This is a genomic window from Desulforegulaceae bacterium, from assembly GCA_034006035.1.
Classification (GTDB): Bacteria; Desulfobacterota; Desulfobacteria; order Desulfobacterales; family JACKCP01; genus JACKCP01.
The window spans coordinates 57,672-173,014 of sequence record JAVETN010000002.1 but is presented as its reverse complement, the minus strand read 5'-3'; the positions used below and the strand labels follow the sequence as shown (position 1 = coordinate 173,014).

Genomic DNA, 115,343 nt, shown 5'->3' with positions numbered 1-115,343 from the left:
GAAGCAGAAAATTAAGATATGGTCTTTTGGCTGTGGTTGTTTTTTTTTTTATTGTTTCAATTTTACTTGCAGTTTTTCGTCTTGTACCTTTAAAACTCCTGCCTTTTGATAATAAAAATGAATTTCAGGTTATTGTTGATATGCCCGAAGGAACAACCCTTGAATATACAGACAGAGTTGTAAGGGTTATTGAAGATTATCTTTCAGAAGTTCCTGAAGTGAAAAATTATGTTTCTTTTTCAGGTGAGGGTTCACCCATGGATTTCAATGGAATGGTAAGGCATTATTATCTCAGACAGGGAGAAAATATGGCTGATATCAGGGTAAATCTTGTTGATAAAAGTAAAAGAAAAATGCAAAGCCATGGAATAGTTTTAAGAATAAGAAATGATATTGAAAAAATAGGCAAAAATTACAATGCCAATCTAAAGCTTGTTGAAGTTCCTCCCGGTCCGCCGGTTCTTGCAACTGTTGTTGCTGAAATTTACGGAGATCAGTCAAAGGATTATTCTGAGCTTATATTTGCAGGTAAAGAGCTTCAGGAAATAATGAAAAAGGAAAAAGGCATTGTTGAAGTTGATGATATGACCGAAGCCCCAAGAAAAAGGTTTGAGTTTGAAATTGATAAGGAAAAGGCAGCTTTGCACGGAGTAAATACCCCTAAGATTCTTTCAGCTTTAAAAACAGCTCTAAGCGGAGCAAAACCTGCTTATCTTCATATTGAAAATGAAAGGCAGCCATATCCTGTTAATGTTATTTTTCCCATTGAAAAAAGATCAAGTATATTTGAACTTCTTGAAATTCCAGTAAAAACTTCGTCCGGCAAAATGGTTTCTCTTGCTGAAATGGTAAATTTAAAAGAAGTTGATTCAGAGCAGCCCATTTACCACAAAAATCTTAAAAGAGTGGTTTATGTTACAGCGGAAATGGCAGGAAAAGCTCCGGCAGAAGCTGTTATTGATATAATGGGTAAAGATAATCATTTTGAAGATAAAAAAATTAAAATCCAGTGGGCAGGGGAAGGTGAATGGAAAATTACCCTTAGAGTATTCAGGGATATGGGAATTGCTTTTGCAGCCGCTCTTGTTGCAATTTACTTAATCCTTGTTGTTCAGTCCAATTCGTTTTTTATGCCCCTTATAATAATGATGGCTATTCCGCTTACTCTTCTTGGAATTATGCCGGGTTTCTTTTTATTGAATATAATTACCGGAGAAACAATTGGAGGTTTTTATAATCCTGTGTTTTTTACGGCTACAAGTATGATAGGAATGATTGCCCTTGGAGGAATTGTAATAAGAAACTCCCTTGTATTAATAGATTTTATCCAGGAGGCCCTAAATCAGGGCAAAGATTTTAAAGAGGCTGTTTTGGAAAGCGGAGCAATAAGATTCAGGCCAATAGTTCTTACAGCACTTACAACGGCAATTGGAGCCTGGCCAATTACCTTTGATCCTGTTTTTTCAGGACTTGCCTGGGCTTTGATTTTTGGAATTACAGCTTCAACTCTTTTTACCCTTATTATTATTCCTGTTACTTATTTTGCTGTTTTTAGGACAAAAGAGTCTTAAGCTTATGAAGAATAATTTTAGGTTGAGTTTTATCTTTTTCCAAACCAAATCCTTTTTCCCGTTGATATTTTGTATTGACAGTCTTTTAATCAGATTGCATACATGTACACAAATTTAAAATAGGCTAATTTTAATTTATGAAATGATTTAGCAGGAGGCAGGTTTTGGAAAAAACTTTATTTTGGGCAATAGCCGGAATTGTTCTTATAACATCATTGTTACTTGGTAAGTGGTTTTCCGAAGAAGCAAAAAAAATTAAAGACAAAGGAAAACCCATGTATTACGCTTATTTTACAACCCCTGGAATTATAGTTCTTCTTTGCTTTAGTGCGGTTATTATTTATTATTTCACTTTATGACTAATTTACAAAGAGGCAGAATGAAAATAACACATGATAAACAGGTTCCTTATGAAATATCAGGGCCTGACTCGGTAAGCACAGATATGCTCGATCCTGTTGATTATCTCTATAAAGGTAAAAGAGATATAGAAATTGTAATAAGTCACCCTGAGCACACTTCTGTATGCCCAATGACGGGACTTCCTGACAATGGTGAAATAATAGTCACCTATGTTCCAAATGATAAAATTATAGAGCTAAAGTCTTTAAAATTTTATTTTTTTCAGTTTAGGAATGTGGGGATTTTTTATGAGCATATTGTAAATAAAATTCTTGATGATCTTTTAAGTGTTGTAAATCCTAAAAGAATGGAAGTTAAGGGAGTTTTTACCCCAAGGGGGGGGATAACCTCTACTGTTGTTGCAAGATATCCCGAGCTTGAATAGGCTGTTTTAGTTTGTTGCTTGATTCAATTCAGTTTGGAATTAAATCAAAGCCCATGATAATGTTTTTTTAATCACAGATAAAATTCAGGAGCCTGGTTTTTTAGTGTTTTTTAATATGAGGGGGTAAATGGAAACCTATTCAATTCTTTTTGTAGATGACGAAGAAAGTATTCTTGAAATAGTAAAAGAATTTTTTCAGCTAAAAAACTACAGGGTTTTTACTGCAGGAAACGGCTTTGAAGCAATTTCTATTTTAGAAAAAGAAAGGATTGATTGCTGTTTTACTGATATAAATATGCCTGAAATGGACGGTCTTGATCTGGCTGAAGCAATACGAAAGATGGACAACACCATTCCTGTGGTAATAATGACGGGCTATCCTTCTATGGACAATACTCTTCATACTCTTAAAAACGGGGTTGTTGATTTTTTGATAAAACCAATAAACCTTAATCAGATGGAACTTTGTCTTATCAGGGTTTTAAGAGAAAGAGACCTTTTTATAAATAACATTCTTTTAAAAAAAGAAGTTGAAAATAAAAAAAGGCTTGAGGAACTCAATATTCAACTTTCAGGAAAGGTTGAAGAATTAATAAGACTTAACAGGATAATGACTGAATTTACAGGTGGATCTTCTTCAGAAGATGTTTTTAGAAAACTTCTTGATTTGGCTGTTGAAATTTCAGGAGGGGATTCCAGTGCTCTTTATATTGTCAATGATAATAGAAGGGATGATGATTTTTTTGTTTCAACGGAAAAAGGCAGTTGTCTGAAAAAATATAAGATTCCTTTTTCTTTGATAAATGAAACTGTAGAAGGCGGACTGCCTATGCTTATTTCAGATGGTTCCAGGAAAAAATCAATTCCTCCTCAAATTAAGTCTTTGATGCTGACTCCCCTTAAAATAAGAGAAAAAACCTTTGCAATAATTGCAACCTGTGTTTTTGATTCAGAATTAAAGTTTAGTGAAAAGGAACTTTTCTATATTTCCTTTATGTGTCAAAAGGCAGCTTATGCCATTGAAAATCTTGCCTTGTATGAGAATATATACGATAATCTTTTTTCTACTTTGTATGCTTTTGTAACAGCAATAGAGGTAAGGGATAATTACACCAGCCTTCACTCTAAAAGAGTTGCCGCTTTGGCAGTCATTCTTGGAAAAGAGCTTGGGTGCAGCGATGAGGAGTTTGATGTTTTACATTTTGCAGGCAGACTTCATGATATTGGTAAAATAGGTGTAAGAGACAAAGTACTTTTAAAAAACGGTAAGTTGACAGAAGAAGAATTTGAGGAAATAAAAAAACACCCTGTAATAGGAGCAAATATAGTTGGTAAGCTTGGATTGTGGAGCAGGGAAGAATCCATAATACGTTACCATCATGAAAGATACGATGGTAAAGGTTATCCTCAAGGTCTAAAAGGCGAAGCAATTCCATATCTTGCAAGGATCACAAGCATTGCTGATGCCTATGATGCCATGGCTTCGGATAGATCATACAGGGATAAACTGTCTGAAGCAGAAATTTTTGAAAATCTTGAAAAAGGTGCGGGAACTCAGTTTGATCCTAAAATGGTTAAGGTTTTTTTGAAAATTATAAAATATGGAATAAATCAGTTTAATTCTGATTTTGCTGATGATAATCAAGTTTTTGAGCAGAATCTTTTATAATAATTTAATACCCTTTGGAGTCTGTAATGACAGAAAAAAACAATGATCAAGATAGAAGGCAGGGTAAAAGGGTTACTTTCAACACTGAAATTTATCTTAAAACCCCAAGCCAGATCTTTCGTCTTGAGGGAAGCTCGAAAGATATCAGCCAGAAAGGTGTTTTTATTTATACAGATAATGAAATTCCTCTTGATACAATCTGTGAGATTAAAATAATCCTTTCAGGCTCATCTCCTCCTGTTGTTCTTGATATAATCGGCACTGTGGCAAGAAAAACAAGTGAGGGTATAGGATTGGAATTCAAGGAAATGGATCTTGACAGCTACACCCATCTTAAAAATATTGTAAAATTTAATACAAAAGAAGATAACGCCTGAAACTGGTCCGGGTTTTTAATTTGGAAAAAAACAGTTGTTGGTCAAAGACTGTGGCTTTAGTTTATTAAGATTAAAAAATAATTTATGATTCAAGCTTTTATCTGTTGCAAATATAGATAAAAACTTGATTTTTTGTATCCTGAATTAAAGAGGGGTAGGAAAGAAACAGAATGGATGCTTCACTTATAAATCCTTTTATTAATGCAACAATGAATGTTTTGGAGACAATGGCTTTTATCAAATCAGGAGCTGGGAAGCCCTATCTCAAAAAAGACAAGGTTGCCAAGGGGGATGTAACTGGAATAATCGGTCTTACCGGTGTTGCAAACGGTACAATAGCAGTAACCTTTGAAGAAAATGCCATTTTAAAAATAGTATCAAACATGTTTGGTGAAGAAATGGTTTCATTGAATCATGAAGTTGCTGATGCAGTGGGAGAAATAACCAATATGATTTCAGGGCAGGCAAGAAGGGAGCTTGAAGGGCTTGGAAGAGTTTTTGAAGCGGCAATTCCTTCTGTTGTTTCAGGTAAAGATCATGAAATTTCCCATTACACTGAAGGTCCTGTAATTGCAATACCCTTTAAAACCGAAGGCGGTACTTTTACAATTGAAGTTTGTCTTGGAGATTAAAATTTTCATAACCTGGCTTCAGATGGTTTTAAACAAAAACTTATAATATTTAGGTTTATACTTTGGCTGTTAGTTCTGGAGAAAATAAAAAAATAAAAATACCTTCATTTCAGGGAATAGTCGGAGAAAGCCCGGCTATTGTTAAAGTTGCAAAAATAATTAAAAAAGTGGCAAAAACTGATAGTTCAGTTTTGGTCACCGGAGAAAGTGGAACAGGAAAAGAGCTGATTGCAAAGGCAATTCACAATCTTAGCAAAAGAAGTGCAAATGAGCTTGTCATTATAAACTGCGGGGCAATTCCAGGCAATCTTTTGGAAAGTGAGCTATTCGGCCATGAAAAAGGCTCTTTTACAGGTGCAATTTCCTCCCATATTGGAAGGTTTGAAAGAGCAGATAAAGGGACTTTGTTTCTTGATGAAATCGGTGACATGTCTCCTGTTCTCCAGGTAAAGCTTTTACGTGCTATTCAGGAACAGCAGTTTGAAAAAGTGGGCGGATCAAAACCTGTGAAAGTTGATGTAAGGTTTATTTCAGCAACAAATAAAAATCTTAAAAAAGCAATAGAAGAAAGTGAGTTCAGAGAAGATCTTTATTATAGGCTTAATGTCATTCCTGTTGAAGTCCCTGCCTTAAGGGAAAGAAAAACAGACATTCCTCTTTTATCTAGTTTTTTTCTTGAAAGGTTGTCTAAAAGATTTGAAGAGCCCATGAAAACTCTTTCAAAAGAAGTTTTGGATATTCTCCTGGGATATCATTGGCCGGGAAATATTAGAGAACTTGAAAATATAATGGAACAGGTTGCAGTTATGAGCGATGGAGATGAGGTAACTGCCGATGATCTTCCTCTTGATCTTAAAGATGACTCAACTTCAGGTTCTTCATCTGAAATGATAATCAATACAATAGAAAGCGGAATAAGCTTTAATGATGCTGTGGATAATTATCAGCGTGCCATAATTTTAGAGGCCTTAAGAAAAACAGGATGGGTAAAGGCCAAAGCTGCAAAACTTCTTAAAATGAACAGAACTACTCTTGTAGAAAGAATTAAGAAGCTTGGAATTTCAGAGCAGGATGAACTTGAAATTCTTGTTTTCTAGCGTCATTTTTTTGACTTTTATTTTTTGATTTAGATAATCCTTCCCCCTTTTTATTCCAAAAACTATTTAATTTCAGCTTAATAAATTAAAAAAACTCATAGAATTTAAGATAAGATTTTTTTCTGATTAAACAGATTTAACTTGTTTTCAGCCTGATTAAACTTAAAAATTAACAGTCAGGGTTTGATTTGTTGGACAATCCTGCTGAATTTAATTTTTAGCAAGGTTTGTAAATACTTGTTAGCTTAAGCTGTTTTTTTCTTTGTTAAATAAAGACTGATTGATTTTGTCAATATGGCATCTATTGTGCATATCGGTTTCTGAGAAGTTTTATTATAATTAATAATGCTTGAAAAGGGTATTATGAAGAAACTGCTTTTAATTTTAATCATTGTTTTATCAGCTCCTCTATTTGCTGAGTCTGCTGTCATACGGGAGATCAGTCTGGAAAATTCTGGAGAAAAAATTGTAATCGGTCTTGATCAATACCCAAATTTCAGGGTTTATCAGTCAGATAAAAACGAGGTGATAATCAGTTTTAAAGACACAGATCTTCATGAAAATATCATTACCTCAGGAAGAGGCGGGGATTTTATTTCAAAAATTTTCTATGAGGAGTTTTTAGAAAGTATTTCAATTGTAACCATAATTACTAAAAAAGAAATAGAAGATATAAATAAAAGCTTCGACTATGCCAGGAACAGACTTATTGTAAATTTTATACCCAAAAGAGTTTATTATTCAAATAAAAGCCCTGTGTACATTCAAAAAAAGCAGCTTGATAAAAGTATGGCTGATAAACTTCAGTCTGGTGACAAAAAACATTTCAAATCCTTTGAATCAGGGAAAGATAAAAAGACTGATAAGTTTGTAAAACAAGAAGATAGAATTATTAAAACCATTCCTGGTGAAAAAGTTTATTCAAAAACAAGTTCAGTTGGAAATATAGTTGATGCCATGGAAAAAAGCCCATGCCGTGATTCTATAAATGTTAAAACTGCTTTAAGGCTTGCAAAAGAAAAGAATTTTCAGGCTGCTCTTGGAAGAATGGAAGCTGAACTCAAAGGTGGTTTTATCTTTGAATGTGAAGACAAACTGGTTTTTTTAAAATCATGGCTTGAGTATATGGTTGTAAAGTCAGACCAAGATAATAATTCTTTGTATGCTTTAAAAAATCAGGTAGAATCTCTTTTGTTAAGATATCAGGATTCTTCTTTTATTCCCTATGGTTACGCCCTTGCCGGTTTGATAAACAAGGATCTGGCAAATTATCCACTTTCAAAAGGTTTTTTTCATTTAGCAGAGCAGGGCTATCCGGACTATCAGGGGATGGCCGAGGTGTATTTTAATCTTGGGGAAATTTATTATGAAGAAAAAGAGCTTAGAAAATCTGAAGAATATCTTGAAAAACTTGAAAAAGAATATAGCGATACAAAGTTTAATGATGATGCAAAGCTGATTTACGGTCAGATTCTTTACTCAAGGAAAAGATATTTTGACACAATAAGAACTCTTGGTCCTTTTGTGAATGAAAATTCAAGGGTGATTTATGAAAGCCCGGATTTGTTGAAGTTTGTAGCAGATTCTTATTTTCTTACAGGGAGTAATGAAAAAGCAAGGGAGCTGTTTTCACAAATTTTCAATATGTTTCCTGAAATGGACAAAAAAGATATTGTTTTGGCAAGCATAGGGGAAACCTTTGAAAATCAGGGAGATTTAAAAAAAGCTGAAAATATTTACAAGCTGGTAATTGAGCGTTATCCGGGAACTGAAGGGTTTATCAAAAGTTCGCTTAAACTGGCTGATAATATGGACGACCCTGAAAAAAGAGAAATTATTTACAAAATGATAGTAAAGGACTTTCCCGATTCTGTAGAGGGAAGAATTTCACTTCTTCGTCTAGCCACTATTTATAATGATCAACAAAGGTTTGAGGAAAGTATTGATTCAATTAAAATACTTTTAAGGGAAAATCCCAGGGCCCTGAGAAAAGATGCTCTCCATTTAATGGGAGTGGCAATGGGCGGTTTGTTAGAAAACTATATTGAAAATGATAATTATGCGGCTGCTCTCAGGCTTGTTGAAAAGAACAGATTTTTCATTGAAGATATGAAAAATTACAAAGTTCATTTTATTTCAGGTAAAGTTTACAATGAAACCCATATGTATGGGGAATCAAAGGAAAGGCTTGGACTTGCTTACAAGCTTTTTCCCAACAAGGCAAAAATTCCTTTTGAACTTCTTGAATATATGGTTTTAACAGATATAGAGCTTAAAAATTATGATGAAGCCCTTGGAGTTTGTGATGAAATTTTGAAAAAATTTAATGATGGTGGTTTGAAGGGGTTTGCCTATGAAAAAAAAGCTGATATTTCAGCAGCTCTAAATGATTTTGATAAATCCGAATCTTTTTATAAAAACTCAATATCAGTATTTAATGACAAATTATCAAAAGCATCTGTTTTTGTAAAACTTGGAGAGCTTTACAAGTCTGAAAATAAAAACCTAGAATCTATAAATTCTTTTGACAGGGCTGTTTCTATTTATTCTTCACTTGGAAAAAATGATTATAAAAATCAAATTGCCTATTCAGCTAAAAAATCAGGAGAAATAAATCTCAAGCTTAAAAGGTTTGAAAAAGCTGTATCTTCTTTTAAAATTGTATTAGATTTTAATGCTGGAAAAGAAAATTTTTATGAGGCAAAGTTTAGTATGGGTGAAGCTTTGCGGGGAAGCGGGAAAATTGAGGATGCTCTGAAAGAATACAGGGCTGTTTTTTTAGCTGAGGAATCAGGCCTGCTTTTTAAAAAGCTTGCAGAACAGAGAATAAGAGAAATAGAACTTGAAAAAACACTTGAAAAGTCCTGAATTACCCGGAAATAGGAGTTGTTTTTATGCTTGATTTTGAAAGGGTTGTTGTCTGGACTGGAAACAATCTTTTAAGAGATTGTGCCTCTGCTTTTTTCACCAGTTCAGGAATTGAAGCCAAGCCTGTTCTTTCAAAGGAAGAGGCTTTTGTATTTGCTGAAAAAAAAGGAGGTTCACTTATAATTCTGGGGCTTAAGTCCAGTGAAAATGATCTTCCTTTGCTGGTGATTGAGCTTAAAAATCTGAATCCAAAAAATAAGGTTGTTGTTTTCAGTAAAGATACTGGAGTCACAGCAGCTGTAAGCTGTATAAAAAACGGAGCCGATGATTTTATTATAATGCCCGGGTCAAAGGAAGATATTGAAAGTATTTGTTCTTTGATTATAAAAAAGGAAACAATTGATCAGGAAAAAGAAAAATCTTTAGCTAAAGATTTTAGTGAAAGCAGTAAAATTATTGCTGTAGATAAAAGAATGAAAAAGGTTCTAGCACTGGCAGAAAAAATAGCTCCTTCCAAAGCTCCCGTACTTCTTGCCGGTGAAAGTGGAACAGGAAAAGAAGTCTTGGCAAGATTTATCCATAAAAAAAGTAAAAGAACCGGTCCTTTTATAGGAGTCAATTGTGCAGCTCTGCCAGAGACTCTTCTTGAGAGTTCATTGTTTGGTCATGAAAAAGGGGCTTTTACAGGGGCTGTTTCAAAAAAGCCGGGGAAATTTGAACTTGCTGACAAAGGAACCCTTCTTCTTGATGAAATTGCTGAAATGCCGGTTTATCTTCAGGCAAAACTTTTAAGGGTTCTTCAGGAAGATGAAATTGACAGGCTTGGGGGAACCGGAGCTGTGAAAATTGATGTAAGGGTTATTGCAGCCACTAATAGAAATCCTCTTGAATCAGTTAAACGGGGAGAATTTAGAAACGACCTTTACCATAGAATAAATACAATTCCCCTTTTAATTCCTCCTTTAAGGGAAAGACCTGAAGATATAAAAGAGCTTTGCAGGTATTTTGTTGATAAATATAATAAAATTGACAATAAAAGCGTCAAAGGATTGACGGAGAAGGCCTTGAAAAAACTTTCCAGTCTTTATTTCCATGGAAATGTAAGGGAGCTTGAAAATATAATAAGAAGAGGAATGCTCATTTCTATGGGCGAATTTATAGATGAAGATGAAATTTTAACTGCCGAAGAATTTAGTGAAAATGAGCCTTCTCCAGCAAAAACAAATGACAATTCCCATGTTTTTTCTTCAAGACCTCTAAAAGAAGTTGAAAAGGAAGTTATTTTCAAAACCCTTGAAGAAACCGAGGGAAACAGAACCCATGCTGCCGAGCTTCTTGGGATCAGTGTAAGAACCTTGAGAAACAAGTTAAACTTATATAAAGAAAATATGAATCTTTCCTAAGATTTTTCCATCTGATTTATTCTAAATTAATTAATTTTGTATTTGCTTTTTAAATACCCGACCAGGATGGTTTTGTTTTAATTTAGCTGTTTTTTATAAGGCACAGTTCTTGCATACTTATTCTTAGAAACAATTAATGGAGGTAAATATGCAAAATTCAAGAATCTTTGATTCAACATACAAGTTTCTAGGTAAGGCAATGGATGTGTCTTCATTCAGGCATAGTCTTGTATCAGGAAACATTGCCAATATGGATACAATTTCATATAAACCAAGGGATCTTGATTTTCAAAAAACCCTTGAAAAACAAATTGAAGGTCTTCCCCCAAAAGAGATTTATACAACAAATTCTAAACATTTTGAAGATTTTGAAATTGAAAAAGGAATCAATGCTTCTGTTTATGACAATTCAGATACTTTTCATCTAGATAGAGTTGATATAGATGAGCAGATGTCCAATCTTGCTGAAAATAACATAAAATACAGAAGTGCAATTGAGCTTATGACAAGAAAGATGAGGATTTTAAAATACTCAATAGATGAAGGAGGCCGCTGATGTCAGATCTTTTAAGTTCATTTAAAATCAGCTCCACAGCACTTGCAGCCCATCGAACCAAAATGAATGTTATCTCTCAAAACATTGCAAATGCTGAAACTACAAGAACACCCGAAGGTGGGCCATACAGGCGTCAAATGGTGGTGTTCAGGAGTAACGAGGCTTCAAATATTCCTTCTGGTCTTGAAAAATATGAAAAAGAAAGAGGGATTGAGAAAGGGGAAAGTTTTTCCTCGTTTGAAAGTATGTTTGAGGATGAAAAGGATAAATATAAAGGTGTTGAAGTTACAAGGGTTGTAAAATCTCAGGAGGATTTCAGGCTTGTATATAATCCCAGCCATCCTGACGCAGATCCTGTAACCGGATATGTTGCCATGCCCAATATTGACACACTTTCAGAGATTGCAGATATGATTGTTGCAAAAAGATCTTACGAAGCAAGTGTTACAGCCATGAAAAACACCAAGGAAATGATAATGAAAGCCCTTGAAATTGGAAGACAATAAGGAGAAATTTAAATGAATATAATCAATTCAGTTTATCCCTCAAACCTGGTCAGTCAGAGCAGTGGAAAAGTTGATAATCCCGATAAAAATCTTTTTTCAGGGGTTTCTTTTAATGAAAGACTTAAATCTGCTGTTGGACAGGTTAACTCTTTGCAGCATATTTCAGATGATGCTTCAGAAGCTGTTATAAGAGGAGAACTTGGAGTTCATGAGGGAATGATGGCCCTTCAGGAGGCCGAGCTTTCTTTAAGGTTTTTAAACCAGGTAAGAAGCAAGGCTGTTGCCGCATACCAGGAAATTATGAGGATGCAGTTTTAATTTAAACCTTAATTCAGCTAACATTTAACCAGGGATGATTTTAAATGAATCCTGTAATAGAACAAATAGTCAATATTTATAAAAACATGCCTACCCCAAGGAGGATTATTGCTGCTTCAGTAATTATTCTCGTTATTACAGGTTTTGCAATTATGTTTTATGCAGCCAATAAAACTGAATTTATTCCTTTATATTCAGGCCTTTCTGGAGAAGATGCCTCTGCTGTTGTCCAAAAACTTAAAGAAAACCGGGTTCCCTACAAGCTTAGGGAAGGCGGATCCACAATTGTTGTTGATTCAACCAAGGTTTATGAAACAAGGCTTGATCTTGCAGCTCAGGGACTTCCAAAAGGCGGAGGGGTGGGATTTGAAATTTTTGATAAAACAGAATTTGGAACAACAGAATTTGTTCAGAAGATAAACTATAAAAGAGCTTTGCAGGGAGAGCTTTCCAGAACCATAGAAAAATTTGATGAAGTTGAGGAAGCAAGGGTGATGGTGGTGATGCCAAAGGATTCAGTTTTTGTGGAAGACACAAGACCTGCGTCCGCCTCTGTTCTTTTAAGGTTGAATAAAAATATTGAAGATTCAAAAGTTGAGGCTGTGGTAAACCTTGTTTCAAGTGCAGTAAAAGATCTACCCTCAGAAAGAGTCACTGTAACAGATACAAGCGGAAGAATTTTATATAAAGGGAAGACAGAAGCTGAAAAGGCTGTGGAAATTGCAGATAAAAGAGTGTCAACCCAGATGAAATATAAAAAGTTTTATGAGGAAAGTCTTGCTTCAAGAATTGAGTCAATGCTTGAAAGAGTGGTGGGAAAAGACCGTGCCATTGTAAGGGTTTCAACTGAGATGGATTTTAGCAAAGAAGATATGAGTGAAGAAATTTATGATCCTGAAGAGCTTGGCACCACCCATGTGAGAAGTAGAAAAAATCTTGCGGAAAACAAAGAGGAATTAAGACCAAGCGATGAAATGGTTTCCAGTGTCAATCCCATAGTTCCTCCTGGAGAAGAGTATGGGCTTGAAAATATAATATCAAGAGGCAATAAACAGGACGATATTGTAAATTATGAAATAAGTAAAAGAGTGAGAAATACTGAAAAACCCTTTGCTGTTCTTCAAAGACTTTCTGTGGCTGCGGTAATTGACGGAGTTTATCAGTATGAAACAGATGAAAGCGGAAGAACTGCCAAAAAATATATTCCAAGAGTAGATGAAGATATTCAAAGATTTGAGGAAGTTGTAAAAAATGCAATGGGATATAATGAGGCAAGGGGAGATCAGGTGACTGTCCAGTCTTTTCAGTTTTCTTCATTACCTGATGACAGAATGAAAAAAGCAGCTATTACAGGTTTTGATAAACTGAAAAAAGATTATGGCAAGTTGGCCGCTAATATTATTCTTGTGCTCATGTTTTTTCTTTTTGTTTTACGTCCAGTGTTAAAAACCGTAAAAGAAATAAGGGATGCAGGAGAGGCAGAGGAAGAGGCACGAAAAGGTTCAATGCTGGACATAACAGATGAAGATGATGAGGACAGGGAGTGGGATGAACTGCCTTCAATCAAAAAAGCAGAAGAGCTTGCAAAGCAAGATATGGAAAAAGCTTCAAATATTTTAAAATCTTGGTTGAGAGAGGGATAACTAATGGCTGACTCCAGTGGTGAAACATCTGCAGGTGCAAGAAAAGCCGCTGTTTTTCTTTTAGTTATGGGAGAAGAGTTTACAACAGATCTTTTTGCCAGAATGAATGAAAGTGAAATTAAAAAAGCAGCAATGGCAATGGCAGATATTGATGAGATAACTCCTGAGGAAATGAAGGAGGTACTTGATGAATTTGTTGAAACATTTGGAGAAGAAACAAGTCTTTATATAGAAGGAAATTCTTTTTTACGCAAGGTTCTTGAAAAAACAGCAGGAGTTGAACAAGCAGATCTTATATTAAAACAGCTTGAAGAAGAAAAAAGAGGGCGGCCCTTTGATTGGAGCAGGAAAGTGGATCTTGCCAGCCTGACTTCCTATATAAGAGGCGAGCATCCCCAGACAATAGCATTGATTTTAGCCCATCTTCCTTCGGAAGTGTCTTCTGATGTGCTTGCAAGCATTGATGAACATAAAAAAGGAGATATTGCCTTTAGAATTGCTCAGCTTGGTCAGATTTCAGAAGATGTGGTTCGAGATGTTGATGAGACTTTGAAAAACGAAATGAAGACTGCGGGAGTAAAGGGAGGTAAAAAAGGAGGAGTTCAGGTTCTTGTTGATATTTTAAATGGAGTTGACAAGGCTTCAGAAGATATAATCATGGACATAATTGAAGGTGAAGATTCTGAAATGGCCCAGGAGATAAGAGATCTTATGTTTGTATTTGAAGATCTTGTAAATGTTGATGACAGGGCAATGAGGGAAGTTCTTAAAAAGGTTGAAGGACAGCAGCTTACACTTTCACTTAAAACTGCAAGTGAAGATATGAAACAAAAAATACTTGGAAACCTTTCTTCAAGAGCAGCCGAGATGCTTCTTGACGATCTTGAGACAATGGGACCTCAAAAGCTTTCAGATGTAGAGGCTGCCCAGCAGGAGATAGTTGGGGCAGCAAAGGAGCTTGAGGAAGAAGGGGTTATTTCTCTTGGCAAGGGAAAGGGAGAGGAACTTGTCTGATAAAATAAAAAAAAACAGTGACGAGTTTAGCTCATTTGGTCCTGATACTCTTGAGGTTTACAGTACAAAAGAATTTGATAATGCCAGGTCTTTTTCAGGAGATGAAGATTCTTTTACCCAGCTTGATGTTTCTTCAGATGATGAGTCTTTTATTCCTCTTGGCACAGGAGGGGATTCTTTTGAAGAATTTGTTCAAAATGAAAGCCCAAAAAAATCTGAGTCTGAAAAGTCGGATCTGCCAAAGAAAAATAAGCCAGCTAATAAAAAGGAAAAGTCAAGGCTTGATGCCCTTTCACTTGTTGTAGAAGAAGAAAAAAAAGAAGCTTATGAAAAAGGTTTTGAAGAGGGGAAAATAAAGCTTAAACAAGAGATTGAAAAACAAATAAGGGATGAAAACCAAAAGGCTTTTGAAGAAGAAAAAACCAAAGGATTTGAACAGGGAAAAGCAGAAGGTTCTGAAGCCGGTAAAAAAGAATCTTTTGAAGAAGCAGAAAAAAACCTTGAAGAGGTAAAGGAAAAATTTACTTCCCTTATGGAAAACCTTGGAAATTCATGGAATCAGATAATTGAAAAGTATGAAGATGAAATTGTTGAACTTTCTTTAAAAATGGCAAAAAAGATTTTGTATTCAAATCTTACCCTTGACTCTGATTTTGTAAAGCTTGCAATCAAAGAGGCATTAAAAGATATTCCTGCTCCTCTTAATGTTACCATAGGGGTAAATCCTGAAGATTATAATATAATTGAGATGATAAAAGAGGATTTTTTTCAAAGATTTGAAAAGCTTAAAAATATAACAATAGTTTCTGATCCCTCAATAGGCAGGGGAGGATGCACAATAGATTCTGAAACAGGAACAGTAGTTCAGACAATTGAAAATAGAATTAAAGAACTTGAAGCCCAGATTTTAAAAAATGCTTCATCAAAAAGAAACTCTTAAGGGTGCAAAGGCATAAATTATGAACATAGGTCTTGATATAGATTTTTCCAAATATTTTGATCTTGTTGAAAGCACTTCTTTTTCAAAGATTGAAGGCCGTATTGAGGTTGTAAAAGGCCTGGCTGTTGAAGCTTCGGGCATAGGACTTGGAATAGGGACTCTTTGTGAAATTTTTCCAGACGAAAATTCCTCTGTTCTTGCAGAAGTGGTTGGTTTCAGTCAGGGAAGAACTGTACTTATGCCCTATGGAGATACAAGGGGAATTAAGCCGGGAAGTAAAATTGTTAAAATTGATGATAAACCTGTGGCTCCGGTGGGAGATGCCTTGCTTGGAAGAGTGGTGGACGGTCTTGGAGATCCCCTTGATGGAAAAGGTGAAATAAAAACCCAACAATTTTACAATCTTTATGGTAAACCGCTTAATCCCCTTGACAGAGAACCCATAAAAGAACCCATGGATGTTGGAATCACAGCTATTAATACAATGATTCCCCTTGGAAGAGGTCAAAGGGTTGCCATTATGGCAGGTTCAGGTGTGGGCAAGTCAGTTCTCATGGGAATGATGACCAGGCATACTTCTGCTGATGTTGTTGTTATAGGCCTTATAGGCGAGAGAGGAAGAGAGGTAAAAGATTTTGTTGAGGAAATTCTTGGTAAAGAAGGAATGAAAAGAGCTGTGGTTGTAGCTGCAACTTCAGATGCTCCTCCTCTTGTAAGAATGAGGGGAGCTTATCTTGCAACTACAATTTCAGAATATTTCAGAGATCAGGGAAAAACAGTCCTTCTTTTGCTTGATTCACTTACAAGATATGCAATGTCTTCAAGAGATGTGGGGCTTGCAGCCGGAGAACCTCCAACAACAAGGGGATATACACCTTCTTTTTTTGTAAAAATTCCAGTTCTTCTTGAAAGAGCAGGAGCTATAAAAGGCAGTGGAAGTATTACAGGAATTTATACTGTTCTTGTGGAAGGTGACGATATGAATGACCCTGTAGGAGATACTGTAAGATCAATAGTTGACGGCCATATTGTACTTTCAAGGGATCTTGCATCCAAAGGTCATTATCCGGCAATTGATGTTTTATCAAGTGTGAGCAGGGTAGCCCGTGATGTAACTCCAGTTGAATATCTTAATTTAAGGGAGCAGGCTGTCAGGATTCTTTCAAAATATCGTGATGCCGAAGATATGATTTCCATAGGAGCATATAGAGACGGGTCAGATCCTGAAATAGACAGGGCGAAAAATCTTGCTCCAAAAATAAATGAGTTTTTGAGGCAAGAAATAAACAAAAAAATGAGAATTGAGCAGGCTTTCCCAATACTTAAAAGTATTCTTTCACCTGCAAAGTGAGGAATGAATGAAGAAGTTTAAGTTTTCGCTGGAATCTGTTTTAAGATATAGAACTTTTCTTGAAAAAGAAGCACTTCAGGAACTTATGTCAATCAACCTTGATATAACCGAGTGTGAAGCAAATATTGAGTCAATCAAGTATCAAAGAATGCTTATTTTTCAAGAACTTGAAGAAGAAACTGATAAGGGAATTACCATAGAATATTTTAATATGTTTCAAAGTTATATTTCTTCTGTTGAGCAAAGGCTGGAAAGTGAAGAGCACAGACTTTTAGAGCTTTTCAGGGAAAAAGATTTAAGAACTGAAAAGCTTATTCAGGCAAGAAAGAATAAAGAAGCCCTGGAAAAGCTTAAGTCAAGAAAAAAGAAACAATATATTGAGAAAATGATTTATGAAGAGCAAAAAGAACTTGATGAAATTTCATCTATAAGAAAAGCCAGGGAAATATGCAATGAAGCTTAAAACAATTTTATTTACTATATTATTTTTTTCTTTAAGTCTTTTTCCAGGGGTTTTTTATGCCCAGGATGAAAAGGGTTCTGTTCCTATTGAAGATCAAACAGAAGATCCCAGGGTAATTCAGGATAGAGAATTGTTTCGTGCTGTTAAATATTATGAAACTTTGAAAAAAGAGCTTGAGGAAAAAGAAAAAAAGCTCAATGAAAGAGAAAGAAAACTAGACAGGTTTGAGCTTGAAATTGAAGCTAAACTTGAAAATCTTAAAAGTCTTGATGAAAAAATAAAAAATGCTCTGGCAAACTTAGCCATTGAAAAAGAAGCCCATGAACAAAAAATTATTGATGCTGAAGAACAAAAATACAAAGATCTTTCCAAGGTTTATGAAAATATGAAGGCCAAAAAAGCTGCTGAAATAGTAAATAATATGGATATTGAAGTGGCCAAACAAATGTTTTCTTATATGCGTCCCCAGGCAGCAGCAGAAATTCTTTCCAATACAAATCCGGAAAAAGCCGCTCTTATAAGCAGGGCTCTTACAGAAAAAGAAGAGCTTGTGAAAAAATAATTAAATATCTAAGTTCAGGGTTTTGCCTTTTTAAATTTAAAAATATCAAGCTTTGTTCTTTCTAAGCCTCATTCTTTTTTTGCTTTGGGACAGGAGAAAAAAAAGCTTTTTCTCCTGAAACCGGCTTAGAAAAAATCTGTCATTATTCCTTAGCAGTTAATTGGTTTATTGTTTGATATTTGAAGGTTTGTAAGCAATATGCTCAAGAATCATCACAGCAACCACTCCCATTACAAATCCGTTCCCAATAACAGGTACAAGGACAGAGGGAAGAGCATCTTTTACACCCAAAGGAAGGTAGGAAACCAAAATGCTTATCATGGCAGGGATTCCAATTACAAGACCGTCTTGAAATGAAAATCCTTTTTGTGAAAAAGCAACCATTAATCCAGCGGCCATCTGGGCACACATTATATAAAGAAGAAGAACACCAACTACAACAGAAGGTACATTCCAGGCAATTATAACTATTCCAGGGAAGAAAGCTGTGAGAATAAGGGCCGCACTTGTTGGAATCATTGTAAATCTTGAAGCATTTCCATTGTCAGCTATTATACCTGCACTCATTGAAAAGTTAACAGAGCCTATAACTCCAAAAAAGCCTGCCAATATATTTGAAATTCCAGTAATTGTTATTCCATTTTTTGTTCTTTTTTCCATGCCTGGAGGATTTATAAGTCTTCCAATGGATTGAATTGAGCCAAGATCATTGATTGCCAAGGCAATAAAACATACAAAAAAAGAAATCAAAAGCCCCGGGTCAAAAACAGGTTTAATTGTAAAGTCTTTAAAAAAATTAGAGATTATTCCAACTTCGCCCTGGCCAAGCCAGATTTCAGGGGAGCCAACAATCATATAGGCAAAAGCTCCAAAAATAATTGCCCATACAAGCATGGTGGCTTTCCAAATACCTGGAAGAACTCTGTCTGCAGTGATCATTGCAGCAAAAAAACAAAGGGCAAACAAAAGATTTAAAAGAGAAATTTCAGGAGTTTTTGCTGTTACAATAAGATTTAAAATTGTGGGTGTAATTGTCAAAGCTATAAGAATTAAAATGGTGGCAACCACCCTTGAAGTAAAGAGTTTGGTAATTTTTGCAAATAAACCTGTTGCACTTAAAACTGCCTGTAGAGCTCCTCCTATGGCAATTGTGGTATAAATTGCATTTATATCCCTTCCTGCTCCTGCAAGAATACCAATAAGTAAAACTGAAGCAGGCCCTGTGATAAGAGGAAGTTTATGACCCCAGATTAATTGGAGGAATAAAGACAGTCCCATTATAAAAAATAATTTTTGCATATAAAGCAGCTGTCTTGCCGGCTCATCAAAGTGAAGACCTGCCACAACTTTTCCTATAATTACCACAGCTGCAATTGTTACAGCCAGCCATTGGAGTCCAAAAATTAAAGTTTTATGTAAAGGCGGGCGTTCATCAAGACCGTATTTGATTTTAATCTGGTTCATAAATCCTCCTTATTACTTATGCTAAAGTGAAACATTTATTTGTGGTCGTTATAGCTGAATCTTTTTAGGATTGCAAATAAACTCAGATTAATAAAAAGTTCAGAACATGACTCATTTTATTGTAATCTGTTTAATTTCTTGATGTACTTGAAGATTAAATAGTGAAATAGTTCTTTTTATATTTTGTAAAATAAGAGATGAAACCATTGGCACTAAAGTTTATACTGGATCTAACTTGGTCTTATCCTTTTGATTTTTGAATGACCTTTTTGTCATTATATATTCAAGTAGTTAGAAAAACTATTAAAACAAAAGCTAGTATTTGTTATCGATGAAAGTATTAAATATACAAAGAGCAAAAAATGACACCTGCGGTTAATTTATTAAAGAAAAATAAAGTAAAATTTAAAATTTTAAGGTTTGAACATGATAAAGAAATATCATCCTATGGAAAAGAGGCTGTAAACAAACTTGATGAAGACCCTTTGAAAATTTTTAAAACACTTATTGTCAAGGATTCATCTTCACCCAAAAATTATTTTACCTCAATTGTACCGGCTGAACAAAGGCTGAGTCTCAAGCTTGTTTCAAAGGAACTTAAAGTGAAAAAAATTGAGATTGCCAACTCGGATGAAGCCTCGAGAGTTACAGGATATTTAGTTGGAGGAATAAGTCCTTTGGGGCAAAAGAAAAAGCTTGAAACCATAATTGATATTTCAGCCTTGAATTTTGACACAATTATTGTAAGTGGCGGTAAAAGAGGACTTGAGCTGGAACTTTCACCATTAGATCTTGCAAAAATAACTAATGCTGAATTTGGAGATATTTGTGATTAAATAGGCTATTGTTTTATAATAGCAAGTTTTAATGCCAGTGCAAAAAAAACAGCTGCAGCAGTTTTATTTAAAATTGATTGGGCTTTAGCTGATTTTGAAAACCAGGTTCCTATAGTTCCTGAAAGAAAAGCAATTGATCCAAAAACTATAATTGTTGCAAGAATAAATATAAGTCCCAGGGAAATAATCTGAAGGGAAACCAAACCCCTTTCAGGAGAAGCAAATTGAGGTAAAAAAGCAAGGAAAAATATTGAAACCTTAGGGTTTGTTATATTCATTATTATTCCTCTTTTATAAAGTTTTGAAAAAGGCAGTTTTTGTTGTTCTTTATTGATAATTTCAGTGGATCCAGCCTTAAAGCTCATCCAGGCAAGATATAAAAGATAGGCAGCCCCTGCATATTTTAAAATATTAAAAGCAATTATAGATGTTTTGAAAATCACAGCAACTCCAAGAGCAACAGCTGTTGTGTGAAAAATAAGGCCTGTGCAAAGACCTAAAGTTACAAAAATTCCTGAAAGTCTTCCATAAATGGCAGACTGGGTAAGAACAAAAATATTATCAGGGCCTGGAGCAAGGGCAAGAATTGTTGATGCTGCAAAAAAAGTTATAAAAACATCAGGGGTAAGCATTTATGTTTCCTTTGTTTAAAAATATTTACAAATTTGATTCAGATTTTTTTATTATATAAATTAAAATTAAAATCCAGAAAGATTTTCTTTACATTTAAAAAACTATGAATTAGCATTTTTAAAAATTAATGCTGGGGGTGCCTTATAAAAGGCTGAGAGGAAAAATATTTTCCAACCCTTGGAACCTGATGCAGTTAGTACTGCCGAAGGGAAGCCAAGTTAAAGATTAAATTTAAAAGGCTTGCCTTCAATAGAGGGCAGGCCTTTTGTGTTTTAAGCCTGAATTTTTTTCTAATTAAATACCTTCTATGTCCGGGTAGACTCAGGAGCCTTTGATTTAGGTAAAATTCAAATTTAAGAAAGGATGATCAATGGTAGTAATTTTAAACGGTCAAAAGGAAAAAATTCCAAGGGGAACAGCTCTTGGTGAATTTTTAAAATCAAAGGGAGCCAATTTTGATGAAATAGTAGTTGAGTTAAATGAATCTGTTATTGAAACAAAAAATTATAATCAAACAATTTTAAAAGAAAACGACAGGCTTGAGGTTTTAAGGTTTGTGGGAGGCGGATGATGGAAGATTTTTTGGAAATAGGCGGGAAAAAACTTAAAAGCAGACTTTTTACAGGAACAGGAAAATATTTTAATGATTCACTGATTCCTGAAGTAATAGAAAAATCTGAGTGCGAAGTTATAACAATTGCTTTAAGAAGAGTGGATTTTAATTCAAAAACAGAAAATCTTACAGACTATATACCAAGACATATGACACTTCTTCCAAATACATCAGGGGCAAGAAACCATGATGAGGCTGTAAGAATTGCAAGGCTTGCAAGGGCATCGGGGTGTGGCAACTGGGTGAAAATTGAAGTTATTTCAGATACAAAATATCTATTTCCGGACAACCACGAAACATTAAAGGCTTCAGAAATTCTTGTAAAGGAAGGTTTTGTTGTTCTTCCCTATATAAGTCCTGATTTTGTTGTTGCAAAACAGCTTGAAAATGCAGGTGTAGCTGCTGTAATGCCTCTTGGTGCTCCAATAGGATCAAACAGGGGTCTTAAAACAAAGGAAATGATTCAGATTATTATTGATGAAATTAAGGTAGCTGTAATTGTTGACGCAGGAATTGGAAAGCCTTCCCATGCATGCGAGGCAATGGAAATGGGAGCTGATGCCTGTCTTGTAAATACTGCAATTGCATCATCAGATAATCCTGTTTTAATGGCAGAAGCTTTTAAAAATGCAGTAAATGCAGGAAGAAGTTGCTTTCTTGCAAAAGCCGGGAAAATAAAAACAAAAGCCAGTGCCTCATCTCCTTTGACAGGCTTTTTGGGCGGGGAGAATTAAAATGGATTTTTATGGAAAAATTAAAGAATTTAAAGACTTTGATTTTGAAAATGAGTTTAGCATTGTAACCAAAAATCAGGTAATTGATGTTCTTGACAAAACTTTTCTATCTGCAAATGATTTTTTTGTCCTTCTTTCTTTGGAAGCCCAAAATTTTCTTGAAGAAATGGCAGTAAAGGCAAATGAAATAACTTTAAGGCAATTTGGCCGTGTTATTACTTTATTTACTCCCATGTATATCTCAAATTATTGTATAAACCACTGTGTTTATTGTGGATATAATTGTAAAAATAAAATTTTAAGAAAACATCTTACCTATGATGAAATTGAAAGGGAAGCAAAGTTTATTTCATCATCCGGATTAAAGCATATTCTTGTTTTAACAGGAGAAGATAAAAAAAAGGCAAATCCTGAATATATTTCAAAAGCTTGTGAGATTTTAAAGAAATATTTCACATCAATTGCAATAGAAATTTATCCTATGACAATTGATGAATATAAAATGGTTGTTGATTCAGGCGGAGATTCTCTTACCGTTTATCAGGAAACCTATAATGAAAAACTTTATGAAAAACTTCATCCCAAAGGCCCGAAAAAAGATTATAAATTCAGGCTTGATACTCCAAAACGGGGAGCAGCTGCAGGTATGAGGTCAATTAATATCGGAGCTCTTCTAGGTCTTGATGAATGGAGAAAAGAAGCCTTTTTTACAGGTCTTCACGCAGATTATCTTTTTAGTGAATTTACAGATGCAGAAATAAGCGTTTCTTTGCCAAGAATAAGACCCCATGAAGGGGATTTTATGCCGGATTATGATGTAACAGATAAAAATATGGTTCAGATTATGACAGCTTTGAGACTTTTTATGCCAAGATGCGGGATAACAATTTCAACAAGGGAAAATATGGAATTTAGAAATAATGTTTTACCACTTGGTGTTACAAAAATGTCAGCCGGGGTTTCAACAAAGGTAGGAGGACATACCCAGGAAGAAAAAGATACAGGGCAATTTGATATTTCAGATACAAGAAATGTTGTTGAAATGGCTGGGGATTTAAAAAATTTTGGTTATCAGCCTGTATACAAGGATTGGCAGTATATCTGATGGAAAAAGTTATAAATGAATTTGAAAAAGGAATTTTAACTTATCTTGGCAGTGAAAAATATTTTTTTTTAAAAGAAATAAAAATTGCTGTTTTAGGTGCAGGGGGCCTTGGTTCAAATTGTGCCTTTAATCTTGTAAGGTGCGGATTTACAAAATTTGTTTTAATAGATTTTGATATAGTTGAACCCTCAAATTTAAACAGGCAGTTTTATTTTTTAAATCAATGCGGCAAACCAAAGGTTGAAGCATTAAAAGAAAATCTTTTGAAAATTAATCCTGATCTTGAAATTGAAACCTTTTGCCAAAAAATTGAATCAAAAAATGACTTAAAAACATTTGATGATTGTGATGCCATAATAGAAGCTTTTGACAATAGTTTTTATAAAAAAATTACAGCAGAATATTTTATGAAAAGAAGAAATCTTCTTGTTTCTGCATCAGGTATTTCAGGATTTGGAAACAGTGACAGAATAAAAGTCAAAAAAATAAGTGAAACTTTTTATATAGTGGGAGATTTTGTTTCAGAATCAAATGAAAAAACCCCTCCGTTCAGCCCATGTGTAAATATTGCTGCTGCAAAACAGGCAGATATTGTTTTTGAATTTTTTTATAAATGTTCAGTTTAAGTTGGAACGGCGGGTGGATTTTTTCAGCAAACTGGTTTTTTTTAGTTGAATAGTTAGATTTTTTACCTAAATTGCTTAATTCAGGTTTTAGAAAGGATTAAATAAATGACTGTTTTTCCTCAAACAGATATTTACTGCATAACAGATCACAGCCATTCAAAAGGCCGTGATAATCTTTTTGTAGTAAAAAAGATGCTTGAAAACGGAATAAAAATTCTTCAATACAGGGAAAAATTTAAGTCAATCAAGGAAAAATATCTTGAATGCCTTGAAATAAGAAAGCTTACAAAAAAATACAATTGTTGTTTTATTGTAAATGATCATGTTGATCTTGCAATTTTATGCGATGCAGACGGAGTTCATCTAGGTCAGGATGATCTTCCTTTAAAAGAAGTAAGAAAACTTATTGGCAACAATAAAATAATAGGAATTTCAACACACAACCCCTCACAGGCAATTGAAGCCCAAAAATCAGGAGCTGATTATATAGGAGTTGGGCCCATATTTAAAACTTCTACAAAAGTTGATGTTTGTGAACCTGTAGGTTTAACTTATCTTGATTTTGTTGTGAAAAATATAAAAATTCCCTTTGTGGCAATAGGGGGAATTAAAGAAGATAATCTTTTATCTGTGATTAAAAGGGGGGCAAATTGCGTTTGTCTTGTTACTGAAATTACAGAAGCTGAAAATATAGACGAAAAAATTATGAATTTAAAACGTATCTGTAATTGTTCAGTCTAAATTGGAAAGGCTGTTGCTTTTTTTAGCAAACTGGATTTTTTTAGTTTTTTAGCTTAATAGTTAAATATCTTTTTTTGAATTGGCTAAAAGCCGGAAATTTTGAAAATTAAGTTTCCGGCAGATTTTTTTATTTATTAAGTGCTTCTCTTATTTTTAAAATTGCCAGATTAATTTCTTCAGGAGTTAATTTTCCTTCTTTAAAAAAAAGAACTTCTCCTTTTTTATCAATAATAATTACTGCAGATTCTTTGGTTTTTAATCCCCACTTTTCAAGGGCTTTGCCTTTTCCATCCACCACATAATAGGCATAGGGGAATTCAACCTGGCTTTTATGAAACCTTGAAACTGCAATTTTAGAAGTTCCCCAGAGGGCATCGTCCATATTTAAAATTGTTGTTGTTTTGTATGGGGAATCAGGAAGATTGGCAGGGAAATCTGCTTCAATAAGAGCATCTATATAGTCTTTGTTTATTTCGTCAATTCCAGTTCTTGCTGCAAGATGATAAATTGTTGAGACTTTTCCTTCAAGCTCTGCCAAAGACCATGGTCTGTAATTTATTTGAGAATTTTTTTTAATAGTCATTTTTTTGTTTTGGATTTCATAATCAAAGGTAAAAATACCCTTGTCTTCAATTTTAACTTGGGGAAGCCTGGTTCCAACTTTAATTTCAGCAGAAATTCCCAAAGATATAAAACCAGTTAAAAATAAAGCTTGAATCAGGAAAAATAGTTTTTTCATTGAATCTCCTTTTGTGTTAGTTTTTCATGTTTTATGGTTAAATGGCTCAATACTAAACTAAACTTTGTTTAAGAGAAATAAAAAACTGAAATTTAAGGTTTTATTGCATTTATAAAAAATATTTCATAAAGTTCAATCATTATAAATCTTCAAAATCAATATTTAATACCTGGGCGGAAATTTAAGTTTTGTTTGTTGTGTTTATTGATTGTTCAGGCAAAAAATCACCATAAAATCTGGAGATAAAAATGAGGAAAAATTTTTTGGTCCTATTAATTTTAGTTCCCTTTGTTTTAAACGGATGTGCTGGAATTGTAACAAATAAGTTTAAAAGTTCTGTTTTTAAGAATGAAGATCAGGGGAGTTTTTCCCAGCTTGAAAACAGGGTGGTTGTAAAAAAGAATAGTTTTGGAATTCCTTTAATAGAAGCTCAAAACATGGAAGATCTTGCTTTTGCCTGCGGATACTCAGATGCTTCAGACAGACTTGCTCAAATGGTTCAGTTAAAGCTTGTTTCCCAGGGAAGACTTTCTGAATTTGGAGGTGAAGTTTTTATTGATCTTGATTTGTTTATGAGAAGCCTTGATTTTAAAAAAAGAGCCAACTCCCTTTTAAAAGGAACAAGTGAAGAAACAATCAAGCTTCTTGAATTATACAGCGAAGGGGTAAATGCTTATTTGGAAAGGCATAAGGATGATTTGACTCCTACCTTAAAAATGGCAGACTATATTCCTGAGAAATGGACTCCTTTTGATTCAGCTTCACTTTTTATGGTGCTTAATTTTGGGCTTTCCTTAAATTTTCACGAAGAAATTACAGCACTTCATTTTCTTGAGAAATTAGAACCAGAGAAAATTCCCTATCTTTTTCCTGTTTATCCAGATGAAGATCTTCCTTTTGATGAAGTTCCAAAACTTAAGGCCCTTAAAAAAGCATCAGGTAAGAATATTTATGGTTCTTTAGAAAAAGTATCTGCAATGCTTGAAGATCTTGGGCTCAACCATTTGGCAGCTTCAAATAACTGGGCTGTTTCAAAAAACATTGCCTTAAATAATAAGTCTATTTTTGCCAATGACACCCATCTTCCAATTTCCCTTCCAGGAATTTGGAATTTAAAGCATTTAAAATGTCCTGGATTTAATTCAGCCGGAGTTTCCGGAGCAGGGTTTCCTGCAATTATAGCAGGATTTAATGGAAATCTTGCCTGGGGAATGACAATGTCAATGGCTGATAATCAGGATGTTTTTGTTGAAAAAATAAGAAATATCGAAGGTTCTCTTTATTATCTTTATGAGGACAATTGGCTCAGGACAAAGAAAAGAACAGAGGTTTTTAAAACAAAGGAAGGAAAAACCTTTGAGTTTATTATCCATGAAACCCATCATGGACCGATTATAAATCATACATTTAAAAACGATAGAATTTCTGTGCTTCAGCCTGTTTCCGGTGAAATGGAATATGCTGTTTCTTTAAAAACTCCTTTTTTTGAAAAAGATGACAGCATGGAGCAGTTTTTTAAACTGAACCAGGCAAAAGATGTTTTTGAAGCAAGGGAGTATATTAAGGAAATAAAGACAATTTCCCTTAATCTTGTGTTTGCAGATAAAGAAAACATAGGCTGGCAGGTTACAGGAAATTATCCCTTAAGAAAAAATGGAAGAGGGCTTTTTCCTTCCCCTGGATGGACAGGAGAATATGAGTGGACAGGAACACTTTCAAATGATGAATTTCCATTTAGCATAAATCCAAAATGGGGATTTGTTGCCACAGCAAACCATAGAACCGTTTCAAAGGATTTTCCCCATACTCTTTCATCTTCCTGGTATTACCCGGATAGATTTGAAAGAATAAAAGAAATGATAGAAGAAGGGGGAAATGATTTTAAAAAAATGAAGGAAATTCAGATGGATGTAAAAGCAAGTCTTCCCCTGAAACTTCGTAAAAAAGGAATTTTTTCTCCTTTTACCTCAAAAATAAATCTTGTTATTTCAAGTATGGAAGAACCCCAAAGATCCAATGCCCAGGAAATTTTGGACATGATTTCATCCTTTGATGGGGAGATGACAGTAGATTCTATAAACGGCTGTGTTTATCAGGTTTTTTTGCATTGTGCCTCAAAAAGAATTTTTATGGACGAACTTGGACCAGAAACTTCCACCCAATGGAAATCTTTTTGTGCCAATGAATTCTTTAATTATTCACCTTTTTATGACCATCTTCTTCAAAGAGAAAACAGTCCTTTTTTTAATGATATAAACACAGATAAAAAGGAAACAAAATACGAAGTTCTTGCCTATGCGCTGGCTGATACAAAGCAGTTTCTTGAAAAAGAATTGGGTAAGGATAAAAATAATTGGCAATGGGGAAAACTTCATACTTATTATTTTCAGACTGAAACATCAAAGCTTTCAAAACATCTTGGTTTTTTCCAAAGAAAAGGAGTTAATCTGCTTTCAGATTATTTTAATAGAGGGCCTTATCCTGCTCCCGGAGATTTTGGGACAGTAAATGTTGCGGGTAATTTTCCCTCAAAAGATTTTGATGTATGTATGATTCCGTCCATGAGGATAATTGTGGATTTTTCACTGGATGAACCTTTTTGGGGAATAAATTCCACAGGGCAGTCAGAACATCCTTCAAGTGTTCATTATGATGATGGAATAAAGGCCTGGCTTAAAGGTGAATATATGAATTTTCCTTTTAAAGAGGAAAACATCGATAAAATTTATAAAAAAGCTTATATTCTCACCCCCTGATAAACCAATGTTTTTGTAAAAGACTGTCTGATTTTTGGGCAGTCTTTTTTTTGTGTTTTTAATTTTGACTTTAGTTTGTATTTAAGTATTTTTTTAATAAGCTTAATTTTAAATGGGAAAACAAATGAAAAAAAATGTTTATTCAATATTTTTTATAGTCTTTTTTTTTAGTTTTGGGGCTCAATTGTCTAAGGCTTCTGAAAATAAGGTTAAATTTATATTTGCACCAAAAGACAAAATGGTCATGCTTGAAAGGGTTGTGGCTGTAAATGAACAAATTTTAAATGAAGAAGTTTTAGAAAAACAGGAATCTTCAATAAGTACAAGAATTACATACAATAAAACTAAAAACGGTTTTGAGCTTAAAGCTGAAATAACTAAAATTGAATTTTTTATAAATGGAGAAAAAACAGAAAACCCTGTTTTTGAAGTGTTGAAAGAGTGTCCTATTATTTATGAAGTTGATAAATTTGGCAATTTTGTTGATTTAAAAGGTTATGATAAATTCAATTCCCTTTTGTATGAAAAATTTACCAAAGAATTTGCAGATGAGATTTCAAAGATTTATTCAGAAGATAAAATGAAGGAAAAAGCAAAATCTGATTGGGATCAAAAAACAGGAAATTATCTTGGAAAAACAGTTTATCACGGGGAAAAATGGAAAAACAAAGAAGTAATGGTTATTCCCGGAGGCCAAAAAACCAAGGTTGATTTTGAAACTATTTTCTTTTTAAATGAAAAAATTAAAGGAAAAGACTGTGCAAAAATCAAAATTTTATTTAAAATTCCCGATATATCAGCCAAAGATTTGAAAGGGCAGATAGAAATTTATCTAAACCCTTTAACCATGGATGTTTACTCTGTTCTTTCAGAACGTGATTTTACAATTGGAACTGGAAAAGAAGAGATCTTGATGAAAGAAAAAAGAGAATATAATTATGAGTATATTTATTAGATTCTAAGGAAATTTTATGAGAAAAATAGTTTTTTTAATTTTAATTTATTTTAGTCTAGTTTTTAATTTAAGCTCAGAAAATATATGTGAAAACATTGATATTCCCTGGCTTTTAAATCATGCTCCTTTTCCAGAGAATGCTGAAATCATATCAAAAAAAGATGTTTTTGGGCTTTGTGAACTGATTGTTCTTATAAACACTGAACCCATGTCTCTTTATTGCGGAAAAGATTTTTTTATTTCAGGTCAGATGTTAAAAGATAAGGAAGTTATCACACTAAAAACCATTGAAACTTTAGCTGACAAAATTAATAAAAGAAAAAAAGAATTTGAAGAAAAAGAAAAATCCGAAGAAAATCAGCGAATTTTATTTTTCAAACAAAACAATGATAAGTTAAAAGAGTTTACAGCTTTTGAGTTTGGAGCAAAGAATCCAGATAAGACAATTTTTGTAATCACTGATCCCAAATGTTTTCATTGCAAACAACTTTTAATCTGGCTTGAGAAAGTAAGTGTGGAAGATAAAATCAAGGTCAATACAATTCTTTATCCTGTAATGGGAGATGAAAGCAAAGATATGGCGGCCAGGGCTGTTTGCAATGATTTTGGAATAAGTGAATACCTTGGAATGGAAGATGATTCAAAGCCATATATTTGTGAAAAATCAGATTCCCTTTTTATGAGCCAGGAAGATTTTTTTAAAAATGCAGATTTAAATTTTATTCCATATATTGTTGATTCAAACTTTAAATGGTCAGTTGAAGGAGCTGATCTTGAAGTTTTAAAAGAAAAGCTTAAAAATTGTTCTAATTAAATCAGTTTAAAGCACCAGCTTATCCGGGTTTATAACAATTTAAAGAAAGGAAACTTCCATGCTTGAAGCAATTGGCATCAAACTTATAACTGTTCTGGCTGGATTTTTGTTTGAGCAGGGGCTTGTCTCCATGGATAAATTTCAGGTTGCAGGGGCGCCTTCCTGGTATTATGAAGAATCAAACAATGATTATATTTATGTGTTTTCCTATAAAGACGGGGGAATAGAAACCATAGAGCCTTTAAAAACAGATCTTTGTGTTTTGATGGAGAAAAAAATCCAGGGAGTTATTGACCTTGTTGTTTATGAAAACTTTAGGAACTTAAAAGAGCCAAAGGAAAAGGAACTTGTAAGTCAGTTCAGCAAAGATTCAAACCTAAACCTTTTTGTAAAATCAAAAATTAAAATAGAGCGGATAGTTCATCAGGATTTGAGGGAAAAAGGGCTTATATTTAAGGGAAGACCTGAAAGAACTTTTGGCAGTGCAATTTTATCAAAAAAATCTCTTCTTGATTATCAGGAGGAAAGAATAAGTATTTTAAGGGAAAAGATTGTAAGGCAAAAATCTTCAACAATGTTTGACAAGCTTGATTCAGAGCTTGGAGAAGATGAATATGAAATGGAAATGGAGGATGAAATTCCTCAATGGTAGTTAAATTTCCCGGCAGTTATTCTGCCGGGATAAATTTGTTTTTATGTTTTTAATGATTTAGGGCGGCTTCTTTTTTCATGGAAAGGCCAATTCTTTTTCTTTGAGGATCAATTGAAATAACTCTTACCATGACTTTTTGATTTACCTTGACCACTTCAGAGGGATCTTTAATAAATTTATCTGCCATTTCGCTTATATGGACAAGTCCGTCCTGGTGAACTCCAATATCAACAAAAGCACCAAACTTTGTTACATTTGTTACAATTCCTGGGAGGAGCATTTTTTCTTCAAGATCTGAAATTGAATTTATTCCTTCTTTAAAGGAAAATATTTCAAAATTACTTCTTGGGTCACGCCCTGGTTTTGCAAGCTCATCAATTATGTCTTTTAAGGTGGGAAGCCCTGTTTTTTCGGTTATATAAAGATTTAAGTCAATTTTATCCCTTAAGCTTTTATTTTTTATAAGATCAATTACTTCAGAAGAAAGGTCTTTTGCCATTTTTTCCACTATTTTATAAGATTCTGGATGAACAGCACTGGAATCAAGGGGATTGGCTGAATTTGAAATTCTTAAAAAACCAGCGCATTGCTCAAAGGTTTTGGGACCTAGTTTTGGAACTTTTTTAAGCTCTTTCCTGGTTTTAAATCCTTTATTTTCTGTCCTGAAATCTATTATATTTTTTGCCAGCCTGGGCCCAAGGCCTGAAACATAGGAAAGGAGTTCTTTGCTTGCCAGGTTTAAATCAACTCCAACCTGGTTAACACAGGAAAAAACCACAGTATCAAGTTTTGATTTTAAAAGCTTTTGATCCACATCATGCTGGTATTGGCCCACACCAATTGATTTGGGGTCAATTTTAACAAGCTCTGCCAAAGGATCTAAAAGTCTTCTTCCAATTGAAACAGCTCCCCTTACAGTGAGATCATGGTCAGGGAATTCTTCCCTTGCAGCTTCAGAAGCCGAATAAATGGAAGCTCCGCTTTCATCGGTGAGGATAATTGGAATTTCAAGATTAATGGATTTTAAAAAGTTTTGGGTTTCCCTTCCTCCTGTTCCGTTTCCAACAGTTATCGTTTCAATCTTGTATTTTTCAATTGCTTTTTTTATTAAATCTTTGGCCTGGTTTACCTTGTTTTTTTCAAAGGGAAAGATTATAAAATCTTCTTTTAAATCTCCCTTGTCATCTAAAACAACAGTTTTACATCCTGTTCTAAGGCCGGGATCAATTGCAAGAACTCTTTTTTTACCCAGGGGCGGAGCCATTAAAAGTTCTTTTAAATTTGAGGCAAATACTTCAATTGCTTCAAGGTCTGCTTTTTCCTTTAAAGAGTTTTTAATTTCAGTTTCCATTGAAGGAAGAATCAGTCTTTTATAAGAGTCTTCAATTGCCTCGTTTACAAGATAGGAAAACTTGCTGTTTCTTAGATAATTGTTTTTTAAAACCTGAAGAGGTTTTGAATCATCAGGCCTTATGGAAAAAGAAAGATATCCAAGGGAATTTCCTCTTAAAACAGCTAAAATTCTATGTCCGGGTGATTTTCTTATTTCTTCCTGATAATCAAAATAATCTTTAAATTTTTGAGCTTCATTTTCCTTTGTTTTTACAAGCTTTGCTTTAATAATTGACTGAGTTTTAAAAATTTCTCTTATTTTACCTCTTAAATCAGGATTTTCAGAAACAATTTCAGCAATTATAAATTTTGCTCCTTCAATTGCTTCGTCTTCTGAATTTACTCCCTTTTCAGGGTTGATAAATTTTTTTGATTCTTTTAAAGGATCAAAACCTTCAACCTGAAGAAGGATTTTTTCAGCAAGGGGCAAAAGTCCTTTTTCCCTTGCCATGGATGCTTTAGTTCTTTTTTTAGGACGAAACGGAAGGTAAATATCTTCAAGCTCTGGAAGAGCTACACAATTAATTAGCTTTGATTTAAGTTCAGGGGTTAAAACTTTTTGTTCTTCAAGTGAAGCCAAAACAGCTTCTTTGCGTTTTTCTAAAGTTTTTATCTGCTCAAGGGTGTCTTTTATAAGACTGATTTCAACTTCATCAAGTGAGCCTGTTTTTTCCTTTCTATATCTTGCTATAAAGGCAATGGTTGAGCCTTCTTTTAAAAGAGAATCTACTGCTTCAACCCCGGCTTTATTTATATTTAGAGCCTTTGATGCCTTTTCAATTATCATTGTGTCCATTTAAAATCCGTTCCAGGTTTATTTGTATAAAGTTAATTTCTTTGTATGATCATTCTTTTTTCAAATCTAAAAAAGATGGGAATTTAGGGATTTTATTTTTTGTGAATCCATAATGCTTGAAAACTACCCTTGAATTTATTTTTGGAGGATTTGCTCTTTCTAAATCTGAAAAACCTGAACCAAGGTTAAAAATTATTCCGTTATCAAGTTTAATTTTAAGGCTTCCCATCATGTTTTTATATTTTCCTTTACCCTTGTTTATTCCAATAACAATCCCCTCCATTTTGCTAAAATTTTTTACTTTGAGAATATAGGGGATTTTGCCATTATGGTAATTTTGGCTGGGGTCTTTAAGAATTACTCCTTCCCCGCCTTTTGATTCAATTTTTTTTAAAAATCCGTTAAGATGATCTTTTCCAGTACAAATTATTTGGGGAATGATTTTGACATTTTTATTTGGATTGGTTTCAAACCATTTATTTGCTTTTTCAAGACGTTTTGAAAAATCCCCTTTTGTATTTGGGACTTCAAAAATATTATAAGTTATTTTTTCCCAGGAATCTGTGGGGATTTTTTTAAGAACAGCGGATTGAATAAACTCAAAATCATTTCTTTTACTCCAAAGTTCACCATCCAGCTCAAAAGGAGGGAAGTTTTCAATAAACCATTTTGGAGTATTTATAAGTTTTCCGCTTCTGGTTAAAAGTTTTTCTCCGTCCCAATATCCTCTTATTCCATCCAGTTTTTCGCTCATATAAAAGCCTGTGATTTTTTCATCACCTTGGTAGACTAAAGCTTTTTGAAGGGTTAAATCTTTTGAAAAAACAAGGCTTTGAGAAAAAAGAAAAGCAAAAACAATTAGGTATTTTAAAAGGTTCCGGAAAACTTTCATTTTAATCACCCATAAATAATTATTAGAAATAAATATGTTTAATTCAATATCCGGTAATTTGTCAAAAGCTGGTTATTAACTTTTTTTGCTTATGAATTTTGGTTTTTAAAATCTTCCATGAATTTACAAAGAGTCTTAATTCCCTCAAGGGGCATTGCATTGTAAATGGAAGCCCTTACTCCTCCAGCAATTCTGTGACCTTTAAGGCCTCCAAGTCCATTTTCAAGGGCTAGGTTTATAAATTTATTTTCAAGATCCTCGTTTAAGAGCCTGAAAGTTACATTCATAAATGATCTGTCTTCTTTTTGAGCTGTTCCTTTATAAAATCCATTGCTTTCATCAATTGTATTGTAAATATAGTCAGCTTTTTCTTTATTTAAGGCTGCCATATTTTCAAGGCCTCCAATTTCTTCTTCAATCCATTTTAAAACAAGTTCACAGCAGTAAATTGAAAATGTTGAAGGAGTATTGTGCATTGAATCTTTTTTAACATAGGTTTTATAGCTCAACATTGTGGGCAGATCCTCGGGTACAAGGTCTAGCATTTTGTCTTTAATAAGCACAAGTGCTGTTCCTGAAGGGCCTATGTTTTTTTGGATACCCGCATAAATTATCCCGAATTTTTCAATATCAAGAGGCCTGCTTAAAATATCCGAACACATGTCTGCAGCAAGGGGAATTTCAGTTTCAGGAAGATTTTGCCATTGGGTTCCCCTGATTGTATTGTTTGTTGTTATATGAAGATAAGCCAAGTCTTTTTGGATGGTAAAGTTTTTGGGAATATATGAAAAGTTTTTATCTTCTGATGAAGCTGTAACTTTTATATTTTTACCCTGAATTTGGGCTTCTTCTATTGCTTTGGTTGACCAGGTGCCTGTGTTTATATATCCGGCCTTTTTGTCTTTGGTAAGAAAATTCATAGGAACCATTGCAAATTGAAGACTGGCTCCTCCCGGAACAAAAATAACTTTCCAGGAATCATCTAGATTATAAAGTCTTTTTACTCTTTTCTTGGAAGACTCAAGAATAGCCATAAAATCTTTTGATCTATGACTTATTTCTATTATGGACATTCCTGTATTATTGTAATTTATAAAATCTTTTTGAATCTGCTTCAAAACCGGCAGGGGCTGAACAGCCGGTCCCGGATTGAAATTGAAAATTCTTTTTTCCATTTTGTAACCTGCCTCCAAGCATTTTGTTCTAATAAGGTATGTAATAACTTAAAAACTTGTGATAAAGAGCTATTATCATAAGTCTGATATATTTAATAATAAAATAATGGTGAAAAACATGAAGATATACAATTATCCTTCAAAGGAAGCTTTGGATAGAATTGAAAGAGTAAAAAGTCGGGGAATTGGAGATACTGATGAACTAAACTCCCAGGTATCTGCAATTTTGGAAGATGTAAAAAAAAGGGGAGACAAAGCTGTAATTGAATATACAAACAAATTTGACGCTCCAAATCTTAAAGAGGCTGACCTTGAAGTTACAAAAGAAGAAATTGAAGAAGCTATAGGTCTTGTTTCTGATGATTTTAAAAAATCCCTTAAAAGAGCAGTTTCACAGATTTCATCTTTCCATGAAAAACAAAAAAATATTTCCTATATAGACATAGAAAGAGATGGAGTTCTTTTAGGTCAGCTTATAATTCCTGTTCAGTCGGCTGCTGTTTACGTTCCTGGTGCAACAGGTGGAGAAACTCCTTTGGTTTCAACTGTTTTAATGGGAGGAATCCCGGCTAAAATTGCAGGTGTTGAAAAGCTTGTAATGGTTACTCCTCCAACTTCTGAAGGTAAAATCAACCCTTATCTTCTGGCTGCTGCGGATTATGTTGGTTTTGATCATATTTACAAAACAGGAAGTGCCTGGGCTGTTGGAGCTTTAGCTTATGGAACCGATACAATAGCTTCTGCCGATATAATAGTCGGGCCTGGTAATATTTATGTGACAATAGCCAAAAAAATGGTTTCTGGAATTGTTGGAATAGATATGATTGCAGGGCCAAGCGAAATTCTTGTTATTGCAGATTCTTCAGGAGATCCTGAGTTTATTGCAGCTGATCTTCTTTCCCAGGCAGAGCATGACGAAATGGCATCTTCAATTCTTGTTACTCCGGATATGGAGCTTGCAAAAAAAGTAAAAGATGCAGTTGACAGAAGAATAAAAAATCTTTCAAGGTCTGAAATTGCTCTTAAATCAACCAAAGATTACGGAATTATTCTTGTTACCCAAACTCTTGATCAGGCATTTGAGCTTTCTAATTTTTTTGCTCCAGAGCATTTAGAGCTTATGATTGAAGATCCTCTTGTAAATCTTTCAAAAGTTAAAAATGCAGGAGCAATTTTTGCCGGTAAATACACTCCTGAACCTATGGGAGATTATATTGCGGGGCCAAATCATGTACTTCCAACAGGAAGAACTGCAAGGTTTTCTTCAGCTCTTTCAGTTGATAATTTTATTAAGAAAACCAGCCTGATTCATTATTCAAAAGAAGCACTTGAAGAAGAAGCTGAGCATGTAATCAGGCTTGCTAATATTGAAGGTCTTGATGGCCATGCTGAATCTGTAAGAGTTCGAGTTGAAAAATAAAGTTTTGTTTAATTTTGAAAAGCCCTCTAAAAATTGAGGGCTTAAATTTGTTTTTGTCAATTAAGTTTATTTTTTAACTAAAAAAATCTTAAAAATATATACGATTTTTTTTGGCTATTTGTTTGGAATATATGCTTTATTTGTATAGGCATTTATTAAATACCATTCGGTTGTTATTGAATTATGATCCTTCCAAATATGAACTTTATTGCCGTTTTTGTCGGTTTTGTTGTTTTTCAAACAAACAACTTTTCCGCTTTTGTGATAAATTTTAAACCGACCTGAGCCCAGGTGTTTTAAATAAAATTGTTGTGCCTGATTATTGTTTCCTTTTGTCCATAAATGCAATGGTGTCCCATCTGTTGTTTTACCGCCTCTGCAGTCTATTACACCGTCACCGCTATGAGCTGCTCTTATAATATAATGGGATGAATGATAGGGTTTTTCAAATTTAAACAATTTGTTCAGGCCTGAATCTTTTGTCCAGATATCCATGGTGTTTCCCTTATAGTTCCAGTCTTTTCCTGGAAATTCTAAATAGCCTCTATTGCTTCGCCCGTAACTCATGGCTGATTGGATATAAAATTTATAAGGAGGTACTTCAGTGCCTTTCAGCGATTTTTCAGCAATGGTGTTATGACCTAGAGGTTTAACAGCGGCCCGGGTGGAATTGTCTAATAAATACCATTCATTGTGCAAGCCATCGTGATCGTCCCAAAGTTGTATATTTGTACCGTTTTTTGCCTGCTGATCTTCAAGATTCACAATCCGGCCGTTTTTAGTATAAATTTTATAGCGGCCGTTACCAAGGTGAGAAAAAAGAAACTTTTGAGCTTTGCTCCGGTTTGTTTCCCATATGTGAATATTATCTCCTTTGTTTAATTTTCCGCTTGCCGCATCAACTCTTGAAGATTTCAGGTCACCTATATATATCTCATACCAGCCGGTTTCATTGGACTGAACAAGGGTAAATCTTTTTGTAGCTGCATTATCCAATGTCCAGACTCGAATGTTATCGCCTTTGGTAGCCAGTGAACCTCCGCCTGCTTTTTCCCAGCATCCTCCAGCATCTCTGCCGTAGTTAACTGCAGATTGTATAATTAGTTTTTTCCCCGTGGGCAGGGTAGCACCGCTAAGTGGAAGTGCATTTAAGTTTATACCCATTCCCAGAACTATGATTATTAAAGTTACAATTTTAAAATAAAAATATCTCATTTTTTCCCCTTTAAATTAATGGAATGTAAAATAAAAAACGACTGTTTACCATAATATTTCCTGTTCTGAAATAATTAAATTTTTATAGGGGTTTCAAACAAGGCTGGTTTTGCCAGTATTTTGGTGTGTTTTCCTCTTTTTTAATAAAAGATGAAACTTTAATTTTAGCCGGGTAAAATATAAAAATCATTGATAATAAAAGCTTGTAAATTTAAGCATTCAAAAATATGCGAGGAATTACTCTTCTTTTTTTGACTGACCTTTATCATTATCTTCAGGCTTATATTTTATTCGTCCTGCCCAGATGAAAAAGGCCCCTAGTCCAATGGGATATAGTCCGTATAATCTTTTAAAGCCCGGAAAGCTGAACTCGGAATTGCCAAAGCCTGTGCCCACTGCTCCCACAAGGATGATATTAATTCCTAAAAGTATTGTAAGTCCTCCAAAGATATATGCTATGAGAAGTCCTTTTTCCATTTGCCAATTCCTGATTTTTTTAGTTAACTCCCCTCACTTAAAAGCAAGGGAGGGGAGTGGTTGTTTAGTTTCAAAGTCAGGCTGATAATTTTTTGTTACTATTCAATTTCTAATCTGAAATTATCATTTCTGCTGTTTTTTAAAGACTGTTGTGTGGTTCTCAAAAGAGTCTTTGACTGTAGCTCCTTTGCTGGAACAACTTCAAAGTTGTATGTCTTCTGAACCCCGGGAGTTAAATCACTTCCGCTTTTTGGAGAACCAGTGAGATTGGTTACTCCGCTGAAGCTTATAGAGTAAGTTCCTATATTGTCAGGTGCTTCTACTCCTACAAGCATTGCAGAATGATAGCCGATTTTCAGGCTGGGAGTAAATGTCTTGCAATAATTGCTGTAGCTTGTTGCATACATTGTTCCAATGTAAGCCCCATCTATATAAAGTGCAAAGGCGTCATCTTTTGCACCTCCGTTATCGCAAACCGTAATTGAAACATTTCCTTGAACAACTTCATAAGTAATGGCATTTGAAGGCTTGCTCCAATTATCTTTTTCTTTTACTTGGGCAGTAACCTTATGGATACCTGTATCAAGAGAGGCTGGTATTATAAGTTCCAGAGCTGTTTCAGCAGCAGAATATATAAGTGCATCATTACCACCTATTGTTACTTTGTTTTCTGAAGTATTTGTGCTGAATCCGGCTCCGTACAGGGTTGCATAAATTCCCACTCCGTCCATATCTGGTGAAATTGAAGTCAGTTCAAGTTCTGAAATAATCTCAATTGAATCGGGCTTGTTTACCTTTGCGTCGGCAGTATCGTTTGGATGATTAATCTCAACACTTAAAGGACCCTTTGTGTATTCGTCAAGATACCAACCGGGTATGGTTATATTCATAGCTGTACCGTCTGAACGGATACTGTTTATTGTTGCCCATACTTTAAGATCATCATTGTCAGTTATTCTAATTTCAGGTTTAAGGTAGCTTTCAAAAGGCCACCATCCTCTTTGGATTTTGCTGAATCCGGATCCTGTAATATTGAAAGTCTTGTCTGTTCCATCGGGAATAATTTTATTTGGTTCAATTTTTTCTATTGATAGAGGGAAAATAACATTAAAATGAATAACTGCGTCTGTGTTTCCAATATCATATATAGTTTTAGTAACATTAGCTCCTTTATTGATAATTCCGGCAACTTCCGCCGCTAGTTTGAGCTGGCCTAAACCGGGTACAAATTTAGCCCCTATTTTTGCAGCTATTTTTGCAAGTATTTTTTCTGCAGCATCCTTGCCCATTTTTTTTGCAAGGGCAGTTGTAATAGGTCCTGGGGGTACGCTTCCAATATCCTGCCATAAAAGATCTATAAGTGATTTTATAGAGCCGCTCGCGTCACCGTTTAAAGCTTTTGTTACTACAATATCTACAAGTCCGGGAGCATTGTTCCATAAAATAGCTACAAAATCTTTTTCAGGAAGCGGAAGGACATCTTCCAATATAGGCCAGATGGCTCGTTCAATAATTGTTCTGAAATAAAGTTTATTCCAGACATCCAGCGATTTTATCTGGGTAGGTAAATGCTTTGTGCCAATACCTGGACTGATGACCTCAACTAAAGCATTTTTTCCTTTGGGATGGTTGAATTTTGTAGCAGTTGCAATAAAAAGAAGACCGTAACCTTGGGGACCTGCCATCCCGCTTAAACCAGTTATATGATCTTCAAGTATGGTTCCGTCAGAGGCAGTTATTTTTGCAGAAAGATATAATTGAGTATCGTTGTTTATAGCAATATTGCCTGAATCTTCATATTCATACACTTTTATATCATCTGCCACTTCAGGAGTAACCTCTGCGTTTTCTCCAAAAAGTCCAAGAAGTTTTTTAGACGCTTCAGGGGCTGTTTTTAATTTATCAGAATCTGCAATTAATTGTGATACATCTTTATAGGCATTGGTCAGTGCCTTATTTAATTCAGTGTCCCCATCACTTAAAACTTGAGGATTTTGTATCAATTTGTTTTTAAGAAGATCTTTTAAATTTCTAACAGAATCACGATTTGAAATTTCATCATAGATATTGGCTAATTCGGAATCTTTTATTAGTTGCTCCACCCCCAGTCCGTCCCATATAAGAGATAGGGCGGTTGACTCTTCATTCAGTGTGATATTGTTCTGATGTGGGAAAATAACTCCTGACAAATAGAGTCCATACTGAGGCACTGCAGGTGTAGATTCGTCTTTTTCAAGAAGAGCAGTTATAGTTGTTGGTTTGTTTAAATTTGCATCTGTTGAAAAATTTCCTTTTATATCAGGATAAATTTCTTGATCAAGATTTAGGGAAACATCAAGTTTTGTAAGATCCACATTAATATTTGGAGAATCTATAGTTCCATTAATCTTTCTTGTAATCTTTAGCCATAGAGAATTTGATTCACCTGCAACTGAAGTTACTGATACATAGCCTGTTTGTGCTTGGGATGGAAGGTTGAGTTTAAGCTCTGTATCTGATGTATTCTTTATGTTTTTAGAAGCTCCATTGAAATTTACGGACAATTCCGAATTAAGATTTTCACCTGTGAGAGTGACATTTGAATTTGAGCTGTTGTAAGCTGCTGTTTTGAGTAGAGGCATTGAATCTGTTCTTATCTGAAGTTCAATACCATGACTTCGTTTACCGTCAGCAGCAATGAAAAACTCAATAAGCCCTGAATCTATATTGTCGGGACCTGTGAAAGTGGCAATATTATTTATAAGAGAAGAGGCTTTCTGGGTTATAGCTCCTTCTAGAGTATTGAAAACACCAATGAGTTCATCTGCAGAACCTGGGCCGTTTACAATCTCTAGAGACAGTTCATCATCTGCTATGGAAAGATTTTCTATTCCTCTTGTAGCATTGTAAAGGCGTTTAATGAGAAGAGAATCTGCTATGGCAGACCTGTCAGCTCCTGGAGCTATAAGTTTAACATTATAAGTTTCTATTGTCTCTTCAGAGTCTTTAAGTCCGTCATTGTCATTATCCAGGTCCAGGTAGTTGGGAATCCCATCCTTGTCTGTATCCAGTGGTAAGTTTGGATTTGGCCCTGCCTGTACTGTGTCGTCGGCATAGCTTGTGTTATCACTGCTTGTGTCAAAGAAGTTTGGATAGCCATCACCATCTACATCGTTTAGTAAAGCAAGGGCGGCTGAATCAAGTTCGGGCTTTTCAGCTTGAGTGTAATATTCAACTCTGTCGGGTATCATATCGCCGTCAGTGTCAGTATCCCACCAGGCAGGCAGTCCATCATTGTCTATATCTTTGTTTTTAGGCCAGTCTTTTGCTGTAATGTAAAATTCAATAAAGTCGGGGATTGTATCTCCGTCGCTGTCTGCAGACAAATGGTTGCTGTCTATGGCCATTTCCAGATCGTCTGAAAGTCCGTCCATGTCTGTGTCTTTAAAAACTTTCGCCTCATATTCCCATTTCTCATCACTTTTGCCGGAGGAATCTGTGATAACAAGATAATAATCGCCTTGAGAAGGTACAGATACGCCTGCTCCTGTTATACCTACCTGAGTTGTAAAATCATACCTTTTTAAAGGGAGAGAGTTGCCGTAACTATCTACTATTGCAACTGAAGGAGACATTTCAGAATCGCCTCCATCTACCATGGCAGAATAGATCCCAGGGGCCATTTTAATCTTGTAATAATCAAGATCCGGACCTTTAGGCGAGTGAATCAGCCCAGAAATCTTAACAGGAATTTCACCTGCATCTTCGCTGACAGAGATGCCGTCATTTGTGTTGAAAGGGGTTTTTTCCTGTTCTTTGTATTCTTTGTATTTCGAACGTGTTGAATCCAGAGGATAGTCGTCTTCTATGTCAATAACACCGTCACCGTCAACATCGTCGTCGTAATAATTCCCTTTGCCGTCGTTGTTGAAATCAAAGTGGGATGCACGGTCATCAGGAAATGCATCATTGATGTTCAGAAACCCGTCACCATCTCTATCCAGGTCATCTTTATCTGCTATACCGTCTCCATCTGAATCTTGAATTAAAGTTATCAGGATTTCATCTTCAGCAGTGATGCCCTGACCATTGTCAGCTGTCAGCTTAAGTTTATATTCTCCTGATTTATCAGCATAAAAACCTGTTGATGGTGTATTTTTGCTGGTGAAAAAATACTGACTGTTTTCAGGAGCTGAAACCACTTGCCAAGTGAATTTGTTTCCTGAGCATTGGGTTCCGTCAATGAATATTATTTTGGAGTTTTTCGGGTTTGGAATGTCTGACGCCAGAGCTCCTTTACGATCTGGGCCGATATTGGCAATGGGGTCAGTATTTTTTTCCACTACGGTTATTATTACCTTATCTTTTAATGTTTGCTGAGAGCCTGCAGAAACAGTGAGTTCGAATTCCAAAGTTGTTTCAAGAAGGGTTTTTGGAGCTGTAAATCTGGCATTTAATTTGTTGCTGTCTTTTAAATCAACGGGGGTTCCTGAGAGCTGCTCCCATTTGATGTCTGTAACATCTTTTTCAGAACCTTTTATACTTCCGGAAAGTACTACTTCAGTACCTTCGACTTCAGTTCTATCTACTCCCGCATCAATAGTAAATTTTGAACTGTCCTCATCTGAGGAAGAGGAGCCACCTCCGCATCCAGATATAAATATCAATAAAAGCGGAACAAAAATTAGTTTGATAAGCTTGTTTTTCTTCATATTTCCCCCTAACATGTTTAGTTAGTTAGTTAGTTAGTTTTAGCTAGCTGAAGATTTAATCATCGTTTTGATTAAATCGAGGATAAAAAGAAACAGAAAAGTACCTGAATCAGCATACATTTTTAATAAAAAAAGAAAAACAAAAAATTTATATATATTTTTCATTGTTAACCAAGATAATTGGCTTTGAAGATAAAATTCTTTTATATCAAGACTTTATCTTTGAGAAAATCAAAAGCTCAAACTCGGATTTTTTAAAAAATCTGCTGTCTAAAGTATAAAAAATTAAAAAACCAAGCTTTGGTTAACTTATTTCTCTTTGTAGTGGTGTTTTTTGAGTGGATTGTTGATTTTTCTCATAAATTTTTGTAGGTAAAAAAACCTTTTAACAATGCTAAAAGGTTTGAAGGAAACCGGGAAAAGCTAGGTTTGAATTTCAGATATTGTTGTTGCACTAAATTTTAGCCGGCACTAGCTGCCAAAAAATTCAGTAAAATATTTTCCTGCTGTAAAGATTATTATAAAAGCAAGCATCCATTTAATTAAGTTTGCAGGAACAAATTTTTGCACCCTTGCTCCAAGGTAAATTCCCAAAAGTCCGCCTCCTCCAAAAAGAGCTCCAAGAAGCCAGTCCGGGGCAATGGACATTTCAGGGTAAAATGGAGCTATCAGAGAATAGAAAATTACTCCGGCTATTGAAGTAACAAAAGTTCCCATCAGTGCAGCACCTGCAACAATATAAACCGGGAGATGGAAAAAACTTATAAAAAAAGGAGCAATAATTGCCCCTCCTCCTATTCCATAAATCCCTCCAATTATTCCAACAATAAAGCTAAGGCTGAAAATCCCCGGAATTGATACATTAAAAGTTTCTTCGTAAAATTTAAAATTAAGGTGGCTAAAGTTTATTTTTATAATTTCAACAGGTTTGAAATCTTTGGTGTTTTTCTTTTTGATTTCACCTTTTTTCATCATTTTTTGGAAATGTTCTTCGCTTTTGTTCCCAGCTGTTTTTTTGTTTTTGGATTTTACAAGGTCTAAGATCATTTTTAATGCAATATAAAAAAGAACAAGACTGGCAAAAAATTTAAAGTTTTTTGGATCCGGAAGGTAGAGAACCCTTACCATTGCCCCGATAAACACACCTGGAAGGGTTCCTATGATGACAATTGCGGCAAGGGGCCATACAAGCCTTCCTTCTTTCCAGAACCTGTAAACACCGCCCGGGATTGCAACAATATTGAAAACCTGGTTTGTTGCACTTACAGAGGGATTTGTATAGGAAAGAAAAGACATTTGAAAGGGTAAAAGTAAAAACGCTCCTGAAACCCCGCCCATTGATGTGAAAAATGAAATTACAAAGGCTGTTAAAGGAGGAATCCAGATGGCAACTTCTATTCCTGCTGTTTGAAAAAACATTTCAATCCCCTTTTGATAATAGATAAAACTTTAATTTTGGCCGAGTAAAATATCTTAATATAAAAATCTTTTGTCAACTAAAAAAAAAGCGGCAGAAATATAATAAAATTATAACTGCCGCTAAAATCAAAATTTCCCTTGTTTGTTTTGGGGAAAAAAATCTCATTTATTCTTCTATATCCAGCCCAAATTCTGTATGAAGTGCCCTTACTGCAAGTTCAGTGTATTTTTCTTCGATTATACATGAAATTCTGATTTCAGAAGTGCTTATCATTTTTATATTTATATTTTCATCTGAAAGTGCTTTAAACATTTTTGAGGCAACACCCGAGTGTGATTTCATTCCAACGCCTATCACAGAAACTTTGGAGATATTTAGATCTCCAAGGACCTCAGTTGCACCGATTTTGTCTGCAGTTTGTTTTGAAACTTCCATTGCATCGTTAAAGTCAGTTTTTGGAACAGTGAAGGTAAAATCAGTAAGCCCCGAAGATCTTGTGTTTTGAATTATCATATCAACAACAAAGCCCGCATTTGAAATAGGAGTAAGAATTTTTGCTGCAACCCCGGGTTCGTCAGGAACGTTTTTTAATGTTATTCTAGCTTCGTTTTTATTGTATGTAATTCCTGAAACAAGTACTTTTTCCATATCTGTATCCTCGTTAACTACCATTGTGCCTTCCTCTTCTTTAAAAGATGATCTGACATGAAGCGGAACCTGGTATTTTTTTGCAAATTCCACTGATCTTATTTGTAATACTTTTGCCCCAAGACTTGCCATTTCAAGCATTTCATCATAATAGACTTTTTCCATTTTCCTTGCTTTTTTGCAAATACCAGGGTCGGTTGTATATATTCCGTCAACATCAGTATAAATTTCACACATATCTGCATGAATTGTTGCAGCAATAGCAACTGCAGAAGTATCTGAACCACCTCTTCCAAGAGTTGTTATATTTCCCTGTTCATCAACACCTTGAAATCCTGCTATTACAACAATATTTCCTTCATTTAAAAGGCTGGTTACTTTTTCTTTGCCTACAGTAAGAATTCTTGCACTTCCCGCCCTGGAGTCGGTTTTGACTTCAGCCTGATATCCAAGAAGAGATTTGGCTTTGTATCCCATGGATTTAAGACAGATGGTAAGAAGTGCTATTGTTATTTGCTCACCAGTTGAAAGAAGGACATCAAGTTCACGTTTGTCAGGGATTTCCGTAATTTCGTGTGCCATAGAAACCATTTTGTCTGTTGTTCCTCCCATTGCTGAAACAACAACCACTACTTTGTTTCCTTCTTCCCAGGTTTTTGCTACTCTTTTTGCGACATTTTTTATTTTTTCAATGTCGCTGACTGATGAACCCCCATATTTTTGAACAATAACACCCAATTTTTTATCTCCTTTTCTAGGAACAATTTTGTCTAAAAGCTTATTTTTTTTAGCAGAAGCTCCGCCTTTCGTCCACAGGAAATTAGCCTGATTTTTCTTTTGTCAAAACTTGTTATTTTAAATTCTATTATCAGGTCAAAATCAAAATCATTTTCAATCTTTTCAGGCCATTCAACAGCAAGTACAGAGTTTTGCTCTTCGAGAAGATCATTAAAACCTGTAAGCTCAAGTTCTTCTATTCCATAAATTCTGTATAAATCTGAATGGATAAGAAATGTTTTTCCCGGATAAGTCTGGATAATATTATAGGTAGGGCTTGTTATATAGTAAGCTGGGTCTGTTTCAATACCTTTGGCAAGACCTTGAACAAAAGTTGTTTTTCCAGCCCCCAAATCCCCTTTAAGAGCAATATAAAAGGGTGGCTTGATATTTTCACCAAGATTTTTAGCAAGATTTTTTGTCTGCTTTTCATTTTCTAAAACAAATTCTTTAATCAACATTTAACAAAGCTCTTTAAAAATATGGGGAAGATTATCAGCTGTTTCTAAAGGAAGGTATCCAAATGGACCTTTTTCTAAAGATATTATATCTGCTGAATATCCATGAATAAAAACACCTGCTTCGGCCGCAGCCTGAGGACTCATACCGTTTGCAAGAAAAGCTCCACAAATTCCTGAAAGAACATCTCCGCTTCCGCCTGCAGCAAGTCCTGGGTTACCTGTGGTGTTTATCTTTATTTTTCCATTGGGAAAAGCAATTATTGAAGAAGATGTTTTTAAAATAAGAGTGCATTTATATTTTTGTGCAAACTCTTTTGCCGACTTGATTTGATCATTTAAGATTTCCTCTGTGGAAACTTCTGAAATTCTGGACATTTCCCTGGGGTGGGGAGTTAAAATTACTCTTTTATCAAGGTAATTTAAAAGTTCTTTGTTTTCAGAAAGAAGATTTAATCCGTCAGCATCAATTAAAATAGGAATTCTGGTATTTTTTAAAAGAAATTCAATTATTTTTTTGGCGCCTTTTCCTTTTCCCATTCCAGGGCCCACTGCTATTGCAGTTTTGTCTTTAACAAATTCTTTTATTTCATTTCTTGATTGTTCAGAAAATTCTCCGTTTTCAGAAGAAACAGGAAATTTCATTGTTTCATTAAATGATGAACCTAAATCACAATCAAAAGGAGTGCAAAGGGTTACAAGTCCTGCTCCGCTTCTGTGGGCTGCCTTTGAACAAAGAAGGGCAGCTCCTGGTTTACTTGCTGAACCTCCAATTATTCCAAGGTGACCAAAACTTCCTTTATGGGAACTTGGCTCTCTTTTTTTAAAAAGAGTTTTTATATATTTTTTTGTTAAAATATTTATATTTTCTTCAAATTTGTCTGAAACAATAAAAGGAATGCCTATGTCTATGACAAAAAGTTTTCCCCTGTTTTTTTTGCCTGGTTCAATATAATGGGCAGGTTTTGCAAATCCAAAGGTTGCAGATATATTTGCTTTAATTGCTTTTTTAAGGTAGCGTCCAGTGTCTCCTTCTATTCCTGAGGGAAGATCAACTGCCATTAGATATTTATTGGAGTTGTTTATAAAATCAATGGTTTCTCCAAAAACACCTTTGGGAGCAGACTTTAATCCTGTACCAAAAATTGAGTCAATTACAATATCTGAATTTGCAATTATGTCTTGAATCTCTTTGGTAAGACTTGTGGATTCTTCAATTATTTCAATTCCAAGCTTTTTTGCTCTTTGATAATTTAAAAGGGCATCTTCAGGAAGCTTTTTGGAACTGGATAAAAAAACAATTTTCAGATCAAGGGCTTTTTTAAAAAGATATCTTCCAATTACAAATCCGTCTCCTCCGTTATTTCCCGGACCACAAACAATAACAATTTTTTTCTTGAAGATATCAATGTTTTCTTCAAGAACACGGACACAGCCCCTTCCTGCGTTTTCCATCAACACTTCACCTGAAAGTCCGAATTCAAAAATTGTTTTTTTGTCTATTTCGGGCATTACAGAAGAGTAGACAAGTCTTGAGCTTTCTGAAAACATTATAAGTTACCAATAAGTTTCAACATATCTCTTACAGCTTTTTCCATACCTACAAGAACTGCCCTTGAGACAATTGAATGACCAATGCTGAATTCATCAATTACATTTGTTCCTTTAAAAGCTTTTATGCTTGAATAACAAAGCCCATGTCCTGCATTAACCATAAGGCCCAATGATTTGGCATGGTTTGCAGAATTAATTATTCTTTCAAATTCCTGGTTTTGTTCAACTTGGTTTTTGGCGTCACAAAAATTTCCTGTATGGATTTCTATTGCGTCAGCTCCTATTTTTTTGGCAAGATCTATTTGCTCATTGTTGGGATCAATAAAAATAGTTACAGGTATGGCTGCGTTTTTAAGGTTTTCAACTGCATATTTTGTAGTGTCCAGATTTGAAATAAGATCAAGGCCGCCTTCGGTTGTAAGTTCTTCCCTTTTTTCAGGAACAAGGGTTACAAAGTCGGGAAGAATATCCATTGCAAATTTAAGCATTTTATCAGTGGTTGCCATTTCAAGAATAAGTTTTGTCTGAACTGTGTCTCTTAAAAGCCTGACATCCCTTTTCTGGATATGTCTTACGTCTTCACGAAGATGAACCACAATCCCGTCGGCTCCTGCAAGCTCTGCAAGTAAAGCTGCACTGACAGGATCTGGATAATTTATTTTTCTTGCTTCTCTTAGTGTTGCAACATGGTCTACATTAACAGCTAAAGTACTCATGGTTAACCCCCCTCGATTAATTTAAAAGTTTAGATATAATTATAATCATTAACGACGGATTATTTTAGTTTTTTATTGAAAATTTCATATAAAATTTTAAAGTTCAAGAAAATTCAAGGTCAAAATTTCATCTCAAATCAAATATTTTCACATCCACCAGGAAAGATTTTTATCATTTTCAATTATGGAGATAAGTTCTTTACTTTTTTTTGTCATAATTTTATCATCTTCATCGCTTGTTTCATGGTCATAACCCAAAAGGTGCAAAATTCCGTGGACAAGGAGCTGTGAAACTCTTTGTTCAAGTGTTATCCTGGCATCTTGAGCCTCTTTTAATGCAGTGTCTTCAGAAATTACAAGGTCTCCCAAAATTTTTATTCCCGGGATAATCATACTTTCATCATCCATGGGAAAAGAAAGAACATTGGTGGTTTTGTCAATATTTCTATACTTTTGGTTAATTTGCCTCATATCCTCATCGTTTGTTATTACAATTGAAATTTCAAAATCTTTACAGTCCAAGGCGTTTAAGATAAGAGCCGTCTTCTTCCGAAGGCTTTGGTTTGTTATCCTGGACTGGTTTTTCCTGTTTTGGAGGAGGATTTCCATCTTTTTTAGATTCTTCCTTTTCTTCTTCAATATATTTTATTCTGTGATGATGAATTCCGCTTAAAATTTTGTTGAAAATTTTAGCTATTTTATGGAGATCTTTAAGAGTAAGATTACACTCATCCAGCTGGTTGTCAGAAAAAGTTGAGTTTATCAGCTTGTGAACAACTCCCTGAATTCTTGATACGCTTGGATTATCAAGGGATCTGGTTGCGGCTTCAGTAATATCTGCAAGCATTACAATGGCAGCTACCCTTGACTGGGGTTTGGGGCCTGGATATTTGTAATGATTTTTTAAAGGTTCTTTTTCAGTTGTTTTTTGTTTTGCCTTTTCATAAAAATATCTTATAAGGCTTGTTCCATGGTGCTGACTTATTATAGCAGTAACAGCCTCAGGCAGCTTATATTTTTTTGCAAGGGCGATTCCGTCTTTTACATGGGCAGTTAAAATAAGCATGGACATTGAAGGGGAAAGCTTATCATGGGGGTTTTTGCCATGCCTTTGGTTTTCAATGAAATAAAGAGGTTTGTTCAATTTCCCTATGTCATGATAATACCCTCCCACCCTTGCAAGAATGGAGTTGGCATTTATTTCTGCAGCAGCAGCTTCAGCCATTGTTCCAACTATCATTGAGTGGTTATAGGTTCCAGGTGCTTCAAGCATCAGTCTTCTTAAAAGTTTTTGCTCAGGATTGGAAAGTTCCATTAGTTTTATATCTGAGGAGTAGCCAAAAATAATTTCAAGAAGGGGAGAAATTCCTCCTGTTAAAATACCTGATAAAAGACCTCCTGTAGCCGCAAAAAGCATTCCTATGGCAATTTCAAACATTGATATTTGTGGAATTTGAATAAGAAATGCTGGAGCAACAATAAGGTTTAAAAGGGCTAGCTTGGCTCCTGCTTTAACAAAAACCTGCCTTTCCCGGCATTCTTTAATCCAAAATGTACCCATTACCCCGTTTATCAGGAAGAAAATAAACAATCCAGCCACATTGGTTTCAAATATCATTGCACAGATAAAAGCACAGATTATTGCAATTGAATACGCCTGATACTGACCGAAAAAAAGGCAGACTATCATTGAGGAAGCAGCCACTGGTAAAATAATTTTCACAGCAGTATCAGGGATTGTATATCCTCCGTTGGAAAGTTCTGCAGTTGGAACAATAGAAAGAAGTTTTGCAAGGATTATATTAAAAATTATCACAAGGGTTAGAAAGAGGATGTTTTTGTTGGAGTTGCTTGTTAAATCAACCAGGTTTTTTAAAAAAGTCATATAGATGGCTATAATAAAAAAAAGTATTGAAATGCTTTTTCCCATTACCCCAAGCCACTGTTCTTTTGTATTGTTTTCTTTTTGATAGGCATTGAGTTTGATCATCTGGAGGGGATTAATTACATCTCCTTTTCTTACAATTATTTCTCCCTTGTTTATCTGGTAAAGAACTGGTGGCACGTTTTCAACGGCCTGATAAACTCTTTCCTGGGTTTCATTTTGGTTGATTGTTATATTTGGTCTTATAAGTCTTTGTGCAAAATCAACAATAAGGTTTACAATATTGTATGAGTAGTTTTTTAAAAGGGGATCTCCAATAATTCTTACCATTGTTTGGGCTTGATCAGGGCCATAAAACCTTTTGAGTCTGCTTGTGAAAGTTTCTTCACCAGTATAAATATCTCTTAAAGTTATTCCTTTTTCTTCTTCTTTCATTAAAACATTTTTATTTGACACCACACCATTTTCAAGAATTTGAACAACAATTTGTTTGAGAATCGAATTAAGATCTTCAGAAAATTTATTCTCAATTAAAAGGTTGAATGCTCCCTGGCTTATTTCAAATCCTAAATGGGTTTCAAAATTTTTTTTTGCAGCAAGATTGGGGAAGGGCTGATCTTCCGGGTTTTTCTCAATTTTTTCCAGTTCTTTTTTTCCGGATTCAAAGGCAAGATCTATCATTCTTGTTGTTTCATTGATCATTCTTGAGTCAAGATCGTAAACTGAAAAAACCCCTGAGGCTGCTTCGCGTTTTTTTTCTTCTGTTTTGCCTGGATGCTCAAAAACAGTATATTTAATAGATTTTATGGTTTTAGGTGCAATATCTCCGATTTTATAGTCACTTCCGGCAAAATAGAACAAGTCAGAGACAAAAAAGGCAAAAATTGCCGCTATGATTATTCCTGAAACAGGGATAATAATGGGACTGTCAAACCCAGACCCAAGTTTTTTAAAAAATTGAGAATGGTTTCTATTTTTCATTTTTATTTTCCGCAATTAGTTTTTCTCTTTTTTCATAGGCATCAATTATTTTTTTTACAAGAGGATGTCTTACAACATCATTTTGTGTAAAAAAAATAAACCCCATTTCATCTACATCCTGAAGAATCTCAAGGGCATCAATAAGTCCTGATTTTTTTGAGTTGGGAAGATCTACCTGGGTTATATCCCCTGTAACCACAGTATGACATCCAAACCCAATTCTTGTGAGAAACATTTTCATTTGCTCACTTGTGGTGTTTTGAGCTTCATCAAGAATTATAAAGGCTTCATTAAGTGTCCGCCCTCTCATAAATGCAAGAGGAGCAACTTCAATTACTCCCTGGGCCATGAATTTTTGTGCTTTTTCAAATGACAGCATATCATGAAGAGCATCATAAAGGGGTCTTAAATAAGGGTTTACTTTTTCAGCAAGATCTCCGGGAAGAAAACCAAGGGCTTCTCCAGCTTCAACTGCAGGTCTTGCAAGAATAATCCGGCTGACCAGTTTTTTTTGGAGAAAAGAAACAGCCATGGCCATGGCAAGGTATGTTTTACCGGTACCTGCAGGGCCGACTCCAAAGACAATGTCCTTTTCCCTCATGGCATCTATATAATCTTTTTGAGATTTGTTTTTTGGGGACAGATGGCTTTTTTTTGAAGAAATAAACACAGTATCAAGAAAAATATCTTTCAGTCTTACATTGTCATCTTTACTTAATATCTGAACTGCGTATTCAACATCTCTTGGAAAAACAGGGTAGCCGTGTTTAATTACAGAGCAGAGCTCTTTTATTACTCTTGATGTAAACTCGACATTTTCGGGCTCTCCTTTTATCATTACTTCATTGCCCCTTGACTGAATTGAAACGGGAATCAAGTCTGATATTTTTATAAGATTTTTATTGTGTTCTCCGAAAACCTGGTTTGCCTGGCTTTGTTCAGTTATTTTAATTTTTTTTACAAATTTGTTTTCCATAATCTTTTCATAGTCAGGTTAAAAAAAAGAGGCCGTGAATCATAAATCAAAATTTATGATCATAACGGCCAGGGTGAATTATGTATTTAATTATTTGCATGTCAAGTTATATAATATATAAATTAATTTGCAAATCAATTCAGCTTTGAAGTTTTTGTAAATTTATTGTTTAATGGTTAACTCAAAGTTAAACTCTTTTGATTTCTACCTGGTTAAAACTAAATTAAAACGGGGGATTAGATGAACGGACTGGATATTGCAATTTTGTGCATTCTGGGTTTTACATTGATAAGAGGGATAATGACCGGGCTGGTTCAGTCAGTTTCAGGGGTGATTGGAGCTGTTGCAGGATTTTATGGAGCTTATTTTTATTATCCCACTCTTGCTGATTTTCTTGGAAACTGGGTGGAACCGGGTTCAGCTCTTAATATAGCCTCTTTTTTTATAATTTTTTGTGCAATTGTAATTATTGTTACAATTCTTGGCAAGATACTGAAATGGATAATGAAAATAGTTTTTTTGGGCTGGGTGGACAGATTGGGAGGCGGAGTTGTTGGCTTTCTTAAAGGGGGAATTATTGTTTCAGTTCTTGTTATAGTTCTTACCACTTTTCTTCCTCCTAAAAGTTCTCTTCTTAAAGAATCCTCTCTTATTCCCTATGTTTCAAGCTTTTCCGAATTAATGATGGAGGTTGTTCCCTCGGATTTTAAAGACGGTTCTTTTAATTTAAATATGGAAACTTTAAAAAAGCTCCAGGAAAAAGCAAATAATGGCAGATAATTATTTTTTAGATCCTCTTATGGATCTTATAGGGATATTAAAAAGTGAAAAAGGCTGCCCCTGGGATAAAAATCAAACTCCTTTTTCTTTAGCTAAATATCTTGTGGAAGAATCTCATGAAGCCTATGAAGCAATCCATTCTGGAAAGATTGAAAGTATAAAAGATGAGCTTGGTGATACTTTATTCCAGCTTTGTTTTATTGTTCTTCTTTATCAGGAACAAGGCCTTTTTACTTTTGAAGATATTGTTGAAAAATCTGTTTCAAAAATGAAATTTCGGCATCCCCATGTTTTTTCAGATGAAAAAGCCTGTTGCGAAGAAGAAGTGAAAAAAATTTGGGAAAATGTAAAGCAGCTTGAAAAAAAAGATAAATTTAAATCTGTAATGGACAGTGTTCCTTCGGGACTGCCAGCTCTTATGAAAGCTTTGGAAGTCTCAGAAAAAGCAGTAAAATGCGGATTTGAATGGAGTGATCTTGAAGGGGTTTTTGAAAAGGTTTTTGAAGAAATAGAAGAACTAAAAGAAACCTTTGATAAAAAACTTGATTTTGAAGATAAGCAGATGGAATTTGGGGATCTTTTATTCACTCTTGTAAATTCAGGACGTTTTCTTGGGATTGAAAGTGAAGCTGCCCTTTTAAAAGCCTGTGACAAGTTTGAAAAAAGATTCAGGTGGATGGAAAAAAAAGTTTTATCCGAGGGAAAAGAATTTGAAAGTATTGACAGAATAGAACTTGAAAATTTCTGGGAAATTTCAAAAAAAATTTACCCTTGAATTGAAAAATTTGGTTTCTAAAATAAAAAAACAATTGTCCCTTTGAAAAGAACAACTAAAAACAACGTTGTTTTTTTGCTGATTAAAACAATCATTTGACTTAAAAATCAATTAGTTAAGTTTGTTTAATTTTTCAAAAACAGTATAGGCAAGAGCTGTGCTTTCCCTTGCAATAGATTTAAGCTCATCAGGGATATTGTTTTTTTGACTCATTCTTAAAATTTCCTGGGAGTTTTCCTGGATTTTGTCTGCAAGGGGTTTTATATCTTCCATATCTATTGAAGAGTTCCCAAGAAGCTTTGAAAAAATCTCAAGATCTGAAAGCATTTCATTTAATCCGGTTTCAAGAATTTTTGCAAAATCCTGATTTGACTCTATTTTGTTTAAAGGATTTATAAATGATGGTTGAAAAATATCTGAAACCTGCCGGGGTTGTGGATTTTTGATTAATTCTGGTTTTGATACAGCATTTTCCAGAATTTTTGAAAAGGATTCACCAGAGTTATTGTCTGGTTTTTTTGTTTTTGGAAGAACTCCTGCTTTGGAAAGGAGTTCGTTTATTGAAAATATCTGGTCGTTCATTTAAGCCTCTTTAATGTTAAAAGATTTTCTTTAAAAAAGAATAGCAAAAATCAGACCAAAAACTAAGCCTGAACTAAAAAAGTTTAAAATTTCATATATTTAATCTAATTTCTTTGGCAATATGAAACTTTGTTTCAGGCTTAAATCAAATCATTAATATGGGCTCCCAGAATTTTTTCTGCAACTTTTCCAGAAGAGATATTGTATGTACCTGAGTTTATTTCGTTTTTAAGACGCTCTATTTTGGAGGCTCTTGATTCAACCCCTCTGTCTATTTTTAAATTCTCAGGAGAATATATTGGTGATGATTCAAGCTCTGATTTTCTTTCACTGGAATTTCCTATGGAAACTTTGTCTGTAATTTCAGATTTTGTTTTTTCCAGTTTCTCAGTTTTTGCTTTTTCAGGCTTGAGCTGATTTATTGCTTCTTTTAAAAAAGAACCTGCTATTTTCATTTCTTATCTCCTTCGTCTTCGGCAAGATCTTTAATTGGCAAATCATATGAAAGCTCTTCCGTTTTTGTCTTTGAATTGTCAATTCCTTTAAAGGAGAAAGTGTTTTTTCTTTTTGAATTTCCATCTATTTCATAATAACTGAAGTTGTTTTTGTATTTTTCAAGAAAGCTTGATTTCCCTCCAGGTTCCTGTCCAGGTCTGCTTCCAAGGTTTTTTTCAGGTTTGATATCTGGATCTTGTTTTGTGAGTTTTTGTAAGATATCTGATGCAACCTTGTCAATTACACCTTGTTTCTTGCCTTCAGGCGAAATAGAGATTTTGTCTACAGCTGTATTCTTCATACTTTCAGGGCGAGCTTTTGCATTGAGCTTGTTTTGGCTCACTTGCCTGCTGTATGCTTTTAATACATTATGTATTTGGTATGCTGGTATTTGCATATTCACCTCTCCTTATTTAATATCTATTTCGGCAGGGAAAAAAATTCCTTGAATTATTTTTTATTTTTTCAATAAATAGGGGTAATTGTCAAGGAAGATATCTTGAAACATAGGCCCGGATAAAAGAAAGGTGAGAGCGAAAGGCTATTTCAGGCAGATCTTCATAATTAAAAAACTTACAATCCATGGCATCGTCACCTGGAAAAATTTGCCCGGAAAAATTTTCCACCAGATATCCTGTGATGGAAACACTGCCGTATAAAATACTTGGGTGACTTAAAGCTCCTATTATATTTGAAATTTCACCGGTTATCCCTGTTTCTTCATTAAGTTCTCTGAGTGCAGTTTCTTCAGGAGTTTCACCAATTTCCATAAATCCCCCGGGAAGGCACCACATTCCAATTTTTGGTTCAACACTTCTTTTTACCAAAAGAATTTTTCTCTTGTTATTAACAACTACGCAACAGGAGGCAGGTACCGGGTTTTCATACAAGGGCTGATTGCAGACCTTGCAAAAAAGTCTTGTTCTTCCTTCAATAAATTTTTTATCAAGCTCAAATCCGCAAAAATGACAAAATTTTTTTTGTTTCAAAATATGACCTTTGAATAAATCTGGTTAATCATAATAAAAGCCGGAAAGTTTCCGGCTTTTTATTTAAAAGATTTTGTTTTATTAATAAGAATTAATCGTCAAAGTTTCCCTCAGGGCCTTTATCACTTGTGATAAGTTTTGCTTTTTCAATTATTTTTTCTTTTGTCCATTCATTGGGATCTTCAATTCTTGATGCTTTGGGCCCTGGATCATGGCCTCCTTTTTCAAGGATTTCATTTATTGCGTAATCTGCTGTATCTTTTGCGTTGAAAACATTTACAAGATAATCATAGGCAAGATCTTCAACTCTTTTTGCCATTTGTTCTTTAACTTCTTTTTCAATTCCCATTATTCTGTTTTCAAAGGGTCTGTTGAGTTTTTTGAAATCATTGCCTTTTATATTGTTTTTTCTTGCGTATTCATTCATTTCTTCCCAGATATCTTCAGGAAGTCCTTCTCCTTTAATCTTTTTCAAGTCTCCGTTTGAATCAAGGATGGCATTTCCATAGTTATTTACTTCAACTCCCCATCCTACCATTTGAAGAGCTGTGGCAACATTTGCTTTTGTTGTGGCTGTTTCTTTGACAATCTTTTTTAGTTTTTCAGTGCTGTTTCCTGAAGTTCCGTGCTGGGCACCTGATATTTTATAAGGTGAAAGAGCACGGTGAATTTCTGCTGTAAGCTCTATTTGGATTCCTTCTTCGTTTGTTTCTATTCCATGGGTGGTTCCATTGTTAAGGGCAATCCAGTTTGGAAAAATATTATGGGCATTAAGACCCTGGATAAGAAAAAGTGCCTCTTCAGGAGTTGAAAGCCCCAAATCTCCTTTAATTTCTCCAACTTCAGTTTCAAGACCTGCCCATGGGGGAATAAGGTCGTATAGTTCAATGTTTGCAAGAAGATTAAGATCGTCTCTCATATGGGAAGCATCTATGGCAATGGATGTTATTCCGCTGTCAAATAAAGACGGGATTTCTCTTTTTGCAGCTGGAAGTTCACTTTCTTTTTTAATTCCGTAGTGATCTGCATGAACTGCTACAGGAATTGTTATTCCAAGCTCATTGCATACAGCATCAACTTGTCTTGCTATATTCCACAGGTTTATAGGGCAGTAAGCGTTGGCTCCGCCTTCGGATCTTGCAATTTCAATTATAATTGCAGCATTGGCCCTTTGGGCTGCCTGGAGAACTCCTCTTAAAACAATATGGTTCCTTGTATTGGCAGCTATTGTCATGCATTTGCCTTTTTTAAGCATTGCAAGGTCAATATACTTTCCTGATACAATAAGGGCCTTTGAGTTTGGAAACAATCTTCTGATGTTGGGCGGCCTTCCAATTTCAACAGCTTTTTCAAAATCAGCTGGTTTTACAGGCATTTAATCCTCCTTAGAATAAACTTTTTTATAAATTATGAATTTAATTTTATTGTGAACCGGTATTTATCTTTTTAAGTACAATTTTATCTTATCAATATAACATTTGCAGTTTCAACTTAAAAGTTCAATATAAAAGTTACTGCAAAAGGTGTAACCAAAGTAAGGATAAACCCGCTGAAAACTGCAGCAGCAGCAATTTCCCTTCCTGAATACTTTGCAATTACAGGCAAACAAGTGTCCATTGAAGTTGCCCCTCCTGAAGCAACAGGAGAAAGGGGGCCAAAAAATCTGACAAAAAACGGTGTTAAAAGAAGGGTTAGGATTTCCCTTGAAATATTTGATAAAAGAGCTGTCATTCCAAGTGTTTCCGAATGAATTTCTGCTATAATTATACTTGAAAGTGAATAATATCCAAATCCTGACCCCACAGCCAAAGCCTCTTGGATTGAAATTTCTTTTATGGCAAGGGAAATAAGTCCTGAGCCTATAAGAGTGCCTATAATTATTGATAAAGGTATTAAAACAAGCTTAAAGCTTTTACTCAAGAAGAAAAACCAGGTTTTTTTATCCGAGCCCATGGTAACCCCCACCAGAAAAAGGATGAGGTAAAGAGCATAATTAGAAAAAGAGTTTTTTATTAAAAACTCGGGTAAAAACTTGTAGATCCCAAGAACAAGTCCCAAAATAAAACAAAATGTTATAATTAAACTGTCTTTCATTTTTTTTCCTCTTTTTTTCTGAAAATAAAAAAATAAACAGGAATGGAAAAAACAATACTTCCCGCTATTGCGGATATGGAAATTAAAATTCCGTTTACTCCAGATGAATAAAAAGTGGTTTTTATTTTTTCATCAAGTCCTGCTTCTGCTCCAAAAAGAAAAAGAAGAAGAAAAATGGAAAACATGGTTGCTTTTTCAAAAAAAGAAATAGCTTTTTTGTTTTCTCTTAAAAAAACACCTGTTAAAATTCCTGCAAAAAGAAATAAAAAAAATTTCAGCATTTTAGATTCCCGATATTAATACTTTTCATAAAGATTCAGGGAAATTTATATTTGAAAAAAGTCTTTTGTCAAACTAAATGTCAGAGATTAACTTTGAATTTTAATTATTTCAACCTGGCTTTTCTTAATTTTTTGATGGAATTAGGTGGGCTGTGTAAAAAAATATCTGCCAAAAATTTTTAAGGGTTTTCCAGGATAGAAAAATATGCAAATATGATATTTTTTTAATATTCAAAGGCTTTTTTAAAGTCCTGAACTCAGTGATTTTGCCTTTCCTGCAAATAAGGGTAAATTGAAAACCCCAGTTTGGGGAGGTAATTGTTTTTATGAATTGAAAGGTATTAAGATGAAGTTGATAGATGCAAGAAAACTATCGTGTCCAGCCCCTGTAATTGAAACTAAAAACTTTCTTGATTCTAATTCAGAGTGTAAGCAAATTTGCGTTCTGGTTGATAATCAGCCGGCATTTGAAAATGTTTCAAGATTTCTTTCTAACTATGGATTTGAAGTAGAAGTTTCAATGGAAAAAGAAACCTATAAATTAATAGGAACAAGTCAGGGTAGAGAAGTTAAACCCTTAAGCTTGGTTGAAAGCGAGTTTTCAAATATAAAAACTTTAATTATGATTTCCAAAGATGAGCTGGGATCTGGTGACAGCATTCTTGGAAAAAGTCTGATGAAAAATTTCATTGCCACCTTAAATGAATATCAAGGTTTGTGGATGCTTGTTTTTGTAAATGGAGGAGTAAAGCTTACAATTAATGATTCTTTAGTTTTGTCAGATTTAAAAAATCTTGAAAAATCCGGAATTAAAATTCTTGTCTGCGGAACCTGCCTTGGTCATTATAATCTTTTAGAATCAAAGGAAATTGGGGAAACAACAAATATGCTTGATATTGTTACAAGCTTAAACCTTGCTGACAAAGTGATTTCAATCTAATTCAATCTAAATTGACGAGTTTATATTTTTAAATACAAACTTTAAAATAAACTCAGGCTTTTGTGTTTAAAAACATGAAATTTTTGGGGAAATTTTACTATATTTTATTGGGATAAATTTTAAAATTGCTCAACTCAGGTTTAATTAGATTTTAGTTTTTTCCAAAATATTCAATTACTTTTATAGGTTCTTTTAGTGAGTTTGTTTTTAAAATATGATTTAAGGTTGCAATTTTTTCAAGATCTAAAATTGTATCTTTTTCCAGGACAACTTTTCCTGAAGCTGTTGTTATTTCTTTGGCAAGAAGATCTCCGGGTTTTAATTCATGGGGTTTAACTTCAATTTTTGCTGTGTAGTCAAGTTCTTTGTTTTTAATTAGATCAAGCATTAATTTTAAAATATCGGGATCAAAAAGAGAAAATGTATTTTGTTGAAGACTGTGCATAACCGAATTTTCAATCAAAGTATTTCTGTCTATTTTATCAGGTGATATTTTTTTATTTTTGATAAAATTTTCTATTGAAGACTTAAGCCTTTGGGGATTTATATGCATTTTGTCATAATAGTCTGCTATGGAAATTATTCTTGATTCCATGGGGATGTTTTTTTCTTCAAGCCCGTCTGGAAATCCTGAACCATCGTAGTTTTCATGATGATGTCTGATTATTTTTGAACAGGTATCCAGCTGGGGAATAAACTTTAAAATTTCCTGGCCTTTTTCAGGGTGGCTAATATAGTCCTTTGTTTTGGAAACTTCAATAGACTCAGAGTCTGAACTTTTTTCTTCTGGAAGGGAGAGTCTGCCTATATCATGGAGAAGAGATGCTATTTCAAGGGTTCTCAGCTCTTTTTTTGAAAGATCCATGGCAATTCCAAGTTTGATTGAAATAGAAGATACTCTTCTTCCGTGTTGGGAAAGTTTGGGATTAATTGTAAATATAAGACTGTCAATTGATCTTATGGCGTTGAAAAGATTTTCTTTTAGCTCCTTGTTTGAACTTATGAGTTTTGCATTTTTTCTTGAAGCTTCAATGGTTCTTTCTTTAACTTTTTCTTCAAGTTCTTTGTTTTGTTTTGCAACTATAGCAAGAAGTCTTTTGTTTTCAAGAACAAGCTCATATTGTCTGAGACCATCAATTACAAGTTCAATAAAGTCTTGATCTTCCCATGGTTTGGCTATGAATCTGTGGATTCCTCCTTTATTGATAGCATCAACAAGAGCATCCATATCAGTATGTCCTGTGATAAGAAATCTTATTGCAAAAGGAGAAATTGCCTTTGCTTTTTTAAGAAAATCAGCACCCTTCATTTCCGGCATTCTTTGATCTGAAATTATCAATGAAAAAGCCGGTTTTTCTTTTTTTAAAATTTCAAGGCCTTTTTCAGGAGAAGTTGTTGTTGTAATTTCGCAGGGAAGTTTTCTTAAAATTCTTTTTATGGCTTTTAATATACCCTCTTCATCATCAACAACAATAATTTTGTGTTTATATTTTAAATTTGCTTTATTTTCCATTTAAGTCTTTTCCAATTAAAATTTAATTTACAGGCAATGCAATAATAAAAAGAGTACCTTTTCCAACTTCACTTTTGGCCTCTATGGTTCCTTTGTGCATTTTTATTATATTATAAGCAATGTTTAAGCCAAGCCCTGTTCCTTTTCCAACGGGTTTTGTTGTAAAAAAAGGGTCAAATATTTTTGGCAAATCTTCCTTTGGTATTCCTTTGCCATTATCTGCTATTTCAATTATTATTGAGTTGTTTTTCAAATATGTTTTTATTGATATAATTCCTTTTTCTTCAATTGAGTGGGAGGCATTGAGAATAATATTCATAAAAACTTCATTGAGCTTTTGAGGCAAACAATTGATTTTAGGAATTTCTCCGTATTCTTTTATAATTTTTGCCTTATATTTAATTTCAGGCCAGATTACATTCAGGGTTGATTCAATTCCTTTGTTTATATCCGAAGGCTTTGCCATAGCATTTCCTGGATGGGCAAAATTTTTCATATCAGTTACAATTTTGCTGACCCTGTTTATTCCTTCAATACAGTCTTTTAAAAGATCACCAACATCTTTAAGAAGAAAATTTATATCTATTTTTTCCAGGTAGTTACTGATTTCGTCCATTTCTTGTTTATTCGGTAGTTTTCCCTGGAGGTTAAGTTCAAAAACAGTGTTTAGTTTTTTTCCGGCATCAATAAAATCATCCATATAGCCCCGAAGAGTTTCAAGATTGCTTTTTACAAAACTGGTGGGATTGTTTATTTCATGTGCAATTCCTGCTGAAAGTTGACCCACAGCAGCCATTTTTTCTGAATTTACAAGCTGGATATTTGCTTTTTCAAATTTGTCCTGGAGTTTTATTGTTCTTATTCCGGCTTTTATTCTTGCAACCATCTCTTTTGGATTTAAGGGTTTTTCAAGATAATCGTCTGCTCCGGCATCAAAAGCTGACACCATTTTTTCAATATCTGGAGTTGAAGTGAGAAAAATTATATATATATAGGGTGTGGAAAAATCTGTTCTTATTTTTTTGCAAAAGTTCACTCCGTCTATTCCGGGCATTTTCCAATTGTATATTATTATTCTGCTTTTTGTTGTTTTTAAAAGCTCAATAGCCTCTTTTCCGTTTTTGGCAAGATGGAAAACATAGTTTTCTTTTGAAAGTAAATTTTGAACAAGTTTTGAGGAATCAGGATTATTCTCAGCAATAATTATATTCATATTAAAAAAATCTCTTCTTTAAAATTTAAGGATTTGATTTGATTTTTATGTTAAGAATAACTGAAAGAACAGCATTTAATCTAAAAAAATATAAGATTAAAGTATTAGCTTAATTATGTCCAATTATTTAATTGTAATTAGGGTTTTAAGTTAGACAAAATCAATTAAAGGGTAAAGAAAAATGACAAAAATTAATGAGCAGATTTTAAGGGCTGCCAAGGAAGTTATAGTAAAATATATTGAAGTTGGCAGGGTTTCTCCTGCTGCTTTTCATGAAAACTTTGAAAAGGTGTACCGTGGGATTTTCAATACTGTTCACAATATCAAGCCTGAAGAAACAATAGAGGAAAAAAAAGAATAAAATCTTTTTATAAAGGTTTTTTAATTAAATTGAGCTGTTTTAAATTGGAAGTTTGATAATTATCAGATTGTTTAAAGGCGGATTTTTATATCCGCCATAAGCTTAAAACAATCAGTTTTTTTAATGAGCCTCAGACCAGTTTTTACCCGAAGCAATATTTATTTTAAGTGGGACATCAAGCTTGATTATTTTTTCCATTGAAGCTTTTAAAATTTCTTCAGCTTCTTTTTTTTCATGGGGGGGAAGTTCAAATACAAGTTCATCATGAACAGTGAGTAAAAGATTGGTTTCCATTTTGTTTTCTTTTAAAAGTTCAGCGGTTTTTATCATTGAAAGTTTTAAAATATCAGCTGCAGAACCCTGGATTTTGGTGTTTACTGCAATTCTTTCTGCCATCATGATTTTATTTTTATTTGTACTGTTTATTTCTTCAATTATTCTTGTTCTTCCCAAAATTGTTGTGGAATGTCCGGTTTTTCTTACCTGCTCTTTTGCAGATTCAATAAATTCATATACTTTTTTATATCTTGAAAAATAATTATCTATATAAGTTTGGGCCATTTTTCTTGAAATCCCAAGTTCTCCAGCCAGCTTAAAAGCTCCCATTCCATAAATTATTCCAAAATTTATTGCCTTTGCCTGCCTTCTTAAATCATCATTAATCATTCCTGGAAGAGTTTGAAAAACCTCTTCTGCTGTTTTTGAATGAATATCCTGGTCATTTTTAAAAGCTTCAATTAAAAGAGGATCCTTTGAAAAATGTGCCAAAAGCCTAAGTTCAATCTGGGAGTAGTCTGCAGCAAGTAAAATCCAGCCTTTTTTAGGAATAAAAGCTTCTCTTATTTTTCTTCCTTTTTCAGTTCTTATGGGAATATTTTGCAAATTGGGATTTGAACTGCTCAGCCTTCCTGTGGCTGTAATTGTTTGATTAAAGGAGGTGTGAATTCTTCCTGTTTTTTTATTTATAAGTGATACAAGGGCGTCTGTATAAGTTGATTTTAATTTTGAAAGCTCTCTATGCCTTAAAATAAGTTCGGGCAGGGGATGAATTTGTGAAAGATCTTCCAAAACAGACATATCTGTTGAATATCCTGTTTTTTTCTTGGTTTTTTTCTTGGGTGGAAGATTTAATTTTTCAAAAAGAATTTCACCAAGCTGTTTTGATGAATTCATATTAAATTCTTCACCTGCGGTTTCAAAAGTATCTTTTTCTATCTGGATAAGCTCTTTTTCAAAGGCAGTTGACATTTCAACAAGCTTGTCTTTATCAATAAAAATCCCTTTAATTTCCATTTCTGCAAGCACAGGAACAAGGGGCATTTCTATTTTTTCTAAAAGCTCAAATAAATTTTTTTCTTCAAGCCTGGTTTTAAGGATTTTATAAAGTTTTAAAGTGATCTCAGAATCTTCGCAAGCATAAACAAAAGCTTTGTCAAAGTCTGCCTTATCAAAGGTTTGTCCTTTATTAACTATATCTTTAAAATCAATCATTTTATGGTTGAGATATTCAAGGGCAAGATCATTTAGGTTATGGGATCTGCTGCCAGGAGAAAGTAGATAGGCTGCAAGCATTGTATCAAAGGTTTTTCCCTTAATTTCAATTCCATGGGTTTTTAACACAATAAGATCATATTTTAGATTTTGGGCAATTTTAAGAATTGATTCATCTATAAAAATTTCTTTTAAAGTATCCTGAACTTCTTTTAGAGAAACAGTTTTTGTATTTTCATGTTTAATTGGGATATAATAAATATCTTCATTGGAAAAAGCCAGTGAAATGCCTGCCAGTTCTGCTTCTACAGGATTTGGACTTGTTGTTTCAGTATCAAAGGCAAAAAACTTTGTGTTTTGTATTTTTTTTACAACTTCTTTTATTTGGTTTATTTCATTTAGGCACTTATATGAATTTTCAGATTGATTTGTATGTTCAAGAAATTCCCTTTGAAGGTTTTTAAATTCATATTCTTTAAATAAATTGGCAAGTTCTTCTTTTTTTGGCTCTTTTTTTATAAGTTCATCAAGATCAAAATCAAAGGGCACTTCACAATTAATTTCTACAAGCTTTCTGCTTAAAAACGCATTTTCCTTATTTATTTCAAGGTTTTCAACCAGTTTTTTGCCTTTGATTTTATTGATGTTTTCATAAATTTTTTCAAGGGTTTTATATTCTTTTATAAGTTTTGCAGCTGTTTTTATTCCCACTCCCTTAACCCCTGGAATATTGTCTGAAGCATCTCCTGAAAGTCCCATTGCCTGGGTAAGAAAATCAGGTGAAAACCCATTGGTTTCTTTAAATGAATCAAAGGTGATTTCAATTTTTTTCATTGGGTCATAAATTGAGATATTTTCATTTATAAGCTGGGACAAGTCTTTATCTCCTGTTACTATCACAGCTTTAAATCCTTGAGCCTCGGCTTTTTTTGCCATGGTCCCAAGAAGGTCATCTGCTTCAAATCCTTGTTTTTCAAACCAGGGGATTGAAAGTGCTGAAACTGTTTTTTTAACCCCATCTATTTGTAAAGCCAGCTCTTTGGGCATTTCTGGCCTATTTGCCTTATAATCATCATAAATTTCATTTCTAAATGTTTTTCCCCTGGCATCAAAGCAGACACCAATATATTGGGGAGTTTTTTCTTTTAAAAGGTTTATCAAGGTTCTTGTAAATCCAAAAATTGCATTGGTGGGAAAACCTTCTTTGGTGGAAAGATTTCTAATGGCATGATAGTTTCTGTAAATGTATGCGGTTCCATCGACAAGATAAATTGTTTTTTTTGTCATTTTGGTTGAATCCTGAAATTAAGTATTTAATTTTTATGGGTACTAGAACAATATTAAAGGTGAAATTCACCTTATCATTGTATTAAAAACCCTGCAATAAGGAGATAAAATGATAAAAGGAAAAATTATAACAGATAATAATGAAATAAAAGAAATTTTAAAAAACTCTAAAAAAATTGCAGTTCTTGGGATAAGTCCTAAAAAAGAAAGGGATTCTTTTCAGGTTTCCAAATTTTTAATTGAAAATGGATATGAAATTTTTCCTGTAAGACCAGGGGGCGGAGAAATTCATGGGCTCAAAGTTTATGAAAACCTTGACTCCCTTGATGAAAAAATTGATATTTTAGATGTATTTAGAAACTCAGACAAGGTTTTGGGACATCTTGAAGAAGCTTTAAGGCTTAAGCCAAAGGTTTTTTGGATGCAGCTTGGAGTTGAAAATCAGGAAGCCGCAAAAGTTTTAATTGAAAATGGAATTAATGTAATAATGGACAGGTGTACTAAAATTGAACATAAAAGATTATTCAGTTAATATTACAAAAAAACATATTAGAAAAAGTAAAAGAAGGGTTGTAAGGAATTTACCCTGTAGTGTTTGCACAGGTTCCACCTCTTTTTCATGGAAATGCAGAAAATGTGAATTTAATTTGTGTGAAAACTGCATGAATGAAAATCTCTGGGCACTCACCTGCAATGGAATAACCTGGGGATGTCCTGAATGCGGGGAAAAAAACGATTTGGGTAATCAATAAGTTTAATAAAAATTATCTTATTTTACACAGATAAACACCCATCTTGTTTTTATTTAACAATTCAAATTGTATTTTTTCATTTCTATCCTCTTTTTTTTAGGCTTGAAGCTTTTAAAACGGGAGTTTCAGGCCGATTTTTTATTATCAGTCCAAAGAAGATAAAATTAATTTTCATCTCTGAATCAAAAATTTTACAATAAACTCCGGTAGATTGAGCTTTCCCCTGTGTTTGTAGGGAAAAGCTTATTAAAAGACTTACTCTTTTTCATTGACTAAAATCTATATTTTTAGAATAAACAATGTTATTATGTCCAAACGTAATTGGTTTATTGACTTATTAAGGAGGAAAAGATGAAAAAAAATTGGACCATTTTTAATGGTTTATTGGCCGTTCTTATCAGTTTAATGCTGATGACAGGTTGTAGTGACCATGACCACAGCACTGCAGGTGTAGAAAGCGGAAAAGTTATTCAAGGTCCGGTTAAGGGAGCAACAGTTTTTCTTGATATCAACGGAGATAGGAAGTTGAATCAAGGGGAACCATCTGTAAAAACTAAAGATGACGGATCTTACACTTTAAATATTCCTAAAGGAAAAGAAGGTTTGATATGTAGTGTAGGCGGAGCTCTTTCCAATACCGGAGCCGCAGCACTTCCAATGCTTGCACCAAGGGATTCAGGTAATATAACAGCATTGACAACCCTTGTTGCAATTAATCCAGGTTTAAAGGCGACTTTTGGTCCTAGGTGGAATTCTGATCCTTATGAAGTTATTGAGAAGAAAGAACCAAATGGAACTATTACAAGATATGTAGACGGGAGTCTTTTACAGGTAAAATTTGTAATAGAAATACTTCAATCAGCACTTGCTTCTGCAGGGACAGCAAATTTTGATCAATTCAGCGCAATGACACTTCTTGCCGGCGAATTATTAGATAAAAATATTAAATATGATATAGAGATAAAAGCTGCTGTTACTGCTTTTTTAGGAAAGCTCAAGGAAAGAGGGCTTATTGATGATGCAAAGGCTATGGCTATTCAGTCTATGGCATTTGCGGCTATTGAAGCCATTGATGATAAAGTTAAACCAGAGGAACTTGAAAAGGTAGCAAAAGCAGCTGAAAGTAAAAAGTTTTCCAGGTATGGTGTTAATTTTTCACCGCCAACTGCACTTCCTTTTCCAAATGATCTTGCATGGGCTTCAAGTGGTGGTAAAGTGGTTTTGCCCATAAGCGATGATACCCCCGCAGATAAAAAAGTTCTTTATACAGCAATTAATAAACTTGAAAATGAAGGGTTAAGTCCTAATACCCCAATTTCTATACCTTTGACATCCGGAGCAGAGCTTGTACCTGAAGATATTCAGCCTGCTGTTAAAATTTTTAATCTTTCCTCGTTTACTCCGGTAACAGATTTTACAGTTGCTCAGGATAATGAATTTATTAAAATATATCCAACAAAGCCATTTGATGGAGGAACACAATACGCAGTTGTTTTACAAAAAGGAATCAAAGTTAAAGGCCTTGAGGGTGTTGAGCTTGGTACTAATCCAGTGTTTGAAATGATTAAGCCATCATTTGAAGAAGGGCTTCCAGATGTTTTTGCAGCATTACAGCCATTAAAAGATAAATATGAGAGGCTTTTTTTCGGACTTGCAAATTATGAAGTCATTTCAGGTGGACATATCAGCAGTATTCCTGAAGATGAAATTCTAATGCTTTCTACTTTTACCACTGCTGAAAAAACCCTTTCTGTCACTGATTTTGCAACAATTCTTGTAACAGTAACAGGTGGCGCTGATCCTGATTCTATGACAATTGAAGGTCTTGAATATTCCAGCTTAACTAGCGAATATGGGTCTATGTTACCTACAATTCCGTTGAAAGTTCATGGAAACGGCACTACTATTCCCTCTACTATAGGGGTTGAGGGTGATTTTTTTAAATCATGGAACGTCTCAAGTTTGTCAAATCTTTATAAGGGGCTAATTCCAGTAGATGAAAGAGTACAATATAAGATTTTTTATGGTGATAAATTCACTGATTCTGTAGTTGTTTTTCAACATGGACTTGGAAGAGAAAAAAATGATGGAGCAGCTCTGGCCGGACTTGGCTATCCTGTAATGGCAATGGATCTTCCCCATCACGGCGATAGAGTTGATCCTGAGGGTGGTGGATTTCTTACAAGTAATCTTCCTATGAACAGGATAAACCTTTATCAGTCTTTTTATGATATGAGTGTTTTTGTTCAGGGTATTAAATCTGGTAAGTTTGATATTGATGGTGATGGAACACCCGATGCTCCAGCCAATATTTACTTTGCTGGCCAGTCTATGGGTTCAATTACCGGTTCTGTAATGGCTAAATATAACCCAAATTATCTTGATAAGGTGGTTTTAAATGCGGGTGGAGCAAACTTTGCAGCCATCCTTGATACAGCAAAAAATGCTTCTTTAGCAGGACTTGTTAAAAGCCTTGGAATTGAAAAAAATACCATTGAATATTTTACAACCCTTGGAGTTCTTCAGCTTATAATGGATCCTTGTGACCCTGCTTATCTAGCTAAAGATCTTACCACAAATGTAGAAGATACCATCTTCCAGTTTGCATACAAAGATACTGTTGTATCAAATGTTTCCAATGAGATTTTTGCAAATGTTGCCGGTGCTGAAGCAAAAGTTGAGCTGACAGAATTTTCAACTCCTGCAGATTTTGAGAATAATAAAGCATACGTTTTTGGAGGGAAAGCAGACAAAAAAGATAATTGGATACCCCATGGATTTCTGCTTTCTCCAGGTACAGAAAATTATCCTGAAGCAAAAGAATTTATGGATGATAGCTATATTACAGACGCTTATACTGCAGTTGGAACCTGGACAGCAGATTACTTAAGTATAGAAAATAAATAAGGAGGTAGATCTATGAGAAAGTTAATTTTCTCTTTAATTATAACAATGGTTTTCTTTTCCGCTGCCAATGTTCATGCCAATTTGGTTGACACCTTTGGTATTGGTTCAAGGGCAATGGCATTGGGTGGAGCATATACGGCCAATGCATCAGATCCTTTTGCGGGTCACTATAACCCTGCAGGACTTACCCAGATTGAATCAATGACTGTAGCCTTTGGAACTGCAATTATGGCTCCTAATCTTAAAGCCAGGAATTATACAGTTCAAAAAAACAATGAAGTCATTATGGGCGGACCCGGAGTAAATGTAAGAGATGAATCAGACAACCTTTTGGTTCCCCATCTTGGTTTTGCAATGCCCATTAACTCAAAGTGGGCTTTTGGAATCTCAGCCTATGCTCCCTATGGGCTTCATCTTAAATGGGATCGTACAAATACATCGGCAAACCCAACTGCATTCAACTCTTATGAGTCCTGGTACCAAAGAGTTGCAGTTACTCCTGCAGTTGCATATAAGGTAAATGAAAAGCTTTCTCTTGGATTTGGAGTGGTTTTAGGTCGCTCAGAGTCAGGCACTTATCAGAATTTATATGATCTTTATCAAAAAGGAATTACAGGTTCTTCCCATGGTGATCTTACAGATGATCTAAACTATTCATTTAACTTTGGTGTGATGTATAAGCCTGTTGAAAAAATTACCCTTGGTCTTACATATAGAAGTAAGGCAGACGCTGATTTTTCTGGTGATCTTGAATTGAAAAACCTTTCTGATAATGAGAAAAAGCTTATTAATGATACTTTGTGTAGTAAAGAAGGTCTTCACGATGCTCATACAAACAACAATTTTAAGTCCAAGATTAGACTTGAGGATGTGAATCACCCAGCTCAGGTTCAGGCTGGAATCAGATATGAGCCTCATAAAAGAGTAAGTTTTGAAGCTGATATTGTGTGGACAAACTGGTCTGATGTTAAACAGCAGACTGTAAAAATTAAAGATAAGTATATCCAAGGACTTTTGGAGACAGATGAACAAGTACACCCAAGGGATTGGGTAAGTACAAGGCAGGTAAGAGTTGGTCTTGAATATCTTTTAACAGATATGTTTACTTTAAGATGCGGGTTCTTTTATGATCCTACCCCGGTTCCTGACGATACTTTTGATATTGTCTGGCCTGATGCAGATAAAAAAACATATTCTGTTGGTCTTGGAGTAAACCTTGGCAGCTGGACATTGGACGGAACATTTGTATATATTTCCACTGAAAAGGATATAATTCTTGGGGGAGAAAGTAAAAACCTGAACCATACTTATGGTGATAATGCCCGTGTAACAGCAGATGCAGAAGCTAAAATTTTTGGTTATAGTTTGACTGCCACCTACGAATTCTAAACATATTAATTTAACAATTAAATCTAAAAGCCCGGTTTTTAAGCCGGGCTTTTTTATATGGTTTAAAAATTATTGACCCATGATTTTTAAAAGAAAAGGAAAGGCTGCAAAGGTTCCTATTGAACTTCCAATATTTGTAAAAACAACAACAAGAAGGATCCTTGTAAGATTGTTTTTCCAAAAACCTTTTAAAGAAGTTATATCAGTTGAAAGATCTGAAATATCTTTTACTTTTGGTTTTCTTAAAAAAGCTTCGGCAAGCCCTGAAACCCAGCCTGCAGCAACCATGGGGTTAAGAGAGGTAAAAGGAGCAGCAAGAGCTGCTGTAGCTATGGTAAGAGGGTGGGCAAAGGCAAGTAGAGCTCCAATTCCTGCCATCAGGGCATTGAGTCCTATCCATACCAAGATCATTTCAGAACCTGTTGATTTGCCTCCCAGAAAAAAACCAGCACAAATAAGACAGATAATAATACCAGGAATTCCCCATTTGAAAAATTTTAAAAGTTTTCCAGGAGGGGGAATTTCTTCAAGGGGCTCAATTTCAATTTCTTCATCCCAGTATTTTTTTATTCCAGGAACATGGCCTGCTCCTACAACTGCAACTATATTTTTCCCTTTAGAATTTTTAATTTTATTGCTGAGATATTTATCTCTTTCAGTTATAAGGGCATTTTTAAGCCTTGGATGGCTTTTTCCTATTTCATCAAGAAGGGTTTCTAGTACATCTGTATTTTTAAGTCTTTCAATTTCTTCTTCTGAAATTTCCTCATCTGATCCTGCTGCAAAAATAAGCTGGGAAATGATTTTGATTTTTTCAAAAAATCCCATGCTTTTCCATCCACGCTTTAATGTTATCTGAAGATCCCTGTCAGCAAGTACAATTTCAGCTCCTGATTCTTTGGCAGCTGTAATTGCAGAGATCATTTCCTGACCTGGTTTGATTTCCATTTTATCTGCAATTTTTTTCTGGAAAGATGAAAGAATAAGGGTGGAAAGAAGAAGGTAAACTTTTTTTTCCTTAATAACCTGGATTATATCAGTATCTTCAAATTTTTGTTCTTTCTGGATTGAGTCAAATCTTGATTGGCAGAGCTCAACACAAACAGCATCTGGTTTTATTTCTTTAATTGTATCTTCAACAAGTTTGGCACTTTGTTTGGAAACATGGGCAGTGCCTATTATTGTAAATTTTTTGCCGTTTTTTTCAAGACTGGTGATGTTTTTAATTTCAGGTTGATTCTCAGTAGGTGATTCCATTAATAAATCCAATTGTTTATTTATTTATCCAAAGTTCAATAAAAAAGTTTTCAAGATTCATATCATGATTTTTATCACGGGGAATTTCCTTGAATTTTTCTATCAATTTATTTGCCTTGTCAATTTTATTTATAAGAATATAAACTTTTATTGCCCTTAAAAGATAATTTTCTGATTTTTTATAATCTTTTGTTTCAAGATAAACCCTTGAAAGAGCTTCAAGATCTGATGCTGTTTCGCTTATATTTCCCTGGGTTTTGTCTTTTAAAAGTGCTTTTTCAAGATTTATCAAGGCAGTTTCATAATTTTTGGTTTCAAGCTCATAAATTCCTGAAACATAATAATAAAATGAAGTGTCTTCTTTTTTGTTTAAATAATTTTTTGCCTTTTCAAAATTGTTTCTTTTAATTTCAAGAAAGGCCAGGGAAGGGGCAAGTCTTTTATCTGTTGAGCCTTTTGATTCTGAATTTTTTAATAATTCAAAAGCCTGGTCAAATTTTTGTTTTTCAATGAATAAAAGTGCTTTTGTAATATAAAAGGATAAAATATCCTGGGGATTTTTTGAAAAACTAAAATAATTTTCAGCTTTGTTTAAAACAAGATAAGCTTCTTCTTCCCTTTGCTGATTAAAAAGGGTGATTCCAAGGCCAACAAGACTTGCTCCGCAGCCTTCAAGATCATCTGAAAGGGAATATTTTGTATAGGATTTAAGAAAATTGGTTCCTGCATTATCATAGTTTCCCTGTTTTAAAAGTTCGTTTCCCCTTATAAGATGTTGATCTGCTTGAGATACAAACTCGGTTACAGGGGTTGAGCTTTTTGATGAACATGAAAACAATAAGGATAAAATGTAAATTAGAAAAAATAATTTTAAAATGTTTTTTTTCATTTTTTTTCCGGTATTTCTAAAGGTTAGTTTTTGTAATTCTTCATTGTTTCCTAGATTAAGCCCGGGAGCTTGTAAATATTTTTTGTTTGTTAAATTAAAAATATTAAACATTCAGTTTAGGTTAAAATTATTCAATTGTCTATCTTATAATCCTTGATTTTTTTATGAAGGGTTTTTCTTGTTATTCCAAGCTCTCTTGCGGCTGCACTTTTATTGTTATCAAGGGATTTTAGGGTTTGGATAATTGCTTTTTTTTCAATTTCCTTTAAAGGTTCAATTTTAAATTCATCTGAAAAATCAGGGGTTTCCCTTTCTTTAAAATATTCTTCTCCTGTAATTATATCTTCTTTTTCAATATAATCTGATTTGGAAAGAATCACTGCTCTTTCAATGGAATTGGCAAGTTCTCTTATATTGCCCGGCCAATAATATCTATTGAGTTTTGCCATGGCTTCAGGTGAAAATCCTGAAATTTCTTTCCAGTTTTTTTTGGCAGATGTTTTAAGAAAATAATTTGCAAGCAAAGGAATATCCCCTTCTCTTTGGCGTAAAGGGGGAAGATTTATATTTACAACATTGAGTCTGTAAAAAAGGTCTTCTCTGAATTTTTTTTCTTCAACCCTTGATGAAAGATTTTCATTGGTGGCTGCAATCACCCTTATATCAAGTGAAATTTCTTTTTCTCCTCCCACTCTTACAACCTTTTTTTCTTCAAGAACCCTTAATAGCTTTGTTTGCATATTCATTGGCATGGTTCCAATTTCATCTAAAAAAATACTGCCATTTTGAGCCTGAACAAATTTTCCTTCTTTTAGTCTTAAAGCACCTGTAAAAGCACCTTTTTCATGGCCGAAAAGCTCTGATTCAATAAGGGTTTCTGTTATTGCTCCGCAATTTACCCTTATAAACGGCCCGTTTTTTCTATGGCTGTTATAGTGGATTGCACCAGCTGCCAGTTCTTTTCCTGTTCCTGATTCTCCTGTGATAAGAATTGTTGCTTCGGTTGGAGCTGAATTTTTAATTGTCTGAAGAACTTCTTTGATTGCAGGGCTTTGTCCAATAATTTTATTTCTATTGAAAATTTCACCAAGATTTTCCTTAAGAGCTGTGTTTTCCCTTTTAAGATCCAGGTGTTCCATTGCCCTTGTCATTGTTATTTTTAATTTGTCAAAATCAAGGGGTTTGGTGAGATAATCATAAGCTCCTTTTTTCATGGCACTTACTGCTGTATCTATTGAAGCATAGGCTGTCATTATAAGAACAGGAATTGAAGGGTTAATTTTTTGAATTTCTTCAAGGGCTTCAATTCCTGACATTTTAATCATTTTAATATCCATTAAAATAAGATCAAAAGCTGATTTTTTTACTTTTTCAACAGCAAGATCACCGTCTTCAGCACTTTGGGTTTCATATCCCCAGCCTTTTGTAAGGGTTAAAAGCATGGTTCTATGGGAATTATCATCATCAACTATTAAAATTGAAGGTTTATTCATTAATTATCCTTCCTTTGGAAATTCTATATAAAAAATTGTATTGGAGTTTTTTGATGATTCTGAATAAATTTTACCATTATGTGCCTGGATTATATTCCTTGAAATAGCAAGACCTATTCCTGTTCCTGTTGGCTTGGTGGTAAAATACGGGTCAAAAATATGGGGCATTATTTTTTCAGGGATTCCAGGGCCTGAATCAGTGAATTTTAAAACTATCCTGTCTTCTTTTGATTTAAGTTCAACATTTATTTCACCATTGTTTGTAAAAGCTTCCAAAGAATTGAATAAAATATTTAAAAAAACCTGTTTTATTTTATCCCTGTCAATTTCAAGACTGATTCCTTTTTCAAAAAAACGGTTGATTTTTATGTTTTTTTCTTTGGCTTCTCTTTTAATCAGGTTTAAGGTTTCATTTAAAAGACAAGAAATTTCCACTTTTTCTTTTATAAGATTTACTGGTTTTGCAAAATCAAGGAGCTGGCCCACAACTTTATCAAGTCTTTCAACTTCATTGATTATAAGATTTGAAATTTGAATATTTTGGCTTAAGTTTTCAGGGCTTTCCTTGATACAGGTTGAAAAACCTTTGATTGAGCTTAAAGGATTTCTTATTTCATGGGCAACTCCAGCTGCAAGTTTTCCAACTGTGGCAAGTCTTTCATTTAAAGCTATTTCTTTTTTAAGAGTTACTTTTTCAGTTTCATCTTTGATTAAAATAAGAAATCCGGGTTTTTCATCCACCCCTGCATTAATAAAAGAAATATTGGTATCAAGGTGTTTTTTTAAATTTAAGTGATTTAATGTTGTTTCAATTTCTTTTGTTTTTTCATTCAAATTTTTATGAAAATTTGTTTCTTTTTTTAAGGTTAAAGTAAATTCTTCTATTTTTTCAGGGGTTTCAAATATTTGAATGGCTGAATTGTTAAATGAAATTACATCGCCCTGGGCATTTGTTGTTATAAATCCTGCTGGCATGGTATTAATTACAGCTCCTGTAAACTTTTTGGCCCTTCCCAGTGAAATTTTTGCAGATCTATAGTTTTGGATAAAGAAAAGAAGAAAAACTCCAGCACAAGACATTGAAAAAAGAATTATCCCCGTATAAATGGTTTCTTCATTGCTTGACAGATTTGACTGGTAAACCATGTCCATATCAAGGGCAAGAAAAATGGAAAGATCTTTTGGATTGTATTGTAAAATTTCATTGTCTCTGTAGAAAAATCTTATCACTGGGCCCTGGGGGTTTTCCATTCCAAGTTTGTGCATTTTGTTCATTCTTTGATGATGGCTTTTCATGGAGTCTGGATCTTTGCACTGATATTTATCCGGAAGAAAAGAAGGGGAGAGTTTCCTAAAAAGTAAAAGAGTTTCAGATTCTTCTTTTACAAGAAGTTCCCATAAAAGATTTTTTTCTGGTTTTTTTTCATGGGCAAATTTTTCAAGTTGATTATAGTCTGTATCTGCCAAATTGCTTCTGGCAAGAATTTTTCCTTCAGGGGATGAAATAAAAATATATTTTACAGCGTTAAGCCTTGATGTTTCTATTAGAAGTTTTTGAATCCAGAATTTTCTTCTATAGTCTCCGCTTGAAATTTCCCTTGAGGCTGCCTCAAAAGAGTCAATTATTGTTTCTCCCCTATTTACCATTAATTTTCTCAAGTTGTCTTTTTTGCTGCTAAGGTCTTTGTAGGTTACATAAGTAAAAACTGCAGCCAAAATAGCAATCATTCCCAGGATAACTGAAATAGATATTTTTTTTTCCAAAGTTTAAGCCTTAAAAAGTGGGTATTTTTTATACAATGGGTAATTATTACACGGAAAATCTGTTTAAAACAGTAAAAACACAGATAATTTAAATTAGTTGCAATTTATTTGCCAGGTTTTTAACAGGGCTGATCCAAAAAAGTATGGTATCAGCAATAAAATTGACAGATACCATATTATAAATAAAGGCTTGGTAGAAAACTTTGGTTTAGCTGATTTTTTTATTCTCTTGTCATTGAAGTCATTTTTATTGCCTGATCTTTAATTTCCTCTGCACTTGTATCAAGTGTTTTGCTGCCAAGGCTAAGCTCTTCAAGGGACAATGAAATTTTATTAAGCTCTTCATTTATATTTGAGATTGTATTGGCATTTTCATGGGCATTTGAGTTTACAGTTTGCATTCCAATTGAAACTCTTTCTGTGTTTTCAGTTATTTCCCTTGTGGTTGCAGACTGCTCTTCAACTGCTGCTGAAATTGTAGAAACCCTTTCATTGGCTTCTTTAACAACATTGAGCACTTCCTGGATTGATTCAGTTGTAAGTTTTGTTTCTTTTTGCATTTGTTGAATTGTTTCGTTTATTCTTTCAGTGGATTTGTTGGACTGGGCAGCAAGTTCTTTTATTTCGTTTGCAACAACAGCAAATCCTCTTCCTGCCTCTCCTGCACGGGCAGCTTCAATTGTTGCATTAAGTGCAAGAAGGTTTGTTTGATCTGCAATTGAAGAAATCATTTCAGTAATTTCTCCTATTGCATTGGCTCCCTTTTGAAGCTCTTCAATGTTTTTTGCCGCAACTTCAACTTTTTCAGCCGCTATTGCAGTTGTTTCATGGGCGGACTGGGTGTTTTGAGAAATATCAGTCACTGTGGCTGTCATTTCTTCCATTGCTGCTGCTATGGCATTTATATTGGAGGTGGTTTCTTCCATTGTTTTTGAAGCACCTGCAATGTTTTTGTTCATGGCTTCCGACTGGGTGTTTATTTGGGAAGCTTCGCTGGAAAGAGAATTAATTGTACTGGTTATTTGATTAGAAAGGGCTGCCAGTGCTGATGCTGAAGTTTCAAGATTTATAGAACCTGATTTAATATTTTCTAAAATTTTATTAAGCCTTTCCCCTTGTCCTTTAATTCTATCCTGCTGAACTATGCTCTGCCAATACCAAAGGGTGTTTTTTTTGGTAATTGAAATTAAAATTACAAAAAACAAGAGAAAAAGAGCTGAAAGAGAATAGGTGATTTTTTCTGCCTGAAGAATTCCCCAGGCTATAACTGGAAAGAGGATTACCGCCTGAAAAATAATTCCGATTAAAAGTTTAGGAGAAAGTGAAGCTGTGGCCCCTGCTGCCATTCCTGCTACAAAAACCAGGAATAAAAGGGTGTATTCACTTAATCCAAAAACAATTAAAGAAAGAATAGTGAATAGAGAAACTAAAATTCCACCAAGATAATTTTGAAATAGAAAAAGACCATACCAGAATTTTGGATTTTCATCGTATTTTTCAGGTAATTTAAAACATGTATATGTTTTTAAAATAATCATCACCAAAAACAAGATCCCAAGGGTAATTGTAGCTTTTGGTGATTTTGAATAAATAGGAGAAAGAAGGACAAGAATTATATAACCTAAAATATAGGCTGGAGCTGTTCCTTTAGAACGGTTTGAAAGCTCTATCACAGCTTCTTTTTCATATTTATTTTTAATTTCAGAATCAATTGAATTTGAAGATTTGGACATTGCCTTTTCCATTTAAAGCTCCTGATTGTTAATTGTTTATTAAATATTATTTAATTTCAGATTTTAGACTTAAAATCAAGTTTTATTAGTTTTAGCTGGAGTTGTAAAAAGAATTGCTGGTTCCTGAAATTTAATAAATTTTTAAGTTTGATTTGTTGGCTTAATTTATAAATCTTCAGGTATAAAAGACAAAACATCATCAATTTTATCTTTGTTTAAAAGCACCATTATAAGCCTGTCAATTCCAAGGGCGTTTCCAGAAGATTTTGGCATTTTATCCAGGTCTTTTAAAAACTTTAATGGAAGTTTTGATACAGGCAGGTTTTTTTTCAATCTAAAATCAATTGAATCTTTAAATCTTTTTTCCTGTTCTTTTGAATCGGTAAGTTCGGTGTAGCAATTACAAATTTCAATTCCTGAAATAAAAAGTTCAAATCTTTGAGAAAAATTTTTGTTGTTTTCACAAAGTTTAGAAAGAGATGCCTGGGATTTTGGGAAATCATATAAAAAAACAGGCTTTCCAAATCCAAGTTTGGGGGAAATTTCTATTCCAAAAATTTCATCAAAATTATCTAAAACTTCTTCAAATGAATAATTGGTATATTTTTTAACAGAATCATAAACACTTAATTTTTCAAAAGGGAGGTCTAAACGGGTTTCTTTATTTTGTCTTTTAATTTTTTGAGCTGAAAACTTTTTTGCCAGTTTTATTATAAGCTCCTGGGTTTCTTCCATTAAATCAAAATAGTTTTTGTTTGTTTGATACCATTCAAGCATGGTCATTTCAGGGATATGAAGCTTTCCCCTTTCATTTTTTCTAAAAGTTTTGCAGATTTGAAAAATTTTTTTATAACCCCTGGCAAGAAGTCTTTTCATGCAAATTTCAGGGGATGCCTGCAAAAAAAAATCTTCAGATAAAAAAGGATCAATATGATCTTCTGGAATAATTGAAGGAAGTCTTATTGGAGTTTCAACTTCTATATAATCATTTTCCATGAAAATTTTTCTTATTTCAAAAATTATTTTACTTCTTTTTTCTAAAGTGTTTTTCATTTTAGTTTTTTAAATTCTTAAATTAAATAGCCTGGAAATTTTATAAATCCAGGCTATTTAGCTGATTGATTAAATTTAGGGTTTTGTATAATTGTTAAATCAGTGAATCTTGATTTGTTTTAAGCTGTAATCAGCGTTTCTTTTTTTCAAATCTGTCATTTTTGTTGTCATGGAAATAGCTTATTTCAGCATTTGAATCTTCATACCATTTTTCAGCCTGGGTAACGCATTGTTCACAGGCATTTATGGGAAGATGAACTCCGGTTATTTTCCATCCTCTATCAGATTCTGAATCAATTTTTAAAGCACCTCCGCATTTATCACAATTTGTAACATTTTCAAATTGTCTTTCATAAATACCGTCGGTATCATACACAATGTTTCTTTTTCTTTTAAAAATCGGATCATTACCGTAAACTCTTTTTTTAAGGTCGTTTCTTGAATCCCAGATACCCATTACTTTTTTACAAAGATCTTTGATGTATTTTATTGTTTCAGGGGTTTCTTTTAAGCTTTCCGGATTATAGTCAGGTTCTTTTACATTTGAATAATCAAGACCAGCCAGGGCAAGAATTATTCCTGCGTTTACATAGGGAAGGGCACTTTCAATGGAGTATCCCCCTTCAAGAACTGCAATATCAGGGTTTAAAAGAGTTGTAAGCTTTGAATAGCCTTGAGCTGTGAAATTCATATTGGTCAAAGGATCTGAATAGTGATTGTCCTGGCCTGCTGAATTTACTATTACATCGGGCTTGAATTCATTTAAAATAGGTAATACGCAATTTTCAATAGTATAAAGATACCCTTCTTCTGAAGTTTTTGGCGGAAGGGGAATATTTATATTATAACCGCAGGCATTGGGTCCTCCAAGCTCTTCTGTAAATCCTGAACCAGGATAAAGAGTTCTTCCATCCTGATGGATAGAAATGAATAAAACATCAGGATCATGCCAGTAAACATCCTGGGTTCCGTCTCCGTGATGGCAGTCTGTATCTACAATTGCAATTTTTTTATACCCGTGCTCTTTTCTTAAGTATTCAACCATTACAGCTTCAATATTTATATTGCAAAATCCTCTTCCTCCGTGAACCACTCTCATTGCATGATGTCCCGGTGGTCTTACAAGGGCAAAGCCGTTGTCAATTTCTCCAGATGCAAATTTCTGGGCTATGGCTTTTGCTCCTCCTGCACTTATAAAATGTGAGCTTGTGGTTACAGTTTGGATGTCGGGCACACAAAAGTGAGCCCTGTTTATTTCGTTTTCTGTAACCTTGGCAGGTTTGTATTCTTTTATTCCTTCGATATCCATAAGGCCTTCTTCAAAGACCTGATCTTTTGTATATAAAAGTCTTTCTTCCCTTTCCGGATGGGAGGGATCTATTGCCCAGTCAAAAGCCGGGAAAAAGACAAGACCTGTTTTCTTTTTTGCTTTAAGCATTTTTTATCTCCTTTTCTCAGATAATTATCTCTGAATTGGGCGATTTAAGATTTGTGCTGATAAACATCAGTTTGTTTCAGACTCTGGCTTGCCAAAATTTTATACGGCTACAAGGCCCGGTCTTATCTGAAGTGTTATTCTTATATTTTTTCCTGAAGATCTATAGCCCCTCATCATATTAAAAGATAAGTCTTCAATTGTATCTATTTCCAGATTATTCATATCTGCACCCATTTTTTCAGCCTTGGCATATAAAAGAGATTTTGCCTTTGCAAAAGCATCTTCCCTTGAATAATTTTGAGAAATGGATTCCTCATAGTTTTCAGAAACAGCATAAGCTTTTCTTTGGGCTGTGTCTGCAAACAGGGTTACAGTGCAGGTAGGTTTTGCCATTGCCGCACCTATTGCGTTTGCAATGCTGAAATCTTTAACTGTACTGGTTTTTATATTTGATAGTTTTTCCAATCTTTTTGCAAAAACGCTTGCCGGTGCTCCAAGTACAAGAATTTCTTTGGGATTTAAAACATAGCCGTCTAAAAATTCATGAAGAGTGTATACAGGCTTGTTGTTTAAATCAAAAATCTTTTCAGTGAAGGCATCAACTATATTCTGGGCGGCTTTGTCAGCAATTTTTTCTGCTGCATCTTCAGGAGAAATTCCAAGGGTGGTTGCAATGGAGTTAATTCCCTTGCTTGCTTTTTCAAAATCACCTTCTTTTATTTCACCAAGAAAAACAAAGGCATCTGTAGGTGTTGGTAAATCTCCCCCAAAGGCCATGGCAGGTCCTTTTCTTTCCGGGCCCACTAAAAGTTTTGAATCTTCAACTCTTACCCAGCTGTCGCCTCCTGCTCCAATGGATTTTGTTTCTATTGCCCTAATAAGTGTTTTTAAATTTTGTATTCTTATTCCGCTTTGAGCTATTACAGGATCGCCATTGGCAAGGATAGCAATATCTGTTGTTGTTCCTCCTATATCAAGAACAATTGAGTCAATATCTTTTTTTGAGCCGGGCATTGCTCCAAGAACACTTGCAGCAGGGCCTGAAAATATTGTCTGTGCAGGGAAATTAACAGATTCACCAAGGGGCATTGTTCCCCCATCTGCCTTTAAAATATGTACAGGTGATTTGATTCCCCTTTCTATAAAACTTTTATTTACCGAGTCAAAAAAATCTTCATATGAATCACGAACAGCAGCATTGAGCCAGGTGGTATTTATTCTTCCTGGAAAATTAAGGTGTCCTGAAACATTGTGTCCTTTAAATATATTTTTAAAAGTCTTGGAAAAAATTTTTTCTTTTTGATTTTCATGGGTCGGGTTTCTAGGAGAAAATTTTGAAATAACCGCTACATTTTCTATCCCAAGTTTTTTTATTTCTTCTGCTGTTTTTGCAAGTTCCTTTTCATCAATTGGAATAAGCTCTCTTCCCCTGTGGTCAAGTGCTCCTTTTACAATGGAGTAAAACTCTCCTATTTTATAATACCCGGGATCTATTCCAGGTCCTGCTGAAATTATCACTGCAACAGGTGAGGTTTTGTTCTGAACAACAGTATTGGTTGTAAGGGTGGTGCTTAATACTGTTCTTTTTATTTTAGAAGGGTCTGTTTTTTCAATCAAAGAGTCCAGAGCTTCGATTACAGATTCGTAAAGATTGTCTTTTTTTGTAGGTATTTTAATGGATTTTTCAGTTTTGTTGCCAGACAGAAGAACTCCATCCGTATGAGTACCGCCTACATCTATACCAATTATCATTTGCACCCCGCAGATTTAAATTAATGATTATTCTATACAGACTATAGCTAATAAGCTTAATTGTCAAACAAGGCGGTACTGGCTGATTTTTATTTTTAAGAGTTATTTCAGGTTCTTCTTGGATTTAGATCTGAAGTTTTTCAATGTTTTTGTAAAAATTAAGGTAAAGACAATAAGATTGTCAGGCTGGAAATAAAAAAAGCCCCTTTAAAATTTAAAGGGGCTTGAAGTCTGGCTCCCCAGCACGGACTTGAACCGCGGACCCGATGGTTAACAGCCATCTGCTCTGCCGACTGAGCTACTGGGGATTAAGTTTTGCTTTTAATCAGCAATGGAAAAACATATACATTTGTTTGTCATGGCGGTCAAGTAAAAAAAATAAAATATTAAATTTTTATTGTGGTTCTGAAAAAGAGGTAGACAAAGTAAAGAACAATCATAAATCCTCCTTCCCATTTATCCAGAAGCCTTTTTCTCCCTGTTGCCATAAATATAAGCAAAAGAATGTTTGCAAAAATAACCATTAAAATATCCAGGTTGTTGTTTGGAGAAAAAGGAAGGGGTTTGATGGTTGCACTTATTCCAAGAACAAAAAAAATATTGAATATATTAGAACCTGCAACGTTTCCCACTGCCATTTCAGACTGACCTTTATAGGCTGCTACAACTGAGGCTGCAAGCTCAGGAAGTGAGGTTCCAATGGCAACAATGGTAAGGCCTATTATTTCGTCAGATACTTCAAAGGAACGGGCAATGCCCACAGCTCCTCTTACAATGAGCTCTGCTCCTCCTGCAAGGCCGGCAATTCCAATAAGTATAAGTATTGTGGAAATTCCCCAATGCATTTTAACCAGTTTTTCATCTAATTCTTCTGTGTCGGGTTCTCTTTTTGAAAGTGAAAAAGAATAATGGAAAAAAATAAGGAAAAAACCAAGAAAAACCACTCCGTCGCTTCTGCTTAATAAGGAGTATCTATATCCGTCAAAAAATTGATCATTTACTGAAACTGCCAGAACAAGGACAGCAAGAAGTCCCAGGGGTATTTCTGCTTTTACAGTACCTATAGGAACCTTAAGGGGTTTTACCAACCCGCAGATTCCCAGGATTAAAAGAATATTAGCTATATTGCTGCCTAAAATATTTCCTGTTGCAACTCCTGTACTCCCCTGGGTGCTTGCAACAATGTTTACAAAAAGTTCAGGAAGTGAAGAGCCAAAAGCAACCACAGTAAGACCTATGGTCATATCTGAGATCTTGAATTTTTTTGCAATGGCCGAGGCACCGTTTACAAGACAGTCTGCACTTTTTATCAGAAAAACAAAACCTGCCGTAAGAAAAAGATAAGACAAAAAAAGCCTCCCAGTAATTTAGTGGCAAATATAGTTAGTGATAAATAAAAAACGAGATTTTGCCAACTGAATTCTCAGCAAAAATTTTATTCCAGTCTGATCATTGTTTAATTTCGGAGACAAATTTTTTTGTCTCCGAAATAGAATAAGTTGCTGGAAAAGAGTTTTACTCTTCTTTTTCCTTTGCAATTGTTTTGAGTCCAAGCTCCTGGAGCTGTGCCCAGGAAGCACTTGAAGGAGCATTGGTAAGAAGACAGGTTCCCCTTTGAGTTTTAGGAAAAGCCATCACATCTCTTATTGATTCCTGATTGCATAAAATCATTACAAGACGGTCAAATCCAAAGGCGATTCCTCCATGGGGAGGTGCTCCTGATTTAAGGGCATCAACAAGAAATCCAAACTTTTCTTCATAGTCTTTTCTTTCCATCCCAAGAATTGAAAAAACTTTTTCCTGAACTTCAGGCTGATGAATACGGATGCTTCCGCCCCCAATTTCAGAGCCATTGAGAACCAGATCATAGGCCCTTGATTTTACTTCAAGAGGAGATTGTTCAATTTTTTCATAGTCAGATTCAAGGGGTGCTGTAAAAGGATGGTGAAGTGCCTGGTATCTTTTTTCGTCCTCATCCCATTCAAACATTGGAAATTTTGTTATCCAGACAAATTCATATTTGTTTTTGTCAACAAGACCAAGCTTTGCCCCAAGATGATTTCTAAGGTTACCTAAGGTGTCATTTGTAATGGTTGGAGTATCTGCAACAAAAAATACAATATCTCCGGGTTCCATTGAAAGGGCTTTTTGCATTTCTTCTTTTTCTTCATCAGAAAAAAACTTTGTTATTGGTGACTGCCAGTCTCCGTTTTCCTTTATCTTTATCCAGGCAAGGCCCCTGGCTCCATAAATAGCTGCAAAAGCTGTGAGATCATCTATTTCTTTTCTTGAGAAACCAGCACACCCTTTTGCATTTAGAGCTTTAACAAGGCCTCCTCTTTTAAGAGTGTCTGCAAATACTTTAAATCCTGTGTTTTTAAGTGTTTCTGAAAGGTTTACCAGCTCGAGTCCAAATCTTAAATCAGGCTTGTCAAGGCCGTATTTATCCATGGCCTCTTTATAATCCATCCTCTTAAAAGGAGGTTTGATCTCAAGATCAACAACTTCTTTGAAAACTGTTTTTACAAGTCCTTCTGCCGTTGCCATTATTTCTTCTTCACCGATAAAACTCATTTCTATATCTATTTGTGTGAATTCTGGCTGTCTGTCGGCTCTTAGGTCTTCATCTCTAAAACATTTTACTATCTGATAATATTTATCAAAGCCTGAAATCATAAGAAGCTGTTTGAAAAGCTGGGGGGACTGGGGAAGGGCATAAAAATTACCCCAGGTAACTCTGCTGGGAACAAGGTAGTCTCTTGCACCTTCCGGAGTTGACTTTGTAAGAAAAGGTGTTTCTATATCCAGAAATCCTTTTTCATTTAAATATTTTCTTATTGCAAATCCTGCTTTATGTCTTTTTATTATATTTTTTTGAATGGCCGGTCTTCGAAGATCCAGGTGTCTGTATTTTAATCTTATGTTATCAGAAGCTTCAACTCTGTCTTCAATTAAAAAAGGAGGAGTTTCTGCTTTGTTCAGGATTTTAAGTTCTAAAACATTGACTTCTATTTCTCCTGTGGGAAGATTTTTATTTATCATTCCCTCAGGTCTTTTGCCAACTATCCCTTTTATTGTAATTACATATTCACTTCTTATTTCATGGGCTTTTTCATGCATTGTTGGATCTGTTTCAGGATTGAAAACCACCTGGGTGATTCCTTCCCTATCCCTTAAGTCCACAAAAATTACTCCGCCGTGGTCTCTTCTTCTTTGTACCCAGCCCATGAGAACCACTTCTTTATCTTTATCAGCAGTGCAAAGCTCATTCAGATGATGGGTTCTTCTAAGATCTCCAAGTAAATCAGCCACTATAAATTCTCCTGTTAAATATATTTTTTTATTATTGAAATAAAATCTTTTTCTAAAACTTCTTCCTGGGTTCCCTCTTCCATGTTTTTAAGACTTATAATGCCTTTTTCAATTTCATTTTCGCCTATAATTGCACAAAATTTGCAATTTGATTTATTTGCCTTTTTCATTGAGGCCTTCATGCTTTTGTTAGAAAAGTCCATTTCAGATTTTATACCCTGGGATGCCAAATTGTTGCAGATTTTAAATGCCTTTTTGGCTGCAGATTCACCAAAGGTTAAAAAGTAAACCAGAGGCCCTTCTTTTTTTACTTCCTGATTAGAGGCAATTATTTCAACAAGCCTGTCAAATCCTATGGCAAATCCAATTCCAGGTGTTTTTGGGCCACCAAGGATTTCAACCAGACCGTCGTATCTTCCTCCCCCGGCAACAGCAGACTGGGCTCCAAGCTCCAGGGTTTGGATTTCAAAAGCTGTTTTGGTATAATAGTCAAGCCCTCTTACAAGGTAATCGTCTATTTCATATTTAATATTTTCAAGATCAAGACATTGTTTTAAGGCTTTAAAATGTTCAGAGCATTCCCTGCAAAGATAATCTTTTAAAAGCGGGGCTCCTTTTAGCTGATTTCTGCAGGATTTTACTTTGCAGTCAAGAATCCTTAGGGGATTTTTAGTTTTTCTTCTTTCGCAGTCACTGCAAAGGTCTTTGGTGTTTTGAATAAAGCTTAAAAGGATTTCATTGTATTTTTTTCTGCATCCTGGACACCCAAGAGAGTTTATTTTGGTAAGAAGATTTTTTACTTCAAGTTTTTTAAAAAGCATGTTGAGCATTACAAGAATCTGGGCATCAAGAATGGGAGAGTCAATTCCTAAAACCTCAGCATCAATTTGATAAAATTGTCTGTATCTTCCTTTTTGAGGTCTTTCTTTTCTAAACATTGGACCTATTGTGTAAAGTTTTTGTTCAGGCTGTCTTGAATACATTTTATGTTGAACATAGGATCTTGCAATTGAGGCTGTAGCCTCAGGTCTCATTGTTTGATTGTTCCCTTTTGAGTCTGGAAATGTAAACATTTCTTTTTCAACTATGTCTGTACTTTCCCCTATACCCCTTGCAAATACTTCAGTTTTTTCAAGAATGGGAAGTCTTATTTCCTTAAATCCAAAATTTTCAAATATATTTTTTGCCTCCAGTTCTATTTTCTGCCAGACTTCAATTTCTTCAGGCAGGATATCACGGAAACCTCTTATTGTTTGAATCATTTATTTAAATCCTTATTTGATTTAGTAAACTTGTCTTTAGTATGGGCTTTTATTAAGATTTTAAACTCAATAAAACTTAAGCTTTAGTCTAATTGAATTTTATATCAATTATGTAACCGAATATTATTATCCCAGTGAGTTTTGATAGTCAATATTTCTTGAATAAAATAAGGGATTAATCCAAAAATGTTCTGATGATCCAAAATCAATACTTGCAAAATTAAAATCATTTTATAATATCGTCAGTGACGGAAGCTAATTTGCAAATAAAATAAATTAAGGACTTAAAAAAATGGCAAAAAAAGTTACAACAACAACTTTTATGAAAAAAAAAGAATCTGGTGAAAAAATTACAGCAGTTACTTCCTATGACTTTACTTTCGCAGGTCTTGCCCATGAAGCAGAAATAGACATGATTCTTGTTGGTGATTCATTAGGTATGGTAGTTCAGGGTCATCCAAGCACAATTCCTGTAACCATGGAAGAAATGATTTACCATTCAAAAATGGTGGCAAGGGCAAAGCCTTTATCTCTTATTGTTGCAGATATGCCGTTTCTTTCCTATGAAACCAGTGTTTTTGAGGCTGTGACAAATTCAGGGCTTCTTTTAAAAAAAGGATTTGCAGAAGCTGTAAAGCTTGAGGGTGGAGTAGAGGTGGCAGAAAAAATTGAAGCAATTACAAAAGCAGGAATTCCTGTTCAGGCTCATATAGGGCTTACTCCCCAGTCTGTCCATCAAATGGGAGGATTTAAAATTCAAAGGGATGAAGATAGAATTGTAAAAGACGCCCATGCTGTTGAGGAAGCAGGAGCTTTTTCTGTTGTTCTTGAAGGAATCCCCAGTCATATTGCAAAAAGAGTTACAAGTGAGCTTAAAATTCCCACCATAGGAATTGGTGCAGGAATAGATTGCGATGGACAAATTCTTGTAATGCATGATCTTTTAGGCCTTAATAGAGGTCATGTTCCAAAGTTTGCCAAAAAGTTTGCAAACTTAGGTGATCTTGCTGTGGAAGCTTTTGCTTTGTATGCCAAAGAGGTAAAAGAGGGTAAATTCCCCGGAGATGAACATAGTTATTGATTTTTATATTTATAAAATTATAAAAGAAAGCCCTGTTCTTATAAACTATAAGAACAGGGCTTTTGTGTTTTGATTTCAGTTTGGTTAGCTTATATTTTTTAAAAAAAGACAAGCCTTAAATTCAGGTTTTAATATCTATAATGATCAGGCTTAAAAGGCCCTTCAATGGGAATTCCAAGGTAGTCGGCCTGCTTTTGTGTAAGCTTAGTAAGATTTATCTGAAGCCTGTCAAGATGGAGTCTTGCAACTTCTTCGTCAAGCTTTTTGGAAAGTGTGTATACTTTGTTTTCATGCTTTTTTGTTGCAAGTTCAATTTGAGCTAAAGCCTGGTTTGTAAAACTTGCACTCATTACAAAGCTTGGGTGACCTGTTGCACATCCAAGGTTTACCAGTCTTCCTTCAGCAAGAACAATGATTGAGTTTCCAGACTTTAAAGTCCATTTGTCAACTTGGGGCTTAATGGTGTCTTTTACGCATTCTGGAGTCCTGGATAGATATGACATTTCAATTTCATTGTCAAAATGTCCTATATTGCAGATAATTGCTTCGTTTTTCATCTGCTCCATGTGCTCACCCCTGAGAACATGATAATTGCCTGTTGCTGTTACAAAGATGTCTCCTTTTGAAACAATTTCTTCAAGAAGGCATACCTGGAAACCGTCCATTGCAGCCTGAAGAGCACAGATAGGGTCAATTTCAGTAACCACAACCCTGGCTCCATAGCCTTTCATTGACCTTGCGCATCCTTTTCCTACATCACCGTATCCGCAAACAACAACAGTTTTACCTGCAAGCATAACATCTGTAGCTCTTTTTATTCCGTCTGCAAGAGATTCCTGACAACCGTAAATATTGTCAAATTTTGATTTTGTAACAGAGTCATTAACATTGATTGCCGGAAAAAGAAGTTCTCCTTTTTCCTGAAGCTGATAGAGCCTGTTTACTCCTGTTGTTGTTTCTTCTGAAACCCCTTTTATTTTTTTGGCAATTCTTGTCCACTTTTGTGGATCTGTTTCATAGGACTTTCTAAGTCTGTCATAAAGCTTAATTTCATCTTCAGCTTCAAATTTTTGATCAAGAATTGAAGGATCTTTTTCAACTTTTACCCCTTCATGAACCATCATGGTAGCATCTCCGCCGTCATCAACAATAAGATCAGGGCCGGATCCGTCAGGCCAGGTAAGGGCTTGTTCAGTGCACCACCAGTATTCTGCAAGGGTTTCACCTTTCCAGGCAAAAACTGCTGCTGAACCATTGGCCGCAATTGCTGCTGCTGCATGATCCTGGGTTGAAAAAATATTGCATGATGCCCATCTTACATCAGCTCCAAGGGCTGTAAGGGTTTCAATAAGCATGGCCGTCTGGATTGTCATATGAAGACTTCCAGCTACTTTTAAGCCTTTTAAGGGTTGCTGGTTTCCGTATTTTTCCCTTGAATTCATAAGTCCGGGCATTTCTGTTTCAGCAATTACCATTTCCTTATTACCAAAATCTGCCAGGGAAATGTCTTTTACTTTGTGCTTAAGAGTTAAGTCTAGTTCTATATAACTCATTTAATCTGCTCCTTAATTATTTTTAAAATGATTTTACTGCTTTTATTATATAAAGAGAAAGCCCCTGAGTTAAGGGATGCTCTTTTTTCACTGTTATTCTGAATCCATTGTTTTCAAGGATTTCTCCCAAATAGTCGTGATCAAATCCAAGCCATCTGTCCCCGTATTCGGTTCTCATTTTTTCAAGATTATGCTTTCCAAATTCTGCAAAAATAAAAATTCCGCCGGGTTTAAGAACTCTTGATACCTCTTTTATTCCTTCTTCGGGTTTGGTCAGATGGTGGAGAACCATTGAAATTACGGCAAGATCTGCTTCATTGTCCCTCATTGGCAGATGCTCTAGTTCCCCAAGTCTTAAATCCGCCCTGAACCCTTTTTCTCTGATTCGGGTTTCGGCTTCTCCAAGCATTTCAGGAGAGCAGTCCACTCCTATGAGTTTTTCTGAATAAGGGCCCATATGGCATAAAAGCTCTCCGGTTCCGCAACCTAGATCAAGGGAGGTTTTGCAGTTTTCCATCAGTTCTGTGATTGCTTTGTTAAGATTGAAGTCACCGAGAAGCTCTTTTTTCATGGTGTCCCATTTGGGAGCAACATTATCAAAAAAGTTTGCTGTGTTTTTTTTCCTTTTATCAATAACTCTGTCAGTTTTTTTAAGGTCTGATTCTAAAATAGGATCAAGATTCATCACAGGGGAAAGAGCATTCATCACTTTTTTCCCTCCGCCTGAATCAACAGTTGAGTAAAATGCCCAGACTCCGTCTCTTCTGCATTTTAAAATTCCTGCGTCAGTAAGTATTTTCAGGTGTCTTGATATTCTTGACTGACCCATGTCCATTGTAGCTACAATTTCATTTACACTGAGTTCATGGAAAAAAAGAATGTTTGCAAGTCTTATTCTGGTAGGGTCTGCCAGTGCTTTTAAATATATTGATATATCCATATTCCCTTATATAGTAATTAAGTGATTTAATAGTCAAGGAATAATTAACTTTATTTTCAAATATAAACAATCTGAATTTTTCTTAATTTGGGCTTTGGGTATTTAAGAATTAAGGGTTTAAAATTTTTATCTTTGGACAAGAAATGAAAAGTTCTGGTTTTCCTGGGATTACTCAGATAAAATAAAGGTTGTTTTAAAGCTGGTTTGTTTTTTTGACTAACTCATACAAATACCGAATTGAACGAAAAAAGATGATAAAAATAAAACCAAATGAATATGAAGTTTTAAGAACGTTCATCAAAAAACAATGTGGAATTAATCTGGGCGGCAACAAATCTTACCTTATAGAGACAAGACTTTCAGATTTGGTTTTGGAATATGGGCATAATAACTACCTGGATTTTTATAAAAAAGCTGAGAAAGACCCCGCCCTTGTTGAAAGAATAATTGATGCAATGACAACCAATGAAACTTTTTGGTTCAGGGATACTTTGGTTTGGAAGGCTATTTCAGATATAATAATTCCCCAAATTGTTGAAAAGGCTAAAACTAAAAAAAAAGTAAGGGTGTGGTTTGGAGCATGTTCTACTGGCCAGGAAGTTTACTCTTTTTTGATGATGCTTAATGAACACCTTCAAAAGACAGGTCAAAAATATGTTTTGGAGTTGGTCGAGCTTATTGCAACAGATATTTCTCCTTCGGTTCTTTTCCAGGCAAAATCCGGAAGATATTCCGGGATATCCATGGAAAGGGGGCTTCCTCAGTTTTTTAAAGAAAAATATTTTGTTTCAAAAGAAAAAGTCTGGCTTTTTGATCCAAATCTTAGGAAAAGGGTGAATTTTAAAAAATTAAATCTCCAGGAAAGCTTTGTTTCTCTTGGAAATTTTGATCTGGTTTTTTTAAGAAATGTGCTTATTTATTTTTCGGCCGAAACAAAAAAAGAAATAATTAAAAAAACTGCAGCAAGGATGGCTGCAGGAAGTCCTCTTATTTTAGGTTCTACAGAGTCAATAAGAGATTTTTCAAACGAATTTAGCATCAGCTATAAAAATAATGTTATGATTAATTATAAAAAATAAATTCTAAGCTTAAAGCTAAATATACCAGGGGAGTTTTTTATGAGAGAAAAAATATTAAAAGAACTTGAAAAAAAGACAAATATCCCCGCTTTTCCCAAGGTTCTTTCAAGGCTTAATCTTATTTTAAATGATGAAAATGCAGGACTTGACGAAGTTGGAAAGGTTGTCATGCTTGATCCTGTGCTTTCAGGGCGTGTATTATCCTATGCAAATTCTTCTGTTTTTGGGGCGACAAAAGCCGATAGTTTTTCCACTGCTGTTTCAAGGCTTGGTATTGATGAACTTAAAAAACTTGCATATTCTCTTAAAGTAAGCGAATTATTTGTTAATTTTAAAGACATTGACCTCCACAGCTTTTGGAAACACAGCATAAGCGTTGCTGAGTTTTCCCAAAGACTTTCAAAATATGTGAACGTTTCGGATTCTTGTGCCAATCTTGCCTATTTTTCAGGTCTTTTGCACGATATAGGAATTATAATTTTCTTTTATCTTATTCCTGAGGCTTATCTTGATTTTCTTGAAGATTACGATGGAAAGATTCCTCTTGAAAAGGCTGAAAAAAAAGTTTTTGGAATTGACCATGCTGAGCTTGGTGGAATTTTTCTTGAAAAAAACTGGAAGCTTCCAGCCCAGATAGTAGGTGCAGTCAGAGGCCATCATCTCCCTGTTAATAAAGATCAGGAAATTCAAAATGCTGCTGGACTTGTACATATAGCCAACGGGATATGTAGAAGTCAGGGCTTTTCTTTTGGGGTTGAATCTTTAGATTCTTCCTTTAGAAGTGAGATTTGGGAAATGCTGGGGTTTTCCCTTGATGATGTTTTTCCAATTATAAAAGATATGGAAGATGCTGTGTTTAAAGCTGAAATGATTCTTAATGCAAAATAAATTTTTGTCTAAAAAGTTTTTAGACTTAAAAAAATATTATAAGAAAGAAAAAAATAATTCAAATGGAAGAAAAAGAAAAATTAATTGATATTTCTAAAAAAATAGGATTGGAATTTGGAGATATTAAAGTGGGTTTTGTTGATAAAACTGATATGGTCAAATTTTTTAAAAATAAAGAAGAATCAAAATTATCCCAGATGGAGTTTTTTATGAAGGCGGTAAACAAATAAAAACCCGGGTTTAGTTATTGGCTGATAGCCAGTTTTTGTTATCATTTTTTATTCTTAGATCGTTTTTTGTATCAGGTTTTTGGTCTTTTCCAGAGCTTGAAAGAATAAAGTCCATTTTTTCATTTACTGATTTATAAATATAGGGCTGACCCCATCTGTCTAAGGGAAAGTTATATTTAAATTTTCCTGATAAATTTGTTTTATACCAATGAGCAAACCTGTGTGAGGGAGGATAGGTTCCATTTTTATCTTTTTCAGTGTCAAGACAGGTTTTAATAATGATCAGATCTTTTTTGGTTTTGTATACATAATAATAATTAATAATTTCATCTCCTAGATTTTCAATGTATGGGGCACTGCTAAAAACAATACCCAAGGAAAAAAGAATAAAAAAAAGGAATCTGAATTTCATTTTTTTGCCGGTCTTCAATAGGGTAAAATTTTAATATTGTCCGCCTCATCTCCTCTTATGGTGAGATTATAGCCCTTTGTTTTTATGAGAATTGACTGGTTGTCTTTTTCAATAACCTGGATTATTGAGCCCCTGCCTGCTTCTATTTCCATAAATTTTTGAAAGGCAGATGAGTTTTTGTTTATTTCTGAAATTTTACCGAGGTCATTTTTCTTCATCTCTTTTAGCAGGATAGGATTTTCATTGTATTTATTGTAAATTTTCTTTTTTTGCTTTAATGATTCTAGGCAGATATTAACACAGTTTTCGCAGTCTCCTGTAAGAATTGACTCTTCACAATGTTTTGTAAAACCTTTGATTAACCCTTCTCCTCCCCTTGGGCAGATCTGGATAAAATCAACAAACAAAATAAGTTTTTCAAGGATTTCTTTTGGAACATCATGTTCCATTTTGCAGGCAGCTTCTTCTGCAGTATTTTCGTTTACGTATAGAATTTTTGTGAAAAAATTTTTTAATGCCAAATGTCTTCTTATAATATCTTTGGCAATTTCAGTTCCTGAAGGAGTAAGGGTTATAAGATCGTATGGGGCATAGTTTACAAGTCCTTTTCCAGCCAGGGTGCGAAGGGCTCCGGTAACTGATGAGTTGTTGACTTTAAGTCTTGTTGCAATATCTTTTGCTCTTGCAGCCTGTTTTTGGCATACAACCTGATAAATTGTCTCAAGATAATCTTCAAGGCTGGCACTTAGTTTGGTTTTGTTTTTTTTCATGATAAGAGAGCAGCTCCGCAAATAAAATAAAATTTTTAGGTTAAAGAGTCATCTGGTTGATCCTGGTGGGGGAATATATAATATTAAAAAATCTTTGTCCAATAAGAAGAATTTAGACAAAGAAATGCTGGCTGTAAAAAATAATTTAGGGGTGGCTAAAAAAGGCGGGTTATTTGTTGTTTTTATCTTTTTTTAGAAAGTAAATCTTATTTCCGGCCTCATCGGTTGTTGTTATTTCTGAAATTCTTATGTTTTTAGAAGTTTCATTTACTTCCCAGACAGAGTTTGGACCAAAAATTTTGGTGCCTTTTTCTATTGTTCCGTGAACAATTAATACAGGGGATGGTTCTATTGAATTATCGTAATTTTTTATTGATTCAATTTGCCCTAGAATTTTGATTTTATTTTCTTCCAAAGTTTTAAGCTTTGATGAATGCCCTGAAAGAATGTTTTTATATTCATCCTGAGATTGGAATAAAGAGTCTATGGTTTTTTCAGTGTTTTTAATTTTTAAAGATAATTCATCTATTTTTGATTTGATCTCATTTACTGTTTTTGGTTTTACTGATCCGGAAACAAGCTCATAATGCTCGCGTAACTGTTTTAGAGCCTGGGATGCTTTGTCCTGAACCTGGGCTTTTTTGGCAATTTCTATATGGCTTTGTTTTTCCTTGGCATAGACTAAAGCTATTTCTTCTTTTAAATTATTAATTTCAGAATCAATGTTTTTCTGACTTGCAAGGTAGGGTGCCAGGATTTTTTCAAGGTATGAATCTTTGCCTATTTCAATTATTGAAGGTGTTGAAACTTCTGTTCCTATGTGCCTTGAGTCAATTCCTCCTTTTGCAGAAACAAGGGAAGATATTATTCTCCCTGATTTAACAGTAACCAGCCCACTTGTTTTTATTTTTGACTCAAGGATTTCTTTTTCAATATTAACATTTCCGCATGCTGTTATTTCAGCCTGGTTTGTAAATTTAGCTGAAAGTCCTTGCTGGGCAAAGATTTTACCGCCGTTAATTCCATTTTTAATTTCAACCTGGCCCCTTGATTTTATAATGGCATCCATTGCAGATTTTGCAGTGATATCATTTGCAGATACTCTGAATCCCGGCTTTATGCTTCCGTGGATAATTATATTTCCGTCAAATTCTATATGACCTGTGTTAAAGTCAACATCACCTTTTATTTCGTGGGTGTTAAATACAGAAACTTTTCCATCAATTGAAATATGGGGCTGTCCTTTTTCTATGGCATATATTTTGTTCTCTGTTTCGTCTAATCTTGTTCCCTGGCCTGCTTCAATAAAACAGTCTTGAGCTTCTTCCACCAGGATTGGATTACCAAAAATATCCAATCCGTTTTTACCGTTTTTCAGGGGTATCTTTTCTGCCAGGAGCTGTCCTGGTTCTGCAACAGGAATTTCACCTCTGTCCATAAAATCGATATTCCCTTGTTCATCAACATTTCCCACGTTGAGGTAGTTTTGTGAAAAATGGCATTTGATTTCTGAATTTACAGGTTCAACAGGAGGACTTCCGCTTGCCACTTCAATTGGGGTATCAGGGTTTTTATTGATGAAAACCTGAATCAGATCATCGCTTAGAACTCCGTATTGGACACCTTTTTCAGCTAAAACTGATTTTATGTCTTCAACTTTAATTTTTTTGGGCAGGGGGTAAAGAAGAGCCTTCATGGAGTCATTTGAGATTTCAATCTGAATCTCTTCTTTTGATGCAAATCCTGAATTTAAAGGGTTTTCTTCTGATTTTTTATTGGTGGATGAATTTTCATTGATTAAATCAGGATCAGATTTTAACTTTTGGGCAAGTCCTTTTCTGTTTTGTTCTGAAAGAATTTCTTTGATCTGAGATTTTGTAATAAGATTGTTATTATAAAGGATTTTACATACAGGAATTAGTTTGTATTGCTCCTTAAATATTGAGTTTTGTTTTTTAAATACGGCTTCAGCATTTTTTTTTGTTATAAATTTGTATAAAATACCAAGCTTTAAAAACTCTATATCTGATTTTTTGAGATTTTGGTATTCACAGTGAATATTGAGAAGAATCCGTTTATTTTTGTCAATAAGCCCTTTTGTTTCAATAAAATCTATAAAATCAAGATCTTTTGATAAAGGGTCTTTTGCCCATTGGAAAGCATATTTTTCAATGGTTTCTGCTGAAAAGAATTTGTATTTAATTCCAAGTTCACAAATTTTAAGATTTTTTGGGCTGATTTTGTTTTTAATTTCTTTTATTTTCATTTTTTTATCTTCTTCCTGCCAGAGTTTGGTCAAGGGCTTGTAGTCGTCTTCGTCTTTGTCTGGCTTGGTAATTGAAACTGTACTTAAAATTTCTTTTATTTGTGAATCATTTAAATGGTCTTTTTCTTTTAAAATATCAGCAGCTGATTTTAAACTTTGATTTTTGAATAGCTTCTTTTGGATGCTTAAAGCTTCCAATGCCTGATTTTTAGTGATCAGGCCTTTTTTTACAGCTTCCCTGCAAAAATTTTTGTCAATTATTCTAAGTGCAGCAGCAATTAGCTTTGAAATTGTTTTAATATCTGTTTTTTCTTGACTAAGGAGTATTTCTTCAATTTTTTGAGGATATTCTGTATTTAAAAGACTCTTGTATTCGTTGTAAATGATTTCAGCTTCATTTTTTGAAATAATATTGTTTTTTTCAGCCAGTTCTAAAAACAGATCTGAATAAAAATCTTTTTCAACACCAAATGAAGATTTAATTTCAATTTTGCACTTACTGCATTTAGTTGAGCCTGAGTTAATAGACTCTCCGCATTTAGGGCATTTGGAAAAAAGATTGGTAAACATTTTCACCTTATATTATTTAGTTTTTAAACATCCTTTATTATTTAGCCTTAAATAATTGTCGTCATTTAATAAGGATAAGTTTAACCTGAATTGAAGGTTTTTATCTTTTTAACTCAAAGCATTTACAAGAAATTTCAAACTATATTGAAGCAGGTTTAATACAAGTTGATAAAAAAATGAAATAAAAAAGTGAAATTTTGTTTAATTTTGATTAAAAGTCATTGGTTTCCAGTTTTGCCTTGAAGGTTTGGGCAAAACTGAAAGATTTTGTTAAACTAGCAACTGGTTGATTAAATCCAGGTGGTATTTCCTGGTTTTCTTTTTATAATTTTTTTGTATTCATGCTTGGGAACACCTACCATTATTGTTCCATGGTTTTTATGATCCTTTGGAAGATTTAATTCCGATTTCAATGGAGGCCAAAAAGAGGCTGCAACATTGAAAAAACCTGCCCAGCAGGTACCAAGGCCTAAACCCTGGGCTCCAACTTCAAGATATGAAATTGCAGTGGCACAGTCTATGGCAGCTGTAGGGGCATATTTGGATGAGTGGGCTATGATAAGATGAGGGGCTCCTCGAAAGATTCCGTCAAATCCAGCTTCAAATCCCATAACTACATGATTTAAATTCAAAAGAGCAGCAGTGTCAGGTTGTTCTTTGATCATGTATTTCATCCAATCTATCACCATTTGACTAAAGGTCTTAAGCTTTTCCTTTTCATAGACAATTGTAAAATTAACAGATCTGGAATTATGGCCTGTTGGAGCTGCAAAACCAAGATTTAAAAGTTCTTCTATTTTTTCCTTTGGAACTATTTCATTTTTATAGGATCTTATTGATCTTCTAGACCTTAAAATATATTCAATATTTTCTTTTGAAAGTATTTCGTTTTTATTTTTTTCAATAAAATCAGAGTCTGTAAATCCTTTAACCTTAATTGCCCCTTCAGGACATACAGCCATGCAATGACCGCATTTTATACATAAACTCTCTGGGGCTGGAATAATTGTTATTTTTTTTTCTTCTTTGGAAAATCCAAAGATTTTGACTGGACATTCGTCTATACACTTAAAATCCAGTACACATTTGTCGTGATCAATTGAAACTGACATATTTTCTCCTAATTATTATTCGTTTCTTAGTCCGGCCGTCAGTCTATTCTTTTTCAGGAAAAGATCAAGAGCATGATTTGGAGATTGAACAACCAGATCCGAGTTGATTATTGACTGGGAAAAAGCTCCTTCTTCACCTATTATACAAATTCCCAATTTGGAATGTTTCAGCATCAGCCTGTCATTTAATCCGTTTCCTATTGCTGCTGTTTTGTTTTTTCCAATTTCTTCAAGATATTCAAGTTTGAGAGTATCCTGGTTTTTGCCTGAAATTACTTTTATTTTGCAATCATAGTTTTTGAGTTTTTCCTTAACACTTCCATGGGTGTCTGCGGTAATAAGATGGATTTTTGAAATTTTTGAAAGTTTTTCAAATCTTTCTTTTATTCCGGGCAGAGGCTCTCCATCAGTGGCAATTGTTCCATTATAATCTAATAATATATTTTCTATTTCTATGTCTTTTATTCCGGGTATGGAAATTTTAATCATGTTTTGTATCTTTTTTTTAAGTTTTTCAAAACATTGATTTGTTCTGAAACTTACTATTGTTATTGAAGAGTTTTTATATTTTTTTGATGAAACAGCCCCTTTTAAATTATCTTCTGTTTTCTAGCTTTTTTTACCAACAATCATCTTAAGTTTATTGTTTGATGTTTTTTTACAATTAAAACCATGTTAAAAACATTGATTGGTAAATTCAAGTTTTAAAATAAATCAGTTTTTGTGTTGATTATTAATTTGTTTTTATAAGTAATTCTGGTTTTTAGTCAATAGTTAAGTATAGGTTTTAATGAAATCAAATTAAAAAGGTAAAATGACAGAAAACAATTTTATAAGCGTAATTATTCCTGTTTACAACAGGGCCTGGTGCATTCATCAAGCAATTGATTCTGTGCTTGATCAAACATATAAAAACATAGAGCTTATTATTGTTGATGACGGCTCTGATGATGAAACAGGTGATATTTTAAAAAATTATGAAAAAAACCATGGGATTGTCAAAGTTCTTTTTCAGGAAAATAAGGGGGTAAGTGCTGCAAGAAATTTTGGCATTAAAAACTCCAGGGGAGATTTTATAGCTTTTCTTGACTCTGATGATTTTTGGGAACCCAAAAAACTTGAAATTCAGGTTGATTATTTCATTGAAAACAAAACTGCAATTGTTTGTCAGACAGAAGAAATCTGGATAAGGAAGAATAAAAGAATCAACCCTAAAAAAAGACATAAAAAACCTTTTGGTGATATTTTTATTCCCTCCCTTTCCCTTTGTTTGGTAAGTCCTTCTGCTGTGATGATGAAAAGGGAGTTTTTTTATAAATCAGGGTTGTTTGATGAGAAAATGATTGCTTGTGAAGATTATGATCTTTGGCTCAGGGCATCTCTTTTATTTGATTTTCATTTGATTGAAAGCCCTCTTGTTGTCAAAAGAGGAGGTCATGAAGATCAGCTTTCTTCTCTTCCTTTTCTTGATAAATTTAGAATTTATTCTATAAAAAAAATTTTGGATCAGGGAATTTCACACAGGGAAAAAGAAGTTGCTGCCATAGAAAAAGCCATTGAAAAATCTTTGATTTATATGGAAGGGTGTAAAAAAAGATTTAAAATGGAAGAATATTTTATATATAAGTCCTTGAAAAGGGAAATGGAGGAAAAGCTATGAAAGTACTTTTGTTTGCTGCCCATGGAAGCAGAAAAGTTAATTCCAATTTGGAAGTATCTTTGTTTTTTGAAAAAGTATTAACTGGCCTTGGAAATAAAATTGATAGGGGAATTTGTTGTTTTCTTCAATTTGGGAAACCTGGAATAGAAGAAGCCCTGGAAGAGGAAATAAAAAAAGGGGGAACAAAAATTTATATTTTCCCTTATTTTCTTTTTAATGGTGCCCATGTAACAGAAGATCTTCCTGAAATACAAAAAAAATTTAGTGCAAAGTATCCTAAAACAGAAATTATCATTCTTAATTCCCTTGCTGATGCCAAAGATTTTGATTTGTTTCTTTCAAAATTTATTGGTGAAAAAATATGATGGTATTTTTTTTTAAACAAATTTAGTTTTGATTAAAAAATTAGAATTTACTTATGGGTAAAATTGTTTTTCAAAAGCTTGAATCCTGGCAGAATATAAAAGAGAGTTTCTATTGCTGAAATTTTTTTATACAATTTCTCTTTTTATTTTTTTATCCCATTTTATTTGGGGAATGGAAAATGAAATAAAAGTTGAGGAAAATTTTTCACTTTCTGAAGAGCTGAATTTATTATCAGAAGAAATCAATAATAAGGAAGAAAAGTATTTAAATTCAATAAAAAATTTAAAAATAAAACATTATCTTTTGAGTAAAAAAATTAAAGAAATTTCAAATCTTGAAAATAAACGAAATGAATTTATTGAACTGAAAATCAAGGAATGGAAAGAAATTTTAACTGGGATTGAAATTCAAAAATCCAGGTTGCCCACTTTTTTAAAAGAAAAATTTAGAATTGAAAAAGATACTTTATTCAGTTTGTTTAATGAAGATATAGATTTTGAATTAAAGGCAGAAGCTTTTAAAAGTTTTTTTGAAAAAGAGAATTTTAAATCTATGAATTTTTATTTTAAAGAGTCTTCTTTTTTAATTAATAATGAAAAAAAATCAGGTAAAGCCTTAATTGGTGAAAATAGTATTGTTATAATCAAAACTGAAAATATTCTTTATTTATGGGATAAAAAAAATCAAGAATATCAAAAATTTACAAATCCTTTATTGGAAAAGATATTTTCAGGAAGTTTTGATGAGAATTTTTTTAAACCTGTGTTCATAGATTTAGATAATGAAAAAAACTAGTCTGATTTTTATATTTTTAATTTTTATCTCCAGTTTGTTGTATGGAGAGGATCTTTTAGAAGAGGAAAAAAAATTCTTAATTCAATCTGCTGATATTGTTAAAAATGAATTTAAAATCAGAGAAGAAAAATATTTAAAAGAAATTGATTTTTTAAAATCAGAAATTGAAAATTTAGAAAAAGATTTAAAAATTAAAAACACCCAGCCTGAACTCCTTGAAAAATTTCAATCTGAAAAAAATAAAACAAAAGAAATTGAAGATTCAGTCCAAAAAATTCAATTTTTCTTTCAAGAAACAAAAACGTTTAAAAAAGAAATTGAAAGGTTTTTTTCAAATAGTTCAAAGTTTTTTAAATTTGAATATAATTCAAAGCAAATAATTATGAATGGATATTTGGGAGGAGTATATAAAAGCGGTAAAGAGTATGGATATGTAAAAATTGACGATAAAGAATTAGTTTTTATTCAGGAAAAAATAAATTCTCAAAAAATTGAAAATATTTTTAATAATAACTCAGCTTATTTTCCCTTGTGTTTTGGTAAAGGAAGAAAAATGGAACCAGGTTTTATTGAAAGCGTTTTAGTCTATATTCAAAAGGGAGGGGTAATGATTTACCCCATTCTTTTAATAGGTTTTGCAGGAATTATACTCACACTTTTTCAGGGATTTATTCTTTTTTATATGAAAATCCCCAAAGAAAAAAAAGAAAAGGAGTTTTTTGAAAACCTGGAAAATAAATTTGTTAAAAGTTTTAAAAGATATCCTTCACTGAAATTTTATAAAAAACTTTATTTAAAAGAAAAAGGAAGTTTTTCTGATGAAATTATAAATTCTCTTTTGGAGAGGGAAATAAAAAAACTTGAAAAATTTAATCCCACAATAGCTGTTCTTGCTGGAATTGCTCCGCTTATAGGTCTTCTTGGCACTGTTACAGGGATGATAACAACTTTTAACTCTGCAGGAGGGGCTGGATCTGTAAAAGCTGCTGAAATGGCAGGGGGAATATCTGAAGCACTTCTTACAACCCAGTTAGGCCTTTCAATAGCTTTGCCTCTTATGATTTTTCATCATTTTTTTGAGCAAAGACTGGATCAATTTGTTTTTGATCTTGATGAAAAGAAAAATATATTTATGGCAAAATTAAGAAAAAAATGAATTTTTTAACCCAATTGTGGAAGATTTCAGGGGTATATTTTTATTTTTTGTTTATTGTTTCATTTTTACTTTGGTCATATATTTTTTATATTATTTTAAGTATTAAGTTTAAAAATATTGAAATGAAATCAGCCCATGCTGAAAATAAGATTTTAAAAAAATTAAATACAGTTTTTTTTCTTGCTGGAATCGCTCCTCTCATAGGCCTTCTTGGAACTATTGACGGGATTGTTGAAATTTTTAAAAATATCTGGATTTCAAAAGATATTTCTCCTTCAATAATGGCTTCAGGAATAGGACTTGCTCTAGCTACCACTCAGACAGGGCTTGTAATAGCTATTCCCGGAATAGCTGCAGGTAATTTTATAAAGGGAAAGTATTGCCCTGATAATAGAGTAAAAGTAAAAAAGGGAAAAAATAAATTGAGAGAAAAAATAAAAGGGAAAAACATTGTTAATGATTTAAATCTAACCCCTTTGCTTGATATGGTTTTTATTCTTTTAATTTTTTTTGTTGTAACTTCAAGCTTTATTGAAAATCATTCTATTGATTTAAACCTTCCAGGTGCTTCAACCGGGCAAAGTGTTGGAAAAGAAGCAAATTTTATTGTTTTAAATAAAAACAATCAACTTTTTTTAAATAGTAAACCTGTTTCCTATGGGGAGATCTCTTTGAAAATCAATGAGCTTGAAAAAAAAGATTTAATTATTTCAGCTGACAAAAACGTGGCTGCAGGAAAACTTATTGAATTAATAGATTTTTTAAGGAAAAATAAAATATCAAGTATTTCGGTTTCAGTGGAAAATGAAGAATAAGTTCATTGTCTTAATTTCAACCATGGGAGGTTTTATAATTTCTTTGGTTTTTTTTATTCTTCTTTCCTTTCTTTTTCCTGAAAAAAAATTAAACTCTCAATTTAAACAAAAATCCACCAATCTTATTTCCTTGAATTTAAGCCAGGAAAAGGCTTCAAAAGAAAATGAAAGTTTTGAAAAAAATTTTTCATCCAGGGTTAAAAATTTTGTTTTTAATGAAAAGAAAAAACCGGGTTTTTATCAGGAAAAAGAAGTAAAAGTCAAAGATTTTAAAAGCAAAAAGCTTGAATATGATCTTGATTCAATGATTAAAAAAGAAAGTTTTGAAAATAAGTTTTTTTCAAATGGTGAAATCAGGGATAAAGACAATAAACCTTCAAATATTTTTGATCTTTTAGAACTTGATAAAAAACCTTTTGTACTTGAAAGCTCAAAGCCTGAATTTCCTCTTGAAGCAAAAAGAATGGGAATTAAAAATGCAAAAATTTTGCTTAGATTTGTTGTAAACCAAAATGGAAAGATTGAAGATTTAACTATAGTTTCTTCAACCCATGAAAAAGTTTTTGATGAAAGTGTAATAAAAGCAGTGAAACAATGGAAGTTTTCCCCGGGAATTAAAAATGGGAAAAAAGTGTCAACTTTTGTTTATTTACCGGTGAGTTATGTATATAAAGATTAGCTTTTGTTTAATAATGTTTTTTATTTTCCCAATAAGTTTGAGTGGTGAAGAATCCTCTTTTTCAAATATTAAATCTCTTATTGAAAAAAACAGTCTTGAAAGAGCAACTCTTGAAATAGAAAACTTAAATGCTGATAATAAACAAAAATCTAAGTTTTATTTTATTATAGGTGAAAAATATTTTCTTTTAAAAAATTTTAAAAAAAGTCTTTTATGTTTTGAAAAAGCTGAGGGTTATGAAAATCTTAAAACTTTAAACTGGAATAAAGGCCTTTGTTTTTTTGGAATGAAAAGATATGATAAATCCTTTGACTGCTTTTTAAAAAGTATTAACAACAATTCAAGTGAAGAAGAAATTCTTCTTGCTGCAAATTCAGGTTATTTAAGTGAAAATTACACAAAGGCCTTAAAGATTTTAGAAGAAAAACAATTTCTGGATAAAAAAGAAGAAATGCTTAATTTAAAATCTCAAATTCTTTTTTCTCTTAAAAACTATGAAAAATGTCTGGATGTTCATAAAAAACTGCTGAAAATTAAACCCTATGACAAATTGTATTTCAATAATTATATAAAGCTTAAAAAAATTTTAAAAAAAGACATTAAATCAGATCTTTATATTCAAAAAGTTTTGGAAAAAGATTTTGAATTTCTTTTTGATTTTAATCAGGGCAATAAGTTTTTAAAAGTTTTTTATCATAAAAAATTAAGCCCTCAAAATCATTATGAAACAGCCAGGCTTTATTATGATTCAGGACTTTATATTAAAGCTTTTAAAGCAATAGAAAAAATAAAAACTTCTGATTTTAAATCAGATTTACTAAAGGCAAAAATTTTATTTATAAATGGCGAATATAAAAATTCAGGTGAATTGTTTTTAAGTTTAGCTGAGTTAAATAAAGAAAAATCAGGTGAATTATATTATTTTGCAGGAGAAGCTTATTTAATGGTAGGTGAATATGTAAAAGCTTTTAAATGCTTTAGTTTATCCCAAGATAAAAAATCAATTTATTCTGATCAGGCTTTAAATATTATAAGTGGTGAAATATGAAAAAAATTTTTATTTTTGCAGCTGTGTTTTTTATTTCAATCTCAGCTTTTGGAGAAGAAAGGCTTAAATGGCCTGAAATAAAAACAGATCTTCCCTTTGATCAATCAATTAAATTCAACAGGCTGGATAATGGCTTTAGATATCTTATCAAAACAAATAATACTCCTGAAAAAAGGGCTGCTTTGTACCTTGGAGTAATGGCAGGCTCAATTCATGAAACAGAAGAAGAAAGAGGAATAGCTCATTTTCTTGAGCATATGGTTTTTTGCGGTTCAAAAAATTTCAGCCCAGGAGAACTTGTAAATTATTTCCAGAAAATAGGAATGGATTTTGGAGCAGATACAAACGCACACACAGGATTTGATGAAACAGTATATAAAATTTATCTTCCAGAAGGTAAAAAAGAGGAATTAAAGGAGGGATTGATAATTTTAAATGATTTTGCTTTTAATGCCCTTATACCCGAAAAAGAGGTTGAAAGAGAAAGAAAAGTTGTCCTTGCTGAAATGTCAGCCCGTGATTCTGCTGATTATAGAACAAGGGTAAAACTTTATAATTTTTTGTTTGATGGTCTTATTTTACCAAAGAGATTTCCCATAGGTGAAAAATCAGTTCTTGAAAGTTCAGGCCCTGAAAATTTAAAGAAATTTTATAATTCAATGTATACACCTGAAAGAATGGTGCTTGCCGTAGTAGGAGATTTAGATCTAGATGAAACAGAAAAGCTTATAAAAGAAGTTTTTTCAGAAAAAAAGAAAACTAATGTTTTTAAAGAAATTTCTGATTTTGGAAAATTGAAAAATAAAAAAGGGATCCAAACTTTTTATCATTATGAAAAGGAATCAGCCAGCACAAGTGTTTCAATCAATTTTATAAAAGATATTGAAAGTAAAACCAGCAATTTTTTATACGAATCAAGCTGGCTTAAAAAATATATGGTTTCTCTTCTTTTAAATTACAGGCTTAATTCTCTTCTTGAAAAAAGTGACCAGCCCTTTGAATCTGCAAATACTTTTACTTTCCCTTTTATGAATCGTGTTTTGTGGTCAAATATTTCAGGTAAAACAAGTCCGGAAAACTGGGAAAAAACTCTTCTTATCTTAGGTTTGGAGCTTAAGAAAATTAAGGAAAACGGATTTTATCAATATGAGCTGGAAAGAGTGAAAAATGAAGTAATTAAGATATTTGAAAGGGGAGTTGAAACTTCTAAAACCAGGGATACAAAAGAACTTGCGGCCTCTTATATTTCTTCTGCCATGGGAGGTGAAATAATTGTTTCGCCTGAAAATGAGCAAAAGATTTTTTCTCCTTTTGTAAAAAACTTAACCCTTGAGGATTTAAATAAAAGTTTTGATAAAATCTGGGATCTTGACAATCTTTCTATTGCCTTAACAGGTAATGTATTGATTAAAGATAAACCTCTTGAAAAAATATCTCAGTCTGCAAAAAAGGCTTTTTTACAAAAAACAAAAGAAAAAAATGAAAAAACAGCCAAAGTTTTTCCTTATCTTGAAATTTCTGAACAAAAATCCGGGATAAAAGAAAAACTTGTTCTTGAACCTGAAGTTAAAAGAATAATTTTAAAAAATAATAATATAATAAATTATAAAAAAACAGATTTTGATAAAAATAAGGTTTTTTTTAAAGCATCCTTTGGAAGGGGAAAAGCTTTTGAATCTGAAAATAAAAAAGGATTATATTTATTAAGCTCAAGGGTTTTAAACTCTGGTAAATTAAGTTCCATTTCAAGTGAAGAGCTTGGGATAAGCCTTTCCAATAAAGATGTCTTTTTAAAGTTTGGAGTTGATGAAGACAGGCTTTATTTTACAGGCAGCTCCTCAAAAAATGACCTTGAAACATTGTTTCTTCTTTTTTATCATTATATAAATGATCCTGGGATTAAAGAAAATGCCTATGAGCTTTCCTTGAAAAGGCTTAAAACTTCATATGAAAAAAAGCTTAAATCAGTTGATGGAAACTTGAGTTTGAATGCCAGTGGTTTTTTTGCGGAAAACGATCATAGATTTGAGTTTTTAACCTATGAAGATGCAAAAAAAATAAGTATTCATGATATAAAGCAATTGATTAATGATAATTTCAAAAATCAGGCCTTTGAAGTTTCTATTGTTGGTGATTTTGATGAAGAAGTTATTGAAAACCTTAGCTTAAAATATTTGGGCGTAGATAAAAAGCGAAGTAAAATTAAACAACTATCACCAAAGCCTGTGGGTTTTCCAATGGGAAAAAACAAAGAAATTTTTGTAGATACAAAAATAGAATCTGCTTTTGTTCTTGGCGGGTTTAAAACAGATCATATTTATCCAATAGAAAACTCAAGAGCTTTAAGTCTTTGTGCAAGAATTATTGATGACAGACTCAGGGTAAATATAAGGGAGAATCTTGGCCTGGCCTATTCTCCTTTTGCATATAATCAGCCTTCAAAAGTTTATGAAAATTATGGAGGTCTTTTCATGGGAGTAAAAACTTCACCTGAAAAGACTGAAATTGTAAAAAAAGAAATAAAAAATATAATTTCAAGCTTAAAAAATAAAAAAATTACAGATGATGAGTTTGAAAGGGCTTTAAAACCACTTTTAAGTTCAATTGCAACCCAGGTTCAGCAAAATTCATACTGGCTTAATACTGTGCTTGACGGCTCCTTTCAAAATAAAGTTCAGCTTGAATGGGCAAAAACCATTGTCTCAGACTATTCTTCACTTACAAAAGAAGTTGTTCAGGAAAAATGCGACCAATATCTTTTAAAGGAAAACATTTCATTTCTTATAATCAAATCGAAAAAAGAGGACTAAAGTGAAACATCTGGTTTATTTCTTTTTGTTGTTTTTTTGCTTTGTACCTGGGGTTTATTGTCAAACTTCTTCAGGCCATGGGTTTGCCATGAATGGTGAAGTGAAATATAAAAAAGGTTTTTCACATTTTGAATATGTAAATCCCAATGCCCCAAAAGGCGGGGTTTTGAAAAGGGCGTCAACTGGAAGTTTTGATTCCTTAAATCCTTTTGTATTAAAAGGTCTTTCAGCAGACGGACTTGGTTATGTATTTGAAAATCTTTGTGTTCAGTCCGAAGATGAGCCTTTTTCAATCTATGGACTTATAGCTGAAGAAATAACAATTCCAGATTCCAATGAATATGTTGAATTTAAAATAAATGAAAAAGCAAGGTTTCACGATGGGCAAATAATTACTCCTGAAGATGTTATTTTTTCTTTTAATATTTTAATGGAAAAAGGATCTCCCATTTATAAAAAATATTATAATGATGTCTTAAATGTGGAAAAAGTATCAGATAAAAAAGTAAGGTTTAATTTTAAAACAAGTAAAAATCCAGAACTTCCCTTAATTATTTCCCAGCTTCCTGTGCTTCCAAAGCATTATTATGAAAAAAAAGGTTTTGAATCAGGGCTAATCCCTCCCTTGGGAAGCGGACCTTACAAAGTTAAGGAGTTCAGCCCCGGAAAATTTATTGCTTATGAAAGGGTGAAAAACTATTGGGGAAAAGATCTTTCTGTAAACAAGGGAATGTATAATTTTGATGAAATTATTTTTGATTATTACAGGGATGAAACAGTTTCACTTGAAGCATTTAAGGCAGGAGCCTATGATTTCCGCCTTGAGTATACTGCAAAATCATGGGCTGTATCCTATACAGGGCAAGCCTTTGATAAAGGTGAAATTTTAAAAGAAGAGATTTATCATAAAAACAGCTCAGGAATGCAGGGATTTGCTTTTAATTTAAGAAGTGAAAAGTTTAAAAACAAAAATTTAAGAAAAGCTCTTGTATATGCTTTTGATTTTGACTGGATAAACAAAAATTTGTTTTATGGACAATATAAAAGATCTCTTTCTTTTTTTTCAAATTCAGAGCTTGCTGCAAAAGGGTTGCCTTCAAAAGAAGAGCTTGAAATTTTAAAACCTTATAAGGGTAAAATTCCAGCTGAGGTTTTTGAAAAAGAAATGTTTCTCCCCAATACTGACGGAGAAAAGAATCTAAGATATTACTTAAGAAAAGCTTCTCAAATATTAAAAAAAGAAGGATATTTGGTTGAAAATGGGAAAAGAATTGACAAATATTCTAAAAAGCCCCTTGAGCTGGAGATTTTGATTTCAAATCCAGCCTTTGAAAGAGTTGCCCTTACCTATAAAAAAAGTCTTGAAAGGCTTGGGATAGGACTTGAAATAAGACGGGTTGATGATACTCAGTTTTATAATCGAATAAGAAATTTTGATTTTGAAATTATAACCGCTGTTTTTCCCCAGTCCCTTTCGCCTGGAAATGAGCAAAGATATTTTTGGGGATCCCTTGCTGCTGATACTCCGGGAAGCAGAAACTATTGCGGAATAAAAAATCCTGTAATTGATGAGATCATAGAAAAGCTTATTTCAGCAAAAGGAAGGCAAAATCTTATCAATCATTCAAAAGCTTTGGACAGGGTGCTTTTCTGGAATTATTACCTTGTTCCCCATTGGCATATAGATTCTTTCAGAGTTGCTTATAACAAGAAGCTTAAACACCCAGAAAAAACACCTGAATACGGAATTGGGCTTAATTCCTGGTGGCAGGAAGATTAAATGGGAGCCTATATATTTAGAAGACTTTTTTTGCTTGTTCCAACTTTGCTTGGGATAATCACCCTGAATTTTTTTATTATTCAGGCGGCTCCGGGCGGGCCTGTGGAGCAAATGATAGCCAAGCTTGAAACAGGGAAAGTAAATGCATTGTCAAGGGTTTCAGGGGATAAATCAATGGAAACCTTTTCTTCTGACTCAAAAGGCCTTTCCTCATACAGGGGGTCAAGGGGAGTTGATCCTCAGCTCATAAAAGAGCTTGAAATCCTTTACGGCTTTGACAAGCCTTTGCATCAAAGATATTTTAAAATGCTCAAGGATTTTATCAGTTTTGATTTTGGACAGAGTTTTTATAAAAACAAAAAAGTAATAACACTTATAAAAGAAAAGCTTCCTGTTTCAATTTCCCTTGGAGTCTGGAGTACTTTAATAATTTATCTTGTATCCATTCCCCTTGGAGTAAAAAAAGCTGTAACCCACGGCTCAAAATTTGATATTTACACAAGTGCCTTGATAACAATAGGACATGCAATTCCTGTATTTTTGTTTGCTGTTTTTTTAATAATCCTGTTTGCAGGGGGAAATTATTTTGATATTTTTCCCTTAAAAGGACTTACTTCCATAAATTTTGATGAATTGAGCTTTTTTGGTAAAATCAAAGATTATTTAAGTCATATTTTTCTTCCTGTTTTGTCTTTATCAATCGGCGGATTTGCCACACTTACACTTTTAACAAAAAACTCTTTTCTTGATGAAATTCACAAGCAATACGTATTGACAGCTAAAGCCAAAGGTCTTGATGAAAAATCAGTTCTTTACGGTCATGTTTTTAGAAACGCAATGCTTATAATAATTGCAGGTTTTCCTTCTGCGTTTATAGGGATGTTTTTCAGCGGTTCTTTACTAATTGAAGTTATTTTTTCTCTTGACGGTCTGGGGCTTTTAGGATTTGAGTCGGCAATAACAAGGGATTATCCAGTTATGTTTGGAAGTCTTTATATATTTACTCTTCTTGGTCTTTTTATAAGAATAATTTCAGACTTAACATACACTCTTGTTGATCCAAGAATTGATTTTGAAACAAGGACAGGTTGATTTTGAAAACCGATAAATTTGGGATGGCAAAAAAAAGATTTCTTTTGTTTAAGCAGAACAAAAGAGGGTATTATTCTTCAATAGTTTTTATAATACTTTTTGTTCTTACCTTGTTTGCTGAATTTATCGCAAATGACAAACCCATTTTTGTTAAATACGAAAACAAGTTTTTTTTTCCTGTTTTTATTGAATATCCTGAAACAGATTTTGGCGGAGATTTTTTAACTGAAGCAGATTATCGTGATTCTTATGTTCAGGAGCTTATAAATGAAAAAGGCTTTATGATCTGGCCTTTGATAAGATTTTCCTATGATACAATAAATTATGATTTAAAATCCCCGGCTCCTTCCCCTCCTGGGAGTGAAAATTTTCTAGGAACTGATGATCAGGGCAGGGATGTTTTAGCAAGGCTTATTTACGGATTCAGGATTTCAGTTCTTTTTGGCCTTTGTCTTTCTGTTTTCGGCTCTTTAATAGGAATAGCAGCCGGTGCTGTTCAAGGATATTTTGGAGGAAGGATCGATCTTTTAGGTCAAAGAATAATTGAAATCTGGTCAGGAATGCCTGTTTTATATCTTCTTATTATTTTGTCAGGTTTTGTCCAGCCAAGTTTTTTCTGGCTTCTTTTTATCATGCTTTTATTTTCATGGATGAGTCTTGTCGATGTTGTAAGAGCCGAGTTTTTAAGATGCAGAAACCTTGAATATGTAATGGCTGCAAAAGCTTTAGGGGTTTCAGATCTTAGAATAATGACAAGACATATGCTTCCCAATGCAATGATTGCTGCAATGACTTTTTTCCCTTTTATTTTAAATAGCTCAATAACTACACTTACCTCCCTTGATTTTTTAGGATTTGGAATGCCGGCAGGCTCTCCTTCCCTTGGTGAGCTTCTTGCCCAGGGAAAGGAAAATATCCAAGCTCCCTGGCTTGGAATTTCTGCTTTTATAACTTTATCTCTTATGCTTAGTCTTTTGATTTTTACAGGAGAAGCTGCAAGGGATGCTTTTGATCCAAGGGTTGAGGGATAAAATGGAAAATGATTTTATTTTAGAGATAAAAAACCTTGATATAAGTTTCAACAAAAAGGTTGGAAAAAGTATTAATTCAGTAAAATCTCTTAGTTTTACACTCAGGCAAAAGGAAACTCTTGCAATTGTTGGAGAAAGCGGTTCTGGAAAGTCTATTACTGCAAAATCAATAATTGGGCTTTTGCCCAAACCTCCTTTTTGTGAGGTTAGCGGTGAAATTTTATATAAAAATACAGATCTTTTAAAAATGCCTGAATCATATATTCAGAAATTGAGAACAAAAAAAATTGCAATGATTTTTCAAGAACCCATGTCCTCTTTAAATCCCCTTCATAAAATCGGCAATCAGATTGGAGAGGTTTTTTTAATTCATTCCGGTAAAAAAATCAAAGAAACAAGAAAAAAAGTGGTTGAGCTCTTGAAAATGGTGGGAATTCAAGAGGCTGAAAAAAGATATGATTCATATCCTCATCAGCTTTCTGGAGGTCAAAGGCAAAGGGTGATGATTGCAATGGCAATTGCGCAAAATCCTGATATTTTAATTGCAGATGAGCCAACCACTGCCCTTGATGTAACTGTTCAGGCTGAGATTTTAAAGCTTTTGGATGATTTAAAGCAAAGACTTTCAATGTCCATGATTTTTATAAGCCATGATCTTCTTCTTGTTAAAAGCATTGCTGATAAAGTCCTTGTAATGAAAGAAGGAAAGGCTTTGGAGTATGGAAATTCAAAAGATGTTTTTGAAAATCCTTCCCATGAGTATACAAAAAAACTCATGGGTTCAGACAACGATTTTGGATTTGATGAGAGTTTAAGTGATGAAATAGTTTTAGAGGCAAAAAATTTAAAGGTCTGGTTTCCCATTAAAAAAGGAATTTTAAAAAGAACAAAAGGTTTTATCAAAGCTTGCGATAAAATAAATTTTTCACTTAAAAAAGGTGAAACTCTTGGAATTGTGGGAGAAAGTGGTTCAGGAAAAACAACCCTTGGTCTTTCACTTTTAAGGCTCATTGATTCAAGGGGTGAAATTTATTTTAAAAACAAAAGAATTGATAATTTAAAGCCTTCACTTTTAAGGGAAATCCGATCCCAAATTCAGGTTGTTTTTCAAGATCCCTTTGGGAGCTTAAACCCCAGGATGACTGTTTTTGAAATTATCTCAGAAGGACTTCTTGTCCATAAAAAATTTGATCTCCAAAAACGAAAAAAAATTGTAAAAGATGTTTTAAAAGAAGTAATGTTACCTTTTGATAGCCTTAATCATTATCCCCATGAGTTTTCAGGAGGACAAAGACAAAGAATTGCAATTGCAAGGGCATTGGTGGTTGAGCCTGAGGTTATCCTGCTGGATGAACCCACTTCATCTTTGGACAGAACAGTTCAGTTTCAAGTAATAAGTCTTTTGAAAAATATTCAGAAAAAACATGGGATTTCCTATATATTCATTTCCCATGATTTAAAGCTTGTAAAAGAAATAGCAACCAGGACAATAGTTATGAAAGAGGGTAAAATTATTGAAGAAAACAATACAAGAGAGCTTTTTTTAAATCCTGTAAATGAATATACAAAAAAGCTTATAAATGCTTCTTTTTTTAAGAGATTAACTGGTTAACTAAATAAGGAAGGTAAGTTTTACAGCCCTTTTTGGTAAATTTTCTTTTTCTTGACAATAAGATTGTTTCATTGATAAATGGATGACTATTCAAAGTTATAGTTAAGTATAAGTTTTTGTGGGATTTAAGTTAAAAATATCAAGGTTGAGGAATTTGTATTTTCAAGGCAAAGAAAGCAAATATTTCAAAATTCTTAACTTAGCAATCTAAGGTTTTTGTCGAATTAGCTGTTACAAACTTTATTGTTTCAAAACCAGCTGCCAGTGCTGGATTTGTAGATGGAGTAATTTGCTTTTGTTTTTGGGTGTGTTAGGTCAAAACTAGACTTGTTCAGGTTTGAATAAATAATTAATATTAATTTAGGAGAGGTTTATGGCACAGGTAATTTCAGAAAAAAGAGATGTGGAATTCGTTTTGCATGAACAGCTTGAAGTTGGCGAATTCAGCAAGTTTGAAAAGTTTGCCGCATTTAATAAAAAAACTATAGATATGATAATCAGAGAAGCAAGAAAGCTTGCTATTGATGAAATTTATCCTACTTTTAAGGATGGTGACGAGGTTGGCTGTACTTTTGAAGGAAATGGGGTTGTAAAAATTCCTGAGTCTTTTGTAAGAGTTTACGATCTTCTTAAAGACGGTGAGTGGACAGCCATGACTGAAGATCCAGAGTGGGGTGGTCAGGGAATGCCGAAATCAGTAGCTCTTGCTGCAAGTGAGTATTTTAATGGAGCAAACTATCCGCTTATGATGTATCCAGGGCTAACCCATGGGTGTGGAAAGCTTATTGAAGTTTTTGGTACAGAAGAGCAAAAGGCTATCTATCTTAAAAAAGTATACACTGGAGAATGGTGCGGAACCATGCTTCTTACAGAGCCTGCAGCCGGCTCAGATGTTGGTGCTCTGGAAACGGTTGCAATTCCCCAGGGTGACGGCACTTATAAGATTAAAGGTCAGAAAATATTTATTTCAGGCGGTGAGCAGACTCAATTGTCAGATAATATAATTCATCCTGTGCTTGCAAGGATTGAAGGTGCTCCTGCCGGAACAAGAGGTATTTCACTTTTTCTTGTTCCAAAATTCAGGGTCAATGAAGATGGTTCAGTTGGCGAATTCAACGATGTTACCTGTACAGGTATTGAACACAAAATGGGTATCCATGGCAACTGTACATGTACACTTGCACTTGGTGAAAAAGACGATTGTATAGGAACTCTTCTTGGCGAAGAAAACAAAGGTATGAGCCATATGTTCCTTATGATGAATGAAGCAAGACAGCTTGTTGGTCTACAGGGATTTGCCTGTGCTTCAGCATCTTATCTCAATGCTGTAAACTATGCCAAGGATAGAGTTCAGGGTGCTGATCTTACCAATCCAAAAGCAGGCGGAGTTACAATTATAAACCATCCTGATGTAAGGCGTCAGCTTCTTATAATGAAGTCTTATGTTGAGGCAATGAGAAGTATTCTTTATTATCTGGCAATGTGCTATGATAAAGCAGAAACTACTGATAATGAAGATGATAAAATGATGTGGGAAGGCCTTGCAGAAATCCTTACTCCAATTGGGAAGGGATATGTAACAGACAAAGCCTTTGAAATCTGCTCCCATGGAATGCAGGTTTACGGAGGATACGGATTTATTGAAGAGTATCCCCAGGCACAGCTTTTAAGAGATTGCCGTATCACCTTGATTTATGAAGGAACAAACGGTATTCAGGCAATGGACCTTCTTGGGCGTAAGCTTGGTATGAAAAAAGGAAAGCTTTTCATGGATCTTTCAGCCCAGATTTCCAAAACAATAGGCGAGGCCAAGAAGGTTGAAGGGGTATCAGATCTTGCTGAAAGAGTAGAGGCTGTGCTCAATAAGCTTGGTGAAGTTGCAATGCATCTTGGAAAAACTGCTATGAGCGATAAAGTGAAAACTGCTTTTGCACAGGCACATCCGTTTATGGAAGTTACCGGAGACGTTTGTTCTGCATGGATGCTTTTGTGGAGAGCAACAATTGCACAGCAGAAGCTTGGAAAAAAGAAAAAAGAAGATATTTTCTACAATGGTCTCATTAAGTCAGCTCAGTATTTTATCAACTCTGTTCTTCCTGTTACCATGGGTAAGATGCAGGCTATATTGGATAATGATTCAGCTGCAATTGAGATTGAAGAAGCATCATTTGTTTCCTGATTTTTTTCGGAGCAGAGTTTTCTCTGCTCCATTATATGCGGGCAATCGTTTTTATGAAGCAAAGTTTTTTTTCCTTGACTGATCAGGCATAACTTTATTAAAGAAATGAACGATCCTCAGAAAAATTAAGAAATACAAATAATTTATATAAATTTTAACTTTTAAAGAAGGGGGAAGGAAAGGCTGTTATGAACCCAATTATAGTAGCTCCTGCTCACTACTCATTTTTCGGAATACCACTTGTGCTGCTTTCAATAGCTATACCACTTGTGGGAGTCGGACTTTGGGTATACATCATGGCAAAAAGGGTTGCGCCTCTTGTTAGAGCCCGCAACGATGAAAGAATGGATAATATTCCACAAAGAGTCTTCATGGTTCTTAAAATCTGGCTTCTTCAGTGGAGACAACCCCGTTATATGATGGCAGGGGTTTTACATATTGTCATTTTCTTTGGTTTCTTAGCATTGGCGCTAAGGTCTTCGCTTTTGGTAATTATTGGTGTGGTTCCTGACTTTGCTCTTCCAGGGCTTGCTGATAATCAGATTGGCGGAATTATCTACAACACAATCAAGGACTATGCTGCAACATTTGTGTTCTTTGCTTGTGTTATGGCAGCAGTTAGAAGAGGAATCTTCAGGCCCGAGCGTTATGAAGTGCCAGAGAGATTTGGTAAAAATCATAATGCAGAAGCTGTTTTTGTTCTTATGATTATTTGTACACTGATGATTTCTGAGAGTATGTTTGATGCCTCACTATTAGTTGCAGCCACTCACGCAACTGGCGAAGCTCACTTTGTTGCACCAGCAACTCTTGCATGGTTTTTTAAAAATATTTTTATGGACACCCCTGTTGAAAAGCTTCAGGCAATTCATTTGTCAGCATACTATGTCCATGACTTCACATTCTTTTTCTTTCTTTGCTTTCTTCCTCTTGGAAAGCATTTCCATGTTATTACATCTATTTTTAATGTTTTTTTCATGCGTCTTAGAAAGGGTAATATCAAGCCCCCTGTATACGGACTTACAGATGAAGAAACTGAAAATCTTGACTCAATAGGTGTTAAAAAGCTTGAAGACTTTACATGGAAGCATATTCTTGATTTTTATACATGCGCAGACTGTGGAAGATGTTCGGATAATTGCCCTGCAGCAACAGTAGGACGTGCACTTTCCCCAAGATTTATAACAATCAGGGGTCGTGATGCAATATTCAAGCATTATCCTTTATCCGGGGATATAACAAAATCAGGTGATGTTGTAGGCGATATTTTTGATGCAGACGAAATCTGGTCATGTACAACCTGTGGTGCATGTGAAGAAGAATGCCCCATTGGAATAGAATATATCGATAAAATTGTTGATATGAGAAGAGGGTTGGTTGATAATGGTGACGTTCCCCAGACTCTTCAAAAACCGCTTCAGCAGCTTACTAGCAGAGGTAATGCCTGGGGTAAATCACCTAAGAAGCGTGGCGGCTGGATGAAGGATTATGCCGAAGAAGAAGCCATTAAGGTTCTTGACGGAGAAACAACAGCAGACACACTTTTCTTTGTTGACTCTATTTCTTCCTATGATGACAGAATGATTGAAATAACAAAGGCCACTGTTAATATACTTAGGAAGGCTGGCATAGATTTCGGTGTTCTTGGAGCAAAAGAAAAGGATTCAGGTAACGAAGTTTTAAGATTTGGAGAAGAACTCCTGTATAAAGAGCTAAGAG

The 115,343-nt window shown here is 33.9% G+C and carries 100 protein-coding genes, 1 tRNA gene and 1 riboswitch (2 of these 102 cut by a window edge); of the genes, 55 read left to right on the top strand and 46 right to left on the bottom strand.

The genetic code is table 11. The annotated features are described in order from the left end of the window. The 18 genes from RBR53_02725 to RBR53_02640 all read left to right on the top strand — a co-directional run. A protein-coding gene (locus tag RBR53_02725; GenBank protein MDY0131561.1) for an efflux RND transporter permease subunit crosses the window boundary here: on the top strand, positions 1 to 1,571 show its end. The gene continues 1,642 nt to the left of window position 1, outside the view; the window shows 1,571 of its 3,213 coding nt (coding positions 1,643-3,213); the start codon falls outside the window, past its left edge; the stop codon is at positions 1,569 to 1,571. A 164-nt stretch (positions 1,572 to 1,735) separates the two neighbouring features. Beyond that, positions 1,736 to 1,930, top strand: a complete 195-nt coding sequence (locus tag RBR53_02720; protein ID MDY0131560.1) for a hypothetical protein — start codon at positions 1,736 to 1,738, stop codon at positions 1,928 to 1,930. Positions 1,931 to 1,950: 20 nt separating this feature from the next. After that, positions 1,951 to 2,358, top strand: a complete 408-nt coding sequence (queF, locus tag RBR53_02715; GenBank protein MDY0131559.1) for a preQ(1) synthase — start codon at positions 1,951 to 1,953, stop codon at positions 2,356 to 2,358. A gap of 127 nt (positions 2,359 to 2,485) precedes the next feature. Further along, positions 2,486 to 4,027 carry a response regulator gene (locus tag RBR53_02710; protein MDY0131558.1) on the top strand — a complete coding sequence of 514 codons (1,542 nt, stop codon included), beginning with the start codon at positions 2,486 to 2,488 and terminating at the stop codon, positions 4,025 to 4,027. Between the two features lie 26 nt (positions 4,028 to 4,053). Then, a complete protein-coding gene (locus tag RBR53_02705; GenBank protein ID MDY0131557.1) occupies positions 4,054 to 4,404 on the top strand; it encodes a PilZ domain-containing protein in 351 nt (116 codons plus the stop codon). Between the two features lie 170 nt (positions 4,405 to 4,574). Further along, positions 4,575 to 5,036, top strand: a complete 462-nt coding sequence (locus tag RBR53_02700) for a chemotaxis protein CheX (protein MDY0131556.1) — start codon at positions 4,575 to 4,577, stop codon at positions 5,034 to 5,036. A gap of 62 nt (positions 5,037 to 5,098) precedes the next feature. After that, positions 5,099 to 6,133 (top strand): sigma-54 dependent transcriptional regulator, encoded by a 1,035-nt coding sequence (locus RBR53_02695; GenBank protein MDY0131555.1) that lies wholly within the window; start codon positions 5,099 to 5,101, stop codon positions 6,131 to 6,133. 363 nt (positions 6,134 to 6,496) lie between these two features. After that, positions 6,497 to 9,001: a tetratricopeptide repeat protein gene (locus RBR53_02690; protein MDY0131554.1), complete on the top strand. Its 2,505-nt coding sequence runs from the start codon at positions 6,497 to 6,499 to the stop codon at positions 8,999 to 9,001. 26 nt (positions 9,002 to 9,027) lie between these two features. Next, positions 9,028 to 10,404 (top strand): sigma-54 dependent transcriptional regulator, encoded by a 1,377-nt coding sequence (locus tag RBR53_02685; GenBank protein MDY0131553.1) that lies wholly within the window; start codon positions 9,028 to 9,030, stop codon positions 10,402 to 10,404. A 148-nt stretch (positions 10,405 to 10,552) separates the two neighbouring features. Then, positions 10,553 to 10,960 carry a flagellar basal body rod protein FlgB gene (flgB, locus tag RBR53_02680; protein MDY0131552.1) on the top strand — a complete coding sequence of 136 codons (408 nt, stop codon included), beginning with the start codon at positions 10,553 to 10,555 and terminating at the stop codon, positions 10,958 to 10,960. Continuing rightward, entirely contained in the window at positions 10,960 to 11,466 is a 507-nt protein-coding gene (gene flgC / locus RBR53_02675; GenBank protein ID MDY0131551.1) for a flagellar basal body rod protein FlgC, read from the top strand. Before flgB ends, flgC begins: the two co-directional genes overlap by 1 nt. A gap of 12 nt (positions 11,467 to 11,478) precedes the next feature. Continuing rightward, positions 11,479 to 11,784: a flagellar hook-basal body complex protein FliE gene (gene fliE / locus RBR53_02670; protein MDY0131550.1), complete on the top strand. Its 306-nt coding sequence runs from the start codon at positions 11,479 to 11,481 to the stop codon at positions 11,782 to 11,784. A gap of 44 nt (positions 11,785 to 11,828) precedes the next feature. Then, positions 11,829 to 13,427: a flagellar basal-body MS-ring/collar protein FliF gene (fliF, locus tag RBR53_02665; protein MDY0131549.1), complete on the top strand. Its 1,599-nt coding sequence runs from the start codon at positions 11,829 to 11,831 to the stop codon at positions 13,425 to 13,427. 3 nt (positions 13,428 to 13,430) lie between these two features. Beyond that, positions 13,431 to 14,441 carry a flagellar motor switch protein FliG gene (fliG, locus tag RBR53_02660; protein MDY0131548.1) on the top strand — a complete coding sequence of 337 codons (1,011 nt, stop codon included), beginning with the start codon at positions 13,431 to 13,433 and terminating at the stop codon, positions 14,439 to 14,441. Further along, the gene (locus RBR53_02655; GenBank protein MDY0131547.1) at positions 14,434 to 15,381 is read left to right on the top strand and encodes a FliH/SctL family protein; all 948 of its coding nucleotides are present in this window, start codon (positions 14,434 to 14,436) and stop codon (positions 15,379 to 15,381) included. Before fliG ends, RBR53_02655 begins: the two co-directional genes overlap by 8 nt. Before the next feature lie 19 nt (positions 15,382 to 15,400). Beyond that, on the top strand, positions 15,401 to 16,732 hold the full coding sequence (locus tag RBR53_02650) for a FliI/YscN family ATPase (protein MDY0131546.1): 1,332 nt from the start codon (positions 15,401 to 15,403) through the stop codon (positions 16,730 to 16,732). Between the two features lie 7 nt (positions 16,733 to 16,739). After that, complete coding sequence (fliJ, locus tag RBR53_02645) at positions 16,740 to 17,195, top strand: flagellar export protein FliJ (GenBank protein ID MDY0131545.1); 456 nt, start codon at positions 16,740 to 16,742, stop codon at positions 17,193 to 17,195. Further along, on the top strand, positions 17,185 to 17,757 hold the full coding sequence (locus tag RBR53_02640) for a hypothetical protein (GenBank protein MDY0131544.1): 573 nt from the start codon (positions 17,185 to 17,187) through the stop codon (positions 17,755 to 17,757). Before fliJ ends, RBR53_02640 begins: the two co-directional genes overlap by 11 nt. A gap of 165 nt (positions 17,758 to 17,922) precedes the next feature. On the opposite strand, the gene RBR53_02635 is transcribed toward RBR53_02640, so the two are convergent. Further along, positions 17,923 to 19,221, bottom strand: coding sequence for a purine/pyrimidine permease (locus RBR53_02635; GenBank protein MDY0131543.1), 1,299 nt, complete (start codon positions 19,219 to 19,221; stop codon positions 17,923 to 17,925). Between the two features lie 362 nt (positions 19,222 to 19,583). Between RBR53_02635 and ybaK the strand changes: the two genes are divergently transcribed. Continuing rightward, positions 19,584 to 20,057, top strand: coding sequence for a Cys-tRNA(Pro) deacylase (ybaK, locus tag RBR53_02630; protein MDY0131542.1), 474 nt, complete (start codon positions 19,584 to 19,586; stop codon positions 20,055 to 20,057). Between the two features lie 5 nt (positions 20,058 to 20,062). On the opposite strand, the gene RBR53_02625 is transcribed toward ybaK, so the two are convergent. After that, positions 20,063 to 20,689 (bottom strand): LysE family translocator, encoded by a 627-nt coding sequence (locus RBR53_02625; GenBank protein ID MDY0131541.1) that lies wholly within the window; start codon positions 20,687 to 20,689, stop codon positions 20,063 to 20,065. Between the two features lie 123 nt (positions 20,690 to 20,812). Then, a riboswitch (TPP riboswitch) is annotated at positions 20,813 to 20,918 on the top strand. A gap of 142 nt (positions 20,919 to 21,060) precedes the next feature. Between RBR53_02625 and thiS the strand changes: the two genes are divergently transcribed. From thiS to thiE, 5 genes are all read left to right on the top strand, one after another. After that, entirely contained in the window at positions 21,061 to 21,261 is a 201-nt protein-coding gene (gene thiS / locus RBR53_02620; GenBank protein MDY0131540.1) for a sulfur carrier protein ThiS, read from the top strand. Continuing rightward, a complete protein-coding gene (locus RBR53_02615) occupies positions 21,261 to 22,037 on the top strand; it encodes a thiazole synthase (protein ID MDY0131539.1) in 777 nt (258 codons plus the stop codon). The genes thiS and RBR53_02615 overlap by 1 nt, the downstream gene beginning before the upstream one ends. Position 22,038: 1 nt before the next feature. Next, positions 22,039 to 23,142 carry a 2-iminoacetate synthase ThiH gene (gene thiH, locus RBR53_02610; GenBank protein MDY0131538.1) on the top strand — a complete coding sequence of 368 codons (1,104 nt, stop codon included), beginning with the start codon at positions 22,039 to 22,041 and terminating at the stop codon, positions 23,140 to 23,142. Next, on the top strand, positions 23,142 to 23,768 hold the full coding sequence (thiF, locus tag RBR53_02605) for a sulfur carrier protein ThiS adenylyltransferase ThiF (GenBank protein MDY0131537.1): 627 nt from the start codon (positions 23,142 to 23,144) through the stop codon (positions 23,766 to 23,768). The genes thiH and thiF overlap by 1 nt, the downstream gene beginning before the upstream one ends. 105 nt (positions 23,769 to 23,873) lie before the next feature. After that, positions 23,874 to 24,509: a thiamine phosphate synthase gene (gene thiE / locus RBR53_02600; protein ID MDY0131536.1), complete on the top strand. Its 636-nt coding sequence runs from the start codon at positions 23,874 to 23,876 to the stop codon at positions 24,507 to 24,509. 127 nt (positions 24,510 to 24,636) lie between these two features. Here thiE and RBR53_02595 read toward each other — a convergent pair whose 3' ends face one another. Beyond that, a complete protein-coding gene (locus RBR53_02595) occupies positions 24,637 to 25,248 on the bottom strand; it encodes a YtfJ family protein (GenBank protein ID MDY0131535.1) in 612 nt (203 codons plus the stop codon). Between the two features lie 248 nt (positions 25,249 to 25,496). Here RBR53_02595 and RBR53_02590 point away from each other — a divergent pair, with 248 nt between their 5' ends. The 4 genes from RBR53_02590 (at position 25,497) to RBR53_02575 (ending at position 30,425) form a co-directional block, all read left to right on the top strand. Then, the gene (locus RBR53_02590) at positions 25,497 to 28,004 is read left to right on the top strand and encodes a penicillin acylase family protein (GenBank protein ID MDY0131534.1); all 2,508 of its coding nucleotides are present in this window, start codon (positions 25,497 to 25,499) and stop codon (positions 28,002 to 28,004) included. A 124-nt stretch (positions 28,005 to 28,128) separates the two neighbouring features. Then, positions 28,129 to 28,959: a hypothetical protein gene (locus RBR53_02585; GenBank protein ID MDY0131533.1), complete on the top strand. Its 831-nt coding sequence runs from the start codon at positions 28,129 to 28,131 to the stop codon at positions 28,957 to 28,959. Between the two features lie 16 nt (positions 28,960 to 28,975). Next, positions 28,976 to 29,773 (top strand): hypothetical protein, encoded by a 798-nt coding sequence (locus RBR53_02580; GenBank protein MDY0131532.1) that lies wholly within the window; start codon positions 28,976 to 28,978, stop codon positions 29,771 to 29,773. A gap of 58 nt (positions 29,774 to 29,831) precedes the next feature. Then, a complete protein-coding gene (locus tag RBR53_02575) occupies positions 29,832 to 30,425 on the top strand; it encodes a hypothetical protein (protein MDY0131531.1) in 594 nt (197 codons plus the stop codon). A gap of 49 nt (positions 30,426 to 30,474) precedes the next feature. On the opposite strand, the gene RBR53_02570 is transcribed toward RBR53_02575, so the two are convergent. From RBR53_02570 to serC, 3 genes are all read right to left on the bottom strand, one after another. Beyond that, the gene (locus tag RBR53_02570) at positions 30,475 to 32,613 is read right to left on the bottom strand and encodes a Tex family protein (protein MDY0131530.1); all 2,139 of its coding nucleotides are present in this window, start codon (positions 32,611 to 32,613) and stop codon (positions 30,475 to 30,477) included. A 49-nt stretch (positions 32,614 to 32,662) separates the two neighbouring features. Next, the gene (locus RBR53_02565) at positions 32,663 to 33,505 is read right to left on the bottom strand and encodes a DNA ligase (GenBank protein MDY0131529.1); all 843 of its coding nucleotides are present in this window, start codon (positions 33,503 to 33,505) and stop codon (positions 32,663 to 32,665) included. A gap of 89 nt (positions 33,506 to 33,594) precedes the next feature. After that, positions 33,595 to 34,680 carry a 3-phosphoserine/phosphohydroxythreonine transaminase gene (serC, locus tag RBR53_02560; GenBank protein ID MDY0131528.1) on the bottom strand — a complete coding sequence of 362 codons (1,086 nt, stop codon included), beginning with the start codon at positions 34,678 to 34,680 and terminating at the stop codon, positions 33,595 to 33,597. A 118-nt stretch (positions 34,681 to 34,798) separates the two neighbouring features. Here serC and hisD point away from each other — a divergent pair, with 118 nt between their 5' ends. Next, positions 34,799 to 36,100 carry a histidinol dehydrogenase gene (gene hisD / locus RBR53_02555; GenBank protein ID MDY0131527.1) on the top strand — a complete coding sequence of 434 codons (1,302 nt, stop codon included), beginning with the start codon at positions 34,799 to 34,801 and terminating at the stop codon, positions 36,098 to 36,100. A gap of 114 nt (positions 36,101 to 36,214) precedes the next feature. Here the strand turns inward: hisD and RBR53_02550 are convergent, their stop codons facing one another. From RBR53_02550 to RBR53_02500, 11 genes are all read right to left on the bottom strand, one after another. Then, complete coding sequence (locus tag RBR53_02550) at positions 36,215 to 37,315, bottom strand: RICIN domain-containing protein (GenBank protein ID MDY0131526.1); 1,101 nt, start codon at positions 37,313 to 37,315, stop codon at positions 36,215 to 36,217. 237 nt (positions 37,316 to 37,552) lie between these two features. Then, positions 37,553 to 37,792 (bottom strand): hypothetical protein, encoded by a 240-nt coding sequence (locus RBR53_02545; GenBank protein MDY0131525.1) that lies wholly within the window; start codon positions 37,790 to 37,792, stop codon positions 37,553 to 37,555. Between the two features lie 98 nt (positions 37,793 to 37,890). Then, positions 37,891 to 42,483: an IPT/TIG domain-containing protein gene (locus RBR53_02540; GenBank protein MDY0131524.1), complete on the bottom strand. Its 4,593-nt coding sequence runs from the start codon at positions 42,481 to 42,483 to the stop codon at positions 37,891 to 37,893. 471 nt (positions 42,484 to 42,954) lie between these two features. Further along, the gene (locus RBR53_02535; GenBank protein MDY0131523.1) at positions 42,955 to 43,902 is read right to left on the bottom strand and encodes a sulfite exporter TauE/SafE family protein; all 948 of its coding nucleotides are present in this window, start codon (positions 43,900 to 43,902) and stop codon (positions 42,955 to 42,957) included. 166 nt (positions 43,903 to 44,068) lie between these two features. Then, positions 44,069 to 45,289 carry an aspartate kinase gene (locus RBR53_02530; protein MDY0131522.1) on the bottom strand — a complete coding sequence of 407 codons (1,221 nt, stop codon included), beginning with the start codon at positions 45,287 to 45,289 and terminating at the stop codon, positions 44,069 to 44,071. A gap of 32 nt (positions 45,290 to 45,321) precedes the next feature. Then, a complete protein-coding gene (tsaE, locus tag RBR53_02525) occupies positions 45,322 to 45,789 on the bottom strand; it encodes a tRNA (adenosine(37)-N6)-threonylcarbamoyltransferase complex ATPase subunit type 1 TsaE (GenBank protein MDY0131521.1) in 468 nt (155 codons plus the stop codon). Next, positions 45,790 to 47,337 (bottom strand): NAD(P)H-hydrate dehydratase, encoded by a 1,548-nt coding sequence (locus RBR53_02520; GenBank protein ID MDY0131520.1) that lies wholly within the window; start codon positions 47,335 to 47,337, stop codon positions 45,790 to 45,792. Further along, complete coding sequence (locus tag RBR53_02515) at positions 47,337 to 48,056, bottom strand: pyridoxine 5'-phosphate synthase (GenBank protein ID MDY0131519.1); 720 nt, start codon at positions 48,054 to 48,056, stop codon at positions 47,337 to 47,339. The genes RBR53_02520 and RBR53_02515 overlap by 1 nt, the downstream gene beginning before the upstream one ends. 147 nt (positions 48,057 to 48,203) lie before the next feature. Further along, entirely contained in the window at positions 48,204 to 48,665 is a 462-nt protein-coding gene (ybeY, locus tag RBR53_02510; protein MDY0131518.1) for an rRNA maturation RNase YbeY, read from the bottom strand. Beyond that, positions 48,568 to 50,922 carry an HDIG domain-containing protein gene (locus RBR53_02505; GenBank protein ID MDY0131517.1) on the bottom strand — a complete coding sequence of 785 codons (2,355 nt, stop codon included), beginning with the start codon at positions 50,920 to 50,922 and terminating at the stop codon, positions 48,568 to 48,570. The genes ybeY and RBR53_02505 overlap by 98 nt, the downstream gene beginning before the upstream one ends. Beyond that, positions 50,912 to 51,898: a PhoH family protein gene (locus RBR53_02500; protein MDY0131516.1), complete on the bottom strand. Its 987-nt coding sequence runs from the start codon at positions 51,896 to 51,898 to the stop codon at positions 50,912 to 50,914. Before RBR53_02500 ends, RBR53_02505 begins: the two co-directional genes overlap by 11 nt. Positions 51,899 to 52,138: 240 nt before the next feature. Here RBR53_02500 and RBR53_02495 point away from each other — a divergent pair, with 240 nt between their 5' ends. Further along, positions 52,139 to 52,678: a CvpA family protein gene (locus RBR53_02495; protein ID MDY0131515.1), complete on the top strand. Its 540-nt coding sequence runs from the start codon at positions 52,139 to 52,141 to the stop codon at positions 52,676 to 52,678. Next, on the top strand, positions 52,668 to 53,453 hold the full coding sequence (gene mazG, locus RBR53_02490) for a nucleoside triphosphate pyrophosphohydrolase (GenBank protein MDY0131514.1): 786 nt from the start codon (positions 52,668 to 52,670) through the stop codon (positions 53,451 to 53,453). The genes RBR53_02495 and mazG overlap by 11 nt, the downstream gene beginning before the upstream one ends. Positions 53,454 to 53,564: 111 nt before the next feature. On the opposite strand, the gene RBR53_02485 is transcribed toward mazG, so the two are convergent. The 7 genes from RBR53_02485 to RBR53_02455 form a co-directional block, all read right to left on the bottom strand. After that, positions 53,565 to 54,035: a hypothetical protein gene (locus tag RBR53_02485; GenBank protein ID MDY0131513.1), complete on the bottom strand. Its 471-nt coding sequence runs from the start codon at positions 54,033 to 54,035 to the stop codon at positions 53,565 to 53,567. 140 nt (positions 54,036 to 54,175) lie between these two features. Further along, positions 54,176 to 54,490 carry a flagellar biosynthesis anti-sigma factor FlgM gene (locus tag RBR53_02480; GenBank protein MDY0131512.1) on the bottom strand — a complete coding sequence of 105 codons (315 nt, stop codon included), beginning with the start codon at positions 54,488 to 54,490 and terminating at the stop codon, positions 54,176 to 54,178. Then, positions 54,487 to 54,927 (bottom strand): DVU0524 family FlgM-associated protein, encoded by a 441-nt coding sequence (locus RBR53_02475; protein ID MDY0131511.1) that lies wholly within the window; start codon positions 54,925 to 54,927, stop codon positions 54,487 to 54,489. The genes RBR53_02480 and RBR53_02475 overlap by 4 nt, the downstream gene beginning before the upstream one ends. 88 nt (positions 54,928 to 55,015) lie before the next feature. Beyond that, complete coding sequence (locus RBR53_02470) at positions 55,016 to 55,519, bottom strand: NUDIX hydrolase (GenBank protein MDY0131510.1); 504 nt, start codon at positions 55,517 to 55,519, stop codon at positions 55,016 to 55,018. Between the two features lie 91 nt (positions 55,520 to 55,610). Then, on the bottom strand, positions 55,611 to 56,894 hold the full coding sequence (locus RBR53_02465; GenBank protein ID MDY0131509.1) for a class II fructose-bisphosphate aldolase: 1,284 nt from the start codon (positions 56,892 to 56,894) through the stop codon (positions 55,611 to 55,613). A gap of 116 nt (positions 56,895 to 57,010) precedes the next feature. Then, positions 57,011 to 57,613, bottom strand: coding sequence for a lysine exporter LysO family protein (locus RBR53_02460; protein ID MDY0131508.1), 603 nt, complete (start codon positions 57,611 to 57,613; stop codon positions 57,011 to 57,013). Next, on the bottom strand, positions 57,610 to 57,894 hold the full coding sequence (locus tag RBR53_02455) for a LysO family transporter (GenBank protein ID MDY0131507.1): 285 nt from the start codon (positions 57,892 to 57,894) through the stop codon (positions 57,610 to 57,612). The genes RBR53_02460 and RBR53_02455 overlap by 4 nt, the downstream gene beginning before the upstream one ends. Before the next feature lie 346 nt (positions 57,895 to 58,240). Between RBR53_02455 and yedF the strand changes: the two genes are divergently transcribed. Continuing rightward, a complete protein-coding gene (gene yedF / locus RBR53_02450) occupies positions 58,241 to 58,834 on the top strand; it encodes a sulfurtransferase-like selenium metabolism protein YedF (protein ID MDY0131506.1) in 594 nt (197 codons plus the stop codon). 151 nt (positions 58,835 to 58,985) lie between these two features. Here yedF and RBR53_02445 read toward each other — a convergent pair whose 3' ends face one another. Both RBR53_02445 and RBR53_02440 read right to left on the bottom strand, forming a co-directional pair. Further along, complete coding sequence (locus RBR53_02445) at positions 58,986 to 60,347, bottom strand: response regulator (protein ID MDY0131505.1); 1,362 nt, start codon at positions 60,345 to 60,347, stop codon at positions 58,986 to 58,988. A 22-nt stretch (positions 60,348 to 60,369) separates the two neighbouring features. Next, entirely contained in the window at positions 60,370 to 61,560 is a 1,191-nt protein-coding gene (locus tag RBR53_02440) for a response regulator (protein MDY0131504.1), read from the bottom strand. A gap of 181 nt (positions 61,561 to 61,741) precedes the next feature. Between RBR53_02440 and RBR53_02435 the strand changes: the two genes are divergently transcribed. After that, positions 61,742 to 61,921 (top strand): hypothetical protein, encoded by a 180-nt coding sequence (locus RBR53_02435; GenBank protein MDY0131503.1) that lies wholly within the window; start codon positions 61,742 to 61,744, stop codon positions 61,919 to 61,921. Positions 61,922 to 62,041: 120 nt separating this feature from the next. Here the strand turns inward: RBR53_02435 and polA are convergent, their stop codons facing one another. Continuing rightward, positions 62,042 to 64,699: a DNA polymerase I gene (polA, locus tag RBR53_02430; protein MDY0131502.1), complete on the bottom strand. Its 2,658-nt coding sequence runs from the start codon at positions 64,697 to 64,699 to the stop codon at positions 62,042 to 62,044. Between the two features lie 109 nt (positions 64,700 to 64,808). On the opposite strand from polA, the gene RBR53_02425 reads away from it, so the two are divergent. The 4 genes from RBR53_02425 (at position 64,809) to RBR53_02410 (ending at position 69,747) form a co-directional block, all read left to right on the top strand. After that, positions 64,809 to 65,231 (top strand): CoA-binding protein, encoded by a 423-nt coding sequence (locus RBR53_02425; GenBank protein MDY0131501.1) that lies wholly within the window; start codon positions 64,809 to 64,811, stop codon positions 65,229 to 65,231. After that, complete coding sequence (locus RBR53_02420; GenBank protein ID MDY0131500.1) at positions 65,206 to 65,451, top strand: hypothetical protein; 246 nt, start codon at positions 65,206 to 65,208, stop codon at positions 65,449 to 65,451. The genes RBR53_02425 and RBR53_02420 overlap by 26 nt, the downstream gene beginning before the upstream one ends. A 351-nt stretch (positions 65,452 to 65,802) precedes the next feature. Then, positions 65,803 to 68,358, top strand: coding sequence for a hypothetical protein (locus RBR53_02415; protein MDY0131499.1), 2,556 nt, complete (start codon positions 65,803 to 65,805; stop codon positions 68,356 to 68,358). Between the two features lie 12 nt (positions 68,359 to 68,370). Then, entirely contained in the window at positions 68,371 to 69,747 is a 1,377-nt protein-coding gene (locus RBR53_02410) for an outer membrane protein transport protein (GenBank protein MDY0131498.1), read from the top strand. 69 nt (positions 69,748 to 69,816) lie between these two features. Here the strand turns inward: RBR53_02410 and RBR53_02405 are convergent, their stop codons facing one another. The 12 genes from RBR53_02405 to hisS all read right to left on the bottom strand — a co-directional run bounded on the left by RBR53_02405 (position 69,817) and on the right by hisS (position 85,700). Next, positions 69,817 to 71,004, bottom strand: coding sequence for a TraB/GumN family protein (locus RBR53_02405; protein MDY0131497.1), 1,188 nt, complete (start codon positions 71,002 to 71,004; stop codon positions 69,817 to 69,819). Between the two features lie 16 nt (positions 71,005 to 71,020). Continuing rightward, entirely contained in the window at positions 71,021 to 71,893 is an 873-nt protein-coding gene (locus RBR53_02400; protein ID MDY0131496.1) for a hypothetical protein, read from the bottom strand. Positions 71,894 to 72,024: 131 nt separating this feature from the next. Further along, positions 72,025 to 73,386 carry a sigma-54 dependent transcriptional regulator gene (locus RBR53_02395; GenBank protein ID MDY0131495.1) on the bottom strand — a complete coding sequence of 454 codons (1,362 nt, stop codon included), beginning with the start codon at positions 73,384 to 73,386 and terminating at the stop codon, positions 72,025 to 72,027. Between the two features lie 3 nt (positions 73,387 to 73,389). After that, a complete protein-coding gene (locus RBR53_02390) occupies positions 73,390 to 75,150 on the bottom strand; it encodes an ATP-binding protein (GenBank protein MDY0131494.1) in 1,761 nt (586 codons plus the stop codon). 221 nt (positions 75,151 to 75,371) lie between these two features. Further along, positions 75,372 to 76,895, bottom strand: coding sequence for a methyl-accepting chemotaxis protein (locus RBR53_02385; GenBank protein ID MDY0131493.1), 1,524 nt, complete (start codon positions 76,893 to 76,895; stop codon positions 75,372 to 75,374). A 153-nt stretch (positions 76,896 to 77,048) separates the two neighbouring features. Next, positions 77,049 to 77,936: an EF-P lysine aminoacylase EpmA gene (epmA, locus tag RBR53_02380; GenBank protein ID MDY0131492.1), complete on the bottom strand. Its 888-nt coding sequence runs from the start codon at positions 77,934 to 77,936 to the stop codon at positions 77,049 to 77,051. Between the two features lie 130 nt (positions 77,937 to 78,066). Beyond that, positions 78,067 to 79,374: a histone deacetylase gene (locus RBR53_02375; GenBank protein MDY0131491.1), complete on the bottom strand. Its 1,308-nt coding sequence runs from the start codon at positions 79,372 to 79,374 to the stop codon at positions 78,067 to 78,069. Between the two features lie 99 nt (positions 79,375 to 79,473). Beyond that, the gene (locus RBR53_02370; protein MDY0131490.1) at positions 79,474 to 81,126 is read right to left on the bottom strand and encodes a hydantoinase/oxoprolinase family protein; all 1,653 of its coding nucleotides are present in this window, start codon (positions 81,124 to 81,126) and stop codon (positions 79,474 to 79,476) included. 232 nt (positions 81,127 to 81,358) lie between these two features. Beyond that, a tRNA-Asn gene (locus RBR53_02365) sits at positions 81,359 to 81,434 on the bottom strand. 78 nt (positions 81,435 to 81,512) lie between these two features. Continuing rightward, positions 81,513 to 82,475 carry a calcium/sodium antiporter gene (locus RBR53_02360; GenBank protein MDY0131489.1) on the bottom strand — a complete coding sequence of 321 codons (963 nt, stop codon included), beginning with the start codon at positions 82,473 to 82,475 and terminating at the stop codon, positions 81,513 to 81,515. 166 nt (positions 82,476 to 82,641) lie between these two features. Further along, a complete protein-coding gene (aspS, locus tag RBR53_02355) occupies positions 82,642 to 84,438 on the bottom strand; it encodes an aspartate--tRNA ligase (GenBank protein ID MDY0131488.1) in 1,797 nt (598 codons plus the stop codon). A 14-nt stretch (positions 84,439 to 84,452) separates the two neighbouring features. After that, positions 84,453 to 85,700, bottom strand: a complete 1,248-nt coding sequence (gene hisS / locus RBR53_02350; GenBank protein ID MDY0131487.1) for a histidine--tRNA ligase — start codon at positions 85,698 to 85,700, stop codon at positions 84,453 to 84,455. Positions 85,701 to 85,992: 292 nt separating this feature from the next. Between hisS and panB the strand changes: the two genes are divergently transcribed. Further along, positions 85,993 to 86,781: a 3-methyl-2-oxobutanoate hydroxymethyltransferase gene (panB, locus tag RBR53_02345; protein ID MDY0131486.1), complete on the top strand. Its 789-nt coding sequence runs from the start codon at positions 85,993 to 85,995 to the stop codon at positions 86,779 to 86,781. A 128-nt stretch (positions 86,782 to 86,909) separates the two neighbouring features. On the opposite strand, the gene ahcY is transcribed toward panB, so the two are convergent. Further along, positions 86,910 to 88,334, bottom strand: coding sequence for an adenosylhomocysteinase (gene ahcY, locus RBR53_02340; protein ID MDY0131485.1), 1,425 nt, complete (start codon positions 88,332 to 88,334; stop codon positions 86,910 to 86,912). Between the two features lie 22 nt (positions 88,335 to 88,356). After that, complete coding sequence (locus RBR53_02335; protein MDY0131484.1) at positions 88,357 to 89,274, bottom strand: metalloregulator ArsR/SmtB family transcription factor; 918 nt, start codon at positions 89,272 to 89,274, stop codon at positions 88,357 to 88,359. A gap of 251 nt (positions 89,275 to 89,525) precedes the next feature. On the opposite strand from RBR53_02335, the gene RBR53_02330 reads away from it, so the two are divergent. The 3 genes from RBR53_02330 (at position 89,526) to RBR53_02320 (ending at position 91,471) form a co-directional block, all read left to right on the top strand. Further along, positions 89,526 to 90,353: a protein-glutamate O-methyltransferase CheR gene (locus tag RBR53_02330; GenBank protein MDY0131483.1), complete on the top strand. Its 828-nt coding sequence runs from the start codon at positions 89,526 to 89,528 to the stop codon at positions 90,351 to 90,353. A 39-nt stretch (positions 90,354 to 90,392) separates the two neighbouring features. After that, entirely contained in the window at positions 90,393 to 91,241 is an 849-nt protein-coding gene (locus RBR53_02325; protein ID MDY0131482.1) for an HDOD domain-containing protein, read from the top strand. Between the two features lie 62 nt (positions 91,242 to 91,303). Further along, positions 91,304 to 91,471, top strand: a complete 168-nt coding sequence (locus RBR53_02320) for a hypothetical protein (GenBank protein MDY0131481.1) — start codon at positions 91,304 to 91,306, stop codon at positions 91,469 to 91,471. A gap of 10 nt (positions 91,472 to 91,481) precedes the next feature. On the opposite strand, the gene RBR53_02315 is transcribed toward RBR53_02320, so the two are convergent. The 5 genes from RBR53_02315 to RBR53_02295 form a co-directional block, all read right to left on the bottom strand. Continuing rightward, entirely contained in the window at positions 91,482 to 91,883 is a 402-nt protein-coding gene (locus RBR53_02315; GenBank protein ID MDY0131480.1) for a type II secretion system protein GspG, read from the bottom strand. 14 nt (positions 91,884 to 91,897) lie between these two features. Then, the gene (locus tag RBR53_02310) at positions 91,898 to 92,653 is read right to left on the bottom strand and encodes a metal-dependent transcriptional regulator (protein ID MDY0131479.1); all 756 of its coding nucleotides are present in this window, start codon (positions 92,651 to 92,653) and stop codon (positions 91,898 to 91,900) included. 169 nt (positions 92,654 to 92,822) lie between these two features. Next, a complete protein-coding gene (locus tag RBR53_02305) occupies positions 92,823 to 95,489 on the bottom strand; it encodes a FapA family protein (GenBank protein ID MDY0131478.1) in 2,667 nt (888 codons plus the stop codon). A 290-nt stretch (positions 95,490 to 95,779) separates the two neighbouring features. Continuing rightward, positions 95,780 to 96,601: a nitroreductase family protein gene (locus tag RBR53_02300; protein MDY0131477.1), complete on the bottom strand. Its 822-nt coding sequence runs from the start codon at positions 96,599 to 96,601 to the stop codon at positions 95,780 to 95,782. Between the two features lie 15 nt (positions 96,602 to 96,616). Continuing rightward, positions 96,617 to 97,090, bottom strand: a complete 474-nt coding sequence (locus RBR53_02295) for an ATPase P (GenBank protein MDY0131476.1) — start codon at positions 97,088 to 97,090, stop codon at positions 96,617 to 96,619. A 325-nt stretch (positions 97,091 to 97,415) separates the two neighbouring features. Here RBR53_02295 and RBR53_02290 point away from each other — a divergent pair, with 325 nt between their 5' ends. The 14 genes from RBR53_02290 to RBR53_02225 form a co-directional block, all read left to right on the top strand. Next, positions 97,416 to 98,261 carry a glycosyltransferase family 2 protein gene (locus RBR53_02290; protein ID MDY0131475.1) on the top strand — a complete coding sequence of 282 codons (846 nt, stop codon included), beginning with the start codon at positions 97,416 to 97,418 and terminating at the stop codon, positions 98,259 to 98,261. Further along, entirely contained in the window at positions 98,258 to 98,626 is a 369-nt protein-coding gene (locus RBR53_02285; GenBank protein ID MDY0131474.1) for a CbiX/SirB N-terminal domain-containing protein, read from the top strand. Before RBR53_02290 ends, RBR53_02285 begins: the two co-directional genes overlap by 4 nt. Positions 98,627 to 98,738: 112 nt before the next feature. Beyond that, on the top strand, positions 98,739 to 99,422 hold the full coding sequence (locus RBR53_02280) for a hypothetical protein (protein MDY0131473.1): 684 nt from the start codon (positions 98,739 to 98,741) through the stop codon (positions 99,420 to 99,422). Next, entirely contained in the window at positions 99,409 to 100,578 is a 1,170-nt protein-coding gene (locus RBR53_02275; GenBank protein MDY0131472.1) for a MotA/TolQ/ExbB proton channel family protein, read from the top strand. The genes RBR53_02280 and RBR53_02275 overlap by 14 nt, the downstream gene beginning before the upstream one ends. After that, positions 100,575 to 101,393, top strand: a complete 819-nt coding sequence (locus RBR53_02270; GenBank protein ID MDY0131471.1) for a biopolymer transporter ExbD — start codon at positions 100,575 to 100,577, stop codon at positions 101,391 to 101,393. Before RBR53_02275 ends, RBR53_02270 begins: the two co-directional genes overlap by 4 nt. Next, entirely contained in the window at positions 101,383 to 102,072 is a 690-nt protein-coding gene (locus tag RBR53_02265) for an energy transducer TonB (protein MDY0131470.1), read from the top strand. The genes RBR53_02270 and RBR53_02265 overlap by 11 nt, the downstream gene beginning before the upstream one ends. Next, positions 102,056 to 103,120, top strand: coding sequence for a hypothetical protein (locus RBR53_02260; protein ID MDY0131469.1), 1,065 nt, complete (start codon positions 102,056 to 102,058; stop codon positions 103,118 to 103,120). Before RBR53_02265 ends, RBR53_02260 begins: the two co-directional genes overlap by 17 nt. Continuing rightward, positions 103,117 to 105,930 carry an insulinase family protein gene (locus RBR53_02255; GenBank protein MDY0131468.1) on the top strand — a complete coding sequence of 938 codons (2,814 nt, stop codon included), beginning with the start codon at positions 103,117 to 103,119 and terminating at the stop codon, positions 105,928 to 105,930. Before RBR53_02260 ends, RBR53_02255 begins: the two co-directional genes overlap by 4 nt. A 1-nt stretch (position 105,931) precedes the next feature. Further along, entirely contained in the window at positions 105,932 to 107,710 is a 1,779-nt protein-coding gene (locus tag RBR53_02250; GenBank protein MDY0131467.1) for an extracellular solute-binding protein, read from the top strand. After that, on the top strand, positions 107,711 to 108,802 hold the full coding sequence (locus RBR53_02245) for a microcin C ABC transporter permease YejB (GenBank protein MDY0131466.1): 1,092 nt from the start codon (positions 107,711 to 107,713) through the stop codon (positions 108,800 to 108,802). A 2-nt stretch (positions 108,803 to 108,804) separates the two neighbouring features. Beyond that, positions 108,805 to 109,833 (top strand): ABC transporter permease, encoded by a 1,029-nt coding sequence (locus RBR53_02240; GenBank protein MDY0131465.1) that lies wholly within the window; start codon positions 108,805 to 108,807, stop codon positions 109,831 to 109,833. Then, on the top strand, positions 109,805 to 111,445 hold the full coding sequence (locus RBR53_02235) for a dipeptide ABC transporter ATP-binding protein (GenBank protein ID MDY0131464.1): 1,641 nt from the start codon (positions 109,805 to 109,807) through the stop codon (positions 111,443 to 111,445). The genes RBR53_02240 and RBR53_02235 overlap by 29 nt, the downstream gene beginning before the upstream one ends. Positions 111,446 to 111,818: 373 nt before the next feature. Next, positions 111,819 to 113,624, top strand: coding sequence for an acyl-CoA dehydrogenase (locus RBR53_02230; protein MDY0131463.1), 1,806 nt, complete (start codon positions 111,819 to 111,821; stop codon positions 113,622 to 113,624). 188 nt (positions 113,625 to 113,812) lie between these two features. After that, positions 113,813 to 115,343, top strand: the 5' portion of a protein-coding gene (locus RBR53_02225) for a (Fe-S)-binding protein (protein MDY0131462.1). Its footprint extends 539 nt past the window's final position; 1,531 of the gene's 2,070 nt are visible here — the first part of the coding sequence; it begins with the start codon at positions 113,813 to 113,815; the stop codon falls past the right edge of the window.

What these genes read in the sequence shown, in the direction of transcription:
- RBR53_02435 (MDY0131503.1), top strand. Translation starts at nt 61,742, where the DNA reads ATGACAAAAATTAATGAGCAGATTTTAAGGGCTGCCAAGGAAGTTATA.
- RBR53_02570 (MDY0131530.1), bottom strand. Translation starts at nt 32,613, where the DNA reads ATGGACACAATGATAATTGAAAAGGCATCAAAGGCTCTAAATATAAAT.
- RBR53_02265 (MDY0131470.1), top strand. Translation starts at nt 101,383, where the DNA reads ATGAAGAATAAGTTCATTGTCTTAATTTCAACCATGGGAGGTTTTATA.
- RBR53_02595 (MDY0131535.1), bottom strand. Translation starts at nt 25,248, where the DNA reads ATGAAAAAACTATTTTTCCTGATTCAAGCTTTATTTTTAACTGGTTTT.
- RBR53_02710 (MDY0131558.1), top strand. Translation starts at nt 2,486, where the DNA reads ATGGAAACCTATTCAATTCTTTTTGTAGATGACGAAGAAAGTATTCTT.
- RBR53_02550 (MDY0131526.1), bottom strand. Translation starts at nt 37,315, where the DNA reads ATGAGATATTTTTATTTTAAAATTGTAACTTTAATAATCATAGTTCTG.
- epmA (MDY0131492.1), bottom strand. Translation starts at nt 77,936, where the DNA reads ATGAAAAACACTTTAGAAAAAAGAAGTAAAATAATTTTTGAAATAAGA.
- RBR53_02395 (MDY0131495.1), bottom strand. Translation starts at nt 73,386, where the DNA reads ATGAATAAACCTTCAATTTTAATAGTTGATGATGATAATTCCCATAGA.
- queF (MDY0131559.1), top strand. Translation starts at nt 1,951, where the DNA reads ATGAAAATAACACATGATAAACAGGTTCCTTATGAAATATCAGGGCCT.
- RBR53_02545 (MDY0131525.1), bottom strand. Translation starts at nt 37,792, where the DNA reads ATGGAAAAAGGACTTCTCATAGCATATATCTTTGGAGGACTTACAATA.
- RBR53_02305 (MDY0131478.1), bottom strand. Translation starts at nt 95,489, where the DNA reads ATGTTTACCAATCTTTTTTCCAAATGCCCTAAATGCGGAGAGTCTATT.
- RBR53_02500 (MDY0131516.1), bottom strand. Translation starts at nt 51,898, where the DNA reads ATGGAAAACAAATTTGTAAAAAAAATTAAAATAACTGAACAAAGCCAG.
- fliJ (MDY0131545.1), top strand. Translation starts at nt 16,740, where the DNA reads ATGAAGAAGTTTAAGTTTTCGCTGGAATCTGTTTTAAGATATAGAACT.
- flgB (MDY0131552.1), top strand. Translation starts at nt 10,553, where the DNA reads ATGCAAAATTCAAGAATCTTTGATTCAACATACAAGTTTCTAGGTAAG.
- thiS (MDY0131540.1), top strand. Translation starts at nt 21,061, where the DNA reads ATGGTAGTAATTTTAAACGGTCAAAAGGAAAAAATTCCAAGGGGAACA.
- RBR53_02330 (MDY0131483.1), top strand. Translation starts at nt 89,526, where the DNA reads ATGATAAAAATAAAACCAAATGAATATGAAGTTTTAAGAACGTTCATC.
- ahcY (MDY0131485.1), bottom strand. Translation starts at nt 88,334, where the DNA reads ATGAGTTATATAGAACTAGACTTAACTCTTAAGCACAAAGTAAAAGAC.
- RBR53_02480 (MDY0131512.1), bottom strand. Translation starts at nt 54,490, where the DNA reads ATGAAAATAGCAGGTTCTTTTTTAAAAGAAGCAATAAATCAGCTCAAG.
- RBR53_02690 (MDY0131554.1), top strand. Translation starts at nt 6,497, where the DNA reads ATGAAGAAACTGCTTTTAATTTTAATCATTGTTTTATCAGCTCCTCTA.
- fliF (MDY0131549.1), top strand. Translation starts at nt 11,829, where the DNA reads ATGAATCCTGTAATAGAACAAATAGTCAATATTTATAAAAACATGCCT.
- RBR53_02505 (MDY0131517.1), bottom strand. Translation starts at nt 50,922, where the DNA reads ATGAAAAATAGAAACCATTCTCAATTTTTTAAAAAACTTGGGTCTGGG.
- RBR53_02275 (MDY0131472.1), top strand. Translation starts at nt 99,409, where the DNA reads ATGAAAAAAACTAGTCTGATTTTTATATTTTTAATTTTTATCTCCAGT.
- RBR53_02515 (MDY0131519.1), bottom strand. Translation starts at nt 48,056, where the DNA reads ATGAGTACTTTAGCTGTTAATGTAGACCATGTTGCAACACTAAGAGAA.
- RBR53_02615 (MDY0131539.1), top strand. Translation starts at nt 21,261, where the DNA reads ATGGAAGATTTTTTGGAAATAGGCGGGAAAAAACTTAAAAGCAGACTT.
- fliE (MDY0131550.1), top strand. Translation starts at nt 11,479, where the DNA reads ATGAATATAATCAATTCAGTTTATCCCTCAAACCTGGTCAGTCAGAGC.
- hisD (MDY0131527.1), top strand. Translation starts at nt 34,799, where the DNA reads ATGAAGATATACAATTATCCTTCAAAGGAAGCTTTGGATAGAATTGAA.
- RBR53_02650 (MDY0131546.1), top strand. Translation starts at nt 15,401, where the DNA reads ATGAACATAGGTCTTGATATAGATTTTTCCAAATATTTTGATCTTGTT.
- mazG (MDY0131514.1), top strand. Translation starts at nt 52,668, where the DNA reads ATGGCAGATAATTATTTTTTAGATCCTCTTATGGATCTTATAGGGATA.
- RBR53_02245 (MDY0131466.1), top strand. Translation starts at nt 107,711, where the DNA reads ATGGGAGCCTATATATTTAGAAGACTTTTTTTGCTTGTTCCAACTTTG.
- RBR53_02285 (MDY0131474.1), top strand. Translation starts at nt 98,258, where the DNA reads ATGAAAGTACTTTTGTTTGCTGCCCATGGAAGCAGAAAAGTTAATTCC.
- RBR53_02270 (MDY0131471.1), top strand. Translation starts at nt 100,575, where the DNA reads ATGAATTTTTTAACCCAATTGTGGAAGATTTCAGGGGTATATTTTTAT.
- RBR53_02230 (MDY0131463.1), top strand. Translation starts at nt 111,819, where the DNA reads ATGGCACAGGTAATTTCAGAAAAAAGAGATGTGGAATTCGTTTTGCAT.
- RBR53_02535 (MDY0131523.1), bottom strand. Translation starts at nt 43,902, where the DNA reads ATGTTTTTTCAAACAGCAGGAATAGAAGTTGCCATCTGGATTCCTCCT.
- RBR53_02445 (MDY0131505.1), bottom strand. Translation starts at nt 60,347, where the DNA reads ATGGAAAATAAAGCAAATTTAAAATATAAACACAAAATTATTGTTGTT.
- RBR53_02590 (MDY0131534.1), top strand. Translation starts at nt 25,497, where the DNA reads ATGAGGAAAAATTTTTTGGTCCTATTAATTTTAGTTCCCTTTGTTTTA.
- RBR53_02235 (MDY0131464.1), top strand. Translation starts at nt 109,805, where the DNA reads ATGCTTTTGATCCAAGGGTTGAGGGATAAAATGGAAAATGATTTTATT.
- RBR53_02495 (MDY0131515.1), top strand. Translation starts at nt 52,139, where the DNA reads ATGAACGGACTGGATATTGCAATTTTGTGCATTCTGGGTTTTACATTG.
- RBR53_02625 (MDY0131541.1), bottom strand. Translation starts at nt 20,689, where the DNA reads ATGCTTACCCCTGATGTTTTTATAACTTTTTTTGCAGCATCAACAATT.
- RBR53_02295 (MDY0131476.1), bottom strand. Translation starts at nt 97,090, where the DNA reads ATGATTAAAATTTCCATACCCGGAATAAAAGACATAGAAATAGAAAAT.
- hisS (MDY0131487.1), bottom strand. Translation starts at nt 85,700, where the DNA reads ATGATTCAAACAATAAGAGGTTTCCGTGATATCCTGCCTGAAGAAATT.
- tsaE (MDY0131521.1), bottom strand. Translation starts at nt 45,789, where the DNA reads ATGTTGATTAAAGAATTTGTTTTAGAAAATGAAAAGCAGACAAAAAAT.
- ybaK (MDY0131542.1), top strand. Translation starts at nt 19,584, where the DNA reads ATGACACCTGCGGTTAATTTATTAAAGAAAAATAAAGTAAAATTTAAA.
- RBR53_02640 (MDY0131544.1), top strand. Translation starts at nt 17,185, where the DNA reads ATGAAGCTTAAAACAATTTTATTTACTATATTATTTTTTTCTTTAAGT.
- RBR53_02315 (MDY0131480.1), bottom strand. Translation starts at nt 91,883, where the DNA reads ATGAAATTCAGATTCCTTTTTTTTATTCTTTTTTCCTTGGGTATTGTT.
- RBR53_02310 (MDY0131479.1), bottom strand. Translation starts at nt 92,653, where the DNA reads ATGAAAAAAAACAAAACCAAACTAAGTGCCAGCCTTGAAGATTATCTT.
- panB (MDY0131486.1), top strand. Translation starts at nt 85,993, where the DNA reads ATGGCAAAAAAAGTTACAACAACAACTTTTATGAAAAAAAAAGAATCT.
- RBR53_02465 (MDY0131509.1), bottom strand. Translation starts at nt 56,894, where the DNA reads ATGCCTGTAAAACCAGCTGATTTTGAAAAAGCTGTTGAAATTGGAAGG.
- serC (MDY0131528.1), bottom strand. Translation starts at nt 34,680, where the DNA reads ATGGAAAAAAGAATTTTCAATTTCAATCCGGGACCGGCTGTTCAGCCC.
- RBR53_02320 (MDY0131481.1), top strand. Translation starts at nt 91,304, where the DNA reads ATGGAAGAAAAAGAAAAATTAATTGATATTTCTAAAAAAATAGGATTG.
- thiE (MDY0131536.1), top strand. Translation starts at nt 23,874, where the DNA reads ATGACTGTTTTTCCTCAAACAGATATTTACTGCATAACAGATCACAGC.
- RBR53_02685 (MDY0131553.1), top strand. Translation starts at nt 9,028, where the DNA reads ATGCTTGATTTTGAAAGGGTTGTTGTCTGGACTGGAAACAATCTTTTA.
- RBR53_02290 (MDY0131475.1), top strand. Translation starts at nt 97,416, where the DNA reads ATGACAGAAAACAATTTTATAAGCGTAATTATTCCTGTTTACAACAGG.
- ybeY (MDY0131518.1), bottom strand. Translation starts at nt 48,665, where the DNA reads ATGGAAATCCTCCTCCAAAACAGGAAAAACCAGTCCAGGATAACAAAC.
- RBR53_02455 (MDY0131507.1), bottom strand. Translation starts at nt 57,894, where the DNA reads ATGCTGAAATTTTTTTTATTTCTTTTTGCAGGAATTTTAACAGGTGTT.
- RBR53_02580 (MDY0131532.1), top strand. Translation starts at nt 28,976, where the DNA reads ATGAGAAAAATAGTTTTTTTAATTTTAATTTATTTTAGTCTAGTTTTT.
- RBR53_02405 (MDY0131497.1), bottom strand. Translation starts at nt 71,004, where the DNA reads ATGGAATCACCTACTGAGAATCAACCTGAAATTAAAAACATCACCAGT.
- RBR53_02585 (MDY0131533.1), top strand. Translation starts at nt 28,129, where the DNA reads ATGAAAAAAAATGTTTATTCAATATTTTTTATAGTCTTTTTTTTTAGT.
- RBR53_02485 (MDY0131513.1), bottom strand. Translation starts at nt 54,035, where the DNA reads ATGAACGACCAGATATTTTCAATAAACGAACTCCTTTCCAAAGCAGGA.
- polA (MDY0131502.1), bottom strand. Translation starts at nt 64,699, where the DNA reads ATGACAAAAAAAACAATTTATCTTGTCGATGGAACCGCATACATTTAC.
- RBR53_02460 (MDY0131508.1), bottom strand. Translation starts at nt 57,613, where the DNA reads ATGAAAGACAGTTTAATTATAACATTTTGTTTTATTTTGGGACTTGTT.
- RBR53_02565 (MDY0131529.1), bottom strand. Translation starts at nt 33,505, where the DNA reads ATGAAAGTTTTCCGGAACCTTTTAAAATACCTAATTGTTTTTGCTTTT.
- yedF (MDY0131506.1), top strand. Translation starts at nt 58,241, where the DNA reads ATGAAGTTGATAGATGCAAGAAAACTATCGTGTCCAGCCCCTGTAATT.
- RBR53_02325 (MDY0131482.1), top strand. Translation starts at nt 90,393, where the DNA reads ATGAGAGAAAAAATATTAAAAGAACTTGAAAAAAAGACAAATATCCCC.
- RBR53_02400 (MDY0131496.1), bottom strand. Translation starts at nt 71,893, where the DNA reads ATGAAAAAAAACATTTTAAAATTATTTTTTCTAATTTACATTTTATCC.
- RBR53_02375 (MDY0131491.1), bottom strand. Translation starts at nt 79,374, where the DNA reads ATGCTTAAAGCAAAAAAGAAAACAGGTCTTGTCTTTTTCCCGGCTTTT.
- RBR53_02440 (MDY0131504.1), bottom strand. Translation starts at nt 61,560, where the DNA reads ATGAATATAATTATTGCTGAGAATAATCCTGATTCCTCAAAACTTGTT.
- RBR53_02410 (MDY0131498.1), top strand. Translation starts at nt 68,371, where the DNA reads ATGAGAAAGTTAATTTTCTCTTTAATTATAACAATGGTTTTCTTTTCC.
- RBR53_02415 (MDY0131499.1), top strand. Translation starts at nt 65,803, where the DNA reads ATGAAAAAAAATTGGACCATTTTTAATGGTTTATTGGCCGTTCTTATC.
- RBR53_02700 (MDY0131556.1), top strand. Translation starts at nt 4,575, where the DNA reads ATGGATGCTTCACTTATAAATCCTTTTATTAATGCAACAATGAATGTT.
- RBR53_02475 (MDY0131511.1), bottom strand. Translation starts at nt 54,927, where the DNA reads ATGCAAATACCAGCATACCAAATACATAATGTATTAAAAGCATACAGC.
- RBR53_02425 (MDY0131501.1), top strand. Translation starts at nt 64,809, where the DNA reads ATGATAAAAGGAAAAATTATAACAGATAATAATGAAATAAAAGAAATT.
- RBR53_02575 (MDY0131531.1), top strand. Translation starts at nt 29,832, where the DNA reads ATGCTTGAAGCAATTGGCATCAAACTTATAACTGTTCTGGCTGGATTT.
- RBR53_02370 (MDY0131490.1), bottom strand. Translation starts at nt 81,126, where the DNA reads ATGATAATTGGTATAGATGTAGGCGGTACTCATACGGATGGAGTTCTT.
- RBR53_02255 (MDY0131468.1), top strand. Translation starts at nt 103,117, where the DNA reads ATGAAAAAAATTTTTATTTTTGCAGCTGTGTTTTTTATTTCAATCTCA.
- thiF (MDY0131537.1), top strand. Translation starts at nt 23,142, where the DNA reads ATGGAAAAAGTTATAAATGAATTTGAAAAAGGAATTTTAACTTATCTT.
- RBR53_02635 (MDY0131543.1), bottom strand. Translation starts at nt 19,221, where the DNA reads ATGAACCAGATTAAAATCAAATACGGTCTTGATGAACGCCCGCCTTTA.
- RBR53_02260 (MDY0131469.1), top strand. Translation starts at nt 102,056, where the DNA reads ATGTATATAAAGATTAGCTTTTGTTTAATAATGTTTTTTATTTTCCCA.
- thiH (MDY0131538.1), top strand. Translation starts at nt 22,039, where the DNA reads ATGGATTTTTATGGAAAAATTAAAGAATTTAAAGACTTTGATTTTGAA.
- RBR53_02300 (MDY0131477.1), bottom strand. Translation starts at nt 96,601, where the DNA reads ATGTCAGTTTCAATTGATCACGACAAATGTGTACTGGATTTTAAGTGT.
- RBR53_02520 (MDY0131520.1), bottom strand. Translation starts at nt 47,337, where the DNA reads ATGTTTTCAGAAAGCTCAAGACTTGTCTACTCTTCTGTAATGCCCGAA.
- RBR53_02335 (MDY0131484.1), bottom strand. Translation starts at nt 89,274, where the DNA reads ATGGATATATCAATATATTTAAAAGCACTGGCAGACCCTACCAGAATA.
- flgC (MDY0131551.1), top strand. Translation starts at nt 10,960, where the DNA reads ATGTCAGATCTTTTAAGTTCATTTAAAATCAGCTCCACAGCACTTGCA.
- fliG (MDY0131548.1), top strand. Translation starts at nt 13,431, where the DNA reads ATGGCTGACTCCAGTGGTGAAACATCTGCAGGTGCAAGAAAAGCCGCT.
- RBR53_02705 (MDY0131557.1), top strand. Translation starts at nt 4,054, where the DNA reads ATGACAGAAAAAAACAATGATCAAGATAGAAGGCAGGGTAAAAGGGTT.
- RBR53_02385 (MDY0131493.1), bottom strand. Translation starts at nt 76,895, where the DNA reads ATGGAAAAGGCAATGTCCAAATCTTCAAATTCAATTGATTCTGAAATT.
- RBR53_02540 (MDY0131524.1), bottom strand. Translation starts at nt 42,483, where the DNA reads ATGAAGAAAAACAAGCTTATCAAACTAATTTTTGTTCCGCTTTTATTG.